This is a genomic window from Streptomyces sp. AM 4-1-1, from assembly GCF_029167625.1.
Taxonomy (GTDB): Bacteria; Actinomycetota; Actinomycetes; order Streptomycetales; family Streptomycetaceae; genus Streptomyces.
The window spans coordinates 1,953,012-2,068,354 of record NZ_CP119145.1 but is presented as its reverse complement, the minus strand read 5'-3'; the positions used below and the strand labels follow the sequence as shown (position 1 = coordinate 2,068,354).

Annotated in this window: 90 protein-coding genes and 2 tRNA genes (2 of these 92 cut by a window edge); 40 read left to right on the top strand and 52 right to left on the bottom strand. The window is 70.9% G+C overall.

Annotated features, from left to right (window positions below):
- From PZB75_RS08670 to PZB75_RS08600, 15 genes are all read right to left on the bottom strand, one after another.
- Positions 1-593, bottom strand: partial view of an ABC transporter permease gene (locus PZB75_RS08670; RefSeq protein WP_275534717.1) — the 5' portion only. 2,737 nt of this gene lie to the left of the window's left edge; only the first 593 of its 3,330 coding nucleotides appear in the window; the start codon lies at positions 591-593; the stop codon falls past the left edge of the window.
- A gap of 213 nt (positions 594-806) precedes the next feature.
- Positions 807-1,211 (bottom strand): globin, encoded by a 405-nt coding sequence (locus PZB75_RS08665; RefSeq protein ID WP_275534716.1) that lies wholly within the window; start codon positions 1,209-1,211, stop codon positions 807-809.
- 129 nt (positions 1,212-1,340) lie between these two features.
- The gene (locus PZB75_RS08660; protein WP_275534715.1) at positions 1,341-2,639 is read right to left on the bottom strand and encodes an FHA domain-containing protein; all 1,299 of its coding nucleotides are present in this window, start codon (positions 2,637-2,639) and stop codon (positions 1,341-1,343) included.
- A gap of 92 nt (positions 2,640-2,731) precedes the next feature.
- Positions 2,732-4,093, bottom strand: coding sequence for a VWA domain-containing protein (locus tag PZB75_RS08655; RefSeq protein WP_275534714.1), 1,362 nt, complete (start codon positions 4,091-4,093; stop codon positions 2,732-2,734).
- 143 nt (positions 4,094-4,236) lie between these two features.
- The gene (locus PZB75_RS08650; RefSeq protein WP_275534713.1) at positions 4,237-5,619 is read right to left on the bottom strand and encodes a PP2C family serine/threonine-protein phosphatase; all 1,383 of its coding nucleotides are present in this window, start codon (positions 5,617-5,619) and stop codon (positions 4,237-4,239) included.
- A gap of 2 nt (positions 5,620-5,621) precedes the next feature.
- Positions 5,622-8,255: a serine/threonine-protein kinase gene (locus PZB75_RS08645; RefSeq protein ID WP_275534712.1), complete on the bottom strand. Its 2,634-nt coding sequence runs from the start codon at positions 8,253-8,255 to the stop codon at positions 5,622-5,624.
- Positions 8,256-8,320: 65 nt separating this feature from the next.
- Positions 8,321-9,655 carry a hypothetical protein gene (locus PZB75_RS08640; protein WP_275534711.1) on the bottom strand — a complete coding sequence of 445 codons (1,335 nt, stop codon included), beginning with the start codon at positions 9,653-9,655 and terminating at the stop codon, positions 8,321-8,323.
- 192 nt (positions 9,656-9,847) lie between these two features.
- Positions 9,848-10,870, bottom strand: coding sequence for a glutamate ABC transporter substrate-binding protein (locus PZB75_RS08635; RefSeq protein ID WP_275534710.1), 1,023 nt, complete (start codon positions 10,868-10,870; stop codon positions 9,848-9,850).
- Positions 10,871-10,881: 11 nt separating this feature from the next.
- Positions 10,882-12,297: a hypothetical protein gene (locus PZB75_RS08630; RefSeq protein ID WP_275534709.1), complete on the bottom strand. Its 1,416-nt coding sequence runs from the start codon at positions 12,295-12,297 to the stop codon at positions 10,882-10,884.
- A 1,123-nt stretch (positions 12,298-13,420) separates the two neighbouring features.
- Entirely contained in the window at positions 13,421-14,398 is a 978-nt protein-coding gene (locus tag PZB75_RS08625) for a BadF/BadG/BcrA/BcrD ATPase family protein (protein ID WP_275534708.1), read from the bottom strand.
- Positions 14,389-15,654 carry a 6-phospho-beta-glucosidase gene (locus PZB75_RS08620; RefSeq protein WP_275534707.1) on the bottom strand — a complete coding sequence of 422 codons (1,266 nt, stop codon included), beginning with the start codon at positions 15,652-15,654 and terminating at the stop codon, positions 14,389-14,391. The genes PZB75_RS08625 and PZB75_RS08620 overlap by 10 nt, the downstream gene beginning before the upstream one ends.
- A gap of 5 nt (positions 15,655-15,659) precedes the next feature.
- Positions 15,660-16,532, bottom strand: coding sequence for a carbohydrate ABC transporter permease (locus PZB75_RS08615; RefSeq protein WP_275538639.1), 873 nt, complete (start codon positions 16,530-16,532; stop codon positions 15,660-15,662).
- A gap of 46 nt (positions 16,533-16,578) precedes the next feature.
- Positions 16,579-17,520, bottom strand: a complete 942-nt coding sequence (locus PZB75_RS08610; protein WP_275534706.1) for a sugar ABC transporter permease — start codon at positions 17,518-17,520, stop codon at positions 16,579-16,581.
- Between the two features lie 7 nt (positions 17,521-17,527).
- Positions 17,528-18,865, bottom strand: a complete 1,338-nt coding sequence (locus PZB75_RS08605) for an ABC transporter substrate-binding protein (RefSeq protein ID WP_275534705.1) — start codon at positions 18,863-18,865, stop codon at positions 17,528-17,530.
- 124 nt (positions 18,866-18,989) lie between these two features.
- Positions 18,990-20,210 carry an ROK family transcriptional regulator gene (locus tag PZB75_RS08600; protein WP_275534704.1) on the bottom strand — a complete coding sequence of 407 codons (1,221 nt, stop codon included), beginning with the start codon at positions 20,208-20,210 and terminating at the stop codon, positions 18,990-18,992.
- Between the two features lie 446 nt (positions 20,211-20,656).
- On the opposite strand from PZB75_RS08600, the gene PZB75_RS08595 reads away from it, so the two are divergent.
- Both PZB75_RS08595 and PZB75_RS08590 read left to right on the top strand, forming a co-directional pair.
- The gene (locus tag PZB75_RS08595; RefSeq protein WP_275534703.1) at positions 20,657-24,292 is read left to right on the top strand and encodes a LamG-like jellyroll fold domain-containing protein; all 3,636 of its coding nucleotides are present in this window, start codon (positions 20,657-20,659) and stop codon (positions 24,290-24,292) included.
- A 213-nt stretch (positions 24,293-24,505) separates the two neighbouring features.
- On the top strand, positions 24,506-31,078 hold the full coding sequence (locus PZB75_RS08590) for an RHS repeat-associated core domain-containing protein (protein ID WP_275538638.1): 6,573 nt from the start codon (positions 24,506-24,508) through the stop codon (positions 31,076-31,078).
- A 67-nt stretch (positions 31,079-31,145) separates the two neighbouring features.
- Here the strand turns inward: PZB75_RS08590 and PZB75_RS08585 are convergent, their stop codons facing one another.
- Complete coding sequence (locus PZB75_RS08585) at positions 31,146-32,213, bottom strand: mechanosensitive ion channel family protein (protein ID WP_275534702.1); 1,068 nt, start codon at positions 32,211-32,213, stop codon at positions 31,146-31,148.
- 379 nt (positions 32,214-32,592) lie between these two features.
- Here PZB75_RS08585 and PZB75_RS08580 point away from each other — a divergent pair, with 379 nt between their 5' ends.
- A complete protein-coding gene (locus PZB75_RS08580) occupies positions 32,593-33,129 on the top strand; it encodes an HNH endonuclease (RefSeq protein ID WP_275534701.1) in 537 nt (178 codons plus the stop codon).
- A gap of 132 nt (positions 33,130-33,261) precedes the next feature.
- Here PZB75_RS08580 and PZB75_RS08575 read toward each other — a convergent pair whose 3' ends face one another.
- Positions 33,262-36,405, bottom strand: coding sequence for a beta-N-acetylglucosaminidase domain-containing protein (locus PZB75_RS08575; protein ID WP_275534700.1), 3,144 nt, complete (start codon positions 36,403-36,405; stop codon positions 33,262-33,264).
- Between the two features lie 292 nt (positions 36,406-36,697).
- Between PZB75_RS08575 and PZB75_RS08570 the strand changes: the two genes are divergently transcribed.
- The 5 genes from PZB75_RS08570 (at position 36,698) to PZB75_RS08550 (ending at position 41,143) form a co-directional block, all read left to right on the top strand.
- Positions 36,698-36,979 carry a hypothetical protein gene (locus PZB75_RS08570; RefSeq protein WP_275534699.1) on the top strand — a complete coding sequence of 94 codons (282 nt, stop codon included), beginning with the start codon at positions 36,698-36,700 and terminating at the stop codon, positions 36,977-36,979.
- 14 nt (positions 36,980-36,993) lie between these two features.
- Positions 36,994-39,672 carry a 4-alpha-glucanotransferase gene (gene malQ / locus PZB75_RS08565; RefSeq protein ID WP_275534698.1) on the top strand — a complete coding sequence of 893 codons (2,679 nt, stop codon included), beginning with the start codon at positions 36,994-36,996 and terminating at the stop codon, positions 39,670-39,672.
- A gap of 146 nt (positions 39,673-39,818) precedes the next feature.
- On the top strand, positions 39,819-40,049 hold the full coding sequence (locus PZB75_RS08560) for a hypothetical protein (protein WP_275534697.1): 231 nt from the start codon (positions 39,819-39,821) through the stop codon (positions 40,047-40,049).
- Positions 40,050-40,319: 270 nt separating this feature from the next.
- On the top strand, positions 40,320-40,790 hold the full coding sequence (locus PZB75_RS08555) for a hypothetical protein (RefSeq protein WP_275534696.1): 471 nt from the start codon (positions 40,320-40,322) through the stop codon (positions 40,788-40,790).
- Positions 40,787-41,143 carry a transcriptional regulator gene (locus tag PZB75_RS08550; protein WP_275534695.1) on the top strand — a complete coding sequence of 119 codons (357 nt, stop codon included), beginning with the start codon at positions 40,787-40,789 and terminating at the stop codon, positions 41,141-41,143. Before PZB75_RS08555 ends, PZB75_RS08550 begins: the two co-directional genes overlap by 4 nt.
- A 7-nt stretch (positions 41,144-41,150) precedes the next feature.
- On the opposite strand, the gene PZB75_RS08545 is transcribed toward PZB75_RS08550, so the two are convergent.
- The gene (locus PZB75_RS08545; RefSeq protein WP_275534694.1) at positions 41,151-41,663 is read right to left on the bottom strand and encodes a DUF1990 domain-containing protein; all 513 of its coding nucleotides are present in this window, start codon (positions 41,661-41,663) and stop codon (positions 41,151-41,153) included.
- A 151-nt stretch (positions 41,664-41,814) separates the two neighbouring features.
- Positions 41,815-42,132, bottom strand: coding sequence for a hypothetical protein (locus PZB75_RS08540; protein WP_275534693.1), 318 nt, complete (start codon positions 42,130-42,132; stop codon positions 41,815-41,817).
- Between the two features lie 238 nt (positions 42,133-42,370).
- Between PZB75_RS08540 and PZB75_RS08535 the strand changes: the two genes are divergently transcribed.
- Positions 42,371-42,793: an ATP-binding protein gene (locus PZB75_RS08535; protein WP_275538637.1), complete on the top strand. Its 423-nt coding sequence runs from the start codon at positions 42,371-42,373 to the stop codon at positions 42,791-42,793.
- 403 nt (positions 42,794-43,196) lie between these two features.
- Here PZB75_RS08535 and PZB75_RS08530 read toward each other — a convergent pair whose 3' ends face one another.
- Positions 43,197-45,065, bottom strand: coding sequence for a hypothetical protein (locus PZB75_RS08530; protein ID WP_275534692.1), 1,869 nt, complete (start codon positions 45,063-45,065; stop codon positions 43,197-43,199).
- Positions 45,066-45,298: 233 nt separating this feature from the next.
- Between PZB75_RS08530 and PZB75_RS08525 the strand changes: the two genes are divergently transcribed.
- Positions 45,299-45,448 (top strand): hypothetical protein, encoded by a 150-nt coding sequence (locus PZB75_RS08525; RefSeq protein WP_275534691.1) that lies wholly within the window; start codon positions 45,299-45,301, stop codon positions 45,446-45,448.
- Positions 45,449-45,764: 316 nt separating this feature from the next.
- Here PZB75_RS08525 and pepN (PZB75_RS08520) read toward each other — a convergent pair whose 3' ends face one another.
- A complete protein-coding gene (pepN, locus tag PZB75_RS08520; protein ID WP_275534690.1) occupies positions 45,765-48,335 on the bottom strand; it encodes an aminopeptidase N in 2,571 nt (856 codons plus the stop codon).
- Positions 48,336-48,513: 178 nt separating this feature from the next.
- Between pepN (PZB75_RS08520) and PZB75_RS08515 the strand changes: the two genes are divergently transcribed.
- Positions 48,514-49,053, top strand: coding sequence for a DUF1203 domain-containing protein (locus tag PZB75_RS08515; protein WP_275534689.1), 540 nt, complete (start codon positions 48,514-48,516; stop codon positions 49,051-49,053).
- Positions 49,054-49,122: 69 nt separating this feature from the next.
- On the opposite strand, the gene PZB75_RS08510 is transcribed toward PZB75_RS08515, so the two are convergent.
- The 3 genes from PZB75_RS08510 to PZB75_RS08500 are packed head-to-tail and all read right to left on the bottom strand — an operon-like array spanning position 49,123 to position 51,805.
- The gene (locus tag PZB75_RS08510) at positions 49,123-49,563 is read right to left on the bottom strand and encodes an NUDIX domain-containing protein (RefSeq protein WP_275534688.1); all 441 of its coding nucleotides are present in this window, start codon (positions 49,561-49,563) and stop codon (positions 49,123-49,125) included.
- Entirely contained in the window at positions 49,560-50,816 is a 1,257-nt protein-coding gene (locus PZB75_RS08505; protein WP_275534687.1) for a DegT/DnrJ/EryC1/StrS family aminotransferase, read from the bottom strand. Before PZB75_RS08505 ends, PZB75_RS08510 begins: the two co-directional genes overlap by 4 nt.
- Positions 50,801-51,805, bottom strand: a complete 1,005-nt coding sequence (locus PZB75_RS08500) for a Gfo/Idh/MocA family oxidoreductase (protein WP_275534686.1) — start codon at positions 51,803-51,805, stop codon at positions 50,801-50,803. The genes PZB75_RS08505 and PZB75_RS08500 overlap by 16 nt, the downstream gene beginning before the upstream one ends.
- Positions 51,806-51,960: 155 nt before the next feature.
- On the opposite strand from PZB75_RS08500, the gene PZB75_RS08495 reads away from it, so the two are divergent.
- Positions 51,961-53,277, top strand: a complete 1,317-nt coding sequence (locus PZB75_RS08495) for an XRE family transcriptional regulator (protein ID WP_275534685.1) — start codon at positions 51,961-51,963, stop codon at positions 53,275-53,277.
- Between the two features lie 340 nt (positions 53,278-53,617).
- Here the strand turns inward: PZB75_RS08495 and PZB75_RS08490 are convergent, their stop codons facing one another.
- Both PZB75_RS08490 and PZB75_RS08485 read right to left on the bottom strand, forming a co-directional pair.
- Positions 53,618-54,649: an aspartate-semialdehyde dehydrogenase gene (locus PZB75_RS08490; RefSeq protein ID WP_275534684.1), complete on the bottom strand. Its 1,032-nt coding sequence runs from the start codon at positions 54,647-54,649 to the stop codon at positions 53,618-53,620.
- Between the two features lie 290 nt (positions 54,650-54,939).
- Positions 54,940-58,248 carry a S8 family serine peptidase gene (locus PZB75_RS08485; RefSeq protein ID WP_275534683.1) on the bottom strand — a complete coding sequence of 1,103 codons (3,309 nt, stop codon included), beginning with the start codon at positions 58,246-58,248 and terminating at the stop codon, positions 54,940-54,942.
- 493 nt (positions 58,249-58,741) lie between these two features.
- Between PZB75_RS08485 and PZB75_RS08480 the strand changes: the two genes are divergently transcribed.
- Positions 58,742-60,154, top strand: coding sequence for an NtaA/DmoA family FMN-dependent monooxygenase (locus PZB75_RS08480; protein ID WP_275534682.1), 1,413 nt, complete (start codon positions 58,742-58,744; stop codon positions 60,152-60,154).
- On the top strand, positions 60,151-61,371 hold the full coding sequence (locus PZB75_RS08475) for an LLM class flavin-dependent oxidoreductase (protein ID WP_275534681.1): 1,221 nt from the start codon (positions 60,151-60,153) through the stop codon (positions 61,369-61,371). The genes PZB75_RS08480 and PZB75_RS08475 overlap by 4 nt, the downstream gene beginning before the upstream one ends.
- Positions 61,372-61,780: 409 nt before the next feature.
- Here the strand turns inward: PZB75_RS08475 and pepN (PZB75_RS08470) are convergent, their stop codons facing one another.
- On the bottom strand, positions 61,781-64,396 hold the full coding sequence (gene pepN / locus PZB75_RS08470; RefSeq protein WP_275534680.1) for an aminopeptidase N: 2,616 nt from the start codon (positions 64,394-64,396) through the stop codon (positions 61,781-61,783).
- 166 nt (positions 64,397-64,562) lie between these two features.
- On the opposite strand from pepN (PZB75_RS08470), the gene PZB75_RS08465 reads away from it, so the two are divergent.
- Together PZB75_RS08465 and PZB75_RS08460 are read left to right on the top strand one after the other, a co-directional pair.
- The gene (locus PZB75_RS08465) at positions 64,563-65,210 is read left to right on the top strand and encodes a DsbA family protein (RefSeq protein ID WP_275534679.1); all 648 of its coding nucleotides are present in this window, start codon (positions 64,563-64,565) and stop codon (positions 65,208-65,210) included.
- 253 nt (positions 65,211-65,463) lie between these two features.
- The gene (locus PZB75_RS08460; protein ID WP_275534678.1) at positions 65,464-65,928 is read left to right on the top strand and encodes a GNAT family N-acetyltransferase; all 465 of its coding nucleotides are present in this window, start codon (positions 65,464-65,466) and stop codon (positions 65,926-65,928) included.
- Positions 65,929-65,959: 31 nt separating this feature from the next.
- On the opposite strand, the gene PZB75_RS08455 is transcribed toward PZB75_RS08460, so the two are convergent.
- The 5 genes from PZB75_RS08455 to PZB75_RS08435 all read right to left on the bottom strand — a co-directional run bounded on the left by PZB75_RS08455 (position 65,960) and on the right by PZB75_RS08435 (position 73,007).
- Positions 65,960-67,135, bottom strand: coding sequence for a macrolide family glycosyltransferase (locus PZB75_RS08455; RefSeq protein ID WP_275534677.1), 1,176 nt, complete (start codon positions 67,133-67,135; stop codon positions 65,960-65,962).
- Positions 67,136-67,432: 297 nt separating this feature from the next.
- Positions 67,433-70,198, bottom strand: coding sequence for a ribosome-inactivating family protein (locus PZB75_RS08450; protein WP_275534676.1), 2,766 nt, complete (start codon positions 70,196-70,198; stop codon positions 67,433-67,435).
- Positions 70,195-70,740, bottom strand: coding sequence for a hypothetical protein (locus PZB75_RS08445; protein ID WP_275534675.1), 546 nt, complete (start codon positions 70,738-70,740; stop codon positions 70,195-70,197). The genes PZB75_RS08450 and PZB75_RS08445 overlap by 4 nt, the downstream gene beginning before the upstream one ends.
- Before the next feature lie 68 nt (positions 70,741-70,808).
- The gene (locus PZB75_RS08440) at positions 70,809-71,306 is read right to left on the bottom strand and encodes a hypothetical protein (protein ID WP_275534674.1); all 498 of its coding nucleotides are present in this window, start codon (positions 71,304-71,306) and stop codon (positions 70,809-70,811) included.
- Between the two features lie 507 nt (positions 71,307-71,813).
- Positions 71,814-73,007 carry an MFS transporter gene (locus tag PZB75_RS08435; protein ID WP_275534673.1) on the bottom strand — a complete coding sequence of 398 codons (1,194 nt, stop codon included), beginning with the start codon at positions 73,005-73,007 and terminating at the stop codon, positions 71,814-71,816.
- Positions 73,008-73,067: 60 nt separating this feature from the next.
- Between PZB75_RS08435 and PZB75_RS08430 the strand changes: the two genes are divergently transcribed.
- A complete protein-coding gene (locus PZB75_RS08430; RefSeq protein ID WP_275534672.1) occupies positions 73,068-74,042 on the top strand; it encodes a winged helix-turn-helix domain-containing protein in 975 nt (324 codons plus the stop codon).
- A 5-nt stretch (positions 74,043-74,047) separates the two neighbouring features.
- Here the strand turns inward: PZB75_RS08430 and PZB75_RS08425 are convergent, their stop codons facing one another.
- Both PZB75_RS08425 and PZB75_RS08420 read right to left on the bottom strand, forming a co-directional pair.
- Positions 74,048-74,437 (bottom strand): hypothetical protein, encoded by a 390-nt coding sequence (locus PZB75_RS08425; RefSeq protein ID WP_275534671.1) that lies wholly within the window; start codon positions 74,435-74,437, stop codon positions 74,048-74,050.
- Complete coding sequence (locus PZB75_RS08420) at positions 74,434-74,838, bottom strand: ATP-binding protein (RefSeq protein ID WP_275534670.1); 405 nt, start codon at positions 74,836-74,838, stop codon at positions 74,434-74,436. Before PZB75_RS08420 ends, PZB75_RS08425 begins: the two co-directional genes overlap by 4 nt.
- Before the next feature lie 207 nt (positions 74,839-75,045).
- Between PZB75_RS08420 and PZB75_RS08415 the strand changes: the two genes are divergently transcribed.
- The gene (locus PZB75_RS08415; RefSeq protein ID WP_275534669.1) at positions 75,046-75,927 is read left to right on the top strand and encodes a helix-turn-helix transcriptional regulator; all 882 of its coding nucleotides are present in this window, start codon (positions 75,046-75,048) and stop codon (positions 75,925-75,927) included.
- Positions 75,924-76,133: a DUF397 domain-containing protein gene (locus tag PZB75_RS08410; protein ID WP_275534668.1), complete on the top strand. Its 210-nt coding sequence runs from the start codon at positions 75,924-75,926 to the stop codon at positions 76,131-76,133. The genes PZB75_RS08415 and PZB75_RS08410 overlap by 4 nt, the downstream gene beginning before the upstream one ends.
- 503 nt (positions 76,134-76,636) lie before the next feature.
- On the opposite strand, the gene PZB75_RS08405 is transcribed toward PZB75_RS08410, so the two are convergent.
- Entirely contained in the window at positions 76,637-77,221 is a 585-nt protein-coding gene (locus tag PZB75_RS08405) for a TetR/AcrR family transcriptional regulator (RefSeq protein WP_275534667.1), read from the bottom strand.
- A 148-nt stretch (positions 77,222-77,369) separates the two neighbouring features.
- On the opposite strand from PZB75_RS08405, the gene PZB75_RS08400 reads away from it, so the two are divergent.
- Positions 77,370-78,398 (top strand): aldo/keto reductase, encoded by a 1,029-nt coding sequence (locus PZB75_RS08400; protein WP_275534666.1) that lies wholly within the window; start codon positions 77,370-77,372, stop codon positions 78,396-78,398.
- A 249-nt stretch (positions 78,399-78,647) separates the two neighbouring features.
- Here the strand turns inward: PZB75_RS08400 and PZB75_RS08395 are convergent, their stop codons facing one another.
- From PZB75_RS08395 to PZB75_RS08375, 5 genes are all read right to left on the bottom strand, one after another.
- Positions 78,648-79,529 (bottom strand): SDR family NAD(P)-dependent oxidoreductase, encoded by an 882-nt coding sequence (locus PZB75_RS08395; protein ID WP_275534665.1) that lies wholly within the window; start codon positions 79,527-79,529, stop codon positions 78,648-78,650.
- Positions 79,526-79,999 (bottom strand): MarR family transcriptional regulator, encoded by a 474-nt coding sequence (locus PZB75_RS08390; protein ID WP_275534664.1) that lies wholly within the window; start codon positions 79,997-79,999, stop codon positions 79,526-79,528. Before PZB75_RS08390 ends, PZB75_RS08395 begins: the two co-directional genes overlap by 4 nt.
- Before the next feature lie 180 nt (positions 80,000-80,179).
- Positions 80,180-80,812, bottom strand: a complete 633-nt coding sequence (locus PZB75_RS08385; protein WP_275534663.1) for a DUF6461 domain-containing protein — start codon at positions 80,810-80,812, stop codon at positions 80,180-80,182.
- Positions 80,813-81,087: 275 nt separating this feature from the next.
- Positions 81,088-81,480: a hypothetical protein gene (locus tag PZB75_RS08380; RefSeq protein ID WP_275534662.1), complete on the bottom strand. Its 393-nt coding sequence runs from the start codon at positions 81,478-81,480 to the stop codon at positions 81,088-81,090.
- 288 nt (positions 81,481-81,768) lie between these two features.
- Positions 81,769-82,932, bottom strand: coding sequence for a caspase family protein (locus PZB75_RS08375; protein ID WP_275534661.1), 1,164 nt, complete (start codon positions 82,930-82,932; stop codon positions 81,769-81,771).
- Positions 82,933-83,190: 258 nt separating this feature from the next.
- Between PZB75_RS08375 and PZB75_RS08370 the strand changes: the two genes are divergently transcribed.
- A complete protein-coding gene (locus tag PZB75_RS08370; RefSeq protein ID WP_275534660.1) occupies positions 83,191-83,349 on the top strand; it encodes a hypothetical protein in 159 nt (52 codons plus the stop codon).
- 307 nt (positions 83,350-83,656) lie between these two features.
- Here PZB75_RS08370 and PZB75_RS08365 read toward each other — a convergent pair whose 3' ends face one another.
- Both PZB75_RS08365 and PZB75_RS08360 read right to left on the bottom strand, forming a co-directional pair.
- The gene (locus PZB75_RS08365) at positions 83,657-84,349 is read right to left on the bottom strand and encodes a CatB-related O-acetyltransferase (RefSeq protein ID WP_275534659.1); all 693 of its coding nucleotides are present in this window, start codon (positions 84,347-84,349) and stop codon (positions 83,657-83,659) included.
- A 41-nt stretch (positions 84,350-84,390) separates the two neighbouring features.
- Positions 84,391-84,846: a hypothetical protein gene (locus PZB75_RS08360; protein ID WP_275538636.1), complete on the bottom strand. Its 456-nt coding sequence runs from the start codon at positions 84,844-84,846 to the stop codon at positions 84,391-84,393.
- 327 nt (positions 84,847-85,173) lie between these two features.
- Here PZB75_RS08360 and PZB75_RS08355 point away from each other — a divergent pair, with 327 nt between their 5' ends.
- A complete protein-coding gene (locus tag PZB75_RS08355) occupies positions 85,174-86,019 on the top strand; it encodes a serine hydrolase domain-containing protein (RefSeq protein WP_275534658.1) in 846 nt (281 codons plus the stop codon).
- Between the two features lie 141 nt (positions 86,020-86,160).
- Here the strand turns inward: PZB75_RS08355 and PZB75_RS08350 are convergent, their stop codons facing one another.
- Together PZB75_RS08350 and PZB75_RS08345 are read right to left on the bottom strand one after the other, a co-directional pair.
- On the bottom strand, positions 86,161-86,802 hold the full coding sequence (locus PZB75_RS08350; RefSeq protein WP_275534657.1) for a superoxide dismutase: 642 nt from the start codon (positions 86,800-86,802) through the stop codon (positions 86,161-86,163).
- A 179-nt stretch (positions 86,803-86,981) separates the two neighbouring features.
- Positions 86,982-87,560 (bottom strand): TerD family protein, encoded by a 579-nt coding sequence (locus PZB75_RS08345; protein ID WP_275534656.1) that lies wholly within the window; start codon positions 87,558-87,560, stop codon positions 86,982-86,984.
- A gap of 172 nt (positions 87,561-87,732) precedes the next feature.
- On the opposite strand from PZB75_RS08345, the gene PZB75_RS08340 reads away from it, so the two are divergent.
- The 4 genes from PZB75_RS08340 to PZB75_RS08325 all read left to right on the top strand — a co-directional run bounded on the left by PZB75_RS08340 (position 87,733) and on the right by PZB75_RS08325 (position 90,593).
- Positions 87,733-88,017, top strand: a complete 285-nt coding sequence (locus PZB75_RS08340; RefSeq protein ID WP_275538635.1) for a hypothetical protein — start codon at positions 87,733-87,735, stop codon at positions 88,015-88,017.
- A 392-nt stretch (positions 88,018-88,409) separates the two neighbouring features.
- Positions 88,410-89,006 carry a biotin transporter BioY gene (locus tag PZB75_RS08335; protein ID WP_275534655.1) on the top strand — a complete coding sequence of 199 codons (597 nt, stop codon included), beginning with the start codon at positions 88,410-88,412 and terminating at the stop codon, positions 89,004-89,006.
- A 190-nt stretch (positions 89,007-89,196) separates the two neighbouring features.
- A complete protein-coding gene (locus PZB75_RS08330; RefSeq protein WP_275534654.1) occupies positions 89,197-89,685 on the top strand; it encodes a ribose-5-phosphate isomerase in 489 nt (162 codons plus the stop codon).
- A gap of 98 nt (positions 89,686-89,783) precedes the next feature.
- Positions 89,784-90,593 carry a DNA-formamidopyrimidine glycosylase family protein gene (locus tag PZB75_RS08325; protein WP_275534653.1) on the top strand — a complete coding sequence of 270 codons (810 nt, stop codon included), beginning with the start codon at positions 89,784-89,786 and terminating at the stop codon, positions 90,591-90,593.
- 33 nt (positions 90,594-90,626) lie between these two features.
- Here PZB75_RS08325 and PZB75_RS08320 read toward each other — a convergent pair whose 3' ends face one another.
- Positions 90,627-91,859: a GNAT family N-acetyltransferase gene (locus PZB75_RS08320; protein WP_275534652.1), complete on the bottom strand. Its 1,233-nt coding sequence runs from the start codon at positions 91,857-91,859 to the stop codon at positions 90,627-90,629.
- A 105-nt stretch (positions 91,860-91,964) separates the two neighbouring features.
- Between PZB75_RS08320 and PZB75_RS08315 the strand changes: the two genes are divergently transcribed.
- On the top strand, positions 91,965-93,110 hold the full coding sequence (locus tag PZB75_RS08315) for a PP2C family protein-serine/threonine phosphatase (RefSeq protein WP_275534651.1): 1,146 nt from the start codon (positions 91,965-91,967) through the stop codon (positions 93,108-93,110).
- Positions 93,111-93,176: 66 nt separating this feature from the next.
- Here PZB75_RS08315 and PZB75_RS08310 read toward each other — a convergent pair whose 3' ends face one another.
- Both PZB75_RS08310 and PZB75_RS08305 read right to left on the bottom strand, forming a co-directional pair.
- Entirely contained in the window at positions 93,177-94,391 is a 1,215-nt protein-coding gene (locus PZB75_RS08310; RefSeq protein ID WP_275538634.1) for a cation:proton antiporter, read from the bottom strand.
- A gap of 657 nt (positions 94,392-95,048) precedes the next feature.
- The gene (locus PZB75_RS08305; RefSeq protein WP_275534650.1) at positions 95,049-96,200 is read right to left on the bottom strand and encodes an acyltransferase family protein; all 1,152 of its coding nucleotides are present in this window, start codon (positions 96,198-96,200) and stop codon (positions 95,049-95,051) included.
- 501 nt (positions 96,201-96,701) lie between these two features.
- Between PZB75_RS08305 and PZB75_RS08300 the strand changes: the two genes are divergently transcribed.
- Positions 96,702-96,896 (top strand): hypothetical protein, encoded by a 195-nt coding sequence (locus tag PZB75_RS08300; protein WP_275534649.1) that lies wholly within the window; start codon positions 96,702-96,704, stop codon positions 96,894-96,896.
- A gap of 164 nt (positions 96,897-97,060) precedes the next feature.
- Here the strand turns inward: PZB75_RS08300 and PZB75_RS08295 are convergent.
- Positions 97,061-97,134 (bottom strand) — tRNA-Gly (locus PZB75_RS08295).
- 165 nt (positions 97,135-97,299) lie between these two features.
- Between PZB75_RS08295 and PZB75_RS08290 the strand changes: the two genes are divergently transcribed.
- The 5 genes from PZB75_RS08290 (at position 97,300) to clpX (ending at position 102,165) form a co-directional block, all read left to right on the top strand.
- Positions 97,300-97,376, top strand: a tRNA-Pro gene (locus PZB75_RS08290).
- A 163-nt stretch (positions 97,377-97,539) separates the two neighbouring features.
- Positions 97,540-98,940 (top strand): trigger factor, encoded by a 1,401-nt coding sequence (tig, locus tag PZB75_RS08285; RefSeq protein ID WP_275534648.1) that lies wholly within the window; start codon positions 97,540-97,542, stop codon positions 98,938-98,940.
- Between the two features lie 390 nt (positions 98,941-99,330).
- Positions 99,331-99,936 carry an ATP-dependent Clp protease proteolytic subunit gene (locus PZB75_RS08280; protein WP_275538633.1) on the top strand — a complete coding sequence of 202 codons (606 nt, stop codon included), beginning with the start codon at positions 99,331-99,333 and terminating at the stop codon, positions 99,934-99,936.
- Between the two features lie 90 nt (positions 99,937-100,026).
- A complete protein-coding gene (locus PZB75_RS08275; protein ID WP_275534647.1) occupies positions 100,027-100,710 on the top strand; it encodes an ATP-dependent Clp protease proteolytic subunit in 684 nt (227 codons plus the stop codon).
- Positions 100,711-100,866: 156 nt separating this feature from the next.
- On the top strand, positions 100,867-102,165 hold the full coding sequence (gene clpX, locus PZB75_RS08270; RefSeq protein WP_275534646.1) for an ATP-dependent Clp protease ATP-binding subunit ClpX: 1,299 nt from the start codon (positions 100,867-100,869) through the stop codon (positions 102,163-102,165).
- Positions 102,166-102,284: 119 nt separating this feature from the next.
- Here the strand turns inward: clpX and PZB75_RS08265 are convergent, their stop codons facing one another.
- On the bottom strand, positions 102,285-103,304 hold the full coding sequence (locus PZB75_RS08265) for a hypothetical protein (RefSeq protein WP_275534645.1): 1,020 nt from the start codon (positions 103,302-103,304) through the stop codon (positions 102,285-102,287).
- Between the two features lie 138 nt (positions 103,305-103,442).
- Between PZB75_RS08265 and PZB75_RS08260 the strand changes: the two genes are divergently transcribed.
- The gene (locus PZB75_RS08260) at positions 103,443-106,064 is read left to right on the top strand and encodes a valine--tRNA ligase (protein ID WP_275534644.1); all 2,622 of its coding nucleotides are present in this window, start codon (positions 103,443-103,445) and stop codon (positions 106,062-106,064) included.
- An 89-nt stretch (positions 106,065-106,153) separates the two neighbouring features.
- Here the strand turns inward: PZB75_RS08260 and PZB75_RS08255 are convergent, their stop codons facing one another.
- The 3 genes from PZB75_RS08255 to PZB75_RS08245 all read right to left on the bottom strand — a co-directional run bounded on the left by PZB75_RS08255 (position 106,154) and on the right by PZB75_RS08245 (position 109,625).
- Complete coding sequence (locus PZB75_RS08255) at positions 106,154-107,524, bottom strand: glycosyltransferase (RefSeq protein WP_275534643.1); 1,371 nt, start codon at positions 107,522-107,524, stop codon at positions 106,154-106,156.
- Between the two features lie 54 nt (positions 107,525-107,578).
- Entirely contained in the window at positions 107,579-108,715 is a 1,137-nt protein-coding gene (wecB, locus tag PZB75_RS08250; protein ID WP_275534642.1) for a UDP-N-acetylglucosamine 2-epimerase (non-hydrolyzing), read from the bottom strand.
- 208 nt (positions 108,716-108,923) lie between these two features.
- A complete protein-coding gene (locus tag PZB75_RS08245) occupies positions 108,924-109,625 on the bottom strand; it encodes a response regulator transcription factor (RefSeq protein ID WP_275534641.1) in 702 nt (233 codons plus the stop codon).
- A gap of 114 nt (positions 109,626-109,739) precedes the next feature.
- Between PZB75_RS08245 and PZB75_RS08240 the strand changes: the two genes are divergently transcribed.
- The 6 genes from PZB75_RS08240 to mreD form a co-directional block, all read left to right on the top strand.
- Positions 109,740-111,263 carry a folylpolyglutamate synthase/dihydrofolate synthase family protein gene (locus tag PZB75_RS08240; protein WP_275534640.1) on the top strand — a complete coding sequence of 508 codons (1,524 nt, stop codon included), beginning with the start codon at positions 109,740-109,742 and terminating at the stop codon, positions 111,261-111,263.
- Between the two features lie 6 nt (positions 111,264-111,269).
- Entirely contained in the window at positions 111,270-111,632 is a 363-nt protein-coding gene (locus tag PZB75_RS08235; protein ID WP_275534639.1) for a DUF4233 domain-containing protein, read from the top strand.
- A 142-nt stretch (positions 111,633-111,774) separates the two neighbouring features.
- Positions 111,775-112,188 (top strand): nucleoside-diphosphate kinase, encoded by a 414-nt coding sequence (gene ndk / locus PZB75_RS08230; protein WP_275534638.1) that lies wholly within the window; start codon positions 111,775-111,777, stop codon positions 112,186-112,188.
- Between the two features lie 293 nt (positions 112,189-112,481).
- Complete coding sequence (locus PZB75_RS08225) at positions 112,482-113,510, top strand: rod shape-determining protein (protein ID WP_275534637.1); 1,029 nt, start codon at positions 112,482-112,484, stop codon at positions 113,508-113,510.
- A gap of 148 nt (positions 113,511-113,658) precedes the next feature.
- Entirely contained in the window at positions 113,659-114,678 is a 1,020-nt protein-coding gene (gene mreC / locus PZB75_RS08220) for a rod shape-determining protein MreC (protein ID WP_275534636.1), read from the top strand.
- An 8-nt stretch (positions 114,679-114,686) separates the two neighbouring features.
- Positions 114,687-115,343, top strand: the 5' portion of a protein-coding gene (gene mreD / locus PZB75_RS08215) for a rod shape-determining protein MreD (RefSeq protein ID WP_275534635.1). Its footprint extends 12 nt past the window's final position; 657 of the gene's 669 nt are visible here — the first part of the coding sequence; the start codon lies at positions 114,687-114,689; the stop codon falls past the right edge of the window.

Sequence of the window (115,343 nt, the reverse complement as noted above, 5' to 3'; positions counted from 1 at the left end):
TGCCAGTACGGATCGGTCAGGTCGGCGGCCTCGTACAGCCCGGTGACCACCGCCCGGAGCGGTTTGCCGGTGAGCCGGTCCGTGAGGTCGAGCCGGGCGCCGGGCCGCAGCTTCAGCATCTCGGCGGCCGTGCCGGGCACGGCCACCTGGACGGGCCCGTCGGCGTCCGCCGGGGTGGCGGGCATCCGGCCGGAGGTCAGCCGGACACGGCTGCGGTCGAGGACGGCGAACTGGGTGAGGTCCGGGTCGCCGCGCCGGGCGGCGGGCGGCTGGAGGGAGCGGGGGAGCGCGTACGGGCCCGAGTGCTCCAGCCGCCGCACGGTCACCGGCAGACCGTCGAAGGTCGCGCGGGCCGCCTCGCGGGCCCTCGTGTCGGCGGACGCCCGCCGCTCCGGCGTGACCTGGGCGGACACGACGAGCGACGCGGACGCGGCCGAGCGGTGGGTGAGCGTGTGGCGCAGCGCGGCGTCGCCCATCGCCCCGGAGAACGCGGTGAGGGCGGCGAGTACGGAGGTGGTGAGGAGGACGGCGAGCACGGCGGCGGCGAGCAGCAGCCGATGCGCACGCACCCGCAGAAAGACGAACCCCGCCACGTGATCCCCCCGGTCCGACCAATTTCGAACAAACGCCCCCCGACGCTCTCTCCGGATGCTGTCAGAGGGTGACAGCGGCTGGAAACCACCTACGGGTGGACCTTGATTCGATCGTGACCGGAATCCGGTGCCGGAGCACCGGATTCCGGTCATCGCGGGAGGTGGGGCCGGGGAGCGGGCCGGGGAGCGGGCCGGGGAGGGGGAGGGCGCGGATCAGCCCTCGGTGTTCACCAGGGACCCGGCCGCGAGCACGAAGTACTTCCACAGCTCCCGCTCGTGCTCCGGGGACAGCTCCAGCTCGTCCACCGCGACCCGCATGTGCCCCAGCCAGGCGTCGTGCGCGGCCCGGTCCACCCGGAACGGCACGTGCCGCATCCGCAGCCGGGGGTGGCCGCGCAGCTCGCTGTACGTGCGGGGGCCGCCCCAGTACTGCATCAGGAACAGCGTGAACCGTTCCTCGGCCGGGCCCAGATCCTCCTCCGGGTACATCGGCCGTAGCAGCGGGTCCTCCGCAACGCCCTGGTAGAAGCGGTGTACCAGGCGCCGGAAGGTCTCCTCGCCGCCGACCTGCTCGTAGAAGGTCTGCTCCTGAAGCGTGCCGCGCGGAATCTCTGTCACCCGTCCATCGTCGCAGACGCGCCGACGGAGGGTGCCGGGGTGCCGGTCCTCAGGACCGAGGACCGGTCCGGCACACCACCGGCCGGCGGTGGCCGGACGGAAGGCGCTGTCCGCGAGGAACCGCGAACGTCACCCGCGACGGATCGTGATCGTCGTCCACGCGCCGACATGCACCCGGTCGCCGTCCTGGAGCGGGACCGGGACGTACGGCTGGATCGGGTCCTCGGCGCCGTTCAGCGTGGTGCCGTTGGTGGAGTTCTGGTCGACCACGGCCCAGCCGCCGTCGGGCTGCTGCACCAGCATCGCGTGCTGGTGCGAGACGCCCGGGTCCTCCGGCGGCACGGACAGGTCGATGTCGGGGGACTCGCCCGTGCTGTGCCTGCGGCGCCCGATGGTCATCTGGGTGCCGGACAGCGGAAGCTGCTGTTCCGGGGAGTACGCGGGCAGATTGAGGCCGGTCGCGTCGGGACCGCTGCGCTGCATCATCGCGAGGAAGTACTCACGGTCCGGGGCGATGACGGCCGTCCATCCTTGGGGCGCCCGGTGCGGGTCCTGTTCCTGGTTCCGGTATCCGCCCTGGTCCGGAAGGTGTCCCTGATCAGGGTGGTGCCCCTGGTCAGGGTGGTGTCCCGGGTTCTGGTACCCGCCCTGGTCCGGGTGGTGACCCTGGAACTGCTGCGGGGGCTGCCGCACGTGCTGCTGCTCCGCGTACTGCTGCTGCTCTCCGTACTGTTGTCGCTCTCCGTACGGCTGCTGTTCCCCGTACTGCTGCTCCCCGTACGGCTGTTGCTCCGCGTACCGCTGCTGCTCCTGGCGCTGCGAGGGCGGCGGCAGCATCCAGTCGTCCTCGCCGGTCCGCGAGCCGTGCTGCGGCGACGGGGACTGGGGGACGTGCGGGGGACCGGGATCGAACGGCGGCGCCGTCCGCTGCTGCTGGAACGACGGCGGCGGGGCCGGGGTCCTGCCCTGTTCCGAGGACAGCGGCTCGGCCGGACGGTTCACCTGCGAGGGGCGCGAGCCCTGGTACTCGTACGGATCGTGCTGCTGGGCCGGCGGACCCTGCCGACCCTGGAAGGCGGACGGCGGATTGAGACCGCCGCCAGGACCACCGGGACCGCCCGGACCCGCGTGCGGCGGGGCGAGCGGGGTGTACGAGGTCGCCGTGTTGGTGAGGAAGTTCCAGCGGCACTCCTCGCAGTACGGAGCCATCGGCTCACGCGGGGTGCGGCACTGGGGACACAGCTCCGGCCGCCCGCCCTGCCCGGCACCCGGGCCCGCCGGGGGCGGGTAGCCGTAGCCGTGGGCGGGCGGTGGGGGAGGCGGCGGGGGGACCGCGCCCGCGGGCGCACCCGGCGCGGCCATGCGGAGGCCGCACACCTCGCACCAGTCCTCGGAACCCGACTGGTGTCCGTTCGGGCAGGTCGGCATGTCGGCGCTTCCCCCTCTCCTCGTCCGGCCCACGGGCCGTCTCGCTCGTTGGTCCTCCGCGTCGCCGCTCGGCGGGCGGTGGGGCTACTTCGTCATGACTTCTTCACGCGAACGGTTGTGGTGGAGCGCGTTTCGAGCATCATCTCGTCGGCTTCCGCCACCTTCCCCTTGAGTCGCACAGTACCGGTCGCCGCGTCGACCACGTCGACCACCTTCGAAAGGAGTTTCGCGGTGTCCGTGTTCCCGGAGGCCGACGCCAACTGCACCGCACGGCCCAGTTTCGCCGTCGCGCCGTCGAAGTCACCCACCTTGCGGGCGTCGAGTCCCTGCTGGATGACATGGGCCAGTTCCGCCTGGCCCGTGTAGTGCGCGACCTGCGGATTGATCGAGGTGGAGGCCGCCATGTCGTTCGTCCACACCGCCCGTACCAGCCCGTGCGACAGCGTCGTCGGGGTCCCGCCCGCCGGGTCGGGGAGGATCAGCGAGACCCGGACCGCCAGCATCTCGTGGCCGATCCCGGCCTGCGGAACCCGTACGCAGACGTGGTAGTCGCGCGACTCGTCGCCCCATGAACCGGTCGGGTAGTCCCCGGCCTGCGGGCCGGCGTCCGACCGGCGGCCGGTCAGGTCCACGACCGTGGGCGCCACCTGCTTGACGAACTGGATCTCGACCCCGACGGGCGTCCAGAGCCGCAGCGCCACGTCCGCCACCGCCTTGCCCATCGCGTCCGCCACCATCCGCGTGAAGTCCGCGGCCAGCCCGGCCGGATCGGCGACGATGTCGGCCGTGCCGAGCAGCGCGGACGCGATGCCGGTGACCTCCTTCACCTCCCAGTCGGTGCCGACCCCGCGCGCGTCACAGGTGAAGCGTCCCGCGCAGGAGTCGAGGGCGGCCCGCAGATCCTCCGGCGCCTCGTGCTCGTTGCGGCCGTCGGTGAGCAGGATGCCGTGCCGGATGTCCACGTCGGCCGAGCCGAGCAGCCGGTCCGCGAGGCGCAGCCAGGTGCCGATCGCGGTGCCGCCGCCCGCGTTCAGCCGGCGGAGCGCGGTCTTCGCCTCGGCCTTGGTGCGGGCGTCGGCGACGGCCAGCCGGCCGTTGCCCGGGTAGACCTCCGCGGCGACATGCGTCCCGGCGACCACCGCGAACCGGGTGCCGTCGCGCAGTGTGTCGACGGCCGCCGCCGTCGCGTCCCGCGCGTTGCGCATCTTCGTCGGCGGGTACTCCATCGAACCGGAGCAGTCCACCATGATCACCACGGCGGACCCGGGCGCCTGCCCCGGCGCACGTCCAGTCGAGGGGGAGGCACCGGTCAGCGGCACTCCGCCGGTCGTGCCGCCGCCGGTCGAGGTGACCGTGACGATCGCGTTGACCTCGCGGCCGCCCTCCGGCAGGTATTCGTTCTGGTACACGTCGACGGAGAACTGCGGCACGTTGGACTTGGAGAATCTGGCCATCTGAGCGGGCTCCTCAAGGCTCCGTACGGGTCGGCTGAAGACGAGGCTGGACAGGACGCTGGACAGGACGGGCGTGCGGTGCGCCCCCGAACCGGCCGGAACCCGGGCGCGGCGCCGCGCGGTTCGGCCGGCTCGGACAGCGCTCAGGCGCCGCTGTGGGCCGATCCTGCCCCTCGCCGCGGTACGGCGAACGGCAGCACCGCCACTGTTACGTTGTCGTGGCCCCCGCCGTCCAGCGCGTGACGGACCAAAGACTGGGCGCTGTGCAGGGGCCGCCGGTGACTGTCGGGCGGCACGGCGGCGGCCATCTCCGCCGCCGACTCCGCGTAGTTCCACAGCCCGTCCGTGCACACGATGACGACGCCCGGCCGGTCCGGTTCGAACGCGGCGGTGTGCGGCTCCAGTTCGTACGCGTCGGCGCCGAGCCAGCCCGTGATGGCGTGGGCGCGCTCGTCCGCGTACGCCTCCGCCTCGTTCATCAGACCCGCCGCGACCATCTGCGCCGCCCACGAGTCGTCCTCGGTGAGCCGGGCGGGCGGATCGCCGCGGTCGTCGGGCACCCAGTAGACCCGGCTGTCGCCGACCCAGCCGATGACCAGCAGACCGCCCGCCATGATCGCGCCGACCAGGGTGCACGCCGGGGCGTTCCGATGGCGGTGCGGGTCGCCCTCGGACGGCCGGCCCGCCGGGTCCGCCAGCGCGTTGACCGCCTCGGACGCGGCGACGATCGCCTCGTGCATCGCCTGCTGCGGATGGGTGCCGCGCGGCAGCGACTCCAGCAGCGACTCGTTGGCGGTGTGCGCGGCGGCGGCCGACGCCTCGTCCGGCCGGGTCGCCGACGAGACGCCGTCGCAGACGATCGCGACGACGGCCGGTGAGCCGTCCGGCAGCGCGGCGGACGACACCGCGAACGCGTCCTCGTTGCGGTGGTGACGCAGCCCCCGGTCGCTGACGGCGGCCACCGATCCCAACTCGCGTTCCATGTGGTCGCGTTCGCGGGGCTGCGCGTGACCACAGCGCTCGCAGTAGCCGTCGTCGCCGACCTGCCCCGCGTGGCACGCCACGCACAGCCGGGCACCGGACGGCGGGGCCGCCGGGGCTGCGGAGGGGGCGGCGGTACGCGGATCGGGCGCGGCGAGTTCGAAGTCGTCCGGCGCCGCGCCCTCGTCCGGGGCGGACGTCGGCAGCGGGGTGCCGTGCGAGTCCAGGCCGGGCAGATCGGTCGGCCGGAGCACGGGTGCGGGCGTGTCCGAGCTGTCGACCTCGGAGGCGGCGGGCCACTCCACCGAACCGGGTCCGCCGGCCGTCGCCCCCGCCGGTCCCGTCCCCCGGGCCGGCCCGTCCGCCGCCGCGTGCCCCGGCTCGCCGCCCGGCACCGTGATGGCGACCGTCGGGTGGTCCTCCGGCCGCGCGGGCACGGCCGACAGGTCGTATCCGCACGCACCGCAGAACAAGTCCCCCGGCTCCAGCGGTTCTTCGCAGCCGGGGCACCGGGACAGGGCCTGCTGCTGGTGGCTCTGCGACATCTTCACACCCACGTCCGGGGGCGGAAACGGTTGGCCCGCTCCACCAGTTCGATCCTCTCGTCGCCACGCTGTGCCAGCCGGGCGAGCATCCGGTACGACCGTTCGAGCCCGAACCGCAGGCCACGTTCGGTCAGCGCACTGCCGAGCAGCTTCCCCGGTCCGTGCGGGACATCCGCCCCAGGGGTGCGGGGAGCACCGGAACCACCGGAGAGTACCCAGTCCAGCGCCGTGCCCAGCACCTCGGCCGACAGCTGCTCCCGCCGCACCGCGTCCAGGCCGAGGTCGCGCAGCGCGGCGACCTGATCGGCCGCGGCCGTCAGATCGGCGAACAGCGCGTCCTGCGGGGCGCGTTCACGCAGCCGCGCGCGCACGGCCGCCACCCGGGCCGCCGTGTAGTGGATCGACGCCCCGGGCACCGACTCCAGGGCCTGCACGGCGCCGGGCCGGTCCCCGGCGGCGATCCGCACCCGGGCCAGGCCGAACGCGGCGCTCACGTAGCTCGGATCGGTCGCCCACACCAGGCGGTAGTACTCGGCCGCGTTGTCCAGCTGCCCCAGCAGCTCCGCGCAGACCCCCAGCGCCAGCTTCGGCGCGGGCTCACCGGGGAAGGCGTCGTACACCGCGTCGAAGGACAGCGCCGCCGTCCCGTCGTCCCCGGTCGCCAGGGACGCGACACCCCGGTACCACACCACACGCCAGTCGTCCGGGTGCCGCGCCTCCAGCGTAGTCAACGACTCGGCCGCCGCGCCGAGTTCGCCCATCTCCAGATACGCCCGCAGCTCACGCAGCCGGGTCTCCGGGGACGGCGCGTGCACCGACCGCAGCGCGGCGACCAGTTCGCCGGGCGCGGACGACATCACCCCTGCCAGGAAACCTGCGTTGGGGTCGTCCGGATCGACCCGGGGCACCGGCAGCGCCAGCGCGGTGGCCCGCGCGTCGAGCCCGGCCGGCCGGGGGCCGGTCCCGCCGTGCGCGCCCACGATCGCGGGGGCGCCGACGGCGGTCGCGGTGGCGGGGACGCGCGGCGCCGGGAGCGCGGCCCGCGGCGCCCCCTGGGCGAACGGCCCGCCCGTATCCGTACCCGTCGGGAACACGGCCCCACCGGCACGGGTCCTCGCCCGGCCCCGTCGCCCGAGGCGGCCCCCGCCGGCCGGCGTCGCGCGCACGCCCAGCCGTGACACGTCGTCCGTCAGGTCGGCGAACAACCGCGTGTCGGTGACCCGCAGTTCCATACCGAACAGCGTCGACAGGGCGGGCCTGGGACGGCCCGACTGGAGCGCCACGACCTCCCGCAGCACCCCCGTCAGCTGCTCCGCCATCTCCGCCGCCGACGCGAACCGCCGCGCCGGGTCCGGGTCGGTGGCCCGCACCAGCAGCCGGTAGAACGACTCGTACGTCCGGAAGACCTCGATGTTGTCCGGTTCGGGCAGCGAGTCCACGAAGACGTTCGTGTACCCCTGGAAGTCGAAGGTGAGGACCGCGAGCGTCCGGGCCACCGTGTACAGGTCCGAGGCCACGGACGGGCCGACCTCAGCGATCTCCGGTGCCTGGTAGCCCACCGTGCCGTAGATCGCCGACTCGTCGTCGTCCATCCGGCGCACCGCGCCCATGTCGATCAGCTTGAGCTGGTCCTCGGTCTGGATCGCGTTGTCGACCTTGAAGTCGCAGTACAGCAGGTTACGGCTGTGCAGATGGCCCAGCGCCTCCAGCGCCTCGATGCCGTACGCGCACGCCTGCTCCACCGGCAGCGGATCGCGCCGCCCGGCCGGGGTGCGCCGCTCGTTCGCGATCTCCTTGAGCGCCTTGCCGCCGACGTACTCCATGACGATGTACCCGTCGAGCGAACCAGTCCGCTGATCGAGGTGTTCCACGAAGTTGTAGATGCGGACGATGTTGGAGTGCTCGATCTCGGCGAGGAAGCGGCGCTCCGAGATGGCGGCCGCCATCGCGTCCTGGTCACCCGTGTCGAGCAGACCCTTGAGGACCACCCAGCGGTCGGACACCGCGCGGTCCACCGCCAGATAGACCCAGCCGAGCCCGCCGTGCGCCAGGCACCCCGCGACCTCGTACTGCCCGTGCACGATGTCGCCGCCGCGCAGCTTCGGTACGAAGGAGTACGGATGACCGCACTTGGTGCAGAACCCCTCCGTGCGCCCCGGCCGTTCACCCCGCGACCGCCCCACCGGGGCCCCGCAGTCCGAACGCGAGCAGAATCGCTTCCGCTCGGGCACCTCCGGGTTCTCCATCACCGCCGAACGCGGGTCGGGGCGCGGCACGTCCGGCACGAGCACCAGGCCCGCGCCCAGCCTGCCCCGGCCGGACGATCCCGTCGACGCTCCCGAGGAGCGCACCGACACCGAGCAGGACACCGCCGCGCCCGCCACCGACAGCCGCCCGGAGACCGAGCGCCGCGACGTCGACGAGCGGGAGGAGGCCCGCGCGGACGCCCGGGAGGAGGCCCGCGAACCGCTCCCCGTGGAGGAGGCGGCGCCGACCGCCATGCCGGTGGGCGGCGAACTCACCATCCCGTCCGGCGAGACGACCGGGGCGAGACCGCAGGTGTCGCAGTACAGCTCACCGCCGCCCATGTCCTCGTACGAGCCCTCGCACGCGGGGCGCTGGCACTGTTCACTCATGGTCGTTCCCCCTGTTCGCCCCGCCCCCGCGGAGGTCCCCTCGCCCTGCCTGTGCGTCCCGGCCGTCATGAGCCGCCCCGCCGGTCCCACGATTCGGACGGCGGCCGGGGCGAGAGCAGTTCGGCCGCCGCGTGCTGGAACCGCAGCACCGCCTGCTCGGCGACGCGCAGATCGCACGGCGCGCTCCACAGCATCCTGCGCGCCGCGTCGTACCGCTCGATCAGCAGCGGGTCCTCCGCCAGACCGTGCCGCGCGACCTTCGCCCGGTACGCGTCGAGGCGGCCCCGCAGCTCCGCCCGCACCGCCAGCGGCGCGGTGACCGCCGTCAACGACTCACGGGCCCGCAGCAACTCGTCCTCGGCCTCCCGCTCCAGCGACTCCAGCAGCGGCGACAACCGGTGCCACTGGGCACGCCTGCGGTAGTCGGACGCGGCGACGAGCTGTTCCTGGAGCGCGGTCGGCGGGCCGCTGACCGCGGGCACCTCGGACGCGGCGATCTTCGCCAGCACCTCGCCGCGCGCCGTCCTGGCCTCGGCGAGCGTGCGGTCCGCGCGCGACAGCACGTCCCGCAGGTGCACCAGCCGCTGCTCGGCGTCCTGGCGCACCGCGAGCACCGCCTCGATCTCCCGGCGCACGTCCTCCAGCGCGCGGGCCGCGCGGTCGTAGCGCGAGGTGTCGGGACGGCCGCCACCGGGCGCGGCGCTGCCCGGCCCCGGCAGCCAGAAGGCCAGCGGGTCGGAGACCACCTGCGCCCGCAGCGTGCCCAGCTCCTGGGTGATCCCCTCCAGGTCGTCGCCCGCCGGATGCTCCCCGGGGCGCACCCCCACGGAGTGCGCCAGCGAACGGGTGCGGCGCAGCTCGGCCGCGAGCAGATCTATCCGGGCGGGCAGCGCCGACCACACGGAGTCGCAGGAGACGACCATGTCCAGCGAGCGGGCGTACAGCTCGTTCATCCGGCCCACCAGCTCCGCGGGCGTGAACCGCTCGGAGAGCCTGGCCGGACCAGCGGCCACCGGGTCGGTACCGGTCGCCGAACCGGCGACCGTGATGCCGTCGCCGCGCAGCAGATCCGTCAGCTCGACCAGATCGTCCCGGTTGGGCCAGCGCCTTCTGGCCCGCACCTCGCGGGCCGTGCCGAGGGCCGCCGAATAGGCGTCGAAATACGTCCACAGCAGGGTGATGGACCGTTCGGTGGTGGCCCAGCGGTCCCGGGTGGCACCGGTCAGCTCGGCGCCCTCCAGGAGGCGGCGCCCCGCGTGGTCCTGGAGGGCGAGGAGCGAGGTCTCGATCGCCTCGTGCTCCGCACCGAGCCGGGCCAGCGCACGGTCCGCCTCGTCCCGGTCCATGACCGGTCCGGGGGAGCTCCCCGCGTAGCCGGGGAAGGAACCCGCGACGCTCATCGATCACCTCTGCGCTCTCATGGTGCGGGCCGGTGCCCGCGCGGAAGATAAAGGGCCGGGTGCGGCTCCCGGACGGCCGGGTGCCGCTCCCGGGACGGGCGGACCTGTCGGGAGCGGAGCGGCCCCCGGGCCCCGCCCGGCTCACGCCGGGCCCGGCACGGTCCTTGCATGAGGCACCGGTCGCTCCGTCACTCACTCCGGTGCCGGTGGCGCCTTTATCCCCGGCAGGCCCGCGGCCAGCCACTTCCGGTAGGACTCCATCCAGGCGCTGTTCGTGCCGCCCCGGCGGTAGTCGACCAGCACCTGGTTGATCCGGGCCACCAGATCGTCGGCCCCGAGCTTCGTCGCGACACCGTAGTACTCCTTGGTGAACGGCTCGGCGCCCTTCAGCTCCAGGGTCGGGTCCTGGGCGATCTGTCCGGCGGCGAGGGCGTTGTCCGTGACGATCGCGTCGACCTCACCCAGCTGGAGCCGTACCAGGCAGTCCAGTTGGTTGGGGACGGTGAGGAGGTCCCGGTCCCGCGAGGTGCCTTCGAACTCGTCCTGGAAGACCGCCCCGTACGACCGCTTCTCCAGCTCGTCGTACGCGATGGAACCCTTCGCCGTGCAGACCCGCTTGCCCTTGAGCGAGCTGTTGTATCCGGTGATCGTCGAGACCTTGGGTGCCAGCACCTGCTGACCGGCCTGGAAGTACGGCGTCGAGAACGACACCTCCTCGGCCCGTTCGCAGGTGATCGTCATCGTCCGGACCACCACGTCGACGTCGCCGTTCCTCAGGGCCGGGACGCGCTGGTTGGTGGGGATGGCCCGGAAGGTCACCAGATCGGGCCTGCCCAGGATGTCCTTCGCCAGGGCGTGCACCAGATCGATGTCGAATCCCGCGAGTTCGTTGTCGTGCGCCGGATCGCGGAAGCTCCAGTGGAAACTGTCCTGGTCGACGCCCGCGATCAGCCGGCCCCGCTTCCGGATCTTCTCGATGCTGGGACCGTCCGCGCGCGACGGCGGCAGGCTCGCCACCGGGGCGGTGCAGGTGTCGGCCTTCGTCCGGGCGGCGCCTGCCACCCCCGACATGTCGGCGACGAAGGCGTCGGCGCCACCGGTCGACAGCGGAAGCACGGTCAACGCCGCCGTCACCACGCAGGCCAGCGCCATGGAGGTCACACCGCCCCAGCCACGCAGCCTGTTGCGCCTGACCCGGCCCTCTGTCCTGGTCATCGCCCGCCCCCTCACCGGTACTCCGAGAGCCTGCGATTGACCCCGACGACCGCCCCGGCGGCGCCCAGTACGGCCAGTACGGCGGCTCCGACCGGCAACCCGCCCAGCGCCCCGTGCCCGCCTTCCGCGAACCGGGTGAACTCGGCCCGTTCGTGGGCGAGCGCCTTCTCCAGCTCGGCGTCCACCCGGTCGAAGGACTCGCCCGTGGAACCCCGCGGACCGATGACCTGCTTCAGCGCCCGGTCGTAGTCGCCGTTCTCATCGGTCAAACGGGCGGCCCGGTGGCGTTCGCGCCACTCGGAGACGCCGGTCACGGCCTTGGCCACCGGTTCCTTCCCCTGGGAGTCGTCGGCGAGCTTCCCGGCCTCGCTCAGCTGTTCGCCGAGGCCCTTCATGCCCGTGGTGTAGTCGTTCTCGTACTTGTCCTTCTTGCCGTCCGGCGTGAGCACCGCGCCCCGGGCGACGACCGTAAGGGTCTCGTCGGCCCGCGCCTTCAGCGAACTGATGCGGGCGCGGTTGAGCACGTCGACGGACTGCTGACCGTGCACCCGGGCGTCGAGCAGGTCCGACCTGGAGACCGTGTGCCCCACGGCCAGCCACAGCAGGACCACGGTGGTCGCGGCCGTCGCGGCGAGCAGCCCGTGGTTGAAGACCCGGTTCGTCCGCAGATACGTGCGCCGCTGCGCCCAGCACAGCGCGCCGAGCACGACGACGCCCAGGACCAGCGAGACGTACGGCCAGGCACGCGCGTCGGAGTAGTCCTGGTCGAGCCGGACCGTCTCCGCCGCGTACAGCCGTTCGGCGGCGGGCAGCAGTTCGGTGGCCATCGTCTGGTTCGCGTACCGGAGATAGGCACCGCCCAGGGGCAGTCCCTGACGGTTGTGGGCGCGGGCCCGCTCGATCAGTCCGGTGTACTCGGGAAGCTTCTCGTTCAGCGTGGTGATCTCGCGGCCGGAGGCCGTCGAGACGTCCGAGTCGGCGGCGGCGGCCTTCACCAGGAGCCGGGACGCCTCCTTGATGTCCTTCTCGTACCGTTCGTGGACCTCGCGCGGCTCCTGCGCGCCCGCCAGGAACCCGCTCGCCGCCGCCGCGTCGGCGTCGGCCAGCGAACGGTAGACGGCGGCGGCGGCCGCGTCGGCGCTCTCCGGCCTGCTGTGACGCACCACGTCGTCGGCGGCCGCGGCCCGGTCGTGGACCTCGAAGGCGGTCACCGCCCCGAACGCGACGACCAGCAGGGCCAGGACGGCGCCGATGATCCGGAGCCGGCCGGGTTCGGTCGTCGCGGCGGTCCGCAGCCGCTCGGCGGGCCCGGACCACGCGCCCCCACGCGGCGCGAGCGCCCGTGCGGGCTCGGGCGCGGACAGCCGCTCCCGCGCAAGCTCCGGCGCGGGCTCCGGCGCGGTGCGCACATTCGGCGGGTGTGTCATTCGACCTCCCCCTCGGTCAGTGACGGTGGCCGGCCCCCCACCCGACCGGGGGACTGGTACCTGGCCAGAAGTATGGCGGCAGGGACCCGCGTCCACATCGGGAACGCCTGGTTCTTGCATCGATCGATGGACCGGCCGACGGGCGACGCGGCTCTCGGGAGCGATCTTCGCACCCGGGTGGGGCCTCCGTCACCACACCCGTCGACGACATCCGGTCACCGGGTGCGGACACGGACCGTGGAGATCACCGGGCGCCACCGGCCGAACAGTTCGGCCCCTCTTCAGGAACACGTGCGGAGCGACGGATCGGTTCCCTCGCGGGACGCGGCGTCTCCCGCGCGAAGGGTCGCGACGGGTCGCGGGAGATCGCTCCGCGCGTGAACGCCCGTGTGCGAACGCCGTGCGTCGGTGCGTCGGTGCGCCGGTGCGCCGGTCGTCCGTGCGCCGGTCGTCCGGACCCGGCCCGGGGGCGGGCGGAGCCGACGGTGGGTACGGCGCGGGGGCGAGCGGGGCCCGGCGGCGGGTGTGGCGCAGGGGCGGGCGCGGCCCGGCGGCAGGTACGGAGCAGGGGCGGACCAGGTTCAAGTGGTGTGCCGAGTTCAGGTTCAGGGTGGGCATGGCCCGGCGGGCGGGCGGGCGGGGGCCAGGTCCAAGCGGCGGGTACGGCGCAGGGGGCGGACCAGGTCCAAGTGGGCGTGCTCGGTCCAGGTCCAAGTGGCGTGCCCGGTTTCGGTCCAGGTGGGCCCGGTCCAGGGCGGGCATGGCCCGGTGGCGGGCGGGGGACCAGGCCCAAGGGGCGGGTACGGCGCAGGGGGCGGACCAGGTCCAAGTGGCGCGCCCGGTCCAGGCCCAAGCGGTGGGCCCGGACCGGGGCCGGACCAAAACGGCGGCCCCGTCCCATCGGCGCGCGCGGAGCCCGCGCGTTCGAAGGCGCCCCCGCCCGGCCCGTGACCGGCCGACCGGGGCGCCTTCGACGCCTGACGCCTGACGCCTCACGCCTGACGCCTGACGCCTGGTGCCTGACGCCCGTGCCCGACGCCCGACGCCCGACGCCCGACGTCCGTGCCTGATGTCCGTGCCTGACGTCCGTGCCTGACGTCCGTGCCCGACGCCGGGAGCCCGGTCAGGCGTACTGCGCCCGCAGCCTGGCGTGCGCCTCGGCCGGTTCCCCCGTGCGGTCGAGCCCCAGCAACGCGGCGCCCAGCACCGGCCGTTCGGACACCACCCGGATCACCGCCTTCGGGGCGCGGACCGCCAGGAGTTCCGACATCCGCCGGTCCAGCGCCGGGTGACGAGCCGTCAGCACGCTGCCGCCCAGCACCACCGGGGCCTGCTCGTCGAGCAGCCCGAGCCGGTCCAGCGCCACGGACGACATCGCGACGATCTCCTCCGCCAGCCGGTCCACCAGCGCGCGGGCCACCGGGTCCCCGGCCTCGCCCGTCGCGAACAGCACCGGGGTCAGCTCGTGCCTGCGGTCCATCGGGATGCGGCCCAGGTGCAGCGCCTCTATCAGCGCGTACATCGAATCGAGCCCGAAGTGCCCCGGCAGCGCGCGGACCAGCTCGGTCGGCTCGCCCCGGCCGTCCTCCGCCCGTGCCGCGAACCACATCGCCTCCTCCGCCAGCCCCAGACCGCCGCCCCAGTCACCGGAGATCCGTCCGATGGCGGGGAACCGCGCGGTCCGGCCGTCCGGCCGCATCCCGACGCAGTTGATCCCGGCCCCGCACACCACGGCGACCCCGAGCGGCTCGGCGCCGCCGGGCAGCCCGGCCCGCAGGATCGCGAAGGTGTCGTTGTACACCTCCACCGTGCCGCCCCAGCCGCGCTCCCGCAGGGCGGCGGCCAACTGCCGTTCCTCCACCGGAAGATCGGCGTTGGCCAGACAGGCCGACACATGGTCGACGCTGGTCAGCCCGGCCTGCGCGAGGGCGGGCACGACGGCTTCGGCGAGACCGTTCATGGCGGCCTCCACCCCGACGACGGGCGGCTGGAAGCCCCCGCCGCGCGCGGCGCCCAGGACACTCCCGTCGGCGCCGATCACGGCCACGTCGGTCTTGCTGTTGCCCGCGTCTATCGCGAGCACCACCGCGGTCACGCCCACGCCAGGTGCTCCCGGTTGTGCGCGATCAGCTTGTCGGTGAGCGCCTCGGCGTATTCGAACTGGCCGATCAGGGGGTGCGCCAGCAGCGCCTTGAAGACCCGGTCCCGGCCACCGCGCAGCGCGGCGTCCAGCGCCAGGTCCTCGTAGGCCGTGACGTTCGCGATCAGTCCGGCGTACATCGGGTCGAGCCGGGGCACCGCGAGCGGGGTCGCGCCCGTGCCGTCGACCCGTGCCTGGGTCTCGATCACCGCGTCGTCCGGCAGGAACGGCAGCGTCCCGTTGTTGTACGTGTTCACCACCTGCACCGCCGAGCCGCCCCCGCCGAGCAGCGAGGCCGCCAGGTCCACGGCCGCCTCCGAGTAGAAGGCGCCGCCGCGCTTGGCGAGCAGCGCGGGCTTCTCGTCCAGCGCCGGGTCGCCGTACATCGCGAGGAGTTCCTTCTCCATCGCGGCGACCTCGGCCGCCCGGGACGGCTTGGTGCCCAGCTCCCGCACGACCTCGTCGTGCGCGTAGAAGTACCGCAGGTAGTACGACGGCACGACGCCGAGGCGGTCGACGATCGCGCGCGGCATGTGCAGGTCGTCGGCGATGGCGTCACCGTGCTCGGCGATCAGCCGGGGCAGCACGTCCTCGCCGTCCGGGCCGCCGAGCCGCACACCGAGTTCCCAGCTCAGGTGGTTGAGCCCGACGTGGTCGAGGTGCACCTCGGCCGGGGTCACGTCGAGCAGCCGGGCGAACTTCCGCTGGAAACCGATCGCCACGTTGCACAGGCCGACGGCCTTGTGCCCGGCCTGGAGCAGGGCGCGGGTGACGATGCCGACCGGGTTGGTGAAGTCGATGATCCAGGCGTCCGGGTTGGTCCGGCGGACCCGCTCGGCGATGTCCAGGACGATCGGGACGGTGCGCAACGCCTTGGCGAGACCGCCGGCCCCGGTGGTCTCCTGGCCGACGCACCCGCACTCCAGCGGCCAGGTCTCGTCCTGGTCGCGGGCGGCCTGCCCGCCGACCCGCAGCTGGAGCAGGACCGCGTCGGCCCCGGCCACGCCCGCGTCGAGGTCCGAGGTGGTGACGATCCGCCCCGGGTGGTCCTGCTTGGCGAAGATCCGCCGGGCCAGACCGCCCACGAGCTCCAGCCGGTCGGCCGCCGGGTCGACGAGCACCAGCTCCTCGATCGGCAGGGTGTCGCGCAACCGGGCGAATCCGTCGATCAGTTCGGGGGTGTAGGTGGAACCGCCACCCACTACTGCGAGCTTCATGAAAGTCAGCCCTTCACTCCGGTCAGGGTGATGCCCTCGACGAACGCCTTCTGAGCGAAGAAGAAGACGAGGATCACCGGGGCCATGACCAGTACGGTCGCGGCCATGGTCAGGTTCCAGTCGGTGTGGTGCGCGCCCTTGAAGGACTCCAGCCCGTAACTCAGGGTCCAGGCGGCCGGGTTCTCGGACGCGTAGATCTGCGGACCGAAGTAGTCGTTCCAGGCGTAGAAGAACTGGAACAGCGCGACCGCCGCGATGCCGGGCTTCGCCATCGGGATCACCACCCGCAGCAGTGTGCGGAGTTCACCGCAGCCGTCCACCCGGGCGGCGTCCAGGTATTCGGCGGGGATGGTCAGCAGGAACTGCCGGAGCAGGAAGATGGTGAACGCGTCACCGAAGGCCATCGGGATGATCAGCGGCCAGAGCGTGCCGGAGAGGTCCAGCTGCTTCGCCCAGAACAGGTACATCGGGATGACGACGACCTGCGGCGGCAGCATCATCATCGAGATGACGAGCATCAGCGACAGCCGCCGGCCGCGGAAGCGGAACTTGGCCAGCGCGTACGCCACGGGCAGCGACGACACGACCGTGAGGACCGTGCCGAGGCCCGCGTACATCAGGGTGTTCTTCCACCAGGTCAGGAAGCCCGGGGTGTCGAACACCTTCTTGTAGTTGCCCCACTCGAAGGGGTGCGGCCACAGATCGCGGGTCAGCGCCTGCTGGTCGCCCATCACCGAGGTGAGGAAGAGGAAGACGAACGGCAGCACGAAGAAGAGCGCCACCGCGACCCCGAGGGAGTGCACGGCGATCCAGTGCAGCGCCGCCTTGCGACGGGCGACCCGCTCCGCCGGGGTGACCGGCGGCGCGGCCGGCGGGATGGCCGGCCGGCCTGCGGTCCTGTCGGTGTCGAGAGCCTGCGCCACGTCACTCACCTGCCTGGATCAGCCCGCCGCGGCGCCGCATCAGCAGTGCGGTGAACGCCATGGCGAGTACGAAGAGAACGAGCGCGACCACACAGGCGGAGCCGTAGTCGAAACGCTGGAAGCCGAGGTTGTAGACGAGCTGCGGAAGCGTCAGCGTCGACTTGTCCGGATACCCGGGCTCGAACTGCTGCCCGGAACCGCCCATCACACCCGACGCGACCTTCCCCGCCACCAGTGGCTGGGTGTAGTACTGCATGGTCTGGATGACCCCGGTGACCACGGCGAACATCACGATCGGCGAGATGTTCGGCAGGGTGACGTACCGGAACCGCTGGAACGCGGACGCCCCGTCCAGCTCCGACGCCTCGTACTGCTCCTTCGGCACGTCGAGGAGCGCGGCCATGAAGATCACCATCAGGTCGCCCACGCCCCACACCGCGAGCGCGGTCAGGGCGGGCTTCGACCAGGTGGCGTCGGTGAACCAGCCCGGCGTCGGCAGCCCGATCCCTTCGAGCAGCGAGTTGACCGGACCGGTCCCCGGGTTGAGCAGGAAGACGAAGCCCAGCGTCGCGGCGACCGGCGGGGCCAGATAGGGCAGGTAGAAGAGGGTACGGAAGACACCCGCACCCGTCTTGATCTTGGTGATCAGCAGTCCGACACCGAGGCCGAAGACCACCCGGCAGGTGACCATGACGACGACCAGCCACAGCGTGTTCCGCAGGGCGGGCCAGAACAGCGGGTAGTCGGTGAAGACGAACGACCAGTTCTTCCCGCCGACGAACTCGGCCGCCCCGAATCCGTCGTAACTGGTGAACGAGAAGTACACCGTGGAGATCAGCGGATAGGCGAAGAAGACGCAGAAGCCGATCAGCCAGGGCGACATGAAGGCGGCCGTGCGAAGCGCGGCGCGGCGGCGCTTCGCACGGAGCGTGTACGTACTCATCGCTGGGCTACTTCGCCTGCTCGACGGCCGCGTCGATTTCCTTCGCGGTCTTCTCAAGACCGGCCTTGACGTCGGTCTGCGTGCCCTTCTCGATGTCGAATCCGAGGTTCTGGACGGAGACCAGGTAGGCGCCGCCGTTGACCGAGGCCGGGGTGGTGGTGCTGTTCGGGTTCTGCGCGATGTCCAGGAACGTCTTGAAGCGCGGGTCGTACTTCAGCTTCGGCGACTTCAGCGCCTCCAGCGTGGACGGCACGTTGTGGATGGCGTTGGCGAAGTTCACCACCGCGTCGGTGTCGGTCGTCATGAACTTCACCAGCTCCCACGCCGCGTTCTGCTTGGTGGAGGTGGCGGCGATACCGGCGATGGTGCCGGTCAGATAGCCCTTGCCGTAGGTGGCCGCCTGGTCGTCGGCGACGGGCATCGGGGCAACCCCGATCTCGAACTTCGGCTTGCTCTCCTCGGCCATCCCGAGCCGCCACTCGCCGTCCAGCTGCATGGCGACCTGACCGGTCTGGAACGGGTGCTTGGCGCCCCACTCGTCACCGAACGTGGTGCGGAACTTCTCCAGCTTCTGGTAGCCGCCCAGCTCGTCGACCAGCTTCTTCTGGGTGGTGAACATCGCTGCGAAGGACGGGTCCTTGACGATGTTCGACTTGCCGTCCGCGTCGAAGTACGACGGGTTCCAGGCACCGAGGTAGTGCTCGGTCGTCGTCTCGTAGCCGTGGTAGTTCGGCATGAAGCCGAGCTGCTCGTACGTGTCGCCCTTGGCCTTGGTCAGCTTCTTCGCGACGGTCGCCAGCTCCGACCAGGTCTTCGGCGGTGCGGTGATGCCGGCCGCCTTGAACGCGTCCTTGTTGTAGTACAGCCCGTACGCGTCACCGAGCAGCGGCACCGTGCAGCGCACGCCCTCGTACTGGGTGTACTCGTTCATCGCCTTCGGGAAGGTCTTGTCCGGATCGATCCCGTCCTTCTTCAGGAAGGGATTCAGATCGACGAACGCCTTCGAGGCACAGAACTTGCCGACGTTGTTCGTGGTGAACGAGGACACCACGTCGGGAGCCTTCGAACCGCCCGCCCGCAGCGCCTGGTTGATCTTGTCGTCGGTCATGTTGCCGACGACCTTGACGTGGATGTTCGGATGCGCCTTCTGGAAGGCGTCGATGGTGTCCTGGATTCCCTTGACCTCGCTCGGGGCGCTCCAGCCGTGCCAGAAGGTGATGGTCGTGTCCTTGGACGCGTCATCACTGGCACCGGAGCTGCTCTGACCCGTGCAGGCCGAGGCGAGAAGGGATATCGCGGCGGTCGCGGCGAGTGCGACGGCCGTCTTCCGGCGGTTTCCGGACATGGCGGTGTCTCCCGATCAAGGGTTGGGACAGGGAAGGGGTGGTGCGGGAACGGGTGGTACGGGTGGTACGGGCGTGGCGGTTCGGCGGGGAGGAGGTACGGGATACGGGGCCGGGGGCTTCGGGTCAGCGGGACGTGTCGAAGACTTCGTCACGGGTGGTGACGAGGGCGCTCTCCAACGCCCCACGCAGGACGGGCCGTCGGAGCACGGTCCCGAGGATCAGGCGGGGCCGGGAGGCGGCCAGTTCGGCCAGTTCGTCCCGCACCCGCGTGCGCAGCTGTTCGCCGCCGGTCTCGATCAGCTCGCCCGACAGCACGACGAGTTCCGGATCGAGCACGGCGACCATGGCGGCGATTCCGGTGGCCAGCCCGGTGGCGTAGCGGTCGAGGAGCCGGACGTACGGGCCGTCCTCGCCCCGCTCCGCCGCGGCGGCGGCGCGGGCGATCAGGGCCGCCGCGATCTCGTGGTGGCCGCCGCCGAGGTCCGGACCGGCGTCGATGCCCAGCTCCCGGGCCAGCCGGGCCGGCGCCTGGGCCCCGGCCAGCTCCTGGAAGCCGCCCGCGTTGACCTTGGTGACCTGGCGGACCAGCGGGACGCCGGGCACCGGCAGGAAGCCGACCTCACCGGCGCCGCCGGTCCAGCCGCGGTGCACCCGGCCGTTGATGACGAGGGCCGCGCCGAGCCCTTCCTCGTTCCACAGCAGGACGAAGTCGTCGTGCCCACGGGCCGCGCCGAGCCGCTGCTCGGCGACGGCGACGAGGTTCACGTCGTTCTCGTACTCCACGGGCATCGGCAGGAAGGCGGCCAGCTCGTCCAGCAGGGTGGGGGAGTGCCAGCCGGGCAGATGGGACGCGTACCGCAGCCGCCCGGTGCCGGGGTCGAAGGCGCCGGGGGTGCCGATCACGACACGGTGCACGTCGGACCGGGTGAGTCCGGCGTCCTTCACCGCGCCGTCCAGCGCCTCCGCGACCTGCCGCACCACGCTGTCGGTGCGCCGGCCGGGGGTGCGCAGTTCGTACTCGCCGACGGTCTCGCCGGTCACGTCGGCGACGGCGGCGACGATCCGCCGCGCGTTCACGTCGAGTCCGGCGACATGCGCGGCACGGGCGTTGACCGCGTACAGCTGGGCGTTCGGCCCCGGCCGTCCCGCGGTGGTGCCGGTGGCGACGACCAGTCCGGCCGCCTCCAGCCGGGCCAGCAACTGCGAGGCGGTCGGCTTGGAGAGGCCGGTGAGCTTCCCGATCCTCGTCCGCGACAACGGCCCGTGCTCCAGCAGCAGATCGAGGGCGGCGCGGTCGTTCATGGCGCGCAGAACACGGGGGGTGCCCGGTGTGGTTCCAGCCATGACAGCACGCTCCCGCCCTCTGTTAGGAAAGTTTCCTATCTGGTTGAGAGGAAGGTATGGCGCCCGTCACCGGAACGTCAATGGTCTGCACCCGGGCGGCAACCAAAGCGTTATCCGGGCCGGCCGTCCGGTCCCGCCGACACCCCTCCCACCAGCCGGGAGTGTCCATATCCGAACCCTGGGAACCGGCCGTGCCGAGCCCGGGCCAGACCCGTCGGCGGCCTCTTCGCGGCCCCCGACGTGCTGCTTTGGCTGAAAGTCAAGTGGGTTTGGCAGATGTCGAGTTGAGGTCAGTGTGGCCGGAAAGCGACCTTGACACGTGTAGAGAGCTGTCGTTGACTCCGTGCCCGTCTGTGATGACCGTGTGACTCTCGGGGGTGGGGACTGTGAGGACGGGAACGGGGTTCGGCGGCGCGCGAAGACGCCGCGTACGTCTGGTGGCCGCGATGGCCGCACTGTCGGTGCTCGGGCTGCCGGGGCCGGTCGCGGGGGCCGCGACGCCCACCGCGTCCCGGACCGCCACGTCCCAGGAGCCGAACGAAGGGCAGCGCGCGCTGGCCCGCGCGGCGGAGACGGGGAGCCGGGTGGAGGTGGTGGAACAGCGTTCGGAGCGGACGACGGTGTTCGCGAACCCGGACGGATTCACCTTCACACTGGAGCAGTCGGCCGTCCCGGTACGGGTGGCGAGCGCCGGGGCGTGGGTGGAGCCCGATCCGACGCTGGAGCGCCGCGCGGACGGCTCGGTGGGGCCCAGGGCCGCCGCGGTGGACATGTCGTTCTCGGGCGGAGCCGGTGATCCGCTGGTGAGGATCGCGGACGCGGGTCGTTCGCTGGAGCTGGAATGGCCGACGAAGCTCCCCACCCCGACGCTGGACGGCCCGAGCGCCGTCTACCACGAGGTGCTGCCCGACGTGGACCTGAAGGTCACCGCGACGGCGGAGAGCTTCCAGGAGGTCCTGGTCGTCAAGTCGCCGAGTGCCGCCGCCGACCCCCGGCTGGGCGAACTGAGGTTCGCCATGCGAACGAAGGGCCTGACGGTACGTGAGGGGGCGTCGGGCACCCTGGCGGCGGTCGACGGGGACGGGCGGACCGTGTTCCGCGCCCCGCCCGCTCAGATGTGGGACTCCGCGGGCGCGGCGGCGGCCGGGCGGACGGCGGCGCCGCGTCCCGGGACCGCCACGCCGTCCGGGCCGTCCGCGCTCTCCGCACCGTCCGTGACCGGGGCGGTGGCCTCGGGCTCGGGCTCGGGCTCGGGACTGGAGCCGGGCCAGGGCGACAACGTCGCCGGGATGGAAGTGAGGGTCGACGACGACACGCTCGCGGTGGTGCCGGACGCGCGGATGCTGACGAGCACGGCCCCCTCCGCGTATCCGCTGTTCATCGACCCGACGGTGACCTGGGGGGAGTCGGAACGGACGCTGCTGCGCTCGGACGGCTACGTGTCGTACGGGTGGGGCAACGGCGACGACGGCCAGGGCAAGGGGGCCGGAAAGTGCGGCACGTGGAGCGGGTACTACTGCGGCCCCGGCTACGTCCAGCGGCTGTACTTCGAGTTCTCCCCGGCGAGCCTGAAGGGCAAGCAGGTGCTGTCGGCGACGTTCCGGGTCACCGAGCCGTGGGCGTTCCAGTGCTCACCGCGCTGGGTGGACCTGGTGCGCACCGACAACATCTCCTCGTCCACCAAGTGGTCCTCCCGGCCCAAGGACCTGGACCTGATGGTGGACCGGAACGTCTCCGCCGGGCGCGGTTCGCTCTGCGACCCCAACTCGCCCACCAAACCGATCGAGTTCAAGGACAACCCGGCGGAGACCAACGAGAACCTGACCCCCACCGTGAAGAACTTCGCCGCGGGCAAGTTCTCCCGGCTGACCCTCATGCTGAAGGCGCACGACGAGGGTGACACGTCGGCGTGGAAGCGGTTCAAGAACGACGCGGTGCTGGCGGTGGGCTTCGTCGGGCTGCCGGCGAAGCCGACGGGCATCGGGCTGGTGACCGGTTCGGGGACGGTGTGCGAGACGAAGGAGTCGGACCCGGCGATCGTCTCGGACCCCACCCCGACGCTGACGTCCACACCGCAGACGGCGTCCGGCGGTGAGAAGGACGCGCAGCTGCGGGTGGCGATGGACGTCGACAAGAAGGCGGCCGACGGCACCTGGGCGAACGCGATCACCGAGATGGAGCGTCCGACCAGCGGCTACGTCGGGGACAACGTGAAGCTGACGGCGTCGACGACGACCCTGGCGGAGGGGCCGCTGTACCGGTACCGGTCCTGGACGCGCTCGTACTACAACAAGGGCAAGAGCCAGCTGCCCGGCCCCTCGAACGGGTCGACGACCGGCTGGTGCTACTTCAAGGTCGACCCGACGGCTCCGAAGGCCCCGAAGATCACGTTCGGTTCGACGTACACCGAGTGCACCACCAACGCCTGCGCGCCCGCCGGCGGACCGGGGAAGAAGGACACGTTCACCTTCTCCGCGGCGTCGGGCGACACCAATGTGGCCTATCAGTACCGGCTGTCGGGGGACGCCGCGTGGTCGGCGGAGAGGAGCGGTGCCTCGGTCCAGCAGGTGATCACACCACAGAAACCGGGCACCTTCCGGCTGTACGTCCGGGCGAAGGACACCGTGGGCCGCTGGGGCGCGCAGAACCTCGTGGACTTCCTGGTCGCCGCGGGGGAGGGGCCGGTCGGCCGGTGGCACTTCGACGAGGCGAGCGGGGTCGCCAAGGACTCCGCCACGGCCGACGGCGCCGACGACGCCACGCTCGCGGGCGGCGCGGTGCGGGACGACCGGGGACGCCTCGGACTGATCACCCGCGACGCGACGGGTGAGCGGCTGGAGACGCCGGTCACCGACCGGGGACTGTCGCTCAACGGCACCGGCGCGTACGCCGCGACCGGCGGGCCCGCCCTGGAGACCCGGTCCGCGTACACCGTCTCGGCCTGGGCGCGGATCGACCGTACGACGGGTGTGGGGATCGTCGCCTCGCAGGACGGCGCGCGCTACTCACCGTTCATCCTCTGCTACTCGAAGGACATGGGCACCTGGTTCTTCGGGGCCAAGGAGAAGAGCGACACCAACGACGCCTACTTCGGGATCGTGGCCAAGAACCCGCCGGTCATCGGCGTGTGGACGCACCTCGCGGGGACGTACGACCCCGCCACCGGGAAGCTGACGCTGTACGTGAACGGTGTCGCGCAGGGCAGCCGGACGGTCACCGGAGGCTGGGAGGCGGCGGGAGCGTTCCAGATCGGACGCTACAAGTGGGCCGACGTGTACCAGTACTACTTCCCCGGCGGCATCGACGAGGTCGCCGTCTGGCAGCGGGCCCTGACGGCGGAGGAGATCGCCGACGAGGCGCGGGCGCTGACGGCCCCCGGGTACGCGGGCACCGAACTGGTCGCGGACTGGTCGCCCGAACGCGGCACGGGCACCACGATCGGGGACACGACCTCCGGATACGGGCGCGCTCTGACCCTCACCGGCGGGGCCTCGCTGGACGGTGAGGAACTGGTCCTGGACGGGGTGGACGACGCGGCCACCGCGACGGCCCCCGTGGTGGACGACACCGGTTCGTTCACGGTGACCACCCTGGTGACGCCGGACGAGGCGAAGCTCGCCACCAAGTCCGTCGGCTATGTGGGGCAGGTGCTGGGTCAGCGGACGGCGGACGGTTCGGCCTGGGGACTGTGGTTCGAGGTCACGGGCCACCGGACGGTCCTGGACGAGGAGACCGCGGAGGAGCGGTCGGTGCCGGTCGGGTTCTGGCGGTTCGGCAGGCTGAACGCGGACGGCACATCGACCTCCGTGGTGTCCGACGAGGAGGCGGCCGTGGACAGCGCGGTCCGGCTCACGGGGATCTTCGACGCCCAGGACGGGACGGTCTCCCTCCGGGTGGGATACGTGCTCAACGGCGAGCCGAAGGCGTTCACCGCGAAGGCCGGAACGGGTGAGTTCGCCGTGGGCAAGGGCTTCGGCGGCGGGACGTGGAAGCACTTCCTGCCCGGCCGGATCGCCGAGGTCCGGGTGTGGGCCGGGGCCGTGGCGAGCCAGAGCCAGGCCGAGGACCTGGTGGGCGACTGATTCCCGGGGCGGGGGCGGGGCGCTGCCCGGCGCCCCGCCCCCGCCCCACCGCGTCGCGGCTCCCGTCCGGGGGCGCGTCGGCGGAGCGATGCGCGACCTCTTCTTCCATTCACGGACTCGGGGCGGGGACGAAACGTGGCATATGGCATAGGCACCTCACACAGGAGCGGATGGCGGGGAGCGTTCCGGCGCCTGGACGCCCGGCTGCTCGCGATGGCTCTGGCCGCGGCGCTGACGGTACCGGTGGGGCTGGCCCCGGTGGCGTACGCCGGAGCGGGCGGCCTGGGCCGTCCGGACCTGCCGGGACAGCGGGTCAGCAAGGTCAGGACGATCGGCGGACCCGGTGCGAAGCAGGCCCGTGAACGGGTCGCGAAGGACCGCGCGGCCAACGCGGCGCAGGCCGACGAGGCGGGCGCCGAACTGCGCGCGGTCTGGCCCGCACCGGGGACCGCGAAGCTGACCCTGGCCCCGGCCGGGCGGGCCGTGGCGACCCCGGGCGGGTTGCCGGTGACGGTGACCCGGCCCACGGCGGTCAGTGGCGGCGAGGCTCCCGGCACCGCCCGGCTGACGGTCCTGGACCGGCGGAGCACGGACCGGCTCGGCATCACGGGCGTGGTGCTGACGGCCGAGTCGGCCGCCGGGGGCCGGGCCGAGGTCGGGATCGACTACAGCGCCTTCGCCTCCGCCTCGGGCGGCGGCTGGGCGGGCCGGCTGGAACTGGTGCGGCTGCCCGCCTGCGCCCTCACCACGCCGGAAGAGGCGCGCTGCCGCACCCGGACCCCGCTGGGATCGAGCAACAGCACGAAGAAGCGGACGGTGACGGCCGAGGTCCCGTTCACCGCGTCGGCGGGCGACGCAGCGGGTGGCACGGCGGGCCGTGCGGCCACATCGGCGAATGGCGCCCCCACGGTGCTGGCGCTGACGGCCGCCGCGGACTCCGGCGGGTCGGCCGGTGGCGCCGGTGACTACACCGCCACCGGTCTGTCGGATTCCTCCTCCTGGCAGGCCGGGGCGAGTTCGGGCTCCTTCGCCTGGTCGTACGACTTCTCCCTGCCGCCCGCGGCGGCCGGCCCCACCCCGCCGCTCGGCCTCTCCTACGACTCCGGGAGCGTCGACGGACGCACCGCGACGACGAACAACCAGGGCTCCTCGGTGGGCGAGGGATTCGCCCTGACGGAGTCGTACATCGAGCGCTCCTACGGCAGTTGTGACAAGGACGGCCACGACGGCGTGCTCGACCAGTGCTGGAAGTACGACAACGCCCGCATCGTCCTGAACGGCAAGTCGTCCCGGCTGGTCAAGGCCGCCGGCGGGGCATGGCGGCTGGAGGGCGACGACGCCTCCCTGGTCACCCGCTCCACGGGCGCGGACAACGGAGACGACGACGGCGAGCACTGGACCGTCGTCACGGGAGACGGCACGCGGTACGAATTCGGCCTGGACAAGCTCGACGGCGCGGGCGCCCGGCGTACCGACTCCACCTGGACCGTGCCCGTGTTCGGTGACGACAGCGGCGAACCCGGCTACGACAAGGGCACCTCGTTCGCCGGACGTTCGCTCACCCAGGCGTGGCGCTGGAACCTCGACCTCGTCGTCGACACCCACGGCAACGCGGCGACGTACTGGTACGCGAAGGAGACGAACCACTACAAGAAGAACAAGTCGGCGAAGGCAGGCGCCGCCTACACCCGCGGCGGCTATCTGAAGGAGATCACGTACGGGCTGCGCGAGGGCGCGCTGTTCACCGACGACGCGGACGGCAAGGTCACCTTCGACCACGCCGAGCGCTGCACCGCGTCGGACTGCTCGAACCTGACGAAGGCCACCGCGTCGAACTGGCCGGACGTGCCGTTCGACACGCTCTGCGCGAAGGACGACGCCGACTGCCGCGCGGAGTCGCCCTCCTACTTCTCACGCAAGCGGCTGACCGGCGTCAACACGTTCTCCTGGTCGGCGTCGGCGAAGAAGTTCGAACCGGTGGACTCCTGGGCCCTCACCCAGAAGTACCTCGACGGCGGGGACATCGGGGACACCTCCGACCACGTCCTCACCCTCCAGTCGATCAGACGGACCGGCCGGACCGGAACCGCGATCGCCCTGGACCCGGTTTCGTTCACCTACCAGATGCGCCCGAACCGGGTCGACGCCACCGACGACATCCTGCCGCTGACCCGGCCGCGCCTGTCGACCGTCACCTCGGAGACCGGCTCCATCACCACCGTGACCCTGTCCGCTCCCGAGTGCGTCCGGTCCCAGGTCATCGACGCCCCGCAGGACACCAACACCCGGTCCTGCTACCCGCAGTTCTGGAACATCAACGGCGCCCCGGACGCGTCGGTGGACTGGTTCCACAAGTACCGGGTGCTGGCGGTGACCATCTCCGACCCGGCCGGTCACAACGACACGGTGGAGAACGAGTACGCGTACGCCGGGGCGGCCTGGCACTACGCCGACGACCCGTTCACCCCCAAGGCCGAACGCACCTGGTCCGACTGGCGCGGCTACCGCCAGGTCACCGTGTACAGCGGCGCCAAGGACACCACCCGCTCCAAGAGCGTGTCCGTGTACATGCAGGGGATGGACGGCGACAAGCGGAAGAACGGCACCGCCGCCTCCGTCACCGTCCCCGCCCTGGCCTCTCCGGCCCTCGGCATCGCGGCGGTCAAGGACGCCGACCAGTACGCCGGACAGCTCCGGCAGAGCGTCGTCCACAGCGGCGCCACCGCGATCGCCGCGACCATGAACGAACCCTGGTCGCAGGAGACCGCCCGGCAGACGGTTCCCGACGCCGGTGACCACGTCGCACGCCACGTCCGCACCAAGGCGACCACCCGCTACACCTATCTCACCGTCCCGAAGACCTGGCGTTCCACCAAAACCGCCAGCACCTTCGACGACCACGGCATGACCGAGACCACCACCGACCACGGCGACCTCGCCGTCTCCGGCGACGAGACCTGCACCCGCACCTGGTACGCCCGTAACGAGACCACGGGCCTGACCTCGCTGGTCTCACGCGCCCGCACGGTCGCCAGATCCTGCGTCACGACCGAGACCGCGCTCGACCTGCCGACGAGCAGCGCGAACCGGGGCGACGTGCTGTCCGACACGGCGACGGTCTTCGACAAGCCCGCGGCCACCGCCTGGACCGCCGACCAGCGGCCCACCAAGGGCGACGCCACCTGGGCCGGCCGCGCCACCGCCTACCCGGCCGCCGCCACCGGCGGTGAACGCCACCCCACCGGATGGCAGAAGGTCGCCACCACCACCTACGACGCGCTCGGCCGCCCCAAGGCGGTCACCGACGCCCTGGGCAAGGCCGCGAACACCACCACCTACACGCCCGCCGACGCGGGCCCCCTGACCAAGACCGTGGTCACCAACGCCAAGGGGCAGAACGCGGTCACCTTCCTCGACCCCCGGCGCGGACTGCCCCAGCGCGCCTACGACGTCAACGCCAAGCTGACCGAGGTGGCGTACGACGCGCTCGGCCGCACGACCCAGGTGTGGAAGCCGAACCGGGTCCGGGGCAGCCAGAGCCCCAACGCCACGTTCGCCTACCACCTCAGCCGCACCATGCCCTCCTCGGTGGCGAGTTCGGCGCTGAAGGCGGACGGCGAGACGTACAACACCACGTACACGGTCTACGACGCGCTCCTGCGGCCGTTGCAGACCCAGTCCCCGAGCCCGCTCGGCGGCCGGGTGCTCACCGACACCCGCTACGACAGCCGGGGCCTGGCGTACGAGACGTACAGCGGCATCTTCGACAGCGCCACCACCCCGGACGGTGAGTACGCCCGCGCGGAGTACGGCGAGGCGCCCACCCAGTCGGAGACCGTGTACGACGGCGCCGGCCGGGCCACCGCGAACTCCCTCTACGTGTACGGGGTGAAGAAGTGGACGACCACGACCTCCTACACCGGTGACTCGACCGCGACCGGCGCGCCGAAGGGCGGCTCCGCGACCCGCACCATCACCGACGCGCGCGGGCGCGTGGTCGAGACCCGCGAATACGCCGGGCAGAGCCCCGACGACACCGCCTACGGAGGCACGCTCGGCGGTTCCTACACCTCGACCAGGACCACCTACACCCCGGACGGCCTCCAGAGTGCGGTCACCAGCGCCCAGGACGGAGCCGGCTGGACGTACACGTACGACCTCTTCGGCCGTCGGACCAGATCCGTCGACCCCGACAAGGGGCTGACGGTGACCGAGTACGACGCTCTCGACCAGGCGGTGAAGGCCACCGACTCACGGAACAGGACCATCCTGACCGGCTACGACGACCTCGGGCGCGTCGAACACACCTGGGACGGCGCGAAGACCGACGCGAAGCTGATGACCGGCCGGGTCTACGACACGGTCGCCAAGGGCCGGCTCACCTCCGCGACCCGCTATGTGGGAGGCAGGGGCGGACAGGCGTACACCCGGTCGGTCACCGCCTACGACAGCCTGTACCACCCCACCGCCGGCCGGCTCGAACTCGCGGCGGACGACCCCCTGGTCCAGGCGGGTGTCCCCGCGACGCTGGACTTCGCGAGCAACTACCGCATCGACGGCACCCTCGGGAGCAGCACCGAGCCCGCCGCCGGCGGACTGGCCAAGGAGACCGTCGAATACGGCTACAACGCCCTGGGCCAGGCGACCTCGCTCACCGGCGCCACCGGCTATCTGCGCGACGCCGACTACTCCGCGCTGGGACAGGTCCAGCAACTGACCCTCGGCACCGGCGGACCCGGCGCCAAGAACATGTACGTCACCCACACCTACGAGGAGGGCACCGGCCGCCTCACCCGCAGTCACGTCACCGACCAGACCCATCCGTACATGCTCCAGGACCTCGGCTACACGCGGGACGACGCGGGGAACGTCCTGTCCGTCACCGACAGCGCCACCCTCGGAGGCACCGCGCAGGCCGACAAGCAGTGCTTCGGCTACGACGGCCACCGCCGTCTCGTCGAGGCGTGGACGCCCGTCACCGCCGACTGTGCCCTCACCGGCCGCACCGTCGCCGGGCTGGGCGGCGACGCCCCCTACTGGACCAGCTACACGTACACCGACGCGGGCCAGCGGCGCACCGAGACCACCCACACCGCGGCGGGCACCGCCACCACCACGTACACCTACGGCACCACCGCGGGCCAGCCCCATCCGCTCGCCACGACCACCGGCTCCAGGGCCGGGGCGTACACCTACGACCAGGCGGGCAACACCACCGGCCGCCCCGGCGCCCAGGCCGCCCAGACCCTGACCTGGGACACCGAGGGCAGACTCGCCACGGTCACCGAACCCGCGGCGGGCACCAAGCCCGCGCTCGGCACCGGCTACCTCTACGACGCCGACGGCGAACTCCTCGTCCGGCGCACCACGAAGGGCGACGGCGACACCGTTCTCCACCTCGGCGCGAGCGAGATCCGCCTCACCAAGAAGGGCGCGTCCACGACCCTGTCCGGCACCCGCTACTACGCGGCCGCGGGCCAGACACTCGCGGTGCGCACCTCCCGGGCGGGCACGGCGGCAGGCGGCCTCAGCTATCTCGCGGGGGACCAGCACGGCACCAGCAGCCTCGCGGTCGACGCCACCACCCAGGACGTCACGAAACGCCGCACCACCCCCTTCGGTGCCCCGCGGGGCACCGCCCCCGCCAACTGGCCGGACGACAAGGCGTTCCTCGGCAAGCCCGCCGACACGACGACCGGGCTCACCCACATCGGGGCCCGGGAGTACGACCCGGGCAACGGACAGTTCCTGAGCGTCGACCCGGTCCTCAGCCTCGACGAGCACCAGTCCCTCAACGGCTACAGCTACGCCAACCAGAACCCCGCCACCCACAGCGACCCCACCGGCCTCGCCTGCTACGGCGGCAACCACTCGGCGAGCTGCAACCCCAACGGGCAGGGCGGCGATCCGCCCGGCAGCGACAACTGCTACGCGGGCAACCACTCGGCGAGCTGCAACCCGAACGGCCAGGGCGGCGCGCTCCCCGGCACCACGCACAGCGACCGGTCCGGCGGCGGCGGAGGCGGTGGCGGAGGGACCGGTGGCTCGGGCGGCACCGTCCGGCTCGGCGGCACCCCTTCGGGCAGCAGCACCCCACCGTTGCTCCTCGGCCCGGCGCCCGACACGGCCCTGCCCTGCTACCAGACGTCCGCCTGCACGTCGAAGTCGGACCTGGGCCCGCTCTTCAAGAAGCTCACCGAGATGTTCAAGCAGGCACAGGCGCTGCACGAGCTGGAGGAGAAGTGCACCAAGAACCCGCGGACGCGGCAGTGCATCGACCTGGCCTTCGACGGCCAGAACTGGGAGGACATGTTCACGGACGAGAACGGCGTCTTCAACGCGTGCACGTCCTACGCCCACCAGGGGACGAGCTGCGGGGACGTGGGCGATCTCAACGGGAAGGTGGGGCCGTCGTGGCTGGGCCCCGTCGCTGAGGCGGCCCAGCACGGTGAGGTGGGGTACGAGCTGTGCTTCGTGGTCTGCGGAGCGGTCAGCCAGGCCGGTGACGGGCACCGCTACTTCTCGATCGGCGCGGTCGGATTCGGTGGCAGGGCCACCACCGGGGGCGCCACGACGGCGAAGAGCGCGGACCAGTCCTGGTTCAGCGTCGAGGGATGCGCGAGCCTAGGCCCGGGGGTGTGCGGCACGGTCGGCACCCGTTCCGACCCGAACGAGCCGACCTGGTCCACGGCGCAGTCGGGCACGGGCGACTACTGGTACGGCGGGTCGGCGGCCCCGGGGATCGGATGGTTCGCCGGCCTGAAGATCACCTTCCCCCTTCCCTGACGGGTCCGTTCCCCGACCGGGGAGCGCCTGAGCGCGGTCGGTGCGGCGCGTGCCGCACCGACCGCCGCTACTTGGTGACGTTCGTCGGCGGGGCGGGTGGGGTGATCGGGGCGGTGGCCAGCGACTGGGGCGAGGTCGCCGACGCGTACGCCGAGGGGGCGGCCATGCCGGCCGTCGGGTCCACGGCGTGCTCCTCGTGGTCGCTGCCCGCGACCATGCGGATGCCCGCCTCGTCGAAGGCCCGCTTGATCCGCCAGCGCAGTTCCCGCTCCACGGCGAGCGCCTTGCCCGGCATCGTCTTCGCGGCGACCCGGATCGTGGTGGAGTCGAGGAGCACCGCGTCCAGACCGAGGACCTCGACCGGACCCCACAGCCGCTCGGCCCACGGGTCCTCCTTGGTCATGGACTCGGCGGCGGCCGTGATCACCGCGCGCACCTCGTCCAGGTCCTCGGTGGGACGCACGGTGACATCGACCCCGGCCGTGGACCAGCCCTGGCTGAGGTTGCCGATCCGTTTCACCTCGCCGTTGCGCACATACCAGATCTCGCCGCCGTCACCGCGCAGCTTGGTGACGCGCAGACCGACCTCGATGACCTCGCCGGAGGCGACACCCGCGTCGATGGTGTCGCCGACCCCGTACTGGTCCTCCAGGATCATGAAGACGCCGGAGAGGAAGTCCGTCACCAGATTGCGGGCGCCGAAACCGAGCGCCACCCCCGCGACCCCCGCCGAGGCGAGCAGCGGGGCCAGATTGATCTGGAACGCGCCCAGGATCATCAGGGCGGCCGTACCGAGGATCAGGAACGACGCCACCGAACGCAGTACGGACCCGATGGCCTCGGAGCGCTGACGGCGGCGCTCCGCGTTGACCAGCAGTCCGCCGAGGGCGGTGCCCGCGACGGCCTGGGCGCTCCGGTTCATCCGGTCGATGAGCTTGGTGAGGGCGCGGCGGATCGCGTACCGCAGGACGAGGGCGACCACCGCGATGAGCACGATGCGCAGACCGGTGTTCAGCCAGGTGGACCAGTTCTCCTCCACCCAGCCCGCGGCGTTGCCCGCCTGCTCGGCGGCGTCGTCCAGCGAGCTGCCCGGCTCGGGGGTCGGGGCTGCGGCCAACAGGGCGGACAGGGACACGGCGGGGTACCTCCAGTGTGCGTGGCTGACGAACCACACTAACGGGGCATCGGCCGTGCTCCGTTGCCGTGATGCGGGGGAGAGACATGGCTCACCCGGGGATGAGGGGAAGGTAAGGAATCCTCGTCCGACCCGCACGCTCATCGCATGGTGTGGTCGAACGCACATCGGACCGTCGCCCGGACCGGCGAGGGCGCCGGATCGCCCGTTCTCCGGCCCGTCGGACCGGGTCCGGGCGGTGTTCCCCGCCCGGTCCGGGGAAAATCCTTCCGGCCCGTTACCCGGACGTGGTGGCGCCACGACCAGGCAGGAGGGGAGACTGAGACCGGATCGTCCCGGCGCGAGCCACGCGCCGCCGGCGTACAAGGAGGCATCACCCGTGCCGCATGTCCTGGTTCTCAACGCGTCGTACGAGCCGCTCGGCGTCGTACCGCTCCGCCGCGCGCTCGTCCTCGTCCTGGAGAACAAGGCCGTGTGCCTTGAGGAGTCCGGCGCCTTCATGCACAGCGCCACCCGCGCCGTACCCGCGCCCAGTGTGATCCGGCTCAAACGGTTCGTACGGGTCCCGTACCGGGGGCCCGTCCCGCTGACCCGGCGCGCGCTCTTCGCGAGGGACGGCGGGCGCTGCATGTACTGCGGGGCCGTCGCGACCAGCGTCGACCACGTCATCCCGCGCAGTCGTGGCGGACAGCACGCCTGGGAGAACGTGGTGGCGGCCTGCCGCCGCTGCAACCACGTGAAGGCGGACCGCCATCTGCCCGAGCTGGGCTGGCGGCTGCGGCACGAACCCGCCCCGCCCACCGGGCTGGCCTGGCGGATCATCGGGACGGGGCATCGCGATCCGCGCTGGCTGCCGTACCTGCAACCCTTCGGCGCGGACGACGTGATGGCCCGGATCGACGGCATATCAGCCTGAGAACCGGGCCTCCGCCGTCTCCGGACCCAGGACCGGTCCGGGGTCCGGGGTCCTGGGACAGGGGTCCGGCCGTCCGGGGACAGGGGTCCGGTCGTCCGGTCGGCACCGGGCCGACCGGTCCGGGGTCCGTTCCTACGGCTGCCCGCCCGCGACCGCGTACGCCTCCACGGTCCAGAGCGAGTACCCGTACCGCGTCGCGCGGCTCTCCCCGCGCACCCTGACGAACCGGGTGTCCTTCGCGTCCATCCGTACCGCTTCCCGACCGCCCCGGCCGTCCGTGACGGTCGCCGCCGTGCGCCAGACCTCGCCGTCCGACGAGACCTGGACGCGGTAGCGGGAGGCGTACGCGTCCTGCCAGTGCAGCACCACCTGCCCCAGCCTGACCGGCTCCGCCAGCTCCGCCTGCCACCACGCGTCGTCCTCCGCGGGAGAGGACCACCGGGTCGCCGGGTCGCCGTCGGACGCCGCCCCCGCCGGGAAGTCGGGCGTCTCGTCGCCGGACGAGGACGCCGACGCGGTACGCAGCAGATCCGGCCCCGCCGTCCGGGGGAACGCCCGGACGGTGAGGGTGCTGCGCTCCGCGCCGAAACCGATCGGCACCTCGTACTCACCGGCCGGGGTGCCCTTCGGGACACTGATCCGCACCGGTACGTCGGTACGGGTGCCGCGCCGCACCGTCGTCCGCTTCGGCACGGTCACCACGATGCCCTTGGGCGCCTTCGCGGTGAGCGCCCCGCGCACCTCGGCGGGGCGCCCCGCCGCCAGTCGGGCGTCGACCCGCTGCGGTGCGCCGCCGATCTCGGCGTACGTCACCCCGCGTGCCAGGTCCAGCCGGGCGGCGGGCTCGTCGCCGAACCACGGCACCAGCGCCCGTACCCCCGGGTCCTCGGCCGCCGTACGGTCCGCGCGGGGCGGGGCGGGCGGGGCGCCGCGCGTGATCCCGGGACCGAAGTCGGGCACGGTGGGCCAGCTGATCCGGATCGCGTCGGCCCGCAGGCCCTTGACGGCGGTCTGGGTCCAGCCGGTCGCGGACAGCGGGCCGAGGGCCCGCCAGCCCTCGCCCGGCACATGGGCCTCCAGGCTCGCGGCCGTCACGTTGCCGCCCGGCGCGGTCATCGAGGTCACGGCCGCCAGTGGACGGGCCCGGTCCAGCCGGACCGTGTAACCGCCCGGCGCCCTGCTCACCGTGCCCGCGGTGCGGTCCGCGCCGGTCCAGGCGTCGGCCTCCTTGACCGCCCGGTCCAGGAACGGATCGAGGACCCCCTTGCCGACCGTCGCCCCGCTCGCCCCGATCTCCGCGCGCAGCGGCGCCAGCGCCAGCGCCGCCCGCCAGGCCGCGACCCCGTCGCCCTTCGCCTGTGCCTGGAGCAGATCGACGGACAGCTCGCCCGCCCTGCCGTACCGCGCCAACTGGTCGAGCCACGGGCGCACCTCGTCGTCCAGCCGCCCGCCCGCCGGGGCGGCCAACCGCCCCGGCGCGTTCCGCATCTCGGTGAACGCGGCCCGCAACGCGCGTGCCGCGCCGTCCCGGGCGCCGGTGTCAGCGGCGGAGCGGGCCGCCCAGAACGCGGCCAGCACCGGCTTGAGGTACGCCGACTCGTCGGCGTTCAGCACGGACGCCGAGCTGTTCCCGGCCAGCGCCCGCAGCGCGGCCCTGGTGCCCGCGTCGCCGCCCGCCAGCTCGTCCACGGCCGCCTGCCATGACTTCCCCGGCTCGTACCCCTTCGGGTTCCACGCGAAGTCGGCGGCCGTGAACAGCGGGATGCGGGAGGCGGACGCCTGCTCCATGGCGTTGGCCAGCAGCGCCGCCGACCCGGCGGCGACCGCCGGGTCCCGGCCGGTGTACGGCCCGAGGAAGATCCGGTCCTGCGCGTAGTCGTTGACCGGGTAGTTGTCCACGGTGACCAGCGGATGCCGGAAGGTGTCGCGGGCCCCGGCCACCTCCGACCCGGTGATCGTCCTCGGTACGACCCCGACCCCCGTCCAGGCCACCTGCACCCGGTCGTCCAGACGGGCGGCGAGCGCCTCGCGGTAGTCGGTCGTGCCGTCCTGGTAGAACTCCGTCGGCATCACCGACAGCGGCGCGGCATCGGGATGGGCGGCGGCCAGATGCCGGGCCACCGCGCCGGCCACCCGGGCCTGCGCCCTCGCGGCGGCCTCGGGACCGCTGCCGAAGGTGTCCGCGTCCTTGTCGCAGTGCCACTCGCTGTAGCTGACGTCCTGGAACTGCAACTGGAAGACGCGGAACCCCAGCGCCCACATCGCGTCGATCTTCTTCGTCAGCGCCTTCACGTCGCTGTCCGACGCCATGCACATCGCCTGGCCGGGGGAGACCGCCCAGCCGAGGGTCACGTGCTCGGCCCGCGCCCGCTCGGCCAGCGCCCGGAACCCGGCACTCCGGTCGGCGGGGTACGGATCACGCCAGCGCGCCTGCCGGTAGGGGTCGTCGCCCGCCGCGTAGAGGTAGCGGTTCTGCTTCGTGCGCGCCATGAAGTCGATCTGCGCGAGCCGTTCCTCCGGTGTCCATGGCTCCCCGTAGAACCCCTCGGCCATGCCGCGCGCGGCGGTGCCCGGCCAGTCCCGGACGGTGACCCCGGCGACACCGCCCGCGTGGATCAGCTGACGCAGCGTCTGCACTCCGTGGAACAGCCCGTCCTCGCCGACCCCGTCCAGCGCGACCGTGCCACGGCCCGCCACCTGGCCGACCGCGAGCCGGTAGCCGCCGGCCGGCAGATCGGTACGCCCGGCCGCGCCCAGCGTCCGCAGGGCGTCCTCCGCACCCGCGCCACCCAGCCTGATGACCGGGCCGCGCCCCGGCAGGGCTCGGTGGACGGTGCGCACACCCGCCTCGCGCAGCACCTCGCCGAGCGTGTCGACGGCGTACAAGTCGGCGCCCGGACCGGCGACGACGGTGACCTCGATGGTGAGGGGGACGGCGGGGCCTGACACCCTGACCGACTGGGGCTTCGGCCAGACGGCCGGAAGGGCGGGGGCCTTCGGACCGGGGGCGGCGGCGGTCTTCGGGCTGAGGGCGGCGGGGCCGGAGACGGTAGTGGCGGTGGGGGCGGCTGTGTGAATGGTGGTGTGAGTGGCGGTGGCCTTCGGGCCGGGAGCGGCCACGGTGGGGCGGGGGGCGGCCGGCGTCGCGAAGGCGGCCGGTGCCGCGAGTTCGACCGGTGCCGCGAGGGCGGTCGGTGTGCCGGTACCGAGAAGCCCGGCGATCACGGCCACGGCGACCGCGACGGCCGCCCCATGCGTACCGCGTCCGATCCGCACAGACCTCTCCCCTCACTCCCGACGCCCACCGATGGGCTCCGAGCCCACCACCCGTACGCGAAGGTGTCAATGGAACCGACCGTTGTGTCGGATGTACACACTTATGCCACGAGAAGGGCGAATGACCGAGGACGCGGGTCGCGCGGGACGCGAGAAGGCGGACCGAACCGGCGTGGCGGTGCGGCGATGTGACCCGGCGCACGTTGAACTCGTTGTCATAACGTCCACGTCTGCGGTCGCGCCCGTTGGGTAGGGCTGGCCCTGTCCTGTTCTCCATGGCCAGGAGGCCACCATGCCCGCTTCCGCGCAGCTTCTGCTCTCCGCCCTCTCCAAACAGGTACCGGGCCCCACCGCCCCGCCGACCTGCGAACCCCCGTTCGCCGACGGCGTCCCGCTCACGAGCGAGTCCCCGTTCGCCGACGCCACCCCCCTCACGAGCGAGCCTCCGCTCGCCGACGCCACTCCGCTCACCAGCGAACCCCCGCTCGCCGTCGTCGCCCCCCTGACCAGCGAGCCGACCGCGCCCGGCACAGCCCTGGGCACGGATGTGGGCACGGAGTCCCCAGGAATCTGAACCAGGAGTCCGAATTGGGCCTGTCCCGGCTCGCCGCGCTGCACGGTGTCGCCACCGCCTACTCCCCGACCCCCGGCACCACGGTCACCGTCCCCGACGCCACGGTCGTCGCGGTCCTGGCCGCGCTGGGCGTGCCCGCCGATACTCCCCGAGCGGTACGGGAGTCACTGGCCGCTGCCGCGACGACGGCCGCGGTACGGCTGCTCCCGCCGACGGTGGTGGTGTGGTCGGGCGACCCGCTGCCGGACGCGCTGACCGCGCTGCCGCCGGGCACCACGCTGACGCTGACCCCGGAGCACGCCGCACCCCCGGCGCGGCCGGTCCGGATGCGCGTACCGGACCCCGCGCTCGGTGCGGCGGGTGCGCGCGCGCCTGGCGCCGCGCCGGATGCCGCGTCGGGCCCCGTGTCGGGCCCCGTGTCGGGCCCCGTGTCGGGTGTCGCGTCGGGTGTCGCGTCGGGTGTCGCGCCTGGCGTCGCGTCGGACATCGCGCCGAGCGTCGCGCCGGACCCCGCTTCCGGCGCCGCGTCGGGTCCCACACCGGGCGTCGCGCCGGGTGTCGCGTCGGGCCCCGCGTCGGATGCTGTGTCGGACCTCGCGCCTGGCGTCGTGTCGGACCTTGCGTCGGGTCCCACACCGGGCGTCGCGCCTGGCGTCGTGTCCGGCCTCGCGCCGAGCGCCGCGTCGGACCCCGCCCCCGGCGCCGCGTCGGGCCCCACATTGGGCGCCCCGCCCGGCGCCGCCGATGTGCGCGCGCCCTGCTGGTGGGTCCAAGCCCCCCTCGGTGTGCACCGGTTGGACGTACGCGCACCGGACGGACGGGACGCGCGGGTGACGCTCGTGGTGGCGCCGGCCCGCGCGCCCCGGCCGCCCGCGCGCGCCCACGGCTTCCTCGTACAGCTCTACTCCCTCCTCTCCGCCCGCTCCTGGGGCATGGGCGACCTCGGTGACCTCGCCGACCTCGCCGCCTGGTCGGGGCGCCGCTTCGGCGCCGGGTTCGTCCAGGTCAACCCGCTCCACGCGGCCGTACCGGGCGACCCGACCGACCCGTCGCCGTACCGCCCGTCGTCACGGCGCTTCCCCGACCCCGTACACCTGCGCGTCGAGTCCGTCCCGGAGTACGGACACGTCACGGACCCGGCCGCGCTCGACGCCCTGCGCGAGAAGGCCGCCGCGCTGAACGACGCCGTGCTCGACGGGGACGCGTCGATCGACCGGGACGCCGTACGCGACCTGAAGCGACAGGCCCTCGAACGCGTGGCGGCGGTCCCCCTCACCCCCGGCCGCCACGCCGAGTACCGCGACTTCCTCGTCCGGCAGGGACAGGACCTGGAGGACCACGCCCTGTGGTGCGCGCTCGCCGAGGTCCACGGCCCCGACTGGCACACCTGGCCCGAGGGACTGCGCGACCCCCGCTCCCCCCGGGCCGCTGGGGCCCGCACGGAACTGAGCGACAGGATCGACCTCCACCGCCGGCTCGCCTGGCTGACCGACGACCAGCTCGCCGCCGCCCAGCGCGCCGCGCGCGACGCCGGGATGGGCGTCGGGATCATCCACGACCTCGCCGTCGGGGCGCACCCGACGGGTGCCGACACCTGGGCCCGGCAGCGGGCGTTCGCACATGGCATGTCCGTCGGCGCGCCCCCGGACGCCTTCAACGCGCGGGGCCAGGACTGGGGGCTGCCGCCGTGGCGCCCCGACGTCCTCGCCGCGTCCGGCTACGCCCCGTACCGCGCCCTGCTGCGCGGCGTCCTCGCCCACGCGGGCGGGCTGCGCGTCGACCATGTGATGGGCCTGTTCCGGCTCTGGTGGGTGCCCGAAGGCCACCCGCCCACCGACGGCACCTACGTGGCGTACGACGCGGAGGCCATGCTCGCCGTCCTCGTCCTGGAGGCCCACCGGGCGGGCGCCGTCGTCATCGGTGAGGACCTGGGCACGGTCGAACCAGGTGTACGTGAAACCCTCGCCCGGCGGGGCGTGCTCGGCACCTCCGTGCTCTGGTTCGAGCGCGACTGGGACGGAACCGGCCGCCCACTGCCCCCCGAGGCATGGCGCGCGGGCTGTCTGGCCACCGCCACCACCCACGATCTGCCGTCCACCGCCGCCCGGCTGACCGGCGACCATGTGACGCTGCGCCACCGTCTGGGCCTGCTCACCGGAGATCTGGCCCGGGAACGCGCCCAGGACCGCGCCGACACCGCCGAATGGCTCGCGCTGCTCGCGGTCCTCGGCCTGCTGCCCGAGGGCGAGGGCGAGTTCGGACACGAGGGCGAGAGCAGGGGCGCGGCCGGGGACACGATCGCGGGCTTGGGCTTGGGCTTGGGCTCGGGCGCGGGCGCGGGCGCGGGTGAGGACTCGGGCGAGGAGGAGGCCGCCGTCCGCGCGGTCCACCGCTTCCTGCTGCGTACCCCCGCCGCGCTCGTCGGTGTCTGGCTCCCGGACACGGTGGGCGACCGCCGTCCGCAGAACCTTCCGGGCACCTCGGACGAGTACCCGAACTGGCGACTGCCGGTCGCCGACGCCACGGGCCACCCGGTGTCCCTGGAAGGACTCGCCGCCTCGCCCCGGCTGCACCGGCTGATGGACGTACTGCGCACACGCCCCGAATCCGAGCCCCGCGACGCCGACCCACCCGCGAACCGGGCCGCCGCGCACCGCGACACCGCCCCGGAACGGTCCACCGCCACTCCCTGATCCAGCCCTGATCCAGCCCCGATCCCGCGCTGCCCCCGCTCCGACCCCGTCCCGGACGTCCGGACGCTGCCCGCACGCACCGTCGCCGGGCCACCGAACGGCACCCCGGACGCGCGACCCGTCCGGGGGTTCGCTACGTTTGCACCGTGGACAAGAAGAACGCTATGCGCGCCGGCGCCGTCGCGGCCGGTACGACGCTGATGATGCTGCTCATGTCGTCCCCCGCGCTCGCGCTCACCCGCGACGACGGTGACGACCCGGGTCCGGGCCTGAGCGTGATGGAGACCATCGGCCTGTTCGTCGTGGCGCCCATCGCCCTGTTCGCGATCATCGCGGGCCTGGTCATGGTGCTCGACAAGTCCAGGAAGCACGCCTGACCCCACGCTCCTGACGAGTGCGCCGCCGGTGGACGCTGCCGCGCGGCGCACACGCATGTCCGGACCCGACCGTCCGGCCCCAGGTGGTCCCCCACGGAACGTACCGACATCCTGCCGCTTCGAACATGAGCGGCGACCATGCTGTACTTTCCAGAATGGAAAGTATGTGTCAGAGTCGCAAGCGACAGGCCGGCGGCACGCCCGGAGGAAGGCCCGGAACACCTGATGGCGACGCACGAGGACGGTCCCGCACACTCCGGGGGTGCCACGATGTCCGTCGACAGCGCGGCAGACGCCCTGCGGAACGTCGACACGGCCAGGGCGGGGGCCCGTCTGAGGGCGGGGCTGACGCCCGCGTGGTACGGCCCGGCAGCGGCGGCGGCTCTGATCGTGCCGGGCGCCGGAGGCGCCTGGGGCGTGGGCCGAGGAGCGCAGGGCGCGCTGGTGTCGCTCGTGCTGTCACTCGGGGGCCTGGCCGTGACGGTCGGACTCGTCCGAGCCGCGAGGCGAGCGACGGGAGTTGTGGTGACCCGGACCTGGTTCTCACGTCTCAGACGCGGATGGCTCGGACTCCTGGTGGTCCTCGTCGCGGGCATCGCGGGGTGGGTGCTGTGCCGGCAAGCGGGAGCGGGTGAGGCCGTGACCCGAATGACGGTGTTCACGGTGTGGGGACTCGGCGCGTGGAGTGTCTGCGCCATGCGGAACGCCGCGATCAGACAGAAGCTCCGGGAGCCGGCGTGACCACCGACGACCCTCCGGGGCCGGACCGCCCCACCCTCGACGAGACGATTCACCACCCCACCCGGCTGGCCGTCGCGGCCTTTCTCTCCGCCTGCGACGAGGCCGAGTTCGCCGCCGTGCGCGACGGATGCCGGATCTCCGACTCGGTCCTCAGCAAGACCGCCTCCGCGCTGGAGACCGCCGGATACCTCACCGTACGCAAGGGCTACGTCGGCAAGCGGCCCCGGACCTGGCTCTCCCTCACCCCTGTCGGGCTGCGGGCGCTCGTCCGGCACATCGCGGCACTCCAGAACATCGCCTCAACGGCCCGTGACATGGGCGCCGGAGAACAGCCGGGACAGCTCTCGCGGTGACCACCCCTCAATCACGACGACCCGGGGAGGGTCGAGACAGGCGCCGCAATGCTCTGCCATATCGCCGGGCGACGGCTCTCTGTGCCCAATGCCCGCAGGGTCCGGCCGCTCGCAGATACCAGGCCGAGGGCCGACTGACGGCGTAGACCGTGAAATCGACCGAGTCATCCGGACTGCGTTGCAGGATGAACGCCTCTTCACCACATTCCGGGTGTCCTGGAAGCGTTCCATAGGCGAACCCGGTCCGATTTCTCTCATTGACGGTCCACACGACCTGACATGGTGCGCGGAAAGGCCCCATCCGCAGCAGCACCCGTATCCCGGGCGAAGCCTCTTCGACGTTTCCGGAAACGCTCAGCAGCGGTGTGGCGCGGTGCATCTGCCATCCGAAGAGGGCCTCGGCCGCACGATCGTACGTGCCGACTCCCAACGAAGTGCGCACCCGCAGAACGCGGAAACCGGGTGGTGGCGCTCCGTCCCTCGCGGTCATGCCCTCGGTGGAGTAGGTCACGTCATACATTCGCGCACCGCAGCACAGTCCCGGTTTTTGGATTCAGCCAGATATACGTATTTCGGGGACGGCCTCATCAGACCTCGTAGGCCGCCGCATGCCCGGCGAAGGTAGCCCAGGCGTCGTGCGAGAGGGCCGGCCGGGTCCGGTGTCGTGCGGCTCAGTACTCGCTGTCGATCCCGGTGACGACGGCCGGTCCCAGCGGGGCGTCCCCGGGGGTGAGGCCGTTTTCGCGCAACGCGGCCTCGGCGAGGCGTACGGCCTGGGCTTCGGCCTCCGCACGGTCGTGCGCCTCGATCTTCAGCCGGATCGAGAAGGTGTTGCCTTCCTGGACCGTCAGCAGGTCCAGCTCTTCGGCCTCGCCCAGCTCGGTGTTGTGCGGGTCCCGCGGACGCAGTCTGCGCTCCACACCGGAGCGCTGGTCGTCCGTGACATCGTGGAGGAATGTGCCGGGGACGGTGATGAGGTAGGTGGTCACAGGCCCTCCAAGGGTGTCGGCCGGTCCGGTGCGGCGCCGGAATTCGAGCTTGTCATGGGACTGCCCCCGATCGGCCTCGCGAATCTCCGTGGGGATCACCCGAGGGCGGGGCCGTCTTGCCCGGGCGCACCGTAACCGGGGCAAGAAGGGGTAGACGCGGTTCGTGGGAGACGCCTTCTCCTGGGATTTCCTGGAACCGAGTGAGGGAGACGTTGTGACAGAACCCCGGGACACGTCGATGCGTGCGGTGGGCTGGGCCCGGTCGTTCCCGGTGTCACGCGGCGTGCGCGCCGGTCGCCACTGGACTCGGGAGCACCTTGAGTCCCTGGACTGGACGCGGGACGCGCCCGAGACCGTGGACGCCATTTTGCTGAGCGTGTCGGAACTCATCACCAACGCACACGTGCACGCGCACAGTGAGGCGCAGCTGGTCCTGACCTGGGACAGCCGTTGTCTGCACGTCAGCGTCCACGACGGCGACCCCGCCCCGCCGGCCCAGCAGAAGGCCGACAGCACCCGGACCGGCGGCCGCGGACTGGCCATCGTGGACGCGCTGGCCGACAGCTGGGCCACCCATCCCCAGGAATCAGGCAAGACCGTCATCGCCTGCTTCGTGCCGCCCGGCACTCCTCCGGTCCACCACAGCGAACTCTCCGGCTGACTCCCAGGGCTGCCACGCTCAGCCGGCCGCCCCGTGACAGGCAGGCCCGCCGCCCGCGGTCTTCTCGTCGAGCGGACCGCGTGCCCCGGTACGCCGACCCAGCCGGAAAACGACGATGACCGCCAGCAGTACCGCCACATTGACCGTCAGCGCCGGACCTGAGTGGTACCGGGAGAACGAGCCGCGGACCGAGGTGGAGCTGTCGGCGGCGGCGAAGGGCGCGGCCGGTCAAGCACCTCCAGGGCGCCATCGCCGCCGAAGAGGTCCTGGGCAGGGAGGGCGAGCGCGACCGGGTCCTGGACTGGGTGACCGCCAGGGGTGCGGTCACCCTTGAGATGCCTGGCAAGGTTGCCGACTTCCTCCGCGCCACCGAACCGCATCACAAACATCGCCGGGAGCGGCACTAGATGACGCCGAGGTGGTCGGCGACCCAGTGCCAGGGCTGGTTGACGGCCCAGCACCAAGGAACGATCAGGCCGGCGGGCAGCGCCAGGCAGAACCCTACGAAGCAACTCCCGAAAGGTACTTCGGACTCGGGCCTCACCAGGACCGAGCCCGTCATGATGAGTGCCACGACAACCAGGGCCGGCAGGCCCACGACGGTGTAGACGACCAGGTTCACGATGCCGGCTCCCGGGTCGGCTTGCATGCCCGCGCTGATGGTCGCCGTGAAGGTGTACGCCAGCACGACGATCAGTACGCCGCAGACCCAGGCCCAGAGCAGCGCGGAGACCGAATCCGTCTTCCCCGGCCCGCCGGGCGGCAGGGGGGACGCCTCGGTCTGGGGAGGGCGCGGGGCCTTGGGCGTCCGGTCCGTGGTGGTCCAGAGCTCCTGCCACGTGGTGAGGTCGTCGTGTGCGACGTGCCTGATGACCTCTTCGACGAAGGACAGCGAGGGAACGCGGCCCCTGAGGAGGATGCTGAGCTGCGCTTCGTTGGGCGCGAGTTCCTTCAGCTTCCCGAAGGGCAGCTTGGTCTTGCGCAACAGCGCTTCGAGGTCCCGGACGAACGCGGCTTCGTAGGTGTCCGCGGGATCGAGATAGATCCTGTCGGCCGCCAGAGGACCCTTCGGACTGCTGTTTTCGCTGGTAGAGGGTTTTTCCGGGGTTGTCCCGGACAACCCCGGCGACGTGGCACCGATGGATGCGGAGCGGGGCCGGACCACCTGCGGCGGGCTGTGGGGCGGCGAAGAGGCGGCAGACCGGCCCTCCGGCGCCGACGGATCGCTTGGACGGCTAGGCGGTCGGACGCTCCCGGTCCGGGGAGCAGGCGAGCGATCCGGGGCATCGACGCCGGTTGCGCGTGCCATGCCGACCGCGGACTCCGACGGGCGCCCCGAGGTGGATTCGGCGCCGTCATCGGGCGGAGCGCCGTCCGGAGTCCGGGCTTCGGGAGCGGGGCCGGGCGTGGGCACGACGGTGCCGGTAATGATCTGTGGACCGCTCGTGGGCTGCTCCGGCGCGGGTGTCCCCGTGTGCTCCGCGAGGTCGATCAGGTCCCGCTCGCGGTCCTCGCTCTCGCTGGTGATGCGCTCCAGCGCATCGTCGAAGTCCGCGAAGTCCTCGTCGGCGTCCGGCCCGGTCACCTCCCGCCGGCCGGGCAGCGGAGCCGGCTCCGGACCATCGACGCTCCCGGTGCCGTGGCTGAGGTCTGCGGCCCTTCGGCGTAGTTCTTCCAGTTCCCGGCGGGCCTCCTCGGCCTCGATGATCAGGGCCTTCTGGGCCTGCTCGGCGGTATAGCGGTGCTGGCGGGCCCGCTCGAGTTCCGCCTCGGTGCGCTCCAGACGCAACCGGGCCTGGTTCAGGCGTGCTTCGGTCTCGGAACGCTTCAAGGCATGGTTGCGGTCGCGTTGCGTGGTGAGTTCGCGCACGGAGTTCTCAGCCCGGGCGTACATCCCCAGCAGTGTGGTGATCGTGGCGCGGGCGCCTTCGGCGAACTCGGTCGCCTTGTTCAGCCTCTCGTGGGATTCCACCAGGCGCTGCTGGACGTTGATCAGCTCGCGGGCCGCGACCTGCGGTTCGGCTGCTGCGGTGGGCGGGCGGGAGGCTTCCGCGGCGGCTTCCTTCTGCAGTGTGCGGGCCCGGACGAGAGTCGGCCCCAGCAGGCGGCGGTCGGTACCGCACAGCTCCTGGACCACCTGTCCCAGGACGTGTGCGGGGATGACCTTCGAACCGTTCAGGTACTCCGCCCATAACGTGCTGCTTCCTGGGAACCGTGCGGCGAACGAGGCCGTCTTCAGCCCTTCGCGGTCCCCCAGGTCGGACAGAAACATGGCGAGCTCGTTCGCCTTCGGCCCGCCCTTCAGCCTTCTCGGCCGTCCCGGCCCACTCATGTCCCGTTCCCGGCCCTTCTGGTTCTCCGCCGTCGTCCGGCGTTGTCCGCTAGCCGTACCCGCCGCCGCCTGCACCGATAGGGGCAGCGCCGGACGGTCAATCAGATCACTCGGGATGGTTCCTCTCAACCCGCTCCGCCGAACGGGAACTTCGCCACCGGGAGGACCCTGTCATGAACCTCGCCCCGCTTCTCGATTTTCTGCTCCACGACGTCCTGGGCAACCTGTCCGCCGCCGCTCTGACCACGGCGACCGGATACCTTCTCAGCGCACTCAAGCGCCGCGCACACCGGACGCCCGGCCGCGACCGGACCCCGGAGTAGCCGATGGAACGCCGACCGGCCGAAGCGGTTCCCGCAGACCGGCCGGCAGGCTCTGCCCCGCGCCGCCCAGTGCTTCCCCAAGCTCCCGGCTCGCTCGACCAGGGGAGGCCCCACCCTCGCCGCGTTGGCCAACAGTCCTGGCAGCGGAGCTGCCAGGACTGTTGGCCGCCTTGCGATCGCACGCACCGGACGGCGCTCCTTCGGGGCAACATCACCGGTCACCGCACTGGTCCGAGAGGACGCGCCCGTACGGCGAAGGGGCGCCTCCGGTGACGTGTCACCGGAGGCGCCCCCGGAGGAGCGGACGAGCCGCGCGTTACGCCGCTGCCGCGTCCGCCGCCTGGGCCCGCAGGGCGCGTTCGATGCCCGCGCGGGACTCCGACATCAGCCGGCGCAGCGCCGCGCTCGGCGCCGCCGAGGCGAGCCAGGCGTCCGTGGCGTCCAGCGTGGCCTGCGAGACGTGGAGCGCCGGGTACAGGCCGACCGCGATCTGCTGGGCCATCTCGTGGCTGCGCGACTCCCACACGTCCTTGACCGCCGCGAAGTACTTCTCCGTGTACGGCGCCAGCAGCTCACGCTGGTCGGTCTGGACGAAGCCGTTGATCACCGCCTCCTGGAGGGAGTTCGGCAGCTTGTCGGACTCGACGACCGAGGCCCACGCCTCCGCCTTCGCGTCCTCCGCCGGGCGCGCCGCGCGGGCGGCCGCCGCGTGGCGTTCACCCGCGGCCGTCCTGTCCCGCTCGTACTCGGCGTTGATCTCGTCGTCCTCCAGCAGACCGGCCGCCGCCAGCCGCTGTACGAACGCCCAGCGCAGCTCGGTGTCCACCGCCAGGCCCTCGATCTCCTCGCGGCCATCCAACAGGCCCTGGAGAAGGTCCAGTTGCTGCGGGTTGCGGGCCGTCGCCGAGAAGGCCCGCGCCCACGCCAGCTGGTGGTCGCTGCCCGGCTCCGCCGCCCGCAGATGCGCCAGCGTCGCCTCCGTCCACCGGGTCAGCCCCGTCTCGCGCCACTCCGGCGCCGCGTACAGGTCCAGCGCCAGCTTCACCTGACGCTGGAGCGACTGGACGACGCCGATGTCCGTCTCCTTGCCGACACCGGACAGCACCAGCGCCAGGTAGTCGCGCGTCGCCAGCTCGCCGTCCCGGGTCATGTCCCAGGCCGACGCCCAGCTCAGGGCGCGCGGCAGCGACTCGGCGAAGTCACCGAGGTGCGCCGTGACGACCCGCAGCGACTCCTCGTCGAGGCGGACCTTCGCGTACGACAGGTCGTCGTCGTTGAGCAGGACCACCGCCGGACGGGCCGTGCCCGCCGGGTAGGGCACCTCGGTGCGCTCGCCCTCGACGTCCAGCTCGATCCGGTTCGTACGGACCAGCTTCCCCGCCTCGTCCAGGTCGTAGCAGCCGATCGCGATCCGGTGCGGGCGCAGCGTCGGTTCGCCCTTGGCGCCCGCGGGCAGCGCCGGGGCCTCCTGGAGCACGGTGAACGCGGTGACGTGCCCGTTCGCGTCCGTCTCGATCTCCGGGCGCAGGATGTTGATCCCGGCCGTCTCCAGCCACGCCTTCGACCAGGCCCGCAGATCGCGCCCGGAGGTCTTCTCCAGCGCGCCGAGCAGGTCCGAGAGCCGGGTGTTGCCGTACGCGTGCGCCTTGAAGTAGGACTGCACCCCGCTGAAGAACTCGTCCATGCCGACATACGCGACGAGCTGCTTCAGGACCGAGGCGCCCTTGGCGTACGTGATCCCGTCGAAGTTCACGAGGACGTCGTCGAGGTCGGTGATGTCCGCCATGATCGGGTGCGTGGACGGCAGTTGGTCCTGCCGGTACGCCCAGGTCTTCATGGAGTTCGCGAAGGTCGTCCACGAGTGCGGCCACTTCGACCCCGGCGCGTACGCCTGGCAGGCGATCGACGTGTAGGTGGCGAACGACTCGTTCAGCCACAGGTCGTTCCACCACTCCATGGTGACCAGGTCGCCGAACCACATGTGGGCCAGCTCGTGCAGGATCGTCTCGGCGCGCGTCTCGTACGCCGCGTCCGTCACCTTCGAGCGGAACACGTACTGGTCACGGATGGTGACCGCGCCCGCGTTCTCCATCGCTCCCGCGTTGAACTCCGGGACGAACAGCTGGTCGTACTTGGCGAACGGGTACGCGTAGTCGAACTTCTCCTGGAACCACTCGAATCCCTGCCGCGTGACGGCGAAGATCTCGTCCGCGTCGAGGTGTTCGGCGAGCGAGGGACGGCAGTAGATGCCCAGCGGCACGGACTGTCCGTCCTTCTCGTACGTGCTGTGCACCGCGTGGTACGGACCGGCGATCAGGGCCGTGATGTACGTCGAGATGCGCGGTGTGGGCTCGAAGGTCCACACGTCGTCGACGGGCCGAGGCGTCGGCGAGTTGGAGATCACGGCCCAGCCGGCCGGGGCCTTCACGGTGAACGCGAAGGTCGCCTTCAGGTCCGGCTGCTCGAAGCTCGCGAACACCCGGCGGGCGTCCGGCACCTCGAACTGCGTGTAGAGGTACGCCTGTTCGTCGACCGGGTCGACGAAGCGGTGCAGGCCCTCGCCGGTGTTCGTGTACGCGCAGTCCGCGACGACCCTCAGCTCGTTCGCGCCCGCGGCCAGCCGGGGCAGCGCGATCCGCGAGTCGCGGAACACGGCGGCGACGTCCAGCGCCTCGCCGTTCAGTGTGACCTCGTGCACGGCCGGGGCGATCAGATCGATGAAGCTCTCCGCACCGGCTTCGGCGGAGTCGAAACGCACGGTGGTGACAGACCTGTAGGTCCCACCCTCCTGCGCTCCGGAGAGGTCGAGACCGATCTCGTACGCGTCCACGGTCAGCAGGCGCGCCCGCTCCTGTGCCTCTTCGCGGGTCAGATTCGTGCCAGGCACGCGGTCATCTCCTTCAATTCCTTCAATGGTGACGTTTCCGGCCATCCTTCCACGTCCGGTGATCTCACGGCGGGGTGAATCGGAGCACCGCCGCGCACCGGGCGGCCGGTGGCCACCTCCCCAACGCGATGTCCGTTTTCCGCTGGTATATGGCGACGTCGTGCACAAGGCTGGACCCATGAACAGCAACCGGTCCACCACCACCCACCAGGCACGCCCGATCGACCCCGCCGCTCTCCAGCAGCTCCGCGACATCGACGACGCGGGCCACCCCTGCCACCCGTACACCGAGACCGGCGACGGGAACCCCCTGCGCTGCTGTCTGCGCGGCTCCCGGCCCGGCGAGCGGATCGCCCTCGTCTCGTACGCGCCGCTGCGCCGCTGGGCCGCCGCCACCTCGGCCCGGCCGGGGGCCTACGACGAGCAGGGCCCGGTCTTCATCCACGCCGACCCGTGCGAGGGCCCGGACCCGGAGCGGGCCGGGTACCCGTTCAGCCGGGCCGGGGCGCTGCGGACCGTGCGCCGGTACGACACCGACGGCCACATCGTCGGCGGCCGGCTCATGGAGATCCCGGCCGACGAGGAGAAGGGCTTCGACACGGCCTTCGAGGAGGCGTTCGCCGACCCGGACGTGGCGCTCGTGCACGTCAGGGCCGTCGAGTACGGCTGCTTCCACTTCGAGGTCCGCCGCCCGGCGGGGCCGGGGGAGACGGCGTGAGCGGAGAGGGGGAAGGCGGCCTTGCGGGCGCGGCGTTCCTCCGCACCGGTCCGCTCGGGCACCGACCGGTCAGCGGGCGACCAGTTCCCGGACGGCGTCGCTGACGCCAGGCAGCTCGCCGGGGTCGGCCCAGGTGTGGTCGTCGTGCTCGGTGAGGATGACCGGCGCGGTCTTCCCGACGGTCACCCGGAAGGTGAGCTGGCGGGTCAGGGCACCGCTCCCGGATGTGTAGTCGAACCGCCCGAGGTAGGCGCCGACCTGGTCGATCACCAGACCGGTCTCCTCCTCCGTCTCCCTCAGCAGGGCCTTCTCGAACCCCTCGCCCGGCTCGACCTTCCCGGACGGCAGCTCCCACAGGCCCGGCAGGAAGTCGTCGGTGGGCCGGCGCAGCAGGAGTACGCGGTTCCCGTCCGTGACGACCGCGGCGACGACGAACCGGGTGATGCCCGACTCCTGGGCGTCGAGGAGCAGGCCCGGGGCGAACGAGGGATCGGCGAAGGGGGACGTCACAGCAGCAGCTCCTTGTGGTGGTCGCTCACCTTGACGGCCGCGCGGACGTACTGCTCGGCCAGCGGACGATCCTGCTCACGATGCCAGACCGGGAGCTTGATCGTGTGCGCGTGGGTGTGCTCGGCGACGGGGAAGTCCCCGGCTTTGTACGGGCGGTGGGAGCGCGGATGGTCGGGGAACAGCATCGTCGGGTTCTGGTAGAGCTGCAGCTGGTTCAGGGGACAGGTGGAGCCCGGCCGGTCGAAGTCGGTCGCGCCCTCCGCGATGAGAGCCTGGTGGAGGCGTTCGATGCTCAGGCCGTCAAGCTCGCCGGGGCGGTAGGTGAGCGTCAACGCGTACCAGGACGGGACCACCCCATCGGGCATGGGAGTGACCTCGAAGCCGGGGATGCGGGCGAACTCGGTGGTGAGGTAGTCGGCGATCTCGGCCCGCCCGGCCAGATAGCCGTCGATGCGGCCGAGCTGGTCGTGCGCGAGGGCGGCGGCCAGAGGGTGGATGCGAAGCTTGAGGCCCGATCCGGTGACCGCGTATCCGGCCAGCGGGTGCTTTGCCGGGATCTCGGACTTGGCCCGCTTGTTGTAGTGGGCGAACGTCAGCAGCCGGTAGTACGTGTCATGGTCGTCAGTGAGGACGAAGCCGCCCTCGCCACCGGACAGGGGCTTGGGGCCGTTGAGGGAGAAGGCCCCGGCGAGGCCGAACGTGCCGACTTTCTGCCCGCCATGCGAAGCGCCATGGGCGTGCGAGCCGTCCTCCAGCAGGGCCAGACCGTGCGCCTCGGCGATGGACCGCAGGACGGCCATGGTGGCCGGCCTACCCCACAGATGGGTCACCGTGATGGCTCGGGTGCGCGGCGTGATCAGCTCCTCGACCCGGGTCGGGTCGATATTGCCGTCCGACCCGGTCTCGCAGAGAACCGGCACGGCACGGAAGTGGAACAGCGGTGAGGCGGTGGCGTGAAAGGTCCAGGCTGGCACGATTACCTCGTCACCGGCCTTGATTCGCGCGGCCGAGTAGGCAGAGTGCAGGGCGGCGGTGCCAGAGCTGAAGGTGACCGCGTGCCGGACGCCGAAGTACTCCTGCAGGGCGTCCTCCAGCTCGGCGACGATGCCGGTCCGTCCGGGGATGGACAACGCGGTGTCGAGCTGGGCGGCGACCTTGGCGCGGGTGGTGTCGTCGATCGGCGGCCACTGGAAGTGCGGTCCGTCGGCAGTCACTGCGGGCTGGCCTCCGAGCAGGGCTAACGAGCTGGGCACAGCATTTCCTTCGGGTTGATGTAACGTCCGGCCGTCTTGGACCGGTAGCAGGAGGCGATGAAAGCGGCATGGGCGAGGTGCTGCTGGGGGCCTGAGGTGTTGGGGCGCTCGCCGTCCAGGACCCGACAGAAGTGGTCGATCTGGGCGGTAGCCGCACTGGCAGGGGCCTGCGGGCGGGTCAGCTCCTCGACCACCGAGCCATCAAGGGCGAGCCGCTGGACCTGCCCTTTCGTCAACAGCACGGAGCCGAGGGTCCCGACGATGTGCAGCTTCTCGGTCTTCGGGGCCATCCAGCGCGACAGGAGCACCGTGCCGTAGAGGCCGGTATCGTAGCCGAGTTGGATGACGGCGGTGTCCTCGGCGTCGTAGCAACCCTCTGGCATCGCGGCCGTTGAGAAGTCCGCCATGACGCGGTTGGGCATGCCGAAGTACCACAGCAGTAGATCGACGAGGTGGTAGCCCATGTCGATGATGCAGCCGCCACCGGCTTGTCTCACGTCTCCACGCCACCCGGCGCCGGGATCATCGGTGTGGAACGTGTACTGGCCGTCGATCAGGAAAGGGGTGCCGATCTGGTCGAGGAACTGCACCACCGAGGTGTAGATCGGGTTGAAGCGCCGCTGGAGCGTGACCATCAACTCCACCGCCCCCCGCGCGCAGATCGCCGCGAGTGCATGAGCTTCCTCGGGAGAGGTGCCGAAAGGCTTCTCCTTGAGCACGTGCACGCCCCGCGATGCGCACTCCTCGATCACGGACCGGCCCGCGTGGTGCGGCACTGCGACGATCACGAAGTCGGGCTTCACCGCGTCCAGCAGGTCGGCGGCGCGGGTAAACGCCGGGACCTGGTGCGCTTCCTGCTGGGTGCGAAGGGCGTTCGGATCACTGTCACAGACCGCGACGAGCTCGGCCCTACTGGAGCCGAGCAAGCCGGGCAGGTGATCCTCGAGCGCCTGATGGCCGAGGCCGATGATCGCAGCACGTCGTTTCATGAGCAGACTCCTTCCGCTTCGTGAAGGAACTTGTCGATGCGTGTCGAGTACAGCCCAACTGCTCGCAGCCGAACAGGCTTTGCCTGTAGTCCCGGGGTAGTCCTGCCTGTGCGCGCAGTAGGCTTTCGGCGACTGCGAATGATGGGATTGGTCCTGTGGACGACCCGATCCGGCACCCCCTCGCGTACGCCCGCCAACTGCACGGCAACCTCTCGCAGTCAGGACTGGCCGTCCGCATGGATCAGGCCGCTCGTCGGCACGGGCTTCGCTCCGGCGCGGACAAGCAGGCGATCAGCAAGTGGGAGAACTGGATCAAGGAACCCAACATGGACTCCCAACTCCTGATCGCGGAGGCCCTTGACGTTCTGACCGATCATGTCGAGCTGCTTGGTTGGCCCTATTGGCTTCCGGGCTATGATTCCCCGCTGCCTCTGGGCTCCGCGTATACCGTCCAAGCACTTCGAGAGGCCCAAAGAACAGCGATGGATCGTCGCAACTTCATGACCTTCGGCGCTGCCGCACTGGCCGGCCTCTCAGCCCAATGGGCCTCGATCGAACCCGACAGGCTCACCACCGCCCTCGACGGCAAGCGCGTCGACCCGGAACTGGTCGACTGGTTGGAGAAGACCGCGGCGAAGCTCACTTCGCTGCCGACCGAACAGCGTCAGCACACAGCGAAGCTGATGGACGCCCACCTTGTCACCGTTACCGACCTCATCGAACCCGGTAACTACGCCGAGGCCACTGGCAGGCGGCTGCACCTGCTGGCCGCGTCACTGGCCAGCACCTGTGGCTGGCACCGCTTCGACCAGGGTCGGCACTACGCGGCGGGCAAGCACTGGAACGCTGCTCTGACAAGCGCGCACGCCGCTCGTGATCGCGACCTCGGCGCCGGGGTGCTGTCCGATTTCGCTTATCAGTCCATCTGGCTGAGTGACCCGCCGGCGGCCATCGAGCCGCTCAGCCAGGCTCTGATCCACACCCGGCACCCCACTGCCAGGTCTTTGCTGCATCTGCGCAGGGCCCGGGCTCACGCCGCACTCGGAGCGAGCGCGGACTGCCACCGCGACCTGGCTGCCGCCGAGACCGCGTTGCTGACTGACGCTGCCGATCCGGCGCCCCGCTGGTGTTCGTGGATGAGCTCGGCAGACCTGGCTGTGGACTCCGGCCAGTGCATGCTGGATCTCGGTCGCACCGACGAAGCTCACGCCCGGATCGACGAGGGCATGAGACTGCTGCCCAGGACCCGCGACAAGACACGCGGGATCTTCCTCACCTACGAGGCCCGCAGTCTCTTGCGGGCCCGCGAGGTCGAGCAAGCGCTGGTCGTCACCAACGAATCCCTCGCCCTCGCCACTCGTATCGGCGCTGATCGGTGTGTCGGCCTCGTACGTGAACTCATCCCGGCGTTCAAGCGCTACCAGCAGGTCGACGGAGTCCCCGAGTTACTGGAACGCATCCGGGTGGCCTGACAAGGCCGATCCCGGCACCTCGGATCGCGGCGCCGCTCGCGCATCCTGTATAGGGGGCTGTGGGTAGCGATCAGCTGTCCTGCGCCCCGGACAGCTCGGCCTGAAGGCCGTCCCGTCCCCTGCCCGCCCTGCTGGCTACGGACCCGACAGGGCGGACACCGTCACCGGCGCCCGCCCCTTCGACCGCGTACGGAAACGTCCGTACGAGAACATCCGTACTGGAACATCCGTACTGGAACATCCGTACTGGGACACCCGTACAGAAACGCCCGTACAGAAGCGCGTCCACGCGAACGCGTCCACGGCAACGCGTCCAAGCGAACGCCGTACGCGGGCCGCGTCAGCCGTTCGTCAGCTCCGCCGCGACCAGCTCCGCGATCTGCACCGCGTTCAGCGCCGCGCCCTTGCGCAGGTTGTCGTTCGAGACGAACAGCGCGAGGCCGTTCTCCACGGTCTCGTCGACCCGGACGCGTCCCACGAACGAGGCGTCCTTCCCGGCCGCCTGGAGCGGGGTCGGGATGTCGGACAGCTCGACCCCGGGGGCGGCCTTCAGCAGCTCGTAGGCGCGCTCGACCCCGATGGGGCGGGCGAAGCGGGCGTTGACCTGGAGCGAGTGACCGGAGAAGACCGGGACCCGGACGCAGGTGCCGGACACCTTGAGGCCGGGGATCTCCAGGATCTTGCGGGACTCGTTGCGGAGCTTCTGCTCCTCGTCCGTCTCGTACGAACCGTCGTCCACGATCGAACCGGCCAGCGGCAGCACGTTGAAGGCGATCGGGCGCTTGTAGACGGCGGGCTCGGGGAAGCTCACGGCCTCGCCGTCATGGGTGAGCCGGTCGGCCTCGGCGACGACCTTCGACACCTGACCGTGCAGCTCGGCCACCCCGGCCACACCGGAACCGGACACCGCCTGGTACGTGGCGACCGTCAGCGCCTCCAGGCCGGCCTCGTCGTGCAGCGGGCGCAGCACCGGCATCGCGGCCATCGTCGTGCAGTTCGGGTTGGCGATGATGCCCTTGGGACGGTTCCGGACCGCGTGCGGGTTGACCTCGGAGACGACGAGCGGCACCTCGGGGTCCCTGCGCCACGCGGAGGAGTTGTCGATCACGACGGCGCCCTGGGCGGCGACCTTCTCGGCGAGCGCCTTCGAGGTGGCGCCGCCCGCGGAGAACAGCACGATGTCCAGACCGGTGTAGTCGGCCGTGGAGGCGTCCTCGACGGTGATCTCGCGTCCCTGCCACTCGATGGTGGAGCCCGCGGAGCGTGCGGAGGCGAAGAGCCGCAGTTCGTCGGCCGGGAAGTTCCGCTCGGCCAGAATCCTGCGCATGACTGTGCCGACCTGACCGGTGGCTCCGACGATTCCGACCTTCACGGGGACTCCTTGAGACGTTCGAATTGGCCCGGTTACCGGTCCATGATGTGTCTGTCCACGGCTTTCTTGTCCAATCCATTGTCCGGGAGGCGGACAGCGGGCGTACGCGGCGGGGCGGGGGAGTGACGGGGAAGGGGGCCGCGGGAGAGCTGTGGGAGCTGGGAAACGGCCGGGCACGGTGGTGGGCGGGCGCGGGGAATCCGCCGGGCACGGCAGTGGGGCGGGGCTCCGGAGAGCGCCCGCCCCACCTCGGTGTCCGTCGTACGGATCACACGGTCACCGCTGCGGTGTTACGGCGTGACCTTCCCGATCACGACGCTGCCGGCGCCCGCCGCGGTGCCCCGGGCGTTCACCAGCTGGACCTCGCCGAAGAACTGGCGTCCCTCGGGGGCCGCCCCGGCGACGACGACGTCCGCGCCGACCTTCGCCGACGCGCCGTTGGCCAGCTTCACCGTCTTCGACTCGTCGACCTTCATCGAGCCGAGCGACGGCGAGTAGTACACGTCGCGGTAGTCGTACGCGGTGGTCCCGGTGGTGACCGAGTAGCCGTCGACGACGATCGTGTACGTACCGGCGGCGGGCTTCACCAGGCTGACCGACTCCTCGGAACCGGCCGTGGTCGACTGGCCGGCCACGGCGCTGCCCTTGTAGACGTACAGGTCCAGGTCGGCGTTGGCGTCGGCGGTGGAGCCGATGGCGACGTCCAGACGCTCGACGCCCTCACCGATGGTGACCGTCGTCTGCCGCTGCTCACCGGTCGCGATCGACGGGCGGTCGACCTTCGCGGAGCCCAGCGAGCCGCCCTTCAGCTTGCCCTCGATGGCGGCGAGGCTGTTCTTGACCGTCCAGGCGACAGCGGTCGGCGTACCGATCTTCGCCTCCGGCAGCGTCTGCACGGCCGGGTCGAAGGAGACACCGAGGAGGGTGGCCTCCAGCTTGTACGGGTTGTCCAGGTACGCCGACGTGCGGCGGGCCTCGACCTCGATCTCCCAGACGCCGGGCTGCGGGTCCGCGTACGAGCGCACGTCGGGCCGGCAGGTGTTGGCCGGGTTGTCGTAGTTCGGGTAGCAGTTGGTCGTGGAGCTGTTCTCCATCTGCACCCCGTACGGGTGGATGGAGATGAACCGGGTCTGGCTGCCCGAGCGGAGCGCGCTCAGCGCGACCTCCAGGGTCTTCGCGCCCTCCGGGACGTTCAGGAAGTACGACGTGCTGCTGTTGCGCTGCACGGTGCCGGACGCCTTGAACGCGTAGCCGGGCTTCGCCAGCTCCTGCGCCGCGACCACGGTGGTCAGGATCTGCTGGTCGACCCCGGTGGTCTTGCTGTCGTCCAGCTCCAGGATCGCGCTGTGCACGCCGGCGCTGCCGGGCTTCGCCTGGACCTTGACGTCCACCGGCTTGTCGAGCGGCAGGGAGACGGTGTTCCCGCCGGACAGCGTGAAGGTGCCGTCGTTGTTCTTCCACGACAGCTTGTGCTTGACGGCGCGGTCCGGGCCCGTGGTGCGGGTGACGGTGACGGTGTACGTCTTGCTCTTGCCGACCTTCGCACCGCCCTCACGGTCGTACAGGCCGGTGCCGAAGCCCGGGGTCTTCAGCGCGAAGTCGATCGCGGTGTCGACCGGGGCCTTCACGGTGTACTCGTGCGCGGTGGCGCCGTTCTTGATCGCCTTCCAGGCGTCCACGATGTTGATCAGACCGGCGCCCTGGGCGTGCGCGGGCACTCCCTTGATCTTGGTGGCGGTGCTGGTCAGCGCGGTGCGCAGATCGGCGGGGGCCAGGTCGATGTTCTTCTGCTTCGCGGCGGACAGCAGCAGCGCGGTCGCGCCGGCGGCCTGCGGGGACGCCATCGACGTGCCCTGGAGCATCGAGTAACCGGCGGGCAGCGAGTAACCCGCCTCCTTGACCGGCGAACCGGGCAGCCAGGTCTGGGTGGTGTTGATCGCCGAACCGGGCGCGGAGAGGGTCGGCGCGAAGCCGCCGTCCTCACGCGGGCCGCGCGAGGAGAACGGCATCATGTCGTACGCCTTGGTGACGTTCGACCCGTAGTTGGCGGCCCAGCTCTCCTTGGAGATGGTCGCTCCGACGGAGATGACGTGGTCGGCGAGGCCGGGGTCACCGATGGTGTTGAGGCCGGGGCCGTCGTTGCCCGCCGAGATGACGAGCTGCACGCCGTAGGTGTCGATGAGCCGCTTGTACAGCTCGGCGCGGGCGTTGTTGCCGTCGTTCAGCGGCGGCAGGCCGCCGATCGACATGTTGACGACGTCGACACCGCGGTTCACGACGAGGTCGATCATGCCCTCGGTCAGCGCGATGTTGGTGCAGCCGCCGGACCAGGTGCAGGCGCGCGAGGAGACGATCTGGGCGCCGGGCGCGGCGCCGTTCATCTTGCCGCCGAACAGGCCGTTCGCGGAGGTGATGCCCGCGACGTGCGTGCCGTGCTCGCTCTCGATGACGCCGATGTTGACGAAGTCGGCCTTGGTGCCCGCCGCGTCGTAGACGACGTCCTTACGGGTCTCGACGACGAACGGGATGCGCTCGACGACCTCGGTGCGCGGGTTGTCCGTACCGAAGTAGCCGATCTGGTGCTTGTCCTTGTACGGCTTCATGACGGCGTCGTTCGAGAAGTTCGCGTCGTCGTTCAGGTCGACCCGGGTGGTGCCGGTGACCGGGTCGTAGAGCACGCCCCACACGTCGGTGGTGTCACCGTCGCGGTTGAGGTCGCCCGCCATGTCGCCGCCCTTGGTGGCGGCCTCGGCGAACAGACCGAACTTGTACGAGCCCTTCGGGGCGCTGTACGTACGGCCGTTGACGCTGAACGCCGGGCCGGACACGGAGGTCGTCATCCGCAGCCAGGTGCCGTCGCCGTCGCTCACCGGGTCGGTCGCGGTCACCCAGTCGACGATCTTGCGCTCGCCGGTGCTGGTCTTCTGGAGCGCCGGGTGACCGAGGTCGACCCCCGAGTCCAGGATGCCGATGGTCACACCGCGGCCGTCGAACTTCGCGTGCTGCTGCACGAAGTCGACGGCGCCCGTCTCGAAGGACGGGTTGTACGGGTTCTTCGCGGCGGTCTTCTTGCCGGGCGCCGGGTAGCTGCCGGTCACCTTGGCCTGCGTCTTGGCACCGGTCGCCCGGTCCGCGGCCGGCGTCGGGTCGTCCAGCATGATCTCCTGCTTGAGATCGATGCCATGGACGGACGGCAGCTTCTGCGCCGCCTTGATCGTCGCCTCGGCGGTGGCGGTCGGCACGGTCGCCCGCACGTATCCGAGCTTGTCGTACGTCCGTCCCACCACGGAGCCCTTGACGGCGTCCAGTTGACGGGCGACCTGCGCGGTCGCACCGGGCGCGGTGGCGACCATCATCGTGATGTTCTTCTCGCCCTTGGCCTCGGCCTTCGCCAGGACGTCCGCGTCGGCCGAACCCAGCTTGTCCGTCCTGTCGCTCGTGGCGGCGGGCTTGACGGGGGCGTTGGCCGGATCGTCGGCGGCGAACACCGGGGCGGCGCCGGTGGCGGCGAGCGCTGTCACCAGGCCGGCGGCCGCGGCTATTCGGGCCGCACGTCTTGCTCCGGGTATGGAGCCGGGGGATTCCTTGGTCATCAGCATCCCTGTTTGTGAAGGAAAGAGTCCGGAATTCGGTACCGGATGACCGCTCAGCCTGTCGTAAATGACAGAGGTTTGTGGAGACTTGACGGAGGCGAGATGTGTACATGGCGTAAATCCGCCACTGGCCCCGTTGCGCCGGAAGGGGCGAACCGGCCCATAGGGATCGGCCGGTAGGGACGGGCCCGTACGAACCGGGCTGTACGGACGGACTCGTACGGATGGGTCTGTGCTGACGGGCCGGTACGAACGGGCTTGCGTGAACCGGCCCCGAACGGAGCCGATCATGGCTGAAAGGAAACCCACGCCGGGGCCGCACCGGACGCGGCACCGAAACCCGCCGCCACAGCGTGAACACCTCATGAAGTCAGCCCTGTTGGCCTGTGCACGCTCCACCCGCCCCGGGCACGCTCATGGAGCCACCACCCCGCCCCACCTCACTCGCCCTCACTCCACCCCACCCCGCAGCCGGACCTTCGCAGGAGGAGACCGCACCGTGCCCGCCACCCGGAAGAGACAGGTGCACCTCGCGGCGCAGCTGCCCGGCATCCACAACGTGACCGTCTGGTCGGACCCACGGTCCGGGAGCCAGATCTCCATCGACTCCTTCATCCGGCTCGCGCGGACCGTCGAACGCGGCAAGTTCGACTTCTTCTTTCTCGCCGAGGGGCTGCGGCTGCGCGAGCACAAGGACCAGGTGTACGACCTGGACATCGCGGGACGCCCGGAGAACCTGACCGTGCTCAGCGCGCTGGCCGCCGTCACCACGCACCTCGGCCTCGCCGCCACGGTCAACGCCACCTTCAACGAGCCGTACGAGGTGGCACGCAGGTTCGCCACCCTCGACCACCTCAGCGGCGGACGCTCCGCCTGGAACGTGGTCACCAGCTATGACGCGTTCACCGGCGAGAACTTCCGGCGCGGCGGCTTTCTCGACGAGGCCGACCGCTACACCCGTGCGGTCGAATTCCTCGCCACGGCGAGGGAGCTGTGGGACAGCTGGGCCGATGGCGATCTCGTCGCCGACGCGGCGTCGGGAGAGTTCGTACGCTCCGGGGCCGGCCGGTTCGCCCACCACGGCGAACACTTCGACATATCCGGCCGGTTCACGACCCCGCGCGGCCCCCAGGGGCATCCGGTGGTCATCCAGTCGGGCGAGTCCGACGCGGGGCGCGAGTTCGCCGCGTCCGAGGCGGACGTCATCTTCAGCAAGCACAACCGGATCGACGTCGCCCGTGACTTCTACCGGGACGTGAAGCGGCGCCTGAGCCGGTACGGCCGCGCCCCGGACGACCTGAAGATCATGCCCACGGCCAACGCCGTCGTCGCCGACACCGACGAGGAGGCCGCCGCGTACGCCGAGGAGATCAGCCGCGAGCTGGTGAGCCCGCAGACCGCGATCGCCCATCTGGAGGCGGTCTGGGGCCGCGACCTGTCCGGTTACGACCCGGACGGACCGCTGCCCGACGTCGAGCCCGAGGACGACGCCCATTTCCTGAAGGGGCACTCCGTGTTCCGCGAGGGCCGCGGCGAGACCGCGCGGCAGTGGCGCGAGCTGGCCGAGGAACGGAACCTGTCCATCCGGGAACTGGTCATCGAGGTCGGCGGCCGTCAGACCTTCGTCGGCAGCCCCCGTACGGTCGCCGACGCCATCGACCACTTCGTGCGGACCGAGGGCGCCGACGGATTCGTCCTCGTCCCCCACCTGACGCCCGGCGGCCTGGACGACGTGGTGGACCGGGTGGTCCCGCTGCTCCAGGAGAAGGGCGTGTTCCGTGAGGACTACACGGGCACGACGCTCCGGGACCACCTGGGACTGGGCACCCCCGAGCGCCCGGAACGACGCCTGGGCGAAGGGCCCGCGAGCGCACGGCCCGCGGACGAAGAGAACGAGAAGGAGTCCTCGTGACCGGTACGACCGCGACCCCGCTGCACCTCGCCGTCGCCCTCGACGGCGCGGGCTGGCACCCGGCCGCCTGGAGGGAGGAGGGCGCCCGGTCCGGTGAACTGCTCACGGCCGGGTACTGGGCCGATCTGGTCGCCGAGGCCGAACGGGGCCTGCTCGACTTCGTCACCTTCGAGGACGGCCTCGGACCGCAGTCCGCGGCCTCCCACCGGCCGGACGACCGCACCGACCAGGTCAGGGGCAGCATCGACGCGGTGCTGCTCGCGGCCCACCTCGCCCCGCTCACCTCGCGCATAGGTCTGGTCCCGGCCACGAACGTCACCCACACCGAACCGTTCCACCTCGCCATCGGCATCGCCACGCTCGACCACGCAGGCAAGGGCCGGGCCGGCTGGCGCCCGCAGGTCTCCGCGCGCGCCGCCGACGCCTCCCACTTCGGCCGCCGCGCCACGCCTCAGCTCACCGACGACGACGTGCGCGACCCGGAGCTGACCGCCGAGCGGCTGCGCGGGCTCTTCGCGGAGGGCGCGGAGGTGGTGGAGGCGGCGCGGCTCCTGTGGGACAGCTGGGAGGACGACGCGGAGATACGGGACACGGCCACGGGCCGGTTCCTCGACCGCGACAAGGTGCACCACATCGACTACCGGGGTACGCACTTCAGCGTGAAGGGCCCCTCGATCACGCCGCGTTCGCCCCAGGGACAGCCTCTGGTGATCAGCCTCGCGCACGCCTCCACGCCCTACGAGTTCGCGGCCCGTGGCTCCGACGTCGTCCACATCACGCCGCACGACCGCCCGGGCATCGCGGCGCTCCTCGTACAGGTCGACGAGGCGGTGGAACGCACCGGCAGGGACGTGACGGACCGGCCGTTGCGGACGTTCGCGGAACTCCTCGTCCTCCTGGACGAGAAGCCGGGCCACGCCGCACGGCGCAAGGCACGCCTGGACGAGGCGGCCGGTGCCGAGCTCGTATCCGACGCCGAGATCTTCACCGGCACACCGGGCGAACTCGCCGACCTGCTGCTCGACTGGCGAGCCGCCGGTCTCGACGGCTTCCGGCTGCGGCCGGGCACACTGCCGTACGACCTCACGGCGATCACCCGTGGCCTGGTCCCGGAGCTGCAACGGCGCGGGGCGTTCCGGACGGCGTACGACGCCACCACGCTCCGCGGCCACCTGGGCCTGCCGCGTCCCGTCAGCCGCTATACGAAAGCGGGTTGACGCCACGGGACCGCCGACGACCGCCGAGCCGTACCGGAGCGGGGCCGCGAGCACGGACCGGTACGGCTCGGCGGAGAGAACCCCGCCGAGAGTCGTTCCCCGCCCGTCCCACCCGTTCTGTCCCGCCCGTCCCCACCCGCCCCGATCCGCCCGCCGACCGCCGGGACGGCCGACGCCGCAACGGGCGCCCGCCGTCCCGCCGTCAGGCGCGTCCCGCCGGGTTTCCGTCAGCTCAGACCTGCTGACGCGCGCTGTACGCCCTGTACACCCCCGACGCGCGCGTCCCACGCCCTGTACACCCCCGACGCGCGCGTCCCACGCCCTGTGCACCGCTGACGCGCGCGTCCCACGACGCCCCGTTCGCCCCCGACGCGCCCCTCACGCCCCCGTCACCGGCGACGCGCGCCCCTCACGCCCCCGTCAACGCCGCCTCGCCCGCCATCGTGTCGACCGCCTGGGCGCGCAGCCCGCGGGCCAGATCGTCACGCGCCTCCAGGACCAGTCGACGCAGCGCCGGCGCCGCGTCCTGGTGCGCCGTCAGCCACTTGTCCGTGGCCGCCAGCGTCTCCGGATCGTCCTGGAGCCCCGGGAACAGCCCCCGCACCACGTCCATGCCGATCTGGATCGACCGATCGGCCCACACCCGCTCGATCACCTCGAAGTACCGGGCCGCGTACGGCGCCAGCAGCTCCCGCTGCGACGGCTGGACGAAGCCCGTGATCGTCGCCTCCACCAGCGCGTTGGACAGCGCGTCCGACTCCACGACGTCCGCCCACGCCCGTGCCTTCACGTCGGCCGAGGGGCGCGACGCCAGGCAGCGCACCTGGTGCCGCTTGCCGGACGCCGTGTCGTCCCGGGCCAGCTCGGCGTCGATCGCCGCCTCACCGGCCGATCCGTGCGCCGCGAGCCGCGCCAGGAACGCCCACCGCAGCTCCTGGTCGACCTCCAGGCCGTCGATGCGCGCGGTGCCGTCGAGCAGCCCCGTCAACAGCTGGACGTCCGCGTCCGAAGCCGCGACCGACGCGAAGAACCGCGCCCAGCTCAGCTGGTCCTGGCTGCCCGGCGGGGCGAGCCGCAGCTCCCGCAGCGCGCCCTCGGCCAGGGCACGGCCGCCCTCCGCGCGCCACTCGGGCGCCGCGTAGTGCGTGAGCGCGGACCGGGTCCACGCGTGCAGCATCTGGAGCACACCGATGTCCGTCTCCCGGCCCGCGAAGGCCAGCACCAGCGAGACGAAGTCCCGGGCCGGCATCAGCCCGTCCCGCGTCATGTTCCACAGCGCCGACCAGCACAGCGCCCGCGCCAGCGGGTCCGTGAGATCACCGAGGTGCGCGCGCAGGGTCGCCAGCGACACCTCGTCGAAGCGGACCTTGCAGTACGTCAGGTCGTCGTCGTTGACGAGGATCAGCTCGGGCCGCTCCGCCCCCGCCAGCTCCCCGACCACCGTGTGCGGCCCGGCCACGTCCACCTCGGCGCGGGCGTAACGCACCAGGTCGCCGTCCGGCTCGCGCCGGTACAGCCCGACCGCCACCCGGTGCGGACGCAGCTCCGGATGACTGTCGGGGGCCTCCTGCGTGATCGCCAGCTCGGTGAGCCGGCCCGCCGCGTCGTACGTCGCGACCGGCGTCAGCGAGTTGACGCCCGCCGTCTCCAGCCAGGACCGCGACCAGGCGGTCATGTCCCGCCCGGACGTCTCGGCCAGCACCGACAGCAGGTCACCCAGACGTGTGTTGCCGTACGCGTGCTGCTTGAAGTAACGCCGGGCACCCTCCAGGAACGCGTCCCGGCCGACGTACGCCACGAGCTGCTTCAGCACCGACGCGCCCTTGGCGTACGTGATGCCGTCGAAGTTCAGCTTGGCGTCCTCCAGGTCACGGATGTCGGCCGTGACCGGGTGCGTGGACGGCAGCTGGTCGGCGCGGTACGCCCACGCCTTGCGGTTGTTGGCGAAGGTGATCCAGCCGTTGGTGAAGCGGGTCGCCTCCACCATCGAGAACGACCCCATGAAGTCGGCGAACGACTCCTTCAGCCACAGGTCGTCCCACCACCGCATGGTGACCAGGTCGCCGAACCACATGTGCGCCATCTCGTGCAGGATGACGTTGGCGCGGCTCTCGTACGACGACGACGTCACGTTCCCCCGGAAGATGTACTCCTCGCGGAACGTCACGCACCCCGGGTTCTCCATCGCGCCGAGGTTGTACTCCGGCACGAACGCCTGGTCGTACTTCCCGAACGGGTACGGGTAGTCGAAGTTGTCGTGGAAGAAGTCCAGGCCCTGCTTGGTGACGAGGAAGATGTCGTCGGCGTCGAAGTGCCGAGCCAGCCCCTTGCGGCACATCGCGCCCAGCGGGATCTCCAGCTCGGTGCCGTCGTCGAAGGTCCGCTTGTAGAGGTCGGTCACGTGGTGGTACGGGCCCGCCACGACCGCCGTGATGTACGTCGAGATCGGCTTGGTCTCCGCGAACCGCCAGACGTCGCCCTCCCGCCCCTCGACCGCCCCGTTGCTCCAGACCGTCCACCCCTGCGGCGCCGTCACCTCGAAGCGGTACGGGGCCTTCAGATCGGGCTGCTCGAAGTTGACGAAGACGCGGCGGGCGTCGGCGGGCTCGTACTGCGTGTACAGATAGACCTCGCCGTCCTCGGGGTCGACGAACCGGTGCATCCCCTCACCGGTCCTGCTGTACGCGCACCGCGCGTCGACCACCAGGACGTTGTCACCCTCGACCAGGCCGTCCAGCGCCACCCGCGTGCCGTCGAAGACGGCCGCCGGGTCGAGCGCGTCGCCGTTCAGCGTCACCGACGTCACGCTCGGCGCCAGCAGATCCGCGAACGTCGACGCGCCGGCGCGCGCCGAACGGAACCGGATCGTCGTCACCGAGCGGAAGGTACGCGGACCGTCGCCGACGGTGCCCGCTTCGGGCTCACCGACCGCGGAACGCAGGTCGAGAGAGACCTCGTATCCGTCGACGGTCAGCAGCTCGGCCCGCTCATGGGCCTCGTCGCGGGACAGGTTCTCTCCGGGCACGGGTGCACTCCTTTGTGTCACGTTCGAATACGTTTGATCCTCGCATGTGGCTCGGACGCCGGGCACGCGGGAATGGCGTGCCGCACCGGTGACGTTGCGCGTGAGGAACGCGCCCGACGCGCCCCCCGACGCGACCGATGTCCACGATGCCCGTCCGAGGAGAGACATGACCGACAACAGCACGGCGAACGGCAGGACCCCCGTCGACTTCTGGTTCGACCCGACCTGCCCCTGGGCCTGGATGACCTCCCGCTGGATGCTGGAGGTGGAGAAGGTCCGCGATGTCGAGGTCCGCTGGCACGTCATGAGCCTCGCCGTCCTCAACGAGGACAAGATCGACGAACTGCCCGAGGGCTACCGCGACCTCCTGGAGCGGGCCTGGGCCCCGGTCCGGGTCGTCGTCGCCGCCCAGCAGAAGCACGGCGACGCCGTCGTCGGCCCCCTCTACACCGCGCTCGGCACCCGCTTCCACAACGAGGGCCAGGGACCGACCCGTGAGGCCGTCGCGGCGGCCCTGATGGAGGCCGGACTCCCCGCCGACCTGCTGGAGTACGCCGACTCCGACACGTACGACACCGAGCTGCGCGCCTCCCACCAGGAGGGCATCGACAAGGTCGGCCAGGATGTCGGCACACCGGTCATCGCGGTGCCCGGCGCGGACGGCGAGCAGATCGCCTTCTTCGGCCCGGTCGTCACCCCCGCCCCCAAGGGCGAGGAAGCGGCGAGGCTGTGGGACGGCACCCTGCTGGTGGCGTCGATCCCCGGCTTCTACGAGATCAAGCGGACCCGCACCCAGGGCCCGGTCTTCGACTGACGCACCGGCGCCCGCCACCCGCGGTACGGGCTGCCGGACGTCCCCTTCTCCCGGGGCCCCGGCGACCCGGCCCGTAGGTCCCGACCCGACCTGCGGCGAGCAGGGCGGAGGCATGGGCGGTCGCGGCCGCGGCGTCCGCCGGGTCCGTGACCTGGGCGCGGGCGTCGTCGATCAGAATCCACGGGCGCGTGCCGTTCATGTGGTGCAGCATGACCGACGGGTCTGACAACCGGGCCCGGAAAGGGGCACGGACGTGGTGGACGTGAGGGCGGCGCGGCCGGAGGAGGCGGGCGCGCTGACGGAGCTGGCCCTGCGCTCGAAGGCGTACTGGGACTACGACGAAACGTTCCTCGCCTCCTGCCGGGAGGAGCTGACGGTCCGCCCGTCCGAGGTGGCGCGCCGGCGCGCGCTGGTCGCCGAGGACGCCGGGCGCCTCCTGGGTTTCACCACCCTGGAGGACGCCCCGCCACGGGGCGTCCTCGGCATGATGTTCGTCGAACCCGACGCGATGGGCCGGGGGATCGGCCGACTGCTGTTCGACCGCACCACGGCCGAGGCCCGCCGCCTCGGATTCACCCGCCTGGCGATCGACGCCGACCCGAACGCCGAGCCGTTCTACCTGGCGATGGGCGCCGTCCGGATCGGCGAGACCGCGTCCGGTTCGATCCCGGGGCGGATGCTGCCGCTGCTGGAGTTCGCGCTCGCTCCTCGCGGCTGAGACCCGGCCGGGCGGGACCGCCGGCCCCGTGTCAGCCCAGCTCCTCCTCGATCAGGTCGGCGGCCCGCGCGGTCCCGCCCTCCGCGAGCGCGTCCGCGCGGAGCGCCGCCGAACGCCGGGCGACCTCGGGGTCGTCGACGAGTTCGGTCAGGGCGGAGCGCAGAACGGCCGCCGTGGCGTCCTCGGTGTCCACACGACGGGCCACGCCCAGCTCGACGAGCCGGTCCGCGTTGGTGAACTGATCGACCGCCTGCGGCACGGCGATCATCGGCACCCCGGTGAGCAGCCCCTCGCTGCTCCCGCCCATCCCCGCATGGGTGACGAACGCGTCCGCCTGTTCCAGGATCGCCAGCTGCGGCACCCACGGGTGCACCTCGACGTTGGGCGGTACGGGTCCGAGGTCCGCCGGGTCCGTGTACTTCCCGATCTGGAGGACGACGTGCCAGCCGGGCAGCTCGCCGTACGCCGCGAGGCACTGCCGGTAGAACTCCGGCCGGCGGGTGAACGCCGACCCCAGCGAGATCAGCAGCACCTTCCCGGCGCCGGCGGGACGCGTCCAGACGCCCTGTTCCACGCGCCCGTCCGAGCAGGGTCCGACGAACGTCACCGTGCCGGTGTCGACCCGTTCCGCGTGCGGCTGCATGGCCTTCGGGATCAGTGCCAGGGTCCGTGACGGACGGCCGGTGAAGGCGTCCATGTCGGTGGTGGACGCCCCGCACGAGGCGAGCCACCGCGTGAACTTCGCCCGGTACGCGTCCGCGCCGGGCAGCTCCCACAACTGTGCGCCGACCTCCTCCGCGTAGCCCTCCCAGGCCACGTACGTCGGGGACAACTGCATGAGGGGGCGGCCCTGTGCCTCGGCGAGGGCGCGCGCGGCATAGGAGGCGATGTCGTACAGATAGAGGTCGGCGGGGTCGTCCTCGTACACCGCGCGCAGTTGCGGGAGGACCCGGACGGCGTCGTCGAGGAACACGGTCATGGCCCCGATCGGGTCCTCGGGCCACTCGCTGTCGGTGCCGGGGAGTCCCGAGGTGTACGGGACGAACTCCGCCCCGGTCGCGGTGATCCGGTCGGCCATCGCCGGATCGTTGGCGTACGTCACCCGGTGGCCGCGGGCCACCAGCTCGCGGATCACCTCAAGGCTCGGCAGGACATGGCTGACGGCGGGAATGCCGACCATCGCGACATGGGCACGGCGACGGGACATGGGACATCACTCTTTTCGGAATCCACAGGGGGAAGGACACGACGAGCCGGTGCGTCGACGCATCACGACGGCGGGGCCGGTCGTGGCGCACACGCACGGGTGTGCGGTACGGGCGGAGAACCGTCCGTGTCCCGTCAGTAGATCTCGCGGTATGCCATGCCGACGACGGTAACAAGGGTGCGCCCGGCTCGTCGCCCCATTAATGGGATCACCCGACGGTGACGGCTGACCGGCGCGGGGAACGACCGGTCCGGGCGGCCCCCGGCGGAGAACCGCCGGGGGCCGCCCCCGTCACCGTCAATCGGCGCTCTTGAGGAACATCGACGTGGTCGGCGCCGTGTGGGAGGTGTTCACACCCTCATCGGCCCCCGTGTAGTCCACCGTCTCGTTGCCGTTCCAGTCCGCGATGGGCGCACCGTTCTGTGCGAGGTGCTGGAAGCGGCCCGGATCGGCGGTGTCGGAGCCGAACTGGTAGACCGGCTGCGGGCCGTTCGTGGTCCGTCCGTAGGGCAGGTAGTCGACGTACGGTCCACCGGGGGTGAGCTGCTTGGTCAGGACGTTGTCGTGGAAGACGTTCTGCGGCCCCGAGGAGCCTGCCCACTTCACCGCCTTCGGGCCGGCGGCCCACCAGATGGGGTACCAGGTGCCGGCCTCGATCTCACCGCCCTCACCGCCGCACCGGGCGGTGCAGTTCGCGGAGTAGTGCTCGTACGGCACCCGCACGGTGTTGTTCTCGAACAGGTTGCGGCGCTCCCAGCCACCGTGCAGATTCAGGTCCGAGTCGAAGTCGTTCCCGTAGACGACGTTGCCCGAAGCCGACCACTGAAAGGTGAAGTGCCGCAGATTGCGCGTGGTGTTGAAGGCGTACAGGGAGTCCCAGACGCGGCTGCCGCGGAAGTAGCCGTTGCCTCCCTTGCCCTTGTTCCACGCGCCGTCGAAGTGGTTGCCCTCGAACTGCAGGTTCTTGGCGACCTCCGTGACGACCGGGTGGGAACCCGTCATGTCGGAGCGGACACCGCGGGCCCAGGAATCCGCGGCCCACTTGAAGACGAGGCCGTGCATCGCCTCGGCGGGCGCCAGGTTCCCGTAGTTGTGGGTCGCCTGCGCCTTGGTGAGTCCGGGCATGTCCTGGGTGAACGAGAAGTCCTCGAAGCCGACGCCCACCACCATCTTCAGCGGAGTCACCTTGCTGGTGTAGGGGGTGGCACCGATCGGCGCGGACCCGTCCGACGTGGAGTCGACCGGCAGGTCGAACTCCAGGGGCTTGTCGATCGTGACCGTGCGGTTGGCGGTGTCCGCCGAGGTGATGCGGAAGACCTGCTGACGCATGTGCAGGTCCTCGTACCGGCTCGTGTCCGTGGCCTCCTGCGCCTCGTAGAACTTACGGCTGTTCGCCGCTCCCACCCAGAGGTGCTTGCCCTTCGGGAAACGGGACATGTCCGCCTTCGTGTCCAGGTGGATGACCCGGTCGCCCTCCCTGGCCGCGTAGGCGGTGTCGTTCGCCGCGCCGCGCACCTTCACGCCCGAGGCCCAGTGCTGGTTGACCGACCCCTCGAAGAGATCCTTGCGGTTGGCGGGGGCCGCGGCCCACTCGTCCGCGTAGCGGGGGGCGACCTCGCGGGTCTGGACCCGGAACAGGCCCCGGCCCGGCCAGAGCCAGCCGCCCTTGCCGGTGTCGGCGCCCGACCCGTAGGTCATCGAGTCCTGGTCCCAGCGGCTGCCGTCGGGTGTCAGCGTGTCGTACCGGGTGTCGGCGTCCGGACGGAACACGATCCGGGTGCCGTTCGCCGACTCGTCGCCCTGACCCCGGATCACGAGGTAGTCGGCGTCGACGGCGATCTGCTTCGTGATGTCGATGGTGCCCGCGGGCATGCTGATCAGCGAGAGGTCGTCGAAGTTCGCCTTGCCGCTGCAGTTGGCGCGGATGTCGTCGATGGCGTGCTGCAGACCCGCCGAGTCGTCCACTCCGTCGCCGGGCAGCACCCCGTACGTCCCGGCCAGCTTCTCCGGTGTGACGCGGCACGCCGCGTCCGTGGTGAACTGCTGGTGACCGGGCAGGGTGCCGCCGCCCCGGTAGCCGGCCTCGGACCAGTCCGGCAGGCCGGAGCGGGGGGCACGGCGGTTTCCCGAGGCGAGGGACGCCGGGCATTGCACGGACGGTGCTCCGGAGCACATCGGAAGCGGATTGCTTCCGGTCGGGATCTGGAGGATGGCGAGGATGTGTCTCAGGACGCTGGGGTAATAGGTGGTGGGAAGTCCGGGTCCCCGTTGCACCGTGTACGGGACCCCGTTGCGGACCGCCTCCGACATGGCACCCCAGTTGTGGATGAACGGTTCGTCGTCGAACGCGTACCACTGCTGCGACCTGTCGAACGCCCTGTGGATGTTCTCCTCCACCTCCCTGTTCCGGGCCCCTTCCAGGAGGGTCAGGATCAGTCTCGCGAGGTACGGCCCCGCTGCCGTCCTGTCCGCGTAGGTGTCCGTCGCGAAGCCGAGCTGTGTGACAGCCTGCCGCAGATCCCCTCCCGCGATGAACTGGTCGAAGACGTCCTGCCCGTGCATCTGGGCGTACAGGCTTCCGTACTGGAGGTTGACGTTCGTCACCGTGACATTGCCGAAGACGGACGAATCGACCGACGCCGGGTCGACGTCGGCGAAATGGAAGAAGCGATGGCTGTTCGCGATCTGGTAGAAGCCGAGCACGTACATGTCCGACCGGCGGATGACCAGGCTGATCGAAGGCATGTTGGTGGCGATGCGGAGGGCGTCGAGGCTGATGAGGGCGTGGCCGCTGCGGACCGGACCCGGCTGGGCCAGGTCGGTGGGCCTGCCCCGCGCGGGGCCCGCCATGGAGGTCGTCACGACCTCGCCCGCGCGGGCGACCTCACGGATCGCCTCGACGATCTGCTGGTACGCCTCCGCGTCGTCCTCGATGACCACCGCGCCGGCCGGCCTCTCCAGCACGGTGACGGAGTATCCCAGAGCGAGGGTCAGGGCGAGGACGCAGCGCACGAGGACGCTGAGGAGGCGCTGACCGCGCACTCCGGCTGGGGGACGAGTCACCACGGCACCACGTATTCGATCGTCGCGACGGGGGAGCCGCTCGACTCGGACGCCCCGTTGGCCCAGTAGGCCACGGTGTACGTCCTTCCTGATTCCAGACCGTCGTCGCCCGCGGGCACGACCGCAGATCCGTACGACATGCAGCGCTGGGGCTCGTTCGGGCAGACCCAGTCCCAGTCCTTGCGGTGGGACGTGTCGATCAGATTCCGTTCGTAGATGCCGACCCAGTCGTCGTGGTCGCTCGGCTTGCGGCCGGCCGGGGCGAGGTAGGTCACCACGAGCCCGGTGTCCTTGGGGCTGATGTTGATGCCCTTCTGGTCGATGTGCGCGGTGGTCCAGGTCGCGTCGAGGATGGCGAAACCGTTGCCGTCGGCCGATATCGCCGCGGGCATGACCGACCGGACCTCCGGCCCACTGTCCGATCCCGCCGTGTGGGACAGCAGCACTTGAGCGCCCACGGCGATCGCGGCTGAGCAGACGGCGGCCGCGACGACGGTGAGCGTCCCGCGCCGTCCGTCGTCCCGGCGTGTGAGGAAGCGCATGGCGGACAAGCCCCTCCGGGGGATTCGGGTTTCTCTCATCGGCCGTCTCCGGGACGATCTGTCCGGGGTCACCAGGGCACCACGTAATCGATCGTCACAGCGGGAGTCCCACTGGATTCGGACGCCCTGTCGAGCCAGTAGGCCACGGTGTACGTCTTGCCGGATTCCAGCCCGTCGTTCCCGGCGGGCACGATCGCCGATCCGAACGACTTGCAGCGCTCGTGCTCGTTCGGGCAGACCCAGTCCCAGTCCTTGCGGTGGGACGTGTCGAGCCGGCCCTGCTCGTAGATGCCGACCCAGTCGTCGTGCTCACCTGGATTCCGGCCGGCAGGGCCGATGTACGACACCACCAACCCGGTGTCGTACTCCGGTACGTTGATGCCCTTCTGGTAGATGTGCGCGGTCGTCCAGGTGGGTTCGAACAGGGTGAACTCGCCTTCCCGCGTCCCCATCCCGGCCGGCCCGGCCCGCTCGACCTCCGGCGGCCGCTCCTGGCCGCCCACCCGGGACACCAGGCCGTACGCCCCCAGTGCGACAGCGGCCGAACAGACGGCCGCCGTCACCACGGGGAGAGCGCCGCCTCGGCGACGCTCCCTACGCCCGAGGAACCGCATCACACATTCTCCTGTCCATGACATTCCTGCCTCTCCGGAATCACGTGGAAGGGGGACGGGGCGGCCCGAAGGCCGTTGAGGAGGGGAGCGTGTTCCCGGCCGACGTGGAGATCCGTCCGGCGACGGGCCCGGAAGCTCGTCGGCGGGGACGTCATCGACAGACGGTGCCGACATCGCCGACATGGACCGGGCCCATCGCCGTGCGCGCGGACCGTCCTGAACTCACGCGTGTCCCCCTACGGCTCCCCGTGTCACCCGTCGGCCACGAGCCGCGCTTCGCGCGGCAGGTGTCATGCTGACCGCCTCCGCTGATGTTCTGCTCACGTTCCACTGACGTCGGCGCCCCTCGTCCGCGAAGGCGCCGTACGTCCGGGGCCGTTGGATCACCTGATCCACCGGCCCCGGCCCCTTGGTCTTGGACCCGCTTCCTCCCGTCGAGCCCCGCCGCCGTCCGTTCCCTCAGCTCCGCTCCTCCCCGATGAGCGGAGCCGCCGCGCACTCCGGCCGCGGTCCCGGCGCGAGCGCCAGCGTGACCGCGACGGACGCCGCCGCCATCACCGTCATCGCCGTCCCCGGCGAGGTCCGCTGCGCGACCGCGCCCGCGACGGTGGCCGCCACACCCTGCATGGCGAGCATCCCGGCCGAGTGCAGCCCCAGCGCCTGACCGCTCATCGCGTCCGGCGTCAACGCCATCAGCCGCTCCTGGTACAGCAGGCTCGCCGCGAACCCCAGCGAGGCGAGCGCGGTCAGGGCGAACGCCACGGGCAGCGCGGGGCGCAGCGCGAAGAGCAAGTACGGCGCGGCCAGCAGCAGTTGGAGCGGCAGGGCCGCCCGCCCCCGCCATCCACGCGGAAGGAACCGCCCCACCGTCGTGTCCCCGACGAGCATCCCCAGCGCTGCGAACGCGAACAGCAGCCCGGCGTGCGCGGGCGAGTACGGCACGAACAGTGACTCACAGCCGACGATCAGCCCGTTGGGCACCCAGAGCGCCAGATAGACCCGGCGCCGGGGCCGTGAGGACCACAGCCGGGCGTTGGTCCGCCAGGTCTCGCCGACGGACGGCCGCCCGGTGGCGCGCGGTGGCCGCCGGGCCAGCCCGAGCCGGGCGACGACCGACCCGGTCAGATACAGCGCGGCACCGATCAGCAGGGTGCCGCGCGGCGACAGCGCGACGACGAGGACCCCGCCGAGCGCGTATCCGCAGACCTGCATCGTGCCCGCGCACATGTTGAGGACCGAACGCCCCAGCAGGTAGCCGTCCTTGGGCAGGATCTCGTTGAGCAGCCCGTACCGCACCCCGCCGCCCAGCGCCCCCACGGCTCCCTGCCCCAGGATGATCGCGAAGACGGCGGGCAGTGGCAGCCCGGGGACGGCGAGTGCGGCGGTCCCCACCGCGAAGAGGAACGCCAGACCGCTCAGCGCGCCACGCGGCGGCAGCCGGTCGGCCGCCGACATCAGCAGGGTCGCCCCGACCAGTTGGGCCAGCGAGGGCCCGAACATCGAGAGGGCGGCCAGCAGCGGCGACCCCGTCGCGTCGTAGACGAGGGTGCCGAGAGCGAGCCCGCTGATGGTCGAGCCCGCGAGCTGCGCGCTACTGGTCGCGAAGAGCGGGGTGAATTGAGGGACGCGGAACAGTTCTCGGTAGCTGCGCATGGCCGGGAGTCTCGGTGGCGGCCTCGTCCCCCACGTACTGTTTCGCGTGGAGGCGAAACCATGGGCTGGTGGCAGATCAACACGGACACGCTCGCGCGGAGCAGATTCGTGGTGTCACCGCTGTCCGAGACGATCGCGACCGTGCAGACCCTGGAGCGGGGGACTGCGGCCCACCCGGGGGAGCGGGGCTGGCTCGACACCTGTCTGCCCGCCTACCGGGCGCGGCTCGCGGCCGACCCGGTCACCGCCCTGCTCGTACGGATCGGACTCGGTGGCCGCTGGAACGCCGACTTCCTCAGCCCGACCCCGGACGACACCCGCGACCCCGCCTTCGACAAGGAGCTGTCCCGGGTCAGCGACACCCCACCCGGCGCGGCCCGCGCGGACCTGGAGGTCTCCCACGGCGGCCCGCTGCCGGACCTCCTGCGCCGCCCCGACCTGCCCGACCGGGCGGCCGAGCTGCTGGCCTGGGTGTGGTCGGAGACGGTACGGCCCGAATGGCCGCGCCGCCGCCGGATCATCGAGGCCGATGTCGTGGCCCGTACCCGCCAGTTGAGCCAGGGCGGCTGGGCCGCCGCGCTGGACGACCTGCGTCCGGGCATGCGCTGGCTGGGCGACAGCCGGCTCCAGGTCAACGCCCACGACTACCCACCACGCGAACTCGCGGACGCACGGCTGCTGTTCGTCCCCGTCACCCGCCGACAGGGCTGGGTCTCCTGGGACACGGACCGCGGCCGTTACGCGGTGGTGTACCCGTGCACCGGGGCCCTGGCCGACCCGGAGCGGACCCGGGTCCCCGACAGCCTGGGCAATCTGCTCGGTCCCGCACGGGCATCCGTCCTGGTCCTCCTCGACACCCCGAAGAGCACCACCCACCTGACCGCCCTGACGGGCCTGGCGCTGGGCTCGGTGGGCCGCCATCTGAAGGTGCTGTTCGACGCGGGCCTGATCCGCCGCCGCAGGGCGGGCCGGTCGGTCCTGTACTTCCGCACGGAGGCGGGGGACGTGCTGGTGGGGGCGCAGGACCTGTCCTGAGGCGCCTACGTGCGGGCGGTGACCGGTCGTGCGGCGCACGGGGAACCGCCGTCGAGCCGGGGCACGCACAGCACGCCCCGGGCGGACCACTCGATGACGGTGGCCCCGGACCTGGCCGTGAAGGCGTACCGCTCACCGGCTCCCAGCCGTACCGCCGCCTCCCACTGACCGTGCACGAGCCACTGGAACGCGCGGTCCCGGTCCACGGGATCGAAACCGGGCAGCAGGGTGCGGACGGCGATCCGCATCCAGCGAAGGGCGTCGCGGGAGGTGTCGGCGCGTTCGCCCCGTACGCGGGTCACGCCGTCCGGGGCCATGTCGGTACGGACGACACACTCGCACCACCAGGCGGCCTGAAGCCGGACCGGCGGCACCGGCTCGGTGGGCGGCGTCATGGCTTCCCCGTACGGGTGATGGACAGATGGACCCAGACGGTCTTGCCGGGGTCGCGAGGGCGTACGCCCCAACTGTCGGCGAGGGCATCGACGATGAGCAGCCCCCGCCCGCAGAGTTCGTCCGACGCGGGCTTGCGGAGTTCGGGCATCGCCCACTCGTAGGAGTCGGTCACTTCGAGGACCAGCACGCCGTTGCGCCGCCGTAAGGCCAGCTCGAAGAAGTCGGCGGTGCCTTTGGCGTGGCGGACGACGTTCGTACTCAACTCGCTGGCCAACAGGGTGGTGTCGTCGGCGAGTTGGCTGAGCTTCCATTCGGCGAGGATGCCTCTGACGTGATGTCGGACGGCGAGGACGGAGTCCTTGCGGACTCGGAATCTGCGGATGCGGGTGCGGCCGGACATGCGTCCCCCAAGGGTGGTGGCATACGGAACCGGGTCACGGTAGATGCGCGCTAGTGCGCTTCTCGTGACGCAAGCCACGCTAGAGGTAAGTCCCAGCGAGAGGCAAGCTATTCATTAGTGCAAGCTTGCATTCACCCTTGAGGGGTAAGTCGCTAGGCTCTGTAGACAGTTGCCGGGCAGACTGGCCCGGAGCGAAAGAGGGGGAGCATGCCCGCAGGTGGGAAGTCCACGGTGCGCAGTCGGCGGTTGGGGGCGACGCTGAGGCGTCTGCGCCTGGACGCGCGCCTCGACCAGGAACACGCGGCTGAAGCGGTGGCATGTTCGACCGCCAAGATCAGCCGGATCGAGTCCGGCGTCGTCAGCGCGCGCGTGGGTGATGTACGCGTGCTCCTGGACCTCTACGGGGTTGAGGAGGTGGCGGAACGCAGGCGGTTGGAGAAGCTTGCCCGCGACAGCAACAAGCGTGGCTGGTGGCTCAACTTCCCTTTCCAGTCGAACACGCTCGACAGGTTGGGTGACTTTCTCTCGCTTGAGACGGACGCGACGTACATTCGGGCATGGCAGCCTGTCTTCATTCCGGGCCTGCTCCAGACACCGGATTACACCCGGGCATTGACCCGAGCCAATCCCGAGGGCATCACCGCAGAGGCGGCTGAAGAGGTCGTCAAGGTACGGCAGGAAAGGCGGCGGGTCTTCGACCAGTCGGGAGCCAGGTTCGCCGCGGTCATTTGGGAACCTGCCATATCCGGTCCGATGCCGTCACCGACGGTCCACCGGGACCAGCTCGCTCACCTCGTCCGAACGGCTGAACAGCCGAATGTGACGCTGCAAGTGCTTCCCCACGGCGAGTGGGCGGCGGCCAGGGTCGCGCCGGCGTTCGTGGCGCTCTCCTACGCCCAGGAGGCTTCGCCCGAGGCCATCGTGCAGGACACGTTGGTCAACAGCGTCATTCTCGAAGATCATGAAGACATGGCCGGATACGTCCACGCCTTCGACACGCTCGCGTCCGCCGCTCTCACTCCGGACGAGAGCCTTGCCTTCATCCGGAAGACGATGAACAGCATCACCATGGAGAACGAGGAATTGTGAGCAGTCAGGAAGTCGTCAGCCTCTTTGTGAAGTCATCGTTCTCCGGCGGAGGGTCGGCCAACGAGTGCGTCGAGGTCGCCCACACCGCCGACGGCGGTCGCGCCGTCCGGGACAGCAAGTCCGCTGAAGCGGGGCTTCAGTTCTTCGCTCCCGGTGAGTGGGCGGCATTCATCGGCGGGGTGAAGGCGGGCGCGTTCGACCGCTGATGCCCTCGTTCATCCACTCCAGCCCAGGGGCATTGCGTGTTCGCGGTACGCCCGGTCTGTCGGGGGCGTCCCGTGGAGTGGTGGCGCCGTGCCTGGTTTGCGAGGGCAGGGAAACGGGTGCGGGCACCGTACCGGTGATCGCGTGAGTGTCTACGTCGCATGAGTACCGAGCGAGCCCGTGCTCGCATCCGCATCCGCGTCTTCTCCCTCGCCTCGCGGCCTGGGGCAACTGGTCCGGGCGCGGCCGGACGCACCACTGCCCGTGGCGTTTCCCCCGTTCCTCCTCGCCATTCCTGATCCACGTGGTCTGCGCGGACGTCGCGCCCCCCCCTGCTGGAGCCATTCGCGCAGGACGGTCAGGGACAGGCGAGTCGGGGGCGTCGGCGAGGACGGCGCCGTCCTGCTGATGACAGCGGCCGTCGTGGTGGTGTGGCCGAACAGGGCGCCCGGCCCCACCACACGCGGTGGGTCCGGCCGGTGCGTGAGCGGCAGCCCTTGAAACGTCAGGTGGCGTCTTGCTGCCTCAGTCCCATGACCAGCAGGTCAACGAGGCGGCGCGCGTCGTACTGGGAGTCGGCTCCGATGCACAGGTTGCCGATGCCGCGCAGGAGTGAGTACGCGGTGACGTCTGCGGGGGCCTCGTCTTCCCGCACGGCTGCCTCAAGCAACGCCGCGCACGCGGGGACCATGCGGTCGAGGAAGTAGGCGTGCAGGGTTTCGAAGCGTGCGCTGTCGGACTGTAGTGCCTCGGCGAGCCCGTGCTTGGTGACCAGGAAGTCGACGAACAGGTCGACCCACTGCTTCAGGGCGGCGTGGGGCGAGCCGGCGGAGGCCAGCAGAACCGGTCCGGCCTCGGCGCACGAGTCCACCTGGTGCCGGTATACGGCGATGACCAGGTCGGCACGCGTAGGGAAGTGGCGGTAGACCGTGCCGATCCCCATGCCGGCCCGTGCCGCGATGGCGCGCACAGGCGCGTCCACCCCGTGCGCGGCGAACGTGGCCGCCGCCGCGCCGAGCAGTGCCTGCTCATTGCGTACGGCATCCACCCGACGGCGGGACGATCCCTGTTCCTGCTTGTCACCCGGCATACCGCGATTCCTGTCTCGTTCGGCTTGCAAAAACGGATCAGCGTTCCGTATCGTAGAAGCGGAGCGAAGTTCCGCTTTGATTCTGTCATATCTCCGTCCCTGGCACTCTCCGGTGGCCAAGGGCCGGGACCTGTTTTCGGAGGACGACATGCAGTACCGCACACTGGGACGCACCGGTGTTCAGACAAGTTCGCTGGCGCTCGGCGCGATGAACTTCGGCGCGATCGGCCGCACCACCCAGGACGATGTCGACCGGATCGTCGGCGCCGCCCTGGACGCCGGGATCAACCTCATCGACACCGCCGACATGTACAGCCGTGGTCAGTCGGAAGAGATGGTCGGCAAGGCGGTCGCCGCGCGCCGTGACGACGTCATACTCGCCACGAAGGCCGCTCTGCCCATGAGCGAGGAGCGCAACCACCAGGGGGCCTCGCGTCGCTGGCTCGCCAAGGCCCTCGACGACAGCCTGCGACGGCTCGGCGTCGACCACATCGATCTCTACCAGATCCACCGCTGGGACCCGCGGACCAGCGACGAGGAGACACTCGCGGCGCTCACCGACTTCCAGCGCGCCGGAAAGATCCGCTACTTCGGCACCTCGACATTCCCCGCGTACCGGCTCGTGCAGGCCCAGTGGGCCGCCCGCGAGCACCGGCTGGGTCGCTATGTCACCGAGCAGCCGAACTACTCGATCCTGCAACGCGGTGCGGAAAGCGAGGTTCTGCCCCTCGCCGAGGAGTACGGCCTCGGGGTGCTCGTGTGGAGCCCGCTGGCGTCCGGCTGGCTGACCGGCGCCGTGCGCGAGGGCCGCGAGGTCACCACGAGCAGGTCCGCGTTCATGCCTCAGCGCTTCGACATCTCCGTCCCGGAGAACCAGGCCAAGATGGCAGCCGTCGAGAAGCTGGCCGCGCTCGCCGACGAGTCCGGCATCACCATGATCCAGATGGCGCTCGGCTTCGTGACCGCCCACCCGGCAGTCACCAGCGCCCTGATCGGCCCCAGGACCATGGACCACCTGCACTCCCAACTGGCCGCCGCCGACACCACCCTGTCCGCGGATGTCCTCGACGCCATCGATGCCATCGTGGCACCCGGAGTGGACCTTGCCGCACAGGAGAAGAACCCGACTCCCGCGCCCTCAATGACAGATCCCGCACTGCGACGCCGCGCTTCCTGACCCGAATCCCCTCTCCGCGGGAAGCGAGCCGTCGTCGGTGGCGTGATCCGGAGGACGACCTGCCGACGCGGACCGCCGGGCGCTGTCACCGCTGTTCTGGACGCGCGGCGATCCGTACGGCCGGTTCGAGCTGGACATGAACAGCCGCCTCGGCCTGGACCTGTCCATCCGGGCCACGGCGCCCGGCCCGCGTACCCCGCAAGGGGAGGCGGCCGCAACCCCGGCGTGACGACCGGTCCCGGACCGGCCCTACCTCGTGAGGGGCTGCACCCCCAGGAGGGCTGCGGTTCTGGCGTAGACGGTCCGGGCGAGGTCGTCGTTCAGGGCCAGGCGCGAAGGGGTGTCGGGCTGGGACCCGCTGAAGAAGCCACCGCTGGGACGCGGTGCGGGCGAGGCGCCGGCGAGCCAGACGGGGGTCCGCACACCTTCGTCCGGGGTGATGGCGAACGGACGGAACAGCGGGGCGGTCAGCCGCATCGGACCACCGGCGTTGCTGTTCATCGCGGTGCCCTTGACCATGCCGGGATTGGCGCTGTAAAGGCTCATGCCGTCAGGCAGGCGGTGGGCGAGTTCGCGCGCGGCCAGGAGGCTGACGAGTTTGCTCGTCGCATAGACGTTGATCTGGTGGTAGAAGCGCTTGCTCCACGATGTTCCCGCGACATCCGGATCGGCGGCATCGAGCTTGCCGCGCTTTTCCACGAACGAGGACATGTTGATGATCCGCGCTTCGGGCGTGAGCACGCCTTCGGCCAGGAGGGCGTGGGTGAGCAGGAACGGGGCGTGGTGATTGAGCGCGTAGGTGCGTTCCACGCCGTCCGGTGTCTGCTCGTACCGGGGAAACGCCGCCCCCGCGTTGTTGATGAGGACGTCCACCGGGTGTCCGTCGGCGGCCAGTTCCGCCGCCAGTGCCCGTACCCGCGTCCACTGTTCCAGGTCAGCGGTGTACGTCCTCGGCGGTGCCGCGTCACCGCCCGCAGGGGCCAGGCCGCGCAGGCTGTCGGCGGCGGCGCGGGTGCGCGTCACGTCCCGGCCGACGAGGACGACGCTCCGGCCGGCCTTGATCAGGTGACGTGCCATCACCAGGCCCAGACCCGAGGACGCGCCAGTGATGACCACGGTCCCGCTGCTCATTGCTGCTCCTCTTCCTCGGTGTCCTTGACGCCGTCGGCCTTACCTGTCGGGCGGGGACCGTCGATCACTTCGCGGAGAAGCGTGTGCAGGCGCAGCTTGCTCCCGTGGTCGAGGAGGGCGAAGGGTGAGTGCTCGGTGGTGTGCTGGATGACGCGATCGCGCAGCGCGCATCCCTCGGGGGTGAGCTGGATGACCTTCGCGCGGCGGTCGATGGGGTGGGGCACACGCCGGACCAGGCCGCGCTTCTCCAGTCGGTCAATCATCGACGTGGCGGTCGAGGCGTCGCACTGCAAGAGGTCGGCCAGACGGCGCGCGGTCATCTCCCGCCCGCGACTCAGCCTCCACAGCGCATCGGCCTGCGTGTCGGTCAGCCCCGTTTCCCGGGCCAGTTCCTTGAGTTCGGCATGCACCTGGGTGCGGATCGCGAACAGGCAGTCGTAAAGCTCTTCGGTCAGCTGCCGATCATCCATGACCGCACAGTACATGGAAATTCCAATCATTGGAAAGTCCATGTACTACGTGGAGTCTTCTCGGCGTGACGGACCGGCCCGCCGTGGCACTCGCCCGCGTCCGCCGAACCGGCCCGACCGCCCCGGCGCAAGCGTTGATCCCGACACGGCGGGAACCAACGCCCCGACCTCAGTGGTCTCTCAGGCGGATGCCTGTCCCTGAATCAGGGCGGAGGGAAGTTTCCCGTGCAGCACCTGCTCCCGGGGCAGGGAGAGTCGGAACGTTCTCTCCACGACATCCAGGGACTTGGCGTGTGCCACGTCACGTTCCGGCTCGTCGGGGATGCCTGCGGCGAGGACGGCCTCTTGAACCAGTTCAGGGCTGGTGCCGGTGATCTCATGCGACCACGTATGCATGTACATATCGAACCCGCACATGTAGCGCCCGTCGTGGAAGTAACTGAACTCGGGCGGCGGGAGCTTCGGGTTCTGGCTCTCGTAGTACAGGCGGAAGACACGGGCATCGTCCTTCGACGCGCCGAGGAGAGGGCCTGTGGGCATCTCTCCGGGCCAGTATCCGTCCGTGACGGCGAAGGCGAGGTCACCACTGGCGCCGTACCGGACTGCGACGGAATCGCTCCGGCGCCGCTCCCGCTCGCGCTGGTCCAGGTATGTGTCCAGGTCGTAGCCGGTGTACTGCCCCAACGAGACAGGGGCCGAATCCCTCGCGAGACGCCGGACCAACTCCTCGGGCTCCAGACCGCGTGCCAGCGTGACGCAGTAGCCGGTCCCTGAAGTGCCACCCTCGGCGAGCCAGGCGATTCCGTCGTTCATCTCTTGTCTCCTCCGTCGGACACTGGGGGCGGCGCGCGGCGCCGCCCCCAGTGGTGCCCCCGATTGGTCGGTCGCGTTCGGACATCGCTGACCGGCCACAGACCTCCTTCCACGTGGGACCGGCCTCGCGCTCGTCGTCGTAGAGCTTCCACGCCCCGTCCGCGAGCTTGGTGGCATAGCTCTGCACGCACTGGTCGCCGGAGGTGACGGGGTTGGTGCCTTCCATGCCCTTGGGCATGCCGCCACTGTTGTAGCTGGTAGCGAAGGCGAACTCGTCACAGCTGGGTGTTGATCAGCCATGCGTGTGCAGCGGCCGCAGGCGTCTTGGCCGTGTTGAACACATAACCGGGCATGTAGTCGCGGAAGACGCAACCTGCCGGTGAATACACCATGTCGCAGCGGGCGTAGACGGGATTCCCGATGAGACCGTGGCTGTTGTCCGTCGGGAAGGTCTCCGGCACGCTGGTGGAGAAGGTCGCGAAGGGCGCGAATGCCAGATCCTGTGACAGATCCGTGTCCTTCTTTCCCGACTCGTCCGGAACGCCTCCGGACGAGTTCACCGTGGACGTACCGCACTCCTCGTGCGGGTCGATGCCGACCGAACCGCCCCACATCAGGTTGCCGTCCCATGCGTAGGCAGGCTTGTCTGCGCATCCCGCGCTGCACATCGGGGTGATCGTCAGTTTGATCGCGCCCGGCTGCGCCGGAACCGCCCAGTTCCGGCGGTCCTACGCAATGAGATCCTTCAGCCTCGGGCTTTCACGACCTGGTTCGTCCGATGCTTGATCGAATAAGCAGGCGTGTTCGTTTCCACAAGGCATCCCGCAAGGACGCCCGCAGGTGCCAACTCGGCTTTCCGGAGGTCCGCATGCTCTGGGCGCGACGAGCCCTTGGCGTCACCGCCGGGGCGTGCGAAGCAGCCGGGCCTCTCAACCTCACGTGAGAGGCGGCCGTCGCTATGGCAGATCTTTTTGTGGCGGGTCCAGAGCATGGTTGCGGGCAAGTGCAATCGCCTGGCCCGTCCCGGTAGCTCGCATCTGAGGGCGCGGATGCCCGTCACGTTGCGTCCGGTCACTCAGTATCCGGTAGATGTCCTCGACTGTGAGGATTTCAGGTGCGTCTGGATCGCCGAAGGCGAGCACGTCGATGAGTTGCTGGGTGAAGACCGGCATGCCTCGGCCGTCGACGAAGGACGCACTACTCGCTCCAGCGGAGGCGAGAAGATAGGTACTGGGTGCTTCTTGCATGCCCGTATAAGGCCCCATCACGTCCAACGCGCGGCCGGAGTAGCAGGCATCGAGCACAACCAGCGAACGCTTGGCCCGGCTGGAGGCCACCAGCTCCCTGATGTCGTTGTACTGGACTGCGGTGTAGTTGACGCCGGATTCAGTGCTGACGGTGGCGAATTGAAGATCACCTCGTGTCGACACAAGGCCGTGACCCGCGAAGTAGAGCATCAGTACATCCCGAGCTTCATCCGCAGCCGCCTGGACAGCTCGCAGGATGTCCCGGGGGTCTTCCGGGTCGATCATCAGTCGCAGTTTGTCACCGGCGAAAGCGGGATCTGGCCGCGACGACGTCAGGACGTCCGCCAGCGCCTGCGCCCCCTTGCGTACCCCTGGCAGAGCGGGAAGGCCGGCGTCGTCGTAGGAGCCGGTTGCCACCAGAACGGCCCGCGACTCTGCCAATTCCGGCATTTCGGCGTAGCGGAAGACGCGCGTTCCGGACGATGGCCGTGAACTGACAGTTCTGTCACCGAGGGTCCTGTCCTCCACCGCGGCGAAGGAGGGCTGGGCCGTAGGCTCCGGGGATGCGCCGGGGCGGTCGGGCGTTTCGGTTGACGCCTCAGCTGAGGCGTCAGGGGTGCCCTGTCGTGGCGGGGCAGGCGGTGGAGGCTCTGGCGGCTGCAGAAGGGTGAATCTTATGGCCGCCGCCCACAACGCATCAAGCTCCGCGAAGAACCGCTCGTCGTCTTCGTCGCCGCCTCTCAGGCGCGGGCGCGACCCCCGCCTGCCCAGCCACTCGGCGAGATCGAACAAGGTGCTCCCGTCACGAGGGCACTTGCCAGAGGTCAGCATCTCGTGAATCTTGTGGTGACTGCATCCGACGGCCTTGCCCATCGTTCGGACACCAGGTGTTCCGGCTCGGCCATGCAGTTCATGCATCCAGATCAGAAGATCGCGGACAGGACTGGGGCGGAGGTCGGGGAACCGGAGATGTCCCATCCGCGTTCCTCCGTGTCCCCTCGTGTCCCCTCGTGTCATCTCATGTCATGTGCCGTCAGCCAGCTTAACGCAGCGTCATGGGTCGTCATATGGGCGCGACGAGTACAAGAGGATGTTTCTCAACTCTCCGGGACACGAAGGGAGGTGAGAGAAATGCCAGTTTCTGAAGAGATCGGCAGGACGGTCCGGATGGCCATTGCCAAGCGTCGCCGGACCGCCCGCCTGATCTGCATCCTGCTGGTGGTGGGCGCCATCGCAGGTGCAGTCCTCTTGATCGTCAACGGAGGTGGTGTCTCTGTGACGATCGGGTAGAGCATCCCGATGGACCTCTCTGCCCGACCTCAGCAAAGCACGATCAGGGGGCTCGGTCGACTGTCGTCCGACCGGGCCCCCGATCGCGCTCGGCCAGGAATGCGTTCGGTCTCGATAGGCCCCGATCCCGAACTCGCTCCCTGTCTGACGTCGGCGGCATCAGGCGGCCCGGTCCCCGCCTGATGCCTGCTGCCACTGGACGCAGTTGCCGCGGCTGCGTCGGCGAAGTCGGCACAGGGTGCGCCAGGTTGCGTACCGGTGCGGGACTTTCGGCCCTCGGCCGTCGCAAGGGAGGCGACGAGGCCCTTCACGTGCCGTTCGAGACGGACCAACTGCTCGTCCCGCCTGGGCGGGACACGGGCGCCGCCGACTCCAGGGCGGCCACCGTGCCCGACATGATCGTGCGTAGGTGCGCGGTGATGTGTTCGGCGGGCCAGTCCCACCAGGCGACGGCGAGGAGCCGGGCGATGTCCTCTTCGTCGTAGCGGGTACGGATCAGCCTGGCCGGGTTGCCGCCGACGATCCCGTAATCGGGCACGTCCGAGACCACCACCGAACCCGCGCCGATGATCGCGCCGTGCCCGATCCGTACGCCGGGCAACACCGTGGAGCCGTAGCCGAACCACACATCGTGGCCGACGACGGTGTCGCCCCGGTTCGGCAGGCCGGTCAGCAGGTCGAAGTGGCCGGCCCAGGAGCCGCCCATCGTGGGGAACGGGAACGTCGACGGGCCGTCCATCCGGTGGTTGGCACCGTTCATCAGGAACCGCACCCCGGTGCCCAGCGCGCAGAACCTGCCGATGACCAGCTTCTCCGGACCGTAGTGGTACAGCACGTTGCGGGTCTCGAACTCGGTCGCGTGGTCAGGGTCGTCGTAGTACGTGTACGCGCCGACCTCGATCAGCGGGGACGTCACCAGCGGCTTCAGCAGGACGACGCGCGGCTGCCCGGTCATCGGGTGCGGGACGGTGGGATCGGGGGGCGGTGCGTGGTGGGACATGGGGCCAGGGTCGCACCCGTCGTCCGGGAGGCGACACCCGTTTACCTTCGTACGTTACGGGCGAGCCACGGGCTGAGCATGATGCGCGGGACCAGCTCCCTGTACGTCTCGTCGCCGGGCAGCGGCACGATCAGCCAGTATCCGGGAGGGAAGCGCTTCCCCTTCACATGGGCCAGGCCGCTGTAGACGGAACGGAGGAACGCGGGCACCGCGTCCCGGGGCACGTCGTGGAACTCGACCTGGTCGACGGTGATCTTCGCGTCGTCCTCGGGGAACACCTGGACGGTGACCGAGGGCAGACCGCCCAGCTCGACGAACGCCTCGTGCGGCAGCGAGCCGTCCGGGTCGAGGACCGTGAAGGCTCCGGCGGAGACACGGCGGGACGTCTGGTCCGCGCCGATGTCGTCGGTGACGACCATCTCCAGGTCGAACTCGTGCGCGACCTCGTGGATCGCGACGACCACGGCCTCGGTGGTCGGAAGGTGCGGATGTCCCATGCCCGCGATCATGCCCCACAGGCGGCCGCGCTCGCTGCGGGCAATGGATTCGGCGTCCCACTTCTCCGGTCTGTCCTCCACCGCCTTCCTCGGGCCTACGCGTCAAGCGACGACGTGTTGGTCGACGTCAGGCCGGAGAGCGCGAGCACCTTCGCACCCGTCGGCTGAGGGCCGGAAGGGCAGGAAGGCGGGAAGGGAACGGTGGTGGACGAACGAGCGGCGCGGTGTGCGGCGCCGGTGGGAGAGTCGAGGTCCGGGTCGCCACGGTCCGCCCGTTCGGCCACGCGCGCCACGGCGCCCCACGACACCTTCGACCGGAGGCACACCATGTCCGCGATACCCACCTGCGTGTTCACCAGCTCCGACGCCCCGAGGGCCGAACACGGCCACGACCCCGACCGGTTCGTCCAGATCGGCTCGTTGACCAAGCCGCTCACCGGAACCCTGCTCGTCCGGCTGGCCGAGACGGGCGTGCTCCACCTCGACGACCCCCTTGACACCCATCTCCCCGCGCCCGCCGGCACCGGCATCACCCTGCGGCATCTCGCGCTGCACACCTCGGGCCTGCCCCGGTTGCCACCGGGACTGCGGCGCTTCGACCCGTACGCCTCCCTCGACGCCCAGCGGTTGGACGCCCTCGTACGGCGCGTCGACTCCCTCGTGACGGGTCCGCCGGACGGGACCGAGGAGTACTCCAACCTCGGGTACGCCGTCCTCGGCGCCGCACTCGCCTCGGCGGCCGGAGCCCCGTACGCGGAACTGCTGCATCAGTACGTTCTCGCACCCCTGGACATCACCGAGGTGGCCTCGAACCCGCCCCAGGACCAACGGCTGTACGCGCGCGGCCTGTTCGGCCGACCGCGCAGGCCCTGGACGATGGACGGCGCCATCCTGCCCGCCGGAGGACTGTGGGCCACCCCGCGCGCCACCGCCCGGCTGGTGACCGCGCTGCTCGTGGAGCGGAGACTGGGCGAACCCGCGCCTTCCTGGCAGACCTCCGGTCCACTGCTCTGGCACAACGGCGCCACCGGGGACGCGTCCGTCTTCGCCGGGGCGATGGCGGACGGCCGCTGGGTTCTCGTCCACCGGCTCTCCGGGGACGCCGAGGGGACCGACCAGCTGGGCATCGAGCGGTTGCGGCACGCGAGTCCCGGACCGTCCCGCACCGGCTGAGGGTCGCCCACACGGCGGGACCGCCTCCCGCGGACAGCATGGAAAAACCCCCGCGAGTCATGTCCTCGCGGGGGTTCTTCTTTCATCCGCCTGCCGGGTGAAGGTTGAGAAGACGATCACGAGGCAGGACGTCGGGGGTGTTCAGGGGGCGAGCAGCAGTACGTCCGCGCGTTCCTTGGCGGCCGCGTAGCGCTTCGCCACGTCCTGCCAGTTGACGACGCGCCACATCGCCTCGATGAAGTCGACCTTCTGGTTCTTGTACTGGAGGTAGAAGGCGTGCTCCCAGGCGTCGAAGACCAGGACCGGGACCGAGCCCTGGCCGATGTTGCCCTGGTGGTCGTAGACCTGCTCGACGATCAGCTTGCCGCTGACCGGCTCGTACGCCAGGACGCCCCAGCCGGAGCCCTGCGTGGTGGCCGCGGCCTTCGTCAGCTGCGCCTTGAAGCCCTCGAAGGAGCCGAAGGACTCGGTGATCGCGTCCGCGAGGTCACCGACACCGTCCGCGGCCAGCGGCTCGCCGCCGCCGTCGCCGGTCATGTTGTGCCAGTAGATGGAGTGCAGGATGTGGCCCGAGAGGTGGAACGCCAGGCTCTTCTGGAGGCCGTTGATCGCTCCCCAGGAACCCTTGTCGCGCGCCTCTTCCAGCTGCTCCAGGGTGTCGTTCGCACCCTTGACGTAGGCGGCGTGGTGCTTGTCGTGGTGGAGCTCGATGATCTGGGGATTGATGACCGGTTCGAGCGCCGCGTAGTCGTACGGGAGTTCCGGGAGCGTGTACGTAGCCATGGTTTCGAGCCCTCCGACTGCTGCTCTGCTTTATTGCAACCTATATGCAAGTGCAGGCTAACAGCAGGAGGGCCCGAAGGTGATCAGTCGTTGGTCCTACTCCGCCGGACCGGTACGCAACGCGCCCGAACAGCCGTGAGCGGTGGCGGAAGGAGCGAGGACGTGCCGGACGCGGCGGGTCAGGCGAGGCTGACGCCGTAGTCGGTGGCGATGCCCGCCAGGCCCGTCGCGTATCCCTGGCCGATGGCGCGGAACTTCCATTCGCCGCCCCGCCGGTACAGCGCGCCGAACACCATCGCGGTCTCCCCGGCGGCGTCGTAGGAGAGCTCGTACCGGCACATCTCGCGGCTCGTCAGGTTGTCGACGACCCTGATGTACGCGTCCTCGACCTGACCGAACGTCTGGCCGCGCGTCTCCGCGTCGTGGATCGAGACGGTGAAGACGATCTCGCCGGTCTTCTCGTCCAGCCGGTCCAGGTCGATCAGTATCTGCTCGTCGTCGCCGTCCCCCTCCCCGGTCAGGTTGTCGCCGGTGTGCCGGACGGAACCGTCGGGGCTGGTCAGGTTGTTGTAGAAGACGAAATGCTCGTCCGACACGACCTTCCGGTCCGGCCCGCAGATCACGGCCGCCGCGTCCAGGTCGACGTCGAAACCGCCGACCGGCGGCGCGTCCCACCCGAGACCCACCGTGACATCCGCGAGGGGCGTGCCGTCCTGGTTGAGGACGACGTTCTGACCCTTGGTGAGACTGACACCCATCACAGCTCCGCGCTCCTTCTCTCGTGTGCGCCTGACCCGGACTTCCGGGGGACGAGGGCAAGTCTTCCTCAGGATAGTCGTTGATTTGCGCAACCTTTAAAGTGTGGTCATGCATGCGGACAACGCGTCGGTGAACGGGACATCAGGTGGCGAGCCGCGGGAGCGCGGCGGGATGACGGAGGGGGATATGTCGGAGCGGCCGGAGCGGTCGGTGTGGGAGATGGCGGTGCTCGACGGGGGGCCCGCGCACGGGACGAGGACGCGGGTGGCCGACCGGCCGGGGGTGCTCCAGGTGACCTACCCCTGCGCGGTCGTCGAATCACCGGACGGGTCACCGGGCGAATCCTCGGGCGAGGGGGTGCGGGTGCAGGCGCTGTTCGTGTACCGGCGGGACGTACGGGGACGCACGGGCCAGGACCGGCCGGTGCGTTACGGGTTCGACGCGGCGAGCCCCTGAGAGGCGCGCGTGCGGGCTCGGCGCCTCCGGGGAGGGGATGGCGCGACGGGCCGGCGGGGGTGAGGCGAGCGGGCCGGGGCCGTGCGGTGGCCCCGGCCCGCTCCCGTCGTGCGTCTCCCGTGCGGCCGCCGTCGGCGCCTTACGGCATCGGGAGCGGCCGTTTATGGGGACCCCACAGTCGTGAAGCCGGCGCGCGCATCGCAGGAGCGGCTGTTTTCCGTGCTCACTTCAGTGATGAGTGTCACCCCGTCGCGCGGTTGCGTACCAGGCTTTGTATGAACTCCACCAACTCGCCAACCGGTGCTTTGTGGGCGGGTGATGGTGTTCGAGCCATATTCGGTGGGCTAGCGTCAGCGGGGTCCGTCCTCAAGCCCTCACCTCGCGGAGTCCCGATGAGCACTGCTGCCGCCGCCCCCGTCCGCACCGGAACGGTCCTCGCCGACCTGCTGCCCGCCGCCAGGGCGCGGTACGCCGTCGACGCGGCCCTCGTCGTCGGTGGCGCCGCGCTCACCGGCGTCGCGGCCCAGATAGCCGTCCCGGTCCCCGGCTCGCCGGTCCCGGTCACCGGGCAGACCTTCGCCGCGCTCCTCGTCGGCTCGGCGCTCGGCGCCCGTCGCGGTTTCCTGTCGCTCGCGGTGTACGCGGTGGTCGGCATGGCGGGCATGCCGTGGTTCTCGCAGGGCGCCTCCGGCATGAGCTTCCCCTCCTTCGGCTACGTCCTGGGGATGCTGCTCGCCGCGACCGTGGTCGGCGGCCTCGCCCGGCGCGGCGGCGACCGGTCGGTGCTGCGCACCGCGGGCACCATGGTGGTGGGCTCCGCGCTGATCTACGCGGTCGGCGTGCCGTACCTGGCGCTCTCCACCGGCATGTCGATGAGCGCCGCGATCGCCGCCGGGCTGGTCCCCTTCCTCATCGGTGACGCCCTGAAGGCGGCCCTGGCGATGGGCGCGCTGCCCGCCTCCTGGAAGCTCCTGGGACGCCGCGGCTGACAGCCGCGGCACGTCTTCGTACGCACTCGCGAAGAGGCCCGTCCGCCCGTGTCACGACCACGGACCGGCGGGCCTCTCGCGTGTCCGCGCGCCGGGCGGGCCGGGCGGTTCGAACGGCACACCGCCGGCCATCCCCGGCGGGCCGACCCCGCTGGCCGTCGAGCCCGGATGTTCATGCCACACTCGGCACATGCGCGTGTACCTTGGCTCCGACCATGCCGGCTTCGAACTGAAGAACCATCTCGTCGAGTGGCTGAAAGCCCACGGCCACGAGGCGGTCGACTGCGGGCCCCACATCTATGACGCCCAGGACGACTACCCGCCGTTCTGCCTGCGGGCGGCCGAGGGCACGGCCGCCGACCCGGACAGTCTCGGCATCGTGATCGGCGGCTCCGGGAACGGCGAGCAGATCGCCGCGAACAAGGTCAAGGGCGTCCGCGCCGCACTGGCCTGGAGCGAGCAGACCGCCGCGCTCGGCCGCGAGCACAACGACGCCAACGTGGTGGCGATCGGTGGCCGGATGCACACGGTGGAGGAGTCCACCAAGTTCGTCGAGATCTTCCTGACCACCCCGTACTCCGGCGAGGAGCGTCACACCCGCCGCATCGAGATGCTGACGGCGTACGAGGCGACCGGCGAGCTCCCGCCGATCCCCGCGCACCACCCGCAGCAGGGCTGAACCCACCCGTCCTCCCGTGCCGCCGGGTCCGCCCCGGCGGCACGGTCATGTCGTTGCCGGCCGGTGACCCGCCGGTCGCGTCCTCCAGGAGTGCCGCCGTGCCCGAGGGGCATACGATCCACCGCCTCGCCGCGGACCACGCCGAACGCTTCGCGGGCCGGCCGGTACGCGTCTCCAGCCCGCAGGGGAAGTTCGCCGACAGCGCGGCCCTGCTCGACGGCCGGACCCTCACCGCCGTCGACGCCCACGGCAAGCACCTGTTCCTCGGCTTCGGCGACCTCGGCTGGATTCACATCCACCTCGGCCTGTTCGGCAAGCTCGGCTTCGGTACGGCCCCGGCCCCGCCGCCCACCGACACGGTCAGGCTGCGCATCGCCGACGATGCGCACCACGCGGATCTGCGCGGACCGACCACCTGCGCGCTCATCACCGAACCGGAGAAGCGCGCGATACACGACCGGCTCGGCCCCGACCCGCTGCGGACCGACGAGAACGGCGAACGCGCCTGGCGGCGGATCTCCCGCAGCCGGGTCACCGTCGCCGCGCTGCTGATGGACCAGAAGGTCGTCGCGGGCGTCGGCAACGTCTACCGCGCCGAAGTCCTCTTCCGGCACGGCATCGACCCGTACCGGCAGGGCAAGGACCTCACCCGCGCCGAGTGGGACGCCATCTGGGCCGACCTCGTGCTGCTGATGCGGGAAGGCGTACGGAACAACCGGATCGACACCGTCCGCCCCGAGCACCTGCCCGAGGTCATGGGCCGCCCGCCCCGCGTCGACGACCACGGCGGCGAGGTCTACGTCTACCGCCGGGCCCGTCAGTCCTGCCACATCTGCGGCGCCGAGATCCGCACCGCCGACCTCGCCGCCCGAAACCTCTTCTGGTGCCCCGGCTGCCAGCAACGCTGACGTACCGTCAGGAGCGTGGTCGAAGGCGGCCGTTCAGAAGCCGTGCGGCAGCCAGGGTGCCACGTCCGAGGCGAACGCCGCCGTGGTCTCCGCCAGCGCACCCGGCCGCAGCTCCCGCACCCGCCCGGCCGCCGCCAGCGAGGTGAACGACACCCCGCCCAGATAGGCCGCCCCCAACTCCCTCACCGAAAGCGCCAGTTCGACCGGCTCCTGGGTCCGCTCGCAGGACGCGCCGCCCTTCGTGTCGGTGATCAGCCGCCAACGCCCCGCGTTCCAGGGGCAGAAGTCGTCCGCCACCTCGAACACCACGTCCAGCGGCGCCCGGTAGGCGCGCGCCTCCAAGGCCGCCCCCAGCTCCACCAGCCGTACGTGCAGACCGTCGTGCAGCCGGACGTTGCACCGCCGGACGTCCGAGACGAGATGCAGCACGGCGTCGTCGACGGGCCGGTTGTCGCACGTGACCCTCGCCGTGAGGTCGAACTCCATGAGATGGCGCCAGAGCGCCGCGTACGCCGCCGGGTCCAGGCCCGCGATGCCACGCACCAGCAGAGTGCCGGACGGCCCGGCCATGTCCCAGTCCGGCTTGTTGCGGAACGTCACGTAGCCGACGGCCTGTCCCGCCCGCTCGGCCAGCACGCACTGGAGCCGGGAGCTGCTCTTGCGGTCGCTCTCCGGATCGACGACCGGCGCCCGCTCCCAGCCGGGAGCCCTCGCCGGCGTCCCCGGCCGGCCGGGCGCCAGCTCCGCGTACACCGCCTCCATGGCGGGGATCGCGGACACCGGGTCCACGGACCGCAGCCGTATCCCGTCGACGCCCTCCGGCAGTTCGAGCCGGACCCGGTCCGAGTCGATCTCCAGGAACATCCGCTGGGTGGCGGCCCCGTAACCGAACCGCCCGTATATCGCCGGTTCCGACGCCGTCAGCACCGCGATCGGCTCGCCCCACGACCGCACGTCGTCCAGCTGACGCCGCATCATCGACGTGAGCAGTCCGCGCCTGCGGTGCGTGGCCGCGACACTCACCATCGTCACCCCGGCGGCGGGCACCAGGGCCCCGCCCGGCACGGCCACCCGGAAGCTGTACGCCCCCGCCGTCGCCACCACGTCGGGACCGTCCCAGACGCCGATCGAGCGCCGGTGCTCGGTCAGTGACTCGACCAGTTCACGTTCCTCCGGGGCCGTCGGGATGCCACCGAACGCCAGCTCGAAGTTCGTGTACCAGTCGTCCCATTCCGAGGGGTGAAGCACCCGCAGCTCTGTCGTCATGTGCCATGCCTACCAGGGGCGCACGAGGCGGTCGACCCGATTTCGAACGCAATGTCACGGGGGTACCCCTGCACCGGAGGCCGCCGGGTGGATAGGGTCCCCGCAATGGCCCGTCGCGCAGCAGCAGACTCGTACCCGGCCCGATTGCGGAAATCGGTGCACCGGGCACGCGTCGGGCTGCGCAAATCCGGGGTCGACTACTTCCGCGGCGACGGCTCCGACTGGATCGCCCTGGCCGGCCTGCTGCTGACCGTGCCCGCCATCACCTGCGGCACCCTGTTCAACTCCGTGTGGTGCGCGCCGACCGCGCTGGTCCTGCCGATCGTCGCGGGCGGACTGCTGCTGCGCCCGGCCAGTCTGCTCGGGCTGTACGCGGCGGCGGCCGCCGCCCTGATCGTGGAGTCCCTGGCCCTGGGCCCGTACCCGCACGGCCCCGCGAGGGTCACGCCGGGCACGGTGCTGGTGGTCGCGGCCTGCGGGTTCTTCGGGCTCGTCCTCGCCCAGTTCCGGGCCAGGGTCGGTGTGCCCTGGCGGCGCGGCGGCACCATGCTGTTCGACCTGCGTGAACGCATCCGGGTGCAGAGCGCGCTGCCCCGGCTCTCGGACGGCTGGCACCGCGAGATGGCGCTGCGCCCGGCGGGCGGGCAGTCGTTCTCCGGTGACTTCGTGGTCGCGGCCCGTACCGGCGGGGGCCGGAACCTGGAGGTCGTCCTCACCGATGTGTCGGGCAAGGGCATGGACGCGGGCTCCCGGGCCCTGCTGCTGTCCGGGGCGTTCGGCGGGCTGCTCGGCTCGCTGCCCCCGCACGCCTTCCTGCCCGCGGCCAACGGCTATCTGCTGCGGCAGGACTGGGACGAGGGCTTCGCCACCTCGATCCATCTGGTGCTCGACCTCGAATCGGGCGACTACGAGCTGTTCTCGGCGGGTCATCCGCCCGCGCTCCAACTCCACGCGGGCAGCGGGCAGTGGGAGGAGAAGGCGGCCGAGGGGCCGCTGCTCGGGGTGTACGACGGGGCGCGGTTCGACCCGGCGAAGGGGGCGCTGGCGCCCGGTGACGTACTGATGCTGTTCACGGACGGTCTGGTGGAGACGTCCGAACGGGACATCGCCGAGGGCATCGACCGGCTGACCGGTGAGGCCGACCACTACGTGGCGACCGGCTTCGAGGGCGCGGCCTGGCATCTGATCGAGGCGTGCGCGAAGGACGTCAACGACGACCGGGCGCTGCTGCTCCTGTGCCGGCGTTCCTGACCTGAACGGCCCCGGGTGCGGCGGTCGGTCGGACCGCGTACCCCCGGAGCCGTGTCGCGCCTCACGTCAGGCCGGTACGGGTGCTTTCCTCCCGTCACCGCCACCCTGTTCCTCACCGCCCGGCGCGCCGGGCCCGGTACCCCCGCGACCGCCCGGCAGGACCCGGGCCAGCCAGTGCGAGCGGCCCGCGGCGAGCGGCGCGAGCACCGCGAGGACGAGGACGTATCCGGCGATGAACGGCGGAAGCCGCTCGTCCAGGCCCGCGCCCGCCGCCATCGTGGCGAGGATCAGCGCGAACTCGCCCCGGGCCATCAGCGTGGTGGAGACGTTCGCCGTGGCCAGTGGGCCGAATCCGTACACCCGGGCCGAGAACATCCCGGAGAGCACGTTCATCGCGGCGGTCAGCACCACGGCGGCGAGCACCGGCCACATCACACCCGGCAGGTCACCGGGGTTGATGGAGAGGCCGAAGGCGAAGAAGAAGATCGCGCCGAACGCGTCCCGCAGCGGATGGACCAGCTTCAGGATGCGACCGCCCGAGGTGGTGCTGCCCAGCATCAGACCGACCATGAAGGCGCCGATCGCGTCGGCGACCCCGAACCACTCGGAGACCCCCGCCACCAGCACCGCCGCACCGAGGAACGAGATGACCAGCAGTTCGTCGTCACGGGTGTTGATCAGCCGGCTGATCACCCTGGTGCCGAAGCGGGCGGCGAGGGCGAGGAGCAGCAGGAACCCGAACGCCTTGCCGCCGTCCAGCACCGCGGCGCCCAGGCTGTCCGAGCGGGAGAGGATCGGTTGCAGGGCGGCCAGGTAGAGGGCGAGGAAGACGTCGTCGACGACGATGATGCCGAGGATCGTCCTGGTCTCCGGGCTGCCGAGCCGCTTCGTGTCGACCAGGATCTTGGTGACGATGGCCGACGACGAGATGCCGATGACTCCGGCCAGGACCAGCGCCTCCGAGGTGCCCCAGCCGAGCACGAAGCCGAAGACGAGCCCGGCGCCGACGTTCAGCGCGAGATACACCGAGCCCGCGGCGAGCATCTTGCGCCCGCCCTTCTTGAGGTCGTCGAGGTGGAACTCCAGGCCGAGGTAGAAGAGCAGCAGGACCAGGCCGAGCGCGGAGAGCATCTCCAGGTCGTGCGGGTCGGCGACCAGCACGATGCCGGGGGTGTTGGGGCCGAGCAAGATCCCGGCCAGGATGAACAGGGGGATGGTCGGCAGTCCGATACGGGCGCCGACGCGGGCGAGGACGGCGGCGGCGAGGAAGGCGCCACCCATGGCGATGAGGGTTTCTGCGTGTCCGATGAGCCTGATCCTTCGATTGGTCAAGGGGGCGTCAAGAAATCGTCAGTAATTAGTTTACCGAACGATTGACGTTGCAACTGTGCGCCGCTGTCCGGCCCCCTCCGGGACGGGGTGGGAATTGCCCGGTCACCGATCCGCGCGCACCCGCCATGGTCCGCAGAGGTCCGCCCCGTAGGTTCGAGGCATCGACCGAGCGGGGGCGACCGTACTGCTCGGCCTGACCGCTACGGCCGTACCCGCCCGAGCGGCCCTGCGCCGGCCCTGCGCCGGCTCTGCGCCGGCCCTGCGCCGGCCCTGCGCCGGCCCTGCGTCGGCCCTGCGTCGGCCCTGCGCCGGCCCGCCCGCGCGGCGGGCGCGGAGGTGCGGAGAGGCGGAGGCGCGGAGAGGTGACCGAGGACGGGTGGAGGGGGACGGGAGCGGACGGGCGGTGGCCGGATTCATCGGAACCGGCCACCCTTGCCCAATCAGCGGCCGACTATGCGCACCTGCGGGAGCGGCTTGGCACACCGGCCGATGACCGCCTCCCGACCGAAAGAAACAAGCCAACACCGGGCCGGACGGATCACTTCCGTTCGGACGCCCGGCTCACTCCTGTCGGACGTCCCGCTCACTCCTGTCCGGGCGCCCGGATCACTTCCGCTTGAACGCCCAGCGCATGTCGGGCTCGATCACCCCGCGCAGCGCCCGCCGCACCGGAGGCGTGCACAGCAGCGTCACGGCCATCGCCGCGACCGCCGACACCACGATCCGCCCGCCCGGCGAGGCGAGCCAGGCGTAGCGGTCGAACACCCCGGCGTACACAGCGCCCTTCACCAGGAACCCGTGCAGCAGATAACCGCAGATGGTCCCCGCGCCCAGCACCGTGAACCACATCGGGCGGCTCGGCACCCAGGCGAAGAACACGGCCGTCAGCACCAGCGCGCACCCGAGCACGGCGAGCGTCATCAGCAGGCCCGACGCCCACGACGCGCCCTGGTCCTGGACGCTGCTGCTGCGGTAGAACCAGCCCAGCCGCATCCGGGGCGCGGCCCAGTACGCCAGCACCAGGGCCGCGGCGAGCACCGGCAGCGACCACAGCCGCACCGCGCGCCCGCGCACCAGCCGGAAGTGCTCGGGCCTCAGCGTCAGCCCGAGCACGAAGAACGGCAGGAACTGGAGCACGCGTTGGAGATTGAGATCGTCGCCGATATCCGGCGTCACCGACGCCAGCAGGGCAATGACGAGAGCGACCGGCAAGGGGTACCGAAGTGCCTGCCACAGCGGGGTGGTGATCCGCCAGACGAAGAGGGCGATCAGGAACCAGGTGAGATACCAGGGATCGAGCAGACTGATCGGCTGATCGGGGGCGCCTCCGGCGTAGCGCTTGAACAACGAGTACACCGTCTCGAAGACGATATAGGGCACGGCCACCCCGGTGACCAGGCGTTTCACCTTCGGTGCGGTCATGTCGAACGTACGTGAGAAATATCCGGAGATGACGACGAACGCCGGCATGTGAAAGGTGTACGCGACCATGTACAGCGACCGGGTGATCCGGCTGCCGTCCATCACCGGTTCCCAGGCGTGCGCGACCGCGACAAGCACGATCGCCAGATATTTGACGTTGTCGAAGTAGGCGTCGCGTCGCTTCGTCGGCGCGTGCGCCGAAGGCGTGTCCACCACGGGTGCGGGGGGAGCCGCGGTGGCAGTCGCGACGGCGTGTCCCGCGCGTTCCGCGGGTTCCGACTCCCGGGTCGCCGTGGGGAGCGGAGCCCTCTGGAAAACATTCGGAGCGTGGGACATCTCAAGCACCCTGGACCCGTGGAACGGAATTGGTGAAAACCTTCGACAGAGGGCTCGCGTTCCCGCGCATTCATATTCGAAACCACCGGAGGGTGCCCGCTATGCACCGATGAATCCCCCTTGAACGGGGCATAGCGGGCGGGGAGTCAAAGGAGGGGAATTTCACTCCGGCGGATTCCTTGGAGGGCCGGTAATTCCCTGTGAATGACATGTGCGGATATGGAAACGGTCATGCTCGCGCACCTGTTCCGCGCAACCTGTCCGTGCGTCGGCCCGGATTGCCGGCCGTCCGCGCGGAGGTTGCCGCCCGGACGGCGAACGACCGGGATATCCGCACCTCAGGGGTGTGCGCGGGGCGTGAGGATGGCGCGAACCAGTTGCGTCGTGCCGTCACCCCGCCCCGCCGGGCGGGTAGTTGGTGCACGATGGACCGGAACGGAGGCGCGCACGGCCGCACGCCACCGGGCCGGCAAGGCGGACCGACCGAGGGTGTGATCAGTTATGGCCATTTCACTGTCCGTGGTGGTGCTGTTGGCGGTGATCATGGTGGTGCTGATCCGTGGCGGGTCGATCAAGCCGGGTCCCGCGTTCGTCGCGGTCCTCTTCGGCTTCTTCCTCGCGTCGTCCGGCATGGCGCCGTCGATCAACAGGTTCCTCAACTCGGTGGCGGACACCGTCAGCCACATCAACTTCTGAGACGCCCGCCCCTCCGTTCCGTCGCCCGCGATGTCCGGCCGCGGTGCCCAGCCCTCCGGCGTCCGCGCCGGAAGTGCCGGGCGCCGGCCCGCGCTCCCGTGATGCCTCGCGAAACGCCTCGGGGCCGGGTCCGGAAGTGAATCCGGACCCGGCCCCGAGGCCGATGGAGCGGGCGACGGGAATCGAACCCGCGTAGCTAGTTTGGAAGACTAGGGCTCTACCATTGAGCTACGCCCGCATGAGCCGCACCGCAGGTCACCAGGACCGCGGCACGAAGAGCATCCTAGCGGGTCGGGGGAGCGGGGCGCACACCGGCAGACCGCTGCCGCGCCGCGTTCCGGCCGTCGGCGTGGAAAGCGGCGAACGCACCGTCCGAGGCCATGTACCCTACGTGTCGCACCGACGGGGTGTGGCGCAGCTTGGTAGCGCGTCCGCTTTGGGAGCGGAAGGTCGTCGGTTCGAATCCGGCCACCCCGACCATCAGCCCGACCAGCGGCAAGATCGCGTTGTGGGAGTCGTTCTCCTTGCCGTTACTATGCAAACTGCGTGCCCGTGTGTGTCTGATGTACCGGGCTCGATCCGCGAAGCCGCCACCGTGCGGTCCAGCAGAACCCCAGAAGTCAGCCACCAAGGAGACCGAACCGTGAAGAGCGCCGTGGAGACCCTGAACCCGACTCGGGTTCGGCTCACTGTCGAGGTGCCCTTCGAGGAGCTCAAGGACAGCCTCGACGCGGCGTACAAGAAGATCAACCAGCAGGTCACGGTGAAGGGCTTCCGTAAGGGGAAGATCCCCAACCGGATCATCGACCAGCGGTTCGGCCGTGGTGCTGTGCTGGAGGAGGCCGTCAACGACGCCCTCCCGAAGTTCTACACCGAGGCTGTCAACGAGGGTGAGCTCAATGTCCTGGGCCAGCCCGAGGTTGACATCACCGAACTGAAGGACGGCGAGCTGCTGGCCTTCACCGCCGAGGTGGACGTCCGCCCCGAGATCGAGATCCCGGACTACTCCGGCATCGAGGTCACCGTGGACGCCATCGACGTTTCGGACGAGGACGTCGAGAAGGCCGTGGAACAGCTCCGCGACCGCTTCGCCTCCACCAACCCGGTCGAGCGTGCCGCCGCCGAGGGCGACGTCGTGACGATCGACCTGGAGGCCAAGGTCGACGGAGAGGTCCTGGAGGACGGCGTGGCCGCCGGTGTCGCGTACACCATCGGCTCCGGCGAACTCCTCGAAGGCATCGACGAGGCCGTCACCGGCCTGGAAGCGGGTGGCGAGGCCACCTTCACCTCCGAGCTGAAGGGCGGCTCCGCCGAGGGCAAGGAGGCCGAGGTCTCCGTCAAGGTCACCGCGGTCGCCTCCCGCGAGCTCCCCGAGCTGGACGACGAGTTCGCGCAGATGGCGAGCGAGTTCGACACCCTCGAAGAGCTGAAGGCGGACAGCCGTAAGCGCCTTGAGAACACCAAGCAGTACGACCAGGCCACCCAGGCCCAGGAGCGCGTCCTCGACGAGCTGCTGAAGCTGGCCGAGGTCCCGATCCCCGAGAAGCTGCTCGCGGACGAGATCCAGACCCGCAAGCACAACCTGGAGCACCACCAGCTCGGCCAGATGGGCCTTGACCTCGCCAAGTACCTGGAGATCCAGGGCAAGACGGCCGAGGAGTTCGACGCCGAGACCAGCGAGCAGGCGGTCAAGGGCATCAAGACCCAGTTCATCCTGGACGAGCTCGTGAACAAGGAGAAGCTGAACGTCAACCAGGAGGAGCTCACCGAGCACCTCATGCGGCGCGCCGCTTCCTCCGGCATGAGCCCCGACCAGTTCGCGCAGGCCGTCGTCGAGGGTGGCCAGGTGCCGATGCTCGTCGGCGAGGTCGCCCGCGGCAAGGCGCTCGCTGTGGTGGTCGAGGCCGCCAAGGTCGTCGACACCAACGGTGAGCCGGTCGAGCTGGAGGACGAGGAGACGGACGAGACCGCCTCCGAGGAGTCCGCCGGGACCCCCGCCGAGGAGAAGTCCGCGGCGGAGGGTGTCGAGAAGAGCGAGGGCTGAGCCTCGGGCTCGTCCCGCAGCGCCGATCTCTTCCCGTGATCCGCGCGACGGGCCCCGGACGCCAGGCGTCCGGGGCCCGTCGTCGTTTCCGGCCGGGGCCGGGCCGATGCCGGGGAGCCCCCGGGCCGACCCCTCGTCGGCCCCGCGGCCCGGCAGGCGCGCCGGGCTCCCGGTGAACCCCGGCGAGGGCGCCCCGAACCCCGGCGACCCTTGTGGGGACTGCGTACCTTGCGCTCCCAGCGAACAGTTGCCGAAGCGGGATGGCGTTGTCCCACCTGCGCGTTAGGGTCCATGAAGAGGAAGGGCGGGGGAGTCCCTGCCCACCCGGTACGAAGACGCTGAGACGGCCGGAGCCGTCAGAGACGAGCAGGTGGATACGTGACGAATCCGATGCCCTACGCCGCCGGAGAGCCGTCCCTCGGTGGTGGCCTTGGTGACCAGGTCTACAGCCGACTGCTCGGCGAACGCATCATCTTCCTCGGTCAGCAGGTCGACGATGACATCGCCAACAAGATCACCGCGCAGCTGCTCCTCCTTGCCGCCGACCCGGACAAGGACATCTACCTCTACATCAACAGCCCCGGTGGCTCGGTGACGGCCGGCATGGCCGTCTACGACACCATGCAGTACATCCCGAACGACGTGGTCACGATCGGGATGGGCATGGCCGCCTCCATGGGCCAGTTCCTGCTGACCGGTGGCAGCGCGGGCAAGCGCTTCGCGCTCCCGAACACCGACATCCTCATGCACCAGGGTTCGGCCGGCCTCGGCGGTACCGCCTCGGACATCAAGATCCAGGCCGAGTACCTGCTCCGCACGAAGAAGCGGATGGCGGAGATCACCGCCCACCACTCGGGCCAGACCGTGGAAGCGATCATCCGTGACGGCGACCGCGACCGTTGGTACACCGCGGAGGAGGCCAAGGAGTACGGCCTCATCGACGAGATCATCACGTTCGCCTCGGGCATCCCGGGCGGCGGCGGCACCGGCGCCTGACCGGTTCGCACCGGACCGGTCACACCGCTCCGTACGCCCCTCGTGCGCCTCTCGTACGCCGAGACCCCCAGCCCACAGAACGCCACCAGGATGGTGAACACCCACATGAACAACTTCCCCGGCGCCTCCGCGAGCGGCCTCTACACCGGCCCGCAGGTGGACAACCGCTACGTCGTGCCGCGCTTCGTGGAGCGCACCTCGCAGGGCGTCCGCGAGTACGACCCGTACGCGAAGCTCTTCGAGGAGCGCGTGATCTTCCTGGGCGTCCAGATCGACGACGCCTCCGCCAACGACGTCATGGCGCAGCTCCTGTGCCTGGAGTCGATGGACCCGGACCGCGACATCTCCATCTACATCAACAGCCCCGGCGGCTCGTTCACCGCGCTCACCGCGATCTACGACACCATGCAGTTCGTGAAGCCGGACATCCAGACCGTCTGCATGGGGCAGGCCGCCTCCGCCGCCGCCGTGCTGCTCGCCGCGGGCACCCCCGGCAAGCGGATGGCCCTGCCGCACGCCCGGGTGCTCATCCACCAGCCGTCCTCGCAGACCGGCCGCGAGCAGCTCTCCGACCTGGAGATCGCGGCCAACGAGATCCTGCGGATGCGGACCCAGCTGGAGGAGATGCTGGCCAGGCACTCCACCACCCCGCTGGAGAAGATCAGCGACGACATCGAGCGCGACAAGATCCTGACCGCCGAGGACGCCCTCGCGTACGGCCTGGTCGACCAGATCGTCTCGACCCGCAAGAGCACGGCCGGAGCCTCGGCCTGACGTCGCTCGTGACCTCTTGGTACGGTCCGCACACCGGCCGCGGCCGTGTGAACCGTGCCAAGGGGGGCCCGAACGGGCGGCCAGGCAAGGTACCGTCGGATACAGGCACCAGGAGCCGCTGAACCAGGCTGCTCCCAGGCGAAGGGGAAGCACCTCGTGGCACGCATCGGTGATGGCGGCGATCTGCTCAAGTGCTCGTTCTGCGGAAAGAGCCAGAAGCAGGTGAAGAAGCTCATCGCGGGACCCGGTGTGTACATCTGCGACGAGTGCATCGATCTCTGCAACGAGATCATCGAGGAGGAGCTCGCCGAGACCTCCGAGGTGCGGTGGGAAGAGCTTCCCAAACCGCGTGAGATCTACGAGTTCCTTGAGGGGTACGTCGTCGGGCAGGAGCCCGCGAAGAAGGCCCTCTCGGTCGCTGTGTACAACCATTACAAGCGGGTCCAGGCCGGGGAGAACGGCGGCGGGGCGAGTCGCGAGGACGCGATCGAGCTGGCCAAGTCCAACATCCTGCTGCTGGGCCCGACCGGTTCGGGCAAGACGCTCCTCGCGCAGACCCTGGCCCGGATGCTGAACGTCCCGTTCGCCATCGCGGACGCGACGGCGCTGACGGAGGCCGGCTATGTCGGCGAGGACGTCGAGAACATCCTGCTGAAGCTGATCCAGGCGGCCGACTACGACGTCAAGAAGGCCGAGACGGGGATCATCTACATCGACGAGATCGACAAGGTTGCCCGCAAGAGCGAGAACCCGTCGATCACCCGCGATGTCTCGGGCGAGGGCGTCCAGCAGGCCCTGCTGAAGATCCTGGAGGGCACCACGGCCTCCGTGCCGCCGCAGGGCGGACGGAAGCACCCGCACCAGGAGTTCATCCAGATCGACACGACGAACGTCCTGTTCATCGTGGGCGGTGCCTTCTCCGGTCTTGAGAAGATCATCGAGTCGCGGGCGGGTGCCAAGGGCATCGGCTTCGGCGCGACGATCCGCTCCAAGCGGGAGATCGAGGCGAGCGACCAGTTCCAGGAGGTCATGCCGGAGGACCTGGTGAAGTTCGGGATGATCCCCGAGTTCATCGGCCGCCTCCCGGTGCTGACCTCGGTCCACAACCTGGACCGTGAGGCGCTGCTCCAGATCCTCGTCGAGCCGCGCAACGCGCTGGTGAAGCAGTACCAACGCCTCTTCGAACTCGACGGTGTGGAGCTGGACTTCGACCGTCCCTCGCTGGAGGCCATCGCCGACCAGGCGATCCTGCGCGGCACCGGCGCGCGCGGACTGCGGGCCATCATGGAAGAGGTCCTGCAGTCGGTGATGTACGAGGTGCCGTCCCGCAAGGACGTCGCCCGGGTCGTCATCACGGCGGACGTGGTCCGCAACAACGTGAACCCGACGCTGGTCCCGCGCGAGCCGCGCACGATCGGCAAGAACGACGGCGGCCGGCACGAGAAGTCGGCGTAGTCGGAGCACATGCGCACCGAAGGGGCGCCCGGCCATCTGGCCGGGCGCCCCTTCCGTGGTGCGCCGTGGCGCGGCTGCCGCTGGGCGGCTGTCGTCACGTGGCTGTCGTCACGTAACGGTCAGAGCTTGGTGCGGGACGTGTTGTACAGCTTCGCGGTCACGACCGCCAGATCGTCCTGGGCCATGCCCTTGCCGGTCAGCGAGAGCGCCACGTCCACACCGACGACCACTCCGACGGTGCTGTAGTCGGACCAGATGCAGACGGGGGTCTCGAACTCCTTGGGGCCCTTGTTGGTGGTGCTGTTGTTGGCCAGCTTCATGTTCTGGCACTTCATCAGCGCGCCGTTGAACCCTTCCGGGGACACGGACTTGGGGCTGCCGATGAGTGAGACCTCGGTGTCCTTGTCGTCCTTCGCCATCGAGTCCTCGGCGCTCCGGAAGGAGGCGTCGATGGCCTTGGCCGGGTCGTCGACCGTGCCCCAGACGCCCTGGAGCATGACCCGCTTCTGGGCGAGCGGGTTGTCGTCGGAGCCCGAGAGGTAGCTGGCGCCGGCCCGCTGGGGGTCCTTGATCCCCATGGCCTCCGTCTTCGTCTTGTCCTTGCCCGTCAGGGGGCCGGGCCGTTCGGTGCCCGAGGAGTCCTTCTTGTAGCCGTCGAACGAGGCGGCGGGCGTCAGCTTGTACCCCTTGGTGCCGGCCGCGACGCCGCTGTCGTCGTCCTTGCCCGTCAGCAGGTACACACCGCCGGCCACGACCGCCAGGGCCACGACGGCGGCGGCCACTATCAGACCGGTCTTCTTCTTCGCGGGCGGCGCGGGTGGCGCGAACGGCGGCGGGGCCTGGCCGTAGGGGGCCGCGGGCTGTTGGCCGTACGGGCCCGGCATCTGTGCCTGCGGGTAGCCGTAGCCGGGCTGCGGGGGCTGCTGCGGCGGAACACCCTGGGGCGGCTGGGGCGGGTAGCCGTACCCCGGCTGTCCGCCCTGCGGGGGCGGCGTGCCGTAGGGGCCGGGCTGCTGGCCGTAAGGTCCCGGCTGCTGACCGTACGGGCCGGGCGCGTCCTGCGGCGGCTGGGCCCCGTACGGGCCGGGCTGCCCCTGGGGCGGCGTGTCGCCGTACGGGCCTGGCTGGTTGTGGCTCATGTGCGCGGTCCCCTCCTGAAATGTTTACGCGGTGCGGACATCCTGACGGAACGGGCCCTGACACGGGGCGCCGGGTGTCACACCGTTACTGAACAATCCCGTTTCAGTACCGGGCTGTGACGCCCCTAAACTGTCCCCGTGACCGAGAACGCTCAGCAGCAGCCAGCCAGCACTCCCGAACTGCCGACCCAGTACGCGCCGGCCGAGGTAGAGGGGAAGCTGTACGAGCGCTGGGTGGAACGCGGTTACTTCGAGGCCGACGAGCACAGCGACAAGCCGCCCTACAGCATCGTCATCCCGCCGCCGAACGTCACGGGAAGCCTCCACCTGGGGCACGCCTTCGAGCACACCCTGATCGACGCCCTCGTCCGCCGTAAGCGCATGCAGGGCTTCGAGGCGCTGTACCAGCCCGGCATGGACCACGCCGGCATCGCCACCCAGAACGTCGTCGAGCGCGAACTGGCCAAGGAGGGCAAGTCCCGCCACGACCTGGGCCGTGAGGCGTTCGTCGAGCGCGTGTGGAAGTGGAAGAACGAGTCCGGCGGCCAGATCTCTGGACAGATGCGCCGCCTGGGCGAGGGCGTCGCCTGGAACCGCGAGCGCTTCACGATGGACGAGGGCCTGTCCAAGGCCGTCCAGACCGTCTTCAAGCAGATGTACGACGACGGGTTGATCTACCGCGCCGAGCGCATCATCAACTGGTGTCCCCGCTGTCTGACCGCGATCTCCGACATCGAGGTCGAGTACCAGGAGGACGACGGCGAGCTGGTCTCCATGACCTACGGCGACGGGGACGAGACGATCGTCGTCGCCACCACCCGGGCCGAGACGATGCTCGGTGACACCGCCGTCGCCGTCCACCCCGACGACGAGCGCTACCGGCACCTGGTCGGCAAGCAGATCAAGCTGCCGCTCACCGACCGTACGATCCCCGTCGTCGCCGACCACCACGTCGACCCCGCGTTCGGCACGGGCGCCGTCAAGGTCACCCCCGCGCACGACCCGAACGACTTCGAGATCGGCAGGCGCCACGACCTGCCGTTCCTCACGGTCCTCGACGAGCGCGCCGTCATCACGGTCCCGGGACCCTTCGAGGGCCTGGACCGGCTGGAGGCCCGTTCCGCGATCGTCGCCGCGCTGCGCGCCGAGGGCCGGATCGTGGCCGAGAAGCGTCCGTACGTCCACTCCGTCGGCCACTGCTCGCGCTGCAAGACCACCATCGAGCCGCGGCTCTCCCTCCAGTGGTGGGTCAAGGTCGCCCCGCTCGCCGAGGCGGCCGGTGACGCCGTCCGTGACGGCCGGGTCAAGATCCACCCGCAGGAGATGGAGAAGCGGTACTTCGACTGGGTCGACAACCTCCACGACTGGACGATCTCCCGCCAGCTCTGGTGGGGTCACCGCATCCCTGTCTGGTACGGCCCGAACGGCGAGGTCGTCTGCGTCGGACCGGACGACGAGGCGCCCACGGGAGAGGGCTGGACGCAGGACAGCGATGTCCTGGACACGTGGTTCTCCTCCGGCCTGTGGCCGTTCTCCACGCTCGGCTGGCCGGAGCGGACCGACAGCCTCGCGAAGTTCTACCCGAACTCCGTCCTGGTCACCGGCTACGACATCCTCTTCTTCTGGGTCGCCCGGATGATGATGTTCGGTCTGTACGTCAACGACGGCGTCCCGCCGTTCGAGACGATCGTCCTGCACGGCATGGTGCGCGACGAGCACGGCAAGAAGATGTCGAAGTCCTTCGGGAACGTGGTCAACCCGCTGGACTGGATGGACAAGTACGGCTCCGACGCCCTGCGCTTCACGCTGGCCCGCGGCGCCAACCCCGGCGTCGACGTCCCGATCGGCGAGGAGTGGGTCCAGGGCTCCGCGAAGTTCGCCAACAAGATCTGGAACGCCACCCGGTTCGCCCTGATGAACGGCGCCACGATCGAGGGCGAACTGCCGCCCGCCGACGAGATGTCGGTGACCGACCGCTGGATTCTGTCCCGGCTCAACAAGACCGTCGCCGAAGTCGACGCGTACTACGACGACTTCCAGTTCTCCAAGCTCAGCGAGACGCTTCGGCACTTCGCCTGGGACGAGGTCTTCGACTGGTACGTCGAGCTGTCCAAGACCACGTTCTTCGCGGGCGGCAGGCCCGCCGAGGTCTCGGGCCGGGTCCTCGGCGAGGTCCTCGACGTCATGCTGCGGCTGCTGCACCCGGTCGTCCCGTTCGTCACGGAGACGCTGTGGACCGCGCTCACCGGCCGGGAGTCCGTCGTCGTCGCCGACTGGCCCACGGACTCCGGCTTCCGCGACGACGCGGCCGAGCGGGAGATCGAGCTGGTCCAGCAGGTCGTCACCGAGGTCCGCCGCTTCCGCTCCGACCAGGGCCTCCAGCCCGGCCAGAAGGTCCCGGCCGAGCTGACCGTGACCGGTACGGCGCTGGCCCCGCACGAGACGGCCATCCGCCAGCTGCTGCGGCTCCAGCCCGCCGGGGACGGTTTCCAGGCCACGGCGTCGCTGCCGGTCGCCGGGGCCACCGTCGCCCTCGACCTGTCCGGCACGATCGACGTGGCGGCCGAGCGCAAGCGCCTGACGAAGGACCTGGGCGCGGCCGAGAAGGAGAAGGCCCAGGCGAACGGGAAGCTCGGCAACGAGGCGTTCCTGGCGAAGGCCCCGGACAACGTCGTCGACAAGATCCGCGCCCGGCTCACCAAGGCCGAGGCCGACATCGAGCGGATCACCGCCCAGCTGGCGCACCTGCCGCAGGGCTGAGGCCGCGTACCCATGACGGGCCCCCGTTCCCACCTCCGGGTGGGGACGGGGGCTCCGTCGTGCCGCCTGCCGTCCCCGGCCCGGGAGGCTCAGGACTCCAGGGCGACCGGGCCCGATTCGATGTGTTCGGCGTTGCGCCGGGTCTTCGCCCAGCCGGTCCGGCCGCGCAGCGTACGGGCGAAGGCCCGCGAGGACACGATGAACACGTGGTACGTGTACAGCCACAGCGCCAGCCCCCACACCAGGGACTTCCAGACGGAACGGCCGGGCTCGAAGTCCCGCCGGTAGACCACGCCCCACAGCACGAACGGCCCGACCGACAACACCGTCAGGGCCAGGATCAGCGGCCACTGCGCGGCCATCCGGTCCAGCTCGGACATCGCCTCCCCGTGCGCCGCGTCCACGGCGAGCGAACCGAGCAGCGCCAAGGTCAGCAGCAGCGTCGCCAGATGGGCGAGCGGCTGCCCGAAGGTGTACGTGGTCTCCAGCACACCGCGCCCCCTGATGTGCCGGGAGGAGGCGATCCGGGGCGCGTAGCGCACGCACTGCAGATTGCCCTGGGCCCAGCGGGTGCGCTGGGTCAGCAGCCGGCGGAGGCTCGGCAGCGCCTCCTGGGAGACCCAGGTGTCGGCGACATGGGTGGTGCGGTAGCCCGCCAGGAGCATGTGCAGACCCAGCTCGTAGTCCTCCAGCAGGGCGCCCTGCTGCCAGGGACGGCGTTCGGCGGCGGCGATCCGGTCCAGCGCGCTGAGCCGGTTGAACTGGCCGTTGCCGCCGAGCCCGGTGGAGCCGGTGCGGTTGCGCAGCAGCTGCATGCCCGAGTTGGACACCGCGAACTCGATGTCCTGGGCCCGGACCAGGCCCCGCCCGACGGCGTTGACGATCCGGCCGCGGGCGGGGAACGGACGGCGTTCGCCGATGTTGCGCATCCGTACGCCGATCTGCACGCCCCCGACGTCCGGGTCGGCCAGTGCCCGCGGCCCGGACACCAGGCCGAGGGCGCGCGGGTCGAGCTGCCCGTCCGCGTCGATCACGCAGACGACGACCCGGGACCGGTCGGCGTCCGCGGGCAGGAACGCGGTGAGCTGTTCGTACGCGGAGTTGAGCGCCGCGCCCTTGCCGATCCTGGCGTTCGGGCGGCGGCGCCGGACGAGGTGCACCCGGGGGTCACCGGCCGCGAGCGCTTCGACGACGGCCCCGGTGGCGTCCTCACTGGCGTCGTCGATCACCCACACATGGCACTCGGGAAAACTCCGGTGCAGCCGGGACACGGTGGTGCCGACGACGGCCTCCTCGTCGCGGCACGGCACGAAGAAGTGCCAGTCGAACGCGGCGGGGTCGCCGGGGGTGTCGGGCCGCCTGCGCAGATACGCGTGCCTGGCCCCGGCCCAGTACAGGAGGAAGCAGGCCAGCAGGGCGAAGGGGTAGACGACGAGCACCGGGACGAGGTCCATGGGCATGCGGCTTCCTGGAACGGCGGGCGTGGGGGAGGGGCGGGTGCGGGAGTGGCGCGGTCAGGCGGCGAGGGGCCGCGCGGCTCCGGGGAGGGCCAGCGAGGTGACGAGGGCCGCGACGCGTTCGGCCGCGTGTCCGTCCCCGTACGGGCTGGGCAGCAGGCTCAGCCGGTGCAGCCCGGCCGCGCCCTGGGCCAGGCGGAACCGCGCCAGCCTGCCTATCTCCGGGCCGGGGGAGACCAGGTGCGCGAAGTCCGCCATGGCCTCCGGACGCTCGGTGGAGCGGCGCACCACGACCAGCGGCCGGCCCAGCACCGTGCACTCCTCCTGGACGCCGCCGGAGTCGGAGACCAGCAGGGCGCAGTGGCGGGCGAGGGCCAGGAACTCCCCGTACCCCAGGGGTTCGATCACCTGGACGGCGTCGAGCAGGGCGCCGAGCCCGGCCTCCGCGACACGGGCCCGGGTGCGCGGATGGAGCGGGAGCACGACCGGGGTGCCGGCGGCGGCGAGCGCGGCCAGCTCGGTGAGGACGGCGCGCAGGGCGGCCGTGTCGTCGGTGTTCTCCGGGCGGTGCACGGTCGCGAGGATGTAGCGGTCGGGTACGAGGCCGTCGCGGGCGAGCAGCGCGGCGCGCACCGCGGGGGAGGGCAGGGCGTCCCGTACGGCCTCGACGACGGTGTTGCCGGTGACGGCGATCCGTTCGGCGGGGACGCCCTCGGCGAGCAGGTTCGCCCGGTTCTCCGGGGTGGCCGCGCAGAGCAGGTCGGAGACCGAGTCGACGAGTATCCGGTTGTGCTCCTCGGGCATGGCCGGGTCGTGGCTGCGCAGCCCCGCCTCGACGTGGACGAGCGGGATCGCGCGGGCGTTGGCGGCGAGGGCGCCGGCCAGGGTGGCGTTCGTGTCGCCCTGGACGACGACGGCGCGGGGGAGGTCACCGGCGAAGAGGGTGTCGAGCTGTTCCAGCGAACGGCCGATCTGCACGGCCCGCGAGGTGCCGCCGACCCCGGTCAGCCGCTCGGGCTCGGGCAGCCCCAGCTCGTCCAGGAAGCGGCCGGACATCGCGGTGTCCCAGTGCTGGCCGGTGTGCACGAGACGGGCCGCCGCGCCCAGGTGGTGCACGACCGGGGCGAGCTTGACCAGCTCGGGGCGGGTGCCGAGGACGAGAGCGACGGAGCGTGCGGGGAGTTCGGTTGCCATGGGATGTGTCCTCTCCGCTCGACTCCGCCGGGTGGTAAGTGAAGGATCGGTGACGAAGGTTGCGGGGGCAGTGCGTGCCGGGTGCGCGACGGTTGCGGTTTCCGGTGTGTGGCCGAATCGTGTCTTCGGCCGGGACCAAGGTCCCGGCGCGGGCGCGGTACGCGCGGGCCCGCCCCGGCCGGTGGGTCCCTCGGGCGATCCGCCCCGGTCAGCGGCCCGCGGGCTCCGGTGCCAGATAGCGGTAGCCCACGCCCCGTACCGTCTCGATCGGCGCGTCCCGCCCCGTCGTCTCCGTGATCTTCCGGCGCAGCCGCAGCACCGCGTATTTCACCCGTGAGGGATCGCCCTCGTCCGCCACCTGCCACACGGTGTCCAGAAGCCGTTCGGCCGAGAGCACCCGGCCCGCGTTGCGGGCGAGCACGCTCAGCAGCGCGAACTCGATCGGCGTCAGCTCCAGCGGATGCCCCCACAGCACCGCCTGGTGGGTGCCCGGATCGAGGACCAGCCTGCCGTCCGCCAACCGGGGCGGCGCGTCCGTGCCGGTTCCGCCCCGCCGCAGCCGCGCCTCCAGCACCGGTTTGCGCAGCTCGCGGGGCGTCTCGGGCGTCAGGTAGTCGTCCGCGCCCGACCGCAGCGCCCGGATGGCGTCCGGCAGCCGGTACACGGTGTCCACGACCACGACCGGCACCTCGCACATGGCCCGCACCCGGCGCAGCACCTCCCAGGGGTCGAGGCCCGGCAGCCGGAGGCTGAGGAGCATCCCGTCCGGCCGGTGCTCGTACAGGGCGCGCAGGGCGCTCTCCCCGGTGTGGGCGGCGAGCGTCCGGTAGTCCTCGTCGGCCGACAGGTCGCGCAGGACCGGATGCGTACCGGCCGGTGCGGCGATCAGGATCAGGGGCGGGGGGCGCACGCCCACCACCATGCTCCCCGGCCGCCCGGCCGGCGGGCACCCGCCCTCCCCAGGCGATTCGCGTCAGCGCCGGGCGCTGCGTCGGATGTCGGCCCCCATCCGTAGACTGGCCCCGTGAGTGATCCCCGCCCTTCCGACAGGCACGACGCGTCCGAGTCCGACGACACCTTCGCGGAGATCGTCGACGCAGCGACCCAACGCGACCCCGACCTGGCGGTGATCGAGGCCGGGAGCCGCACCCTGCGCACCCGGTCGGGACCGCCGCAGGGTGACGGGGTCCCCACGCGGCCCACCGACCCCGAGGTCGACAAGGCCCTGCGCGAGGTCGAGCGGGAGCTCGCCGGACGCTGGGGCGAGACCAAGCTCGAACCCTCCGTGGCCCGGATCGCGGCCCTGATGGACGTGCTCGGCGAGCCGCAGAGCGCGTACCCCTCGATCCACATCACCGGTACCAACGGCAAGACGAGCACCGCCCGCATGATCGAGGCGCTGCTCGGCGCCTTCGAGCTGCGCACCGGCCGCTACACCTCGCCGCACGTCCAGTCGATCACCGAGCGGATCAGCCTGGACGGCGCGCCGATCGAGGCCGAACGCTTCGTCGAGGCGTACCAGGACATCAAGCCGTACGTCGAGATGGTCGACGCCCAGCAGCCGTACCGACTCTCTTTCTTCGAGGTGCTGACCGGCATGGCGTACGCCGCGTTCGCGGACGCCCCGGTCGATGTCGCGGTCGTCGAGGTCGGCATGGGCGGCAGCTGGGACGCGACCAACGTCATCGACTCCTCGGTCGCCGTCGTCACACCCATCTCCCTGGACCACACGGACCGGCTCGGCTCCACCACGGGCGAGATCGCCGGCGAGAAGGCCGGGATCATCAAGCGGGGCGCCACGGTCATCCTGGCGCAGCAGCCGGTCGACGCCGCGCAGGTGATGCTGAAGAAGGCCGTGGAGGCGGACGCCACCGTGGCCCGCGAGGGCATGGAGTTCGGCGTCGTCTCCCGGGACATCGCGGTGGGCGGGCAGCGGCTGACGCTGCGCGGACTCGGCGGTGAGTACGAGGAGATCTTCCTCCCGCTGTACGGGGCCCACCAGGCGCACAACGCCGCGGTGGCGCTCGCCGCGGTCGAGGCGTTCTTCGGGATCGGCGCCGAGCACACCGGCCCGCTCGACCACGAAACGGTCCGCGCGGCGTTCGCCACGGTGCTCTCGCCGGGCCGCCTCGAAGTCGTACGGTCCAGCCCGACCGTCGTCCTGGACGCCGCCCACAACCCGGCCGGGGCGCGCGCCGCGGCCGACGGCGTGTCCGAGGCGTTCAGCTTCTCCCGGCTGATCGGTGTGGTCGGCGCCAGCGACGGCAAGGACGTCCGGGGCCTGCTGGAAGCCTTCGAGCCGATCCTCGCCGAGGTCGTCGTCACCCGGAACTCCAGCGACCGGGCGATGGACGCCGACGAGCTGGCCGCGATCGCCGTCGAGGTCTACGGCACCGACCGGGTGCAGGTCGAGCCGCGTCTCGACGACGCGCTGGAGGCGGCGATCACCCTCGCCGAGGAGGAGGACGAGTACGCCGGCGCCGGAGTCCTGGTGACCGGTTCGGTGATCACGGTCGGCGAGGCCCGGCTGCTCCTGGGAAGGGGCTGACCCCATATGCGTACGCTCTGCGCCTCGACACTGATCGGCGAGTTCTTCGTGATCGGGTTCGCCGGTCTGGTCGCCATGAAGTCCGACGACCTGTCGTCGGGCACGGTCTGGACGGTCTGCGGCATCGGCATGGTCCTGTCCGTGCTGCTCTGCGGGACGCTCGGCCGCCCGGGCGGCATCCAGCTCGGCTGGGTCCTCCAGATCGCCCTCGTGGCCAGCGGTTTCTTCGTCCCCATGATGTTCGTCCTCGGCCTGGTCTTCGGGGCGCTGTGGTGGACGTCGGTGCACTACGGCCGCAAGATCGACGAGGCGAAGGCGCGGTGGGCGGCGCAGGAGGCGGCCGGGACGTCCCAGGCGACGGGCGGCTGACACCGACGAGGCCGCGCACCGGGCGGGCGGCCGAAGCCGGCGCCGGGCCGGGCGGCGGTCCGGGTGCTCCGGGTGCCGGGCCGCGCACGGCCCCTTGTAGCCTCGGGACATCGCATTCGCCATTGCCCGCAAGGAGCCGTACATGACCCAGCGCACGCTCGTCCTTCTCAAGCCGGACGCGGTCCGACGCGCACTCGTGGGCGAGATCATCGGCCGCATCGAGCGCAAGGCCGGCTGGAAGATCACCGCGCTGGAGCTGCGCACGCTCGACCAGGACACCCTGGAGCAGCACTACGGCGAGCACAAGGGCAAGCCCTTCTACGAGCCGCTGGTCGACTTCATGGCCTCCGGCCCGGTCGTCGCGCTCGTCGCCGAGGGTGAGCGGATCATCGAGGGCGTCCGTACCCTCGCCGGTCCCACCGATCCGATCGCCGCGGCGCCCGGGTCCATCCGGGGGGACTTCGGCACGGTCACCCGCGAGAACCTGATCCACGCGTCGGACTCCGAGGAGTCCGCCGAGCGCGAGCTGAAGTTGTTCTTCCCGGGGATCTCCTGACCCCCGATCAGCCGAACAACGCTCGCGACCCGGGGCGACCGAAGTAATTCGGTCGCCCTTCGGCATATGGTCGGGGTTCCCGGGAACGCATCCCACCGACGCAACGTCACCCTTAACGGGACGGGCACCCGTTCCGCCCGTACAGGCGCAGGACCCTCGCGCTGTGTCCGTGCATACGGCACTACGATGGAAGCTTCCACGCCCACAGCGCTCACCTCGCCTACCTGAAACAAGCCATCATCGCTTCACTTGGGAAGGCCCGACGCATCCTCATGGGGAACAAGGGGAACTCAATGTCGTTCATCGGCCGTGACATGGCTGTCGACCTCGGGACCGCCAACACGCTGGTGTACGTCAGGGGTCGCGGCATCGTCCTCAACGAGCCGTCGGTCGTCGCGATCAACACCAACACCGGTGGCATCCTGGCGGTCGGCGCCGAGGCCAAGAAGATGATCGGCCGTACGCCGGGCAACATCGTCGCCGTACGGCCACTGAAGGACGGCGTGATCGCCGACTTCGAGATCACGGAGCGAATGCTCCGCTACTTCATCCTGAAGATCCACAAGCGTCGTTACCTGGCCCGTCCGCGCGTCGTCGTCTGTGTGCCCTCGGGCATCACCGGCGTCGAGCGCCGCGCCGTGATCGAGGCGTCGACGCAGGCCGGCGCGCGCCAGGTGCACATCATCGAGGAGCCCATGGCCGCGGCCATCGGCTCCGGGCTCCCCGTCCACGAGGCCACCGGCAACATGGTCGTCGACATCGGCGGCGGCACCACGGAGGTCGCGGTCATCTCGCTCGGCGGAATCGTCACCGCCCAGTCGATCCGGGTCGCGGGCGACGAGCTGGACAACGCGATCATCCAGCACATCAAGAAGGAGTACTCCCTCCTCCTCGGTGAGCGGACCGCCGAACAGATCAAGATCACGATCGGTTCCGCGTACGACATGGACACGGACGAGCACACCGAGATCCGCGGCCGTGACCTGGTGTCCGGGCTGCCGAAGACCGTCGTCGTGTCGGCCGCCGAGGTCCGCAAGGCGATCGAGGAGCCGGTCAACGCCATCGTCGACGCGGTCAAGACGACGCTCGACAAGTGCCCCCCGGAGCTGTCCGGCGACATCATGGACCGCGGCATCGTCCTCACCGGCGGCGGCGCGCTGCTGCGCGGACTGGACGAGCGGCTGCGCCGCGAGACCGGCATGCCGATCCACATCGCCGAGGACCCGCTGGACTCGGTGGCGCTCGGTTCGGGCAAATGCGTCGAGGAGTTCGAGGCGCTTCAGCAGGTGCTCGACTCCCAGCCGCGCAGGCACGGCAGGTAGCAGAACGACCTGTTCCGCCGCGCGGGTGTCGTTTCCCGGCGCGGCGGGACGTCGGCACACCATGACAGCGGCACACCGGTATGCCGGTATGCCGATGTTTCGAGTTTCAGAGAACCGTATTCCGACGAGGAAGGCACGGCCGCCGCACGTGAGGGACACACGAGAGAGCCGGCTGCTCCTGGTGCTGCTGATCGCCATCGCGTTCGCACTGATCACCGTGGACATCCGCGGTGGCGAGGAGTCACCGGTGGACGGCGCCAGGCACGCCGCCGCGACGGTCTTCGGACCGGTCGAGAACGGCATGGCGGCAGCGGTGAACCCGGTCGGCAACGCCATCGGGGCCGTACGGGACTCCGGTGAGCGGCACGACCGGATCGCCGCGCTGGAGCGCGAGAACACCGAGCTGAAGACCCGGCTCGGCAGCGACGACCGCAACGCCAGCAAGATCCGCCAGCTCGACAGCATGCTGAAGAAGTCGGGCGCCGGACAGTACGGCATCAAGGCCGCCGAGGTCATCGCCATAGGGTCCGCGCAGGGCTTCTCCTGGACCGTCACCATCGACGCCGGGAGCAACGACGGACTCAAGCGGGACATGACCGTGCTCAACGGCGACGGACTCGTCGGCCGCGTCACCACCGTCGGCCCGCACACCGCGACCGTCCTGCTGGCCAACGACCCGGACTTCACCGTCGGCACCCGGATGGAGAAGACCGACGAACTGGGCTTCGCCACCGGCCAGGGCGACCGCCCGCTCGCCGTCCAGCTCCTCAACGGCAAGGCCAAGGTCAAGAAGGGCGACCGGCTGGTCACCTTCGGCTCCAGCAGGGACAAGCCGTTCGTCCCCGGCGTGCCGGTCGGCGAGGTCGTCCGCGTCGACCCCTCGGGCGGCGATCTGACCAGGACGGTCTACGTCCGCCCGTACGTCGGATTCACCAAGCTCGACATCGTCGGCATCGTCGTCGAGGCACCCCGCAAGGACCCCCGCGACACGGTCCTGCCGGACAGGTCGGCCAAGCCGAAGCCCACCCCGACGGTCACCGTCACGGTCACCCCGTCGGCGAACGGCCGGCCCCCGGGCGCCGACACGGACACCGACACCACCGGCACCACGGGCACCGACAACACCGGCAGCGATACCGGTGACAACGCGGCCGACGAGCAGGAGTAGGGCTTCCCATGCGTCTCAACCGGACTCTGCTCGCGATCGTCCTCGTCGTCGTCGCCCTGGTCGTCCAGGTCTCCGTCCTCGCCCGGCTCCAGCTCCCCGGCGCCGTCCCCGACCTGCTGCTCCTCGTCGTCGTCGGCCTCGCCCTCGTGTACGGGCCCGTCAGCGGCTGTCTCGTCGGCTTCGGCGCCGGCCTGCTCGCCGACCTGGCACCACCCGCCGACCACGCCGCCGGACGCTACGCCCTGGTGCTCTGCGTGATCGGCTATCTTGCCGGACTCGCCCGCCCGGACAACGGCCGGCTCACGTCGGCGCTCGGCCCGATGGCCGTCGTCGTCGGAGCGGCGGTCGGCTCGACCCTGCTGTACGCGGGCGTCGGCGCCCTCGTCGGCGACACCGCGGCCCGTCACGTCGGCATGGTCAGCCTGCTGATCACCGCCGTGATCTACGACCTGCTGCTCGCGCCGTTCACCGTGCCGCTGATCATGGCGCTCGCCCGGCGCACCGAGAACGACCCGGTCACCGAGTCGTCCGGCGGCGCCAACGACGTCGCGTCCGGCTGGCTCTCCGCCTCCGGCACCGGGCTGAGCATCGGCGGCCAGCGCGGCGGACTGCGCGTCAAGGCGGCCCGCAACCGCGCCGCCCGCGCCGGAAGGATCAAGGGAGTC

What these genes read in the sequence shown, in the direction of transcription:
- PZB75_RS08375 (WP_275534661.1), bottom strand. Translation starts at nt 82,932, where the DNA reads ATGGGCAAGGCCGTCGGATGCAGTCACCACAAGATTCACGAGATGCTG.
- PZB75_RS08425 (WP_275534671.1), bottom strand. Translation starts at nt 74,437, where the DNA reads ATGACGCCGCCCACCGAGCCGGTGCCGCCGGTCCGGCTTCAGGCCGCC.
- PZB75_RS08590 (WP_275538638.1), top strand. Translation starts at nt 24,506, where the DNA reads ATGGCTCTGGCCGCGGCGCTGACGGTACCGGTGGGGCTGGCCCCGGTG.
- PZB75_RS08280 (WP_275538633.1), top strand. Translation starts at nt 99,331, where the DNA reads ATGCCCTACGCCGCCGGAGAGCCGTCCCTCGGTGGTGGCCTTGGTGAC.
- PZB75_RS08600 (WP_275534704.1), bottom strand. Translation starts at nt 20,210, where the DNA reads ATGGCTGGAACCACACCGGGCACCCCCCGTGTTCTGCGCGCCATGAAC.
- PZB75_RS08405 (WP_275534667.1), bottom strand. Translation starts at nt 77,221, where the DNA reads ATGCCGGGTGACAAGCAGGAACAGGGATCGTCCCGCCGTCGGGTGGAT.
- PZB75_RS08655 (WP_275534714.1), bottom strand. Translation starts at nt 4,093, where the DNA reads ATGGCCAGATTCTCCAAGTCCAACGTGCCGCAGTTCTCCGTCGACGTG.
- PZB75_RS08445 (WP_275534675.1), bottom strand. Translation starts at nt 70,740, where the DNA reads ATGCGCTTCCTCACACGCCGGGACGACGGACGGCGCGGGACGCTCACC.
- PZB75_RS08315 (WP_275534651.1), top strand. Translation starts at nt 91,965, where the DNA reads ATGGCCCGTCGCGCAGCAGCAGACTCGTACCCGGCCCGATTGCGGAAA.
- PZB75_RS08335 (WP_275534655.1), top strand. Translation starts at nt 88,410, where the DNA reads ATGAGCACTGCTGCCGCCGCCCCCGTCCGCACCGGAACGGTCCTCGCC.
- PZB75_RS08455 (WP_275534677.1), bottom strand. Translation starts at nt 67,135, where the DNA reads ATGTCCCGTCGCCGTGCCCATGTCGCGATGGTCGGCATTCCCGCCGTC.
- PZB75_RS08395 (WP_275534665.1), bottom strand. Translation starts at nt 79,529, where the DNA reads ATGAGCAGCGGGACCGTGGTCATCACTGGCGCGTCCTCGGGTCTGGGC.
- PZB75_RS08340 (WP_275538635.1), top strand. Translation starts at nt 87,733, where the DNA reads ATGACGGAGGGGGATATGTCGGAGCGGCCGGAGCGGTCGGTGTGGGAG.
- ndk (WP_275534638.1), top strand. Translation starts at nt 111,775, where the DNA reads ATGACCCAGCGCACGCTCGTCCTTCTCAAGCCGGACGCGGTCCGACGC.
- PZB75_RS08275 (WP_275534647.1), top strand. Translation starts at nt 100,027, where the DNA reads ATGGTGAACACCCACATGAACAACTTCCCCGGCGCCTCCGCGAGCGGC.
- PZB75_RS08650 (WP_275534713.1), bottom strand. Translation starts at nt 5,619, where the DNA reads ATGTCGCAGAGCCACCAGCAGCAGGCCCTGTCCCGGTGCCCCGGCTGC.
- PZB75_RS08610 (WP_275534706.1), bottom strand. Translation starts at nt 17,520, where the DNA reads ATGAGTACGTACACGCTCCGTGCGAAGCGCCGCCGCGCCGCGCTTCGC.
- PZB75_RS08530 (WP_275534692.1), bottom strand. Translation starts at nt 45,065, where the DNA reads ATGTTTCTGTCCGACCTGGGGGACCGCGAAGGGCTGAAGACGGCCTCG.
- PZB75_RS08645 (WP_275534712.1), bottom strand. Translation starts at nt 8,255, where the DNA reads ATGAGTGAACAGTGCCAGCGCCCCGCGTGCGAGGGCTCGTACGAGGAC.
- PZB75_RS08345 (WP_275534656.1), bottom strand. Translation starts at nt 87,560, where the DNA reads ATGGGTGTCAGTCTCACCAAGGGTCAGAACGTCGTCCTCAACCAGGAC.
- PZB75_RS08365 (WP_275534659.1), bottom strand. Translation starts at nt 84,349, where the DNA reads ATGTCCCACCACGCACCGCCCCCCGATCCCACCGTCCCGCACCCGATG.
- PZB75_RS08305 (WP_275534650.1), bottom strand. Translation starts at nt 96,200, where the DNA reads ATGTCCCACGCTCCGAATGTTTTCCAGAGGGCTCCGCTCCCCACGGCG.
- PZB75_RS08605 (WP_275534705.1), bottom strand. Translation starts at nt 18,865, where the DNA reads ATGTCCGGAAACCGCCGGAAGACGGCCGTCGCACTCGCCGCGACCGCC.
- PZB75_RS08415 (WP_275534669.1), top strand. Translation starts at nt 75,046, where the DNA reads ATGCCCGCAGGTGGGAAGTCCACGGTGCGCAGTCGGCGGTTGGGGGCG.
- PZB75_RS08350 (WP_275534657.1), bottom strand. Translation starts at nt 86,802, where the DNA reads ATGGCTACGTACACGCTCCCGGAACTCCCGTACGACTACGCGGCGCTC.
- PZB75_RS08310 (WP_275538634.1), bottom strand. Translation starts at nt 94,391, where the DNA reads ATGGGTGGCGCCTTCCTCGCCGCCGCCGTCCTCGCCCGCGTCGGCGCC.
- PZB75_RS08660 (WP_275534715.1), bottom strand. Translation starts at nt 2,639, where the DNA reads ATGCCGACCTGCCCGAACGGACACCAGTCGGGTTCCGAGGACTGGTGC.
- PZB75_RS08380 (WP_275534662.1), bottom strand. Translation starts at nt 81,480, where the DNA reads ATGTGCAGCGCGGGATGCGCAGACAAGCCTGCCTACGCATGGGACGGC.
- PZB75_RS08385 (WP_275534663.1), bottom strand. Translation starts at nt 80,812, where the DNA reads ATGAACGACGGAATCGCCTGGCTCGCCGAGGGTGGCACTTCAGGGACC.
- PZB75_RS08640 (WP_275534711.1), bottom strand. Translation starts at nt 9,655, where the DNA reads ATGAGCGTCGCGGGTTCCTTCCCCGGCTACGCGGGGAGCTCCCCCGGA.
- PZB75_RS08430 (WP_275534672.1), top strand. Translation starts at nt 73,068, where the DNA reads ATGGGCTGGTGGCAGATCAACACGGACACGCTCGCGCGGAGCAGATTC.
- PZB75_RS08370 (WP_275534660.1), top strand. Translation starts at nt 83,191, where the DNA reads ATGCCAGTTTCTGAAGAGATCGGCAGGACGGTCCGGATGGCCATTGCC.
- PZB75_RS08435 (WP_275534673.1), bottom strand. Translation starts at nt 73,007, where the DNA reads ATGCGCAGCTACCGAGAACTGTTCCGCGTCCCTCAATTCACCCCGCTC.
- PZB75_RS08390 (WP_275534664.1), bottom strand. Translation starts at nt 79,999, where the DNA reads ATGGATGATCGGCAGCTGACCGAAGAGCTTTACGACTGCCTGTTCGCG.
- PZB75_RS08225 (WP_275534637.1), top strand. Translation starts at nt 112,482, where the DNA reads ATGTCGTTCATCGGCCGTGACATGGCTGTCGACCTCGGGACCGCCAAC.
- PZB75_RS08255 (WP_275534643.1), bottom strand. Translation starts at nt 107,524, where the DNA reads ATGCCCATGGACCTCGTCCCGGTGCTCGTCGTCTACCCCTTCGCCCTG.
- PZB75_RS08320 (WP_275534652.1), bottom strand. Translation starts at nt 91,859, where the DNA reads ATGACGACAGAGCTGCGGGTGCTTCACCCCTCGGAATGGGACGACTGG.
- PZB75_RS08620 (WP_275534707.1), bottom strand. Translation starts at nt 15,654, where the DNA reads ATGAAGCTCGCAGTAGTGGGTGGCGGTTCCACCTACACCCCCGAACTG.
- PZB75_RS08355 (WP_275534658.1), top strand. Translation starts at nt 85,174, where the DNA reads ATGTCCGCGATACCCACCTGCGTGTTCACCAGCTCCGACGCCCCGAGG.
- PZB75_RS08235 (WP_275534639.1), top strand. Translation starts at nt 111,270, where the DNA reads ATGCGTACGCTCTGCGCCTCGACACTGATCGGCGAGTTCTTCGTGATC.
- PZB75_RS08545 (WP_275534694.1), bottom strand. Translation starts at nt 41,663, where the DNA reads ATGTATGACGTGACCTACTCCACCGAGGGCATGACCGCGAGGGACGGA.
- PZB75_RS08330 (WP_275534654.1), top strand. Translation starts at nt 89,197, where the DNA reads ATGCGCGTGTACCTTGGCTCCGACCATGCCGGCTTCGAACTGAAGAAC.
- PZB75_RS08635 (WP_275534710.1), bottom strand. Translation starts at nt 10,870, where the DNA reads ATGACCAGGACAGAGGGCCGGGTCAGGCGCAACAGGCTGCGTGGCTGG.
- PZB75_RS08485 (WP_275534683.1), bottom strand. Translation starts at nt 58,248, where the DNA reads ATGCTGATGACCAAGGAATCCCCCGGCTCCATACCCGGAGCAAGACGT.
- PZB75_RS08265 (WP_275534645.1), bottom strand. Translation starts at nt 103,304, where the DNA reads ATGAGCCACAACCAGCCAGGCCCGTACGGCGACACGCCGCCCCAGGGG.
- PZB75_RS08570 (WP_275534699.1), top strand. Translation starts at nt 36,698, where the DNA reads ATGCCCGCTTCCGCGCAGCTTCTGCTCTCCGCCCTCTCCAAACAGGTA.
- PZB75_RS08535 (WP_275538637.1), top strand. Translation starts at nt 42,371, where the DNA reads ATGCGTGCGGTGGGCTGGGCCCGGTCGTTCCCGGTGTCACGCGGCGTG.
- PZB75_RS08300 (WP_275534649.1), top strand. Translation starts at nt 96,702, where the DNA reads ATGGCCATTTCACTGTCCGTGGTGGTGCTGTTGGCGGTGATCATGGTG.
- PZB75_RS08420 (WP_275534670.1), bottom strand. Translation starts at nt 74,838, where the DNA reads ATGTCCGGCCGCACCCGCATCCGCAGATTCCGAGTCCGCAAGGACTCC.
- PZB75_RS08515 (WP_275534689.1), top strand. Translation starts at nt 48,514, where the DNA reads ATGAACAGCAACCGGTCCACCACCACCCACCAGGCACGCCCGATCGAC.
- PZB75_RS08555 (WP_275534696.1), top strand. Translation starts at nt 40,320, where the DNA reads ATGTCCGTCGACAGCGCGGCAGACGCCCTGCGGAACGTCGACACGGCC.
- PZB75_RS08400 (WP_275534666.1), top strand. Translation starts at nt 77,370, where the DNA reads ATGCAGTACCGCACACTGGGACGCACCGGTGTTCAGACAAGTTCGCTG.
- PZB75_RS08360 (WP_275538636.1), bottom strand. Translation starts at nt 84,846, where the DNA reads ATGGGACATCCGCACCTTCCGACCACCGAGGCCGTGGTCGTCGCGATC.
- PZB75_RS08525 (WP_275534691.1), top strand. Translation starts at nt 45,299, where the DNA reads ATGAACCTCGCCCCGCTTCTCGATTTTCTGCTCCACGACGTCCTGGGC.
- PZB75_RS08595 (WP_275534703.1), top strand. Translation starts at nt 20,657, where the DNA reads ATGGCCGCACTGTCGGTGCTCGGGCTGCCGGGGCCGGTCGCGGGGGCC.
- wecB (WP_275534642.1), bottom strand. Translation starts at nt 108,715, where the DNA reads ATGGCAACCGAACTCCCCGCACGCTCCGTCGCTCTCGTCCTCGGCACC.
- PZB75_RS08500 (WP_275534686.1), bottom strand. Translation starts at nt 51,805, where the DNA reads ATGAAACGACGTGCTGCGATCATCGGCCTCGGCCATCAGGCGCTCGAG.
- PZB75_RS08630 (WP_275534709.1), bottom strand. Translation starts at nt 12,297, where the DNA reads ATGACACACCCGCCGAATGTGCGCACCGCGCCGGAGCCCGCGCCGGAG.
- PZB75_RS08465 (WP_275534679.1), top strand. Translation starts at nt 64,563, where the DNA reads ATGACCGACAACAGCACGGCGAACGGCAGGACCCCCGTCGACTTCTGG.